This is a genomic window from Spirosoma panaciterrae DSM 21099, from assembly GCF_000374025.1.
Lineage (GTDB): Bacteria > Bacteroidota > Bacteroidia > Cytophagales > Spirosomataceae > Spirosoma > Spirosoma panaciterrae.
On the sequence record NZ_KB893178.1, the window covers coordinates 1 to 115,343 of the forward strand.

The 115,343-nt window shown below is 48.5% G+C and carries 94 protein-coding genes and 1 tRNA gene (1 of these 95 running past the window's edge); 30 read left to right on the top strand and 65 right to left on the bottom strand.

What is annotated here, in order from left to right; genetic code table 11:
* Together B153_RS0109415 and B153_RS0109420 are read right to left on the bottom strand one after the other, a co-directional pair.
* Positions 1–222: transposase (locus B153_RS0109415; RefSeq protein WP_020596449.1), on the bottom strand; the 222-nt coding region annotated here is incomplete at its 3' end.
* Positions 223–270: 48 nt separating this feature from the next.
* Positions 271–1,047: a hypothetical protein gene (locus tag B153_RS0109420; RefSeq protein WP_020596450.1), complete on the bottom strand. Its 777-nt coding sequence runs from the start codon at positions 1,045–1,047 to the stop codon at positions 271–273.
* A gap of 119 nt (positions 1,048–1,166) precedes the next feature.
* On the opposite strand from B153_RS0109420, the gene B153_RS0109425 reads away from it, so the two are divergent.
* Positions 1,167–1,625: an anthrone oxygenase family protein gene (locus tag B153_RS0109425; RefSeq protein ID WP_020596451.1), complete on the top strand. Its 459-nt coding sequence runs from the start codon at positions 1,167–1,169 to the stop codon at positions 1,623–1,625.
* A gap of 134 nt (positions 1,626–1,759) precedes the next feature.
* Here the strand turns inward: B153_RS0109425 and B153_RS0109430 are convergent, their stop codons facing one another.
* A complete protein-coding gene (locus B153_RS0109430; protein WP_020596452.1) occupies positions 1,760–2,518 on the bottom strand; it encodes a metallophosphoesterase family protein in 759 nt (252 codons plus the stop codon).
* A gap of 436 nt (positions 2,519–2,954) precedes the next feature.
* Entirely contained in the window at positions 2,955–3,338 is a 384-nt protein-coding gene (locus B153_RS0109435; RefSeq protein WP_020596453.1) for a winged helix-turn-helix transcriptional regulator, read from the bottom strand.
* A 103-nt stretch (positions 3,339–3,441) separates the two neighbouring features.
* Between B153_RS0109435 and B153_RS0109440 the strand changes: the two genes are divergently transcribed.
* A complete protein-coding gene (locus B153_RS0109440) occupies positions 3,442–3,645 on the top strand; it encodes an SDR family NAD(P)-dependent oxidoreductase (protein ID WP_026262024.1) in 204 nt (67 codons plus the stop codon).
* A gap of 214 nt (positions 3,646–3,859) precedes the next feature.
* Positions 3,860–5,494, top strand: a complete 1,635-nt coding sequence (locus B153_RS0109445; protein WP_020596454.1) for a S41 family peptidase — start codon at positions 3,860–3,862, stop codon at positions 5,492–5,494.
* A gap of 176 nt (positions 5,495–5,670) precedes the next feature.
* Here B153_RS0109445 and B153_RS0109450 read toward each other — a convergent pair whose 3' ends face one another.
* From B153_RS0109450 to B153_RS0109460, 3 genes are all read right to left on the bottom strand, one after another.
* Positions 5,671–6,600: a hypothetical protein gene (locus B153_RS0109450; protein ID WP_020596455.1), complete on the bottom strand. Its 930-nt coding sequence runs from the start codon at positions 6,598–6,600 to the stop codon at positions 5,671–5,673.
* A gap of 107 nt (positions 6,601–6,707) precedes the next feature.
* Entirely contained in the window at positions 6,708–7,031 is a 324-nt protein-coding gene (locus tag B153_RS0109455; protein WP_020596456.1) for a nuclear transport factor 2 family protein, read from the bottom strand.
* A 61-nt stretch (positions 7,032–7,092) separates the two neighbouring features.
* Positions 7,093–7,881: an SDR family oxidoreductase gene (locus tag B153_RS0109460; protein ID WP_020596457.1), complete on the bottom strand. Its 789-nt coding sequence runs from the start codon at positions 7,879–7,881 to the stop codon at positions 7,093–7,095.
* Between the two features lie 128 nt (positions 7,882–8,009).
* On the opposite strand from B153_RS0109460, the gene B153_RS0109465 reads away from it, so the two are divergent.
* Positions 8,010–8,399, top strand: a complete 390-nt coding sequence (locus B153_RS0109465) for a winged helix-turn-helix transcriptional regulator (protein WP_026262025.1) — start codon at positions 8,010–8,012, stop codon at positions 8,397–8,399.
* Positions 8,400–8,461: 62 nt separating this feature from the next.
* Here the strand turns inward: B153_RS0109465 and B153_RS36575 are convergent, their stop codons facing one another.
* From B153_RS36575 to B153_RS0109615, 29 genes are all read right to left on the bottom strand, one after another.
* The gene (locus B153_RS36575; protein ID WP_020596459.1) at positions 8,462–8,872 is read right to left on the bottom strand and encodes an alpha/beta fold hydrolase; all 411 of its coding nucleotides are present in this window, start codon (positions 8,870–8,872) and stop codon (positions 8,462–8,464) included.
* A 76-nt stretch (positions 8,873–8,948) separates the two neighbouring features.
* Positions 8,949–9,533, bottom strand: a complete 585-nt coding sequence (locus tag B153_RS34925) for an alpha/beta fold hydrolase (protein WP_026262026.1) — start codon at positions 9,531–9,533, stop codon at positions 8,949–8,951.
* Positions 9,534–9,942: 409 nt separating this feature from the next.
* On the bottom strand, positions 9,943–11,121 hold the full coding sequence (locus tag B153_RS0109480; protein WP_020596460.1) for an acetyl-CoA C-acyltransferase: 1,179 nt from the start codon (positions 11,119–11,121) through the stop codon (positions 9,943–9,945).
* Between the two features lie 223 nt (positions 11,122–11,344).
* Positions 11,345–12,184: a CE1 family esterase gene (locus B153_RS0109485; RefSeq protein WP_245564858.1), complete on the bottom strand. Its 840-nt coding sequence runs from the start codon at positions 12,182–12,184 to the stop codon at positions 11,345–11,347.
* A 174-nt stretch (positions 12,185–12,358) separates the two neighbouring features.
* On the bottom strand, positions 12,359–12,913 hold the full coding sequence (locus tag B153_RS0109490; RefSeq protein WP_020596462.1) for an NADH-quinone oxidoreductase subunit J family protein: 555 nt from the start codon (positions 12,911–12,913) through the stop codon (positions 12,359–12,361).
* 97 nt (positions 12,914–13,010) lie between these two features.
* Positions 13,011–13,577 carry a NuoI/complex I 23 kDa subunit family protein gene (locus tag B153_RS0109495; RefSeq protein WP_020596463.1) on the bottom strand — a complete coding sequence of 189 codons (567 nt, stop codon included), beginning with the start codon at positions 13,575–13,577 and terminating at the stop codon, positions 13,011–13,013.
* A gap of 70 nt (positions 13,578–13,647) precedes the next feature.
* Positions 13,648–14,817, bottom strand: coding sequence for an NADH-quinone oxidoreductase subunit NuoH (gene nuoH, locus B153_RS0109500; RefSeq protein WP_020596464.1), 1,170 nt, complete (start codon positions 14,815–14,817; stop codon positions 13,648–13,650).
* Between the two features lie 79 nt (positions 14,818–14,896).
* Positions 14,897–15,988, bottom strand: a complete 1,092-nt coding sequence (locus B153_RS0109505) for an NADH-quinone oxidoreductase subunit G (protein ID WP_020596465.1) — start codon at positions 15,986–15,988, stop codon at positions 14,897–14,899.
* A gap of 42 nt (positions 15,989–16,030) precedes the next feature.
* Positions 16,031–17,554 carry a hypothetical protein gene (locus B153_RS0109510; RefSeq protein WP_020596466.1) on the bottom strand — a complete coding sequence of 508 codons (1,524 nt, stop codon included), beginning with the start codon at positions 17,552–17,554 and terminating at the stop codon, positions 16,031–16,033.
* Between the two features lie 24 nt (positions 17,555–17,578).
* Entirely contained in the window at positions 17,579–18,919 is a 1,341-nt protein-coding gene (gene nuoF, locus B153_RS0109515) for an NADH-quinone oxidoreductase subunit NuoF (protein ID WP_020596467.1), read from the bottom strand.
* Between the two features lie 7 nt (positions 18,920–18,926).
* The gene (gene nuoE / locus B153_RS0109520; RefSeq protein WP_020596468.1) at positions 18,927–19,430 is read right to left on the bottom strand and encodes an NADH-quinone oxidoreductase subunit NuoE; all 504 of its coding nucleotides are present in this window, start codon (positions 19,428–19,430) and stop codon (positions 18,927–18,929) included.
* A 4-nt stretch (positions 19,431–19,434) separates the two neighbouring features.
* On the bottom strand, positions 19,435–19,875 hold the full coding sequence (locus B153_RS0109525) for a DUF29 domain-containing protein (protein WP_020596469.1): 441 nt from the start codon (positions 19,873–19,875) through the stop codon (positions 19,435–19,437).
* A 19-nt stretch (positions 19,876–19,894) separates the two neighbouring features.
* Entirely contained in the window at positions 19,895–21,127 is a 1,233-nt protein-coding gene (nuoD, locus tag B153_RS0109530; protein WP_020596470.1) for an NADH dehydrogenase (quinone) subunit D, read from the bottom strand.
* An 81-nt stretch (positions 21,128–21,208) separates the two neighbouring features.
* A complete protein-coding gene (locus B153_RS0109535) occupies positions 21,209–21,709 on the bottom strand; it encodes an NADH-quinone oxidoreductase subunit C (RefSeq protein WP_020596471.1) in 501 nt (166 codons plus the stop codon).
* 90 nt (positions 21,710–21,799) lie between these two features.
* Positions 21,800–22,345 (bottom strand): NADH-quinone oxidoreductase subunit B, encoded by a 546-nt coding sequence (locus B153_RS0109540; RefSeq protein ID WP_020596472.1) that lies wholly within the window; start codon positions 22,343–22,345, stop codon positions 21,800–21,802.
* 81 nt (positions 22,346–22,426) lie between these two features.
* On the bottom strand, positions 22,427–22,798 hold the full coding sequence (locus tag B153_RS0109545; protein WP_026262027.1) for an NADH-quinone oxidoreductase subunit A: 372 nt from the start codon (positions 22,796–22,798) through the stop codon (positions 22,427–22,429).
* Positions 22,799–23,005: 207 nt separating this feature from the next.
* Positions 23,006–25,153, bottom strand: a complete 2,148-nt coding sequence (locus B153_RS0109550) for a T9SS type A sorting domain-containing protein (protein WP_020596474.1) — start codon at positions 25,151–25,153, stop codon at positions 23,006–23,008.
* A gap of 228 nt (positions 25,154–25,381) precedes the next feature.
* The gene (locus B153_RS0109555) at positions 25,382–28,357 is read right to left on the bottom strand and encodes a T9SS type A sorting domain-containing protein (protein ID WP_026262029.1); all 2,976 of its coding nucleotides are present in this window, start codon (positions 28,355–28,357) and stop codon (positions 25,382–25,384) included.
* Positions 28,358–28,408: 51 nt separating this feature from the next.
* Positions 28,409–29,416: a GTPase ObgE gene (obgE, locus tag B153_RS0109560; RefSeq protein ID WP_020596476.1), complete on the bottom strand. Its 1,008-nt coding sequence runs from the start codon at positions 29,414–29,416 to the stop codon at positions 28,409–28,411.
* Positions 29,417–29,424: 8 nt separating this feature from the next.
* On the bottom strand, positions 29,425–30,006 hold the full coding sequence (locus B153_RS0109565; RefSeq protein ID WP_020596477.1) for an adenylate kinase: 582 nt from the start codon (positions 30,004–30,006) through the stop codon (positions 29,425–29,427).
* Positions 30,007–30,176: 170 nt separating this feature from the next.
* Positions 30,177–31,955, bottom strand: a complete 1,779-nt coding sequence (locus B153_RS0109570; RefSeq protein WP_020596478.1) for a tetratricopeptide repeat protein — start codon at positions 31,953–31,955, stop codon at positions 30,177–30,179.
* Between the two features lie 86 nt (positions 31,956–32,041).
* Positions 32,042–32,971: a PstS family phosphate ABC transporter substrate-binding protein gene (locus B153_RS0109575; RefSeq protein ID WP_026262031.1), complete on the bottom strand. Its 930-nt coding sequence runs from the start codon at positions 32,969–32,971 to the stop codon at positions 32,042–32,044.
* Between the two features lie 220 nt (positions 32,972–33,191).
* Positions 33,192–34,016, bottom strand: a complete 825-nt coding sequence (locus B153_RS0109585; protein WP_020596480.1) for an energy transducer TonB — start codon at positions 34,014–34,016, stop codon at positions 33,192–33,194.
* Between the two features lie 4 nt (positions 34,017–34,020).
* The gene (locus tag B153_RS0109590; protein WP_020596481.1) at positions 34,021–34,557 is read right to left on the bottom strand and encodes an ExbD/TolR family protein; all 537 of its coding nucleotides are present in this window, start codon (positions 34,555–34,557) and stop codon (positions 34,021–34,023) included.
* Positions 34,558–34,612: 55 nt separating this feature from the next.
* Positions 34,613–35,242 carry an ExbD/TolR family protein gene (locus B153_RS0109595; RefSeq protein WP_026262033.1) on the bottom strand — a complete coding sequence of 210 codons (630 nt, stop codon included), beginning with the start codon at positions 35,240–35,242 and terminating at the stop codon, positions 34,613–34,615.
* 72 nt (positions 35,243–35,314) lie between these two features.
* The gene (locus B153_RS0109600; protein WP_020596483.1) at positions 35,315–36,151 is read right to left on the bottom strand and encodes a MotA/TolQ/ExbB proton channel family protein; all 837 of its coding nucleotides are present in this window, start codon (positions 36,149–36,151) and stop codon (positions 35,315–35,317) included.
* Positions 36,152–36,677: 526 nt separating this feature from the next.
* Positions 36,678–37,127: a hypothetical protein gene (locus B153_RS0109605; protein ID WP_020596484.1), complete on the bottom strand. Its 450-nt coding sequence runs from the start codon at positions 37,125–37,127 to the stop codon at positions 36,678–36,680.
* Positions 37,128–37,264: 137 nt separating this feature from the next.
* Positions 37,265–38,107, bottom strand: coding sequence for a DUF2306 domain-containing protein (locus B153_RS0109610; RefSeq protein WP_020596485.1), 843 nt, complete (start codon positions 38,105–38,107; stop codon positions 37,265–37,267).
* Between the two features lie 112 nt (positions 38,108–38,219).
* Positions 38,220–38,795 carry a Crp/Fnr family transcriptional regulator gene (locus B153_RS0109615; RefSeq protein WP_020596486.1) on the bottom strand — a complete coding sequence of 192 codons (576 nt, stop codon included), beginning with the start codon at positions 38,793–38,795 and terminating at the stop codon, positions 38,220–38,222.
* A gap of 482 nt (positions 38,796–39,277) precedes the next feature.
* Here B153_RS0109615 and B153_RS0109620 point away from each other — a divergent pair, with 482 nt between their 5' ends.
* Positions 39,278–40,468, top strand: a complete 1,191-nt coding sequence (locus tag B153_RS0109620) for a T9SS type A sorting domain-containing protein (protein ID WP_020596487.1) — start codon at positions 39,278–39,280, stop codon at positions 40,466–40,468.
* A 314-nt stretch (positions 40,469–40,782) separates the two neighbouring features.
* Here B153_RS0109620 and B153_RS0109625 read toward each other — a convergent pair.
* The 3 genes from B153_RS0109625 to B153_RS0109635 form a co-directional block, all read right to left on the bottom strand.
* Positions 40,783–40,856 (bottom strand) — tRNA-Pro (locus B153_RS0109625).
* A gap of 97 nt (positions 40,857–40,953) precedes the next feature.
* Positions 40,954–43,356, bottom strand: coding sequence for a M1 family metallopeptidase (locus B153_RS0109630; RefSeq protein ID WP_020596488.1), 2,403 nt, complete (start codon positions 43,354–43,356; stop codon positions 40,954–40,956).
* Between the two features lie 25 nt (positions 43,357–43,381).
* On the bottom strand, positions 43,382–45,772 hold the full coding sequence (locus B153_RS0109635; RefSeq protein ID WP_020596489.1) for a M1 family metallopeptidase: 2,391 nt from the start codon (positions 45,770–45,772) through the stop codon (positions 43,382–43,384).
* 220 nt (positions 45,773–45,992) lie between these two features.
* Between B153_RS0109635 and B153_RS0109640 the strand changes: the two genes are divergently transcribed.
* Both B153_RS0109640 and B153_RS0109645 read left to right on the top strand, forming a co-directional pair.
* Positions 45,993–47,402 (top strand): MBOAT family O-acyltransferase, encoded by a 1,410-nt coding sequence (locus B153_RS0109640; RefSeq protein WP_020596490.1) that lies wholly within the window; start codon positions 45,993–45,995, stop codon positions 47,400–47,402.
* Positions 47,402–48,274: a hypothetical protein gene (locus B153_RS0109645; protein ID WP_020596491.1), complete on the top strand. Its 873-nt coding sequence runs from the start codon at positions 47,402–47,404 to the stop codon at positions 48,272–48,274. The genes B153_RS0109640 and B153_RS0109645 overlap by 1 nt, the downstream gene beginning before the upstream one ends.
* A gap of 5 nt (positions 48,275–48,279) precedes the next feature.
* On the opposite strand, the gene B153_RS0109650 is transcribed toward B153_RS0109645, so the two are convergent.
* The 13 genes from B153_RS0109650 to pbpC all read right to left on the bottom strand — a co-directional run bounded on the left by B153_RS0109650 (position 48,280) and on the right by pbpC (position 64,523).
* Complete coding sequence (locus tag B153_RS0109650; protein WP_020596492.1) at positions 48,280–48,903, bottom strand: HupE/UreJ family protein; 624 nt, start codon at positions 48,901–48,903, stop codon at positions 48,280–48,282.
* A gap of 2 nt (positions 48,904–48,905) precedes the next feature.
* Entirely contained in the window at positions 48,906–49,418 is a 513-nt protein-coding gene (locus B153_RS0109655) for a gamma carbonic anhydrase family protein (protein ID WP_020596493.1), read from the bottom strand.
* A gap of 46 nt (positions 49,419–49,464) precedes the next feature.
* Positions 49,465–50,079, bottom strand: coding sequence for a 4'-phosphopantetheinyl transferase family protein (locus B153_RS0109660; RefSeq protein WP_020596494.1), 615 nt, complete (start codon positions 50,077–50,079; stop codon positions 49,465–49,467).
* Positions 50,076–50,333 (bottom strand): acyl carrier protein, encoded by a 258-nt coding sequence (locus B153_RS0109665; RefSeq protein ID WP_020596495.1) that lies wholly within the window; start codon positions 50,331–50,333, stop codon positions 50,076–50,078. The genes B153_RS0109660 and B153_RS0109665 overlap by 4 nt, the downstream gene beginning before the upstream one ends.
* Before the next feature lie 13 nt (positions 50,334–50,346).
* Positions 50,347–51,621, bottom strand: coding sequence for a beta-ketoacyl-[acyl-carrier-protein] synthase family protein (locus B153_RS0109670; protein WP_020596496.1), 1,275 nt, complete (start codon positions 51,619–51,621; stop codon positions 50,347–50,349).
* Positions 51,614–52,060, bottom strand: coding sequence for a 3-hydroxyacyl-ACP dehydratase FabZ family protein (locus tag B153_RS0109675; protein WP_020596497.1), 447 nt, complete (start codon positions 52,058–52,060; stop codon positions 51,614–51,616). Before B153_RS0109675 ends, B153_RS0109670 begins: the two co-directional genes overlap by 8 nt.
* 7 nt (positions 52,061–52,067) lie before the next feature.
* Positions 52,068–52,865 (bottom strand): SDR family oxidoreductase, encoded by a 798-nt coding sequence (locus B153_RS0109680; protein WP_020596498.1) that lies wholly within the window; start codon positions 52,863–52,865, stop codon positions 52,068–52,070.
* Positions 52,859–53,911, bottom strand: a complete 1,053-nt coding sequence (locus tag B153_RS0109685; RefSeq protein ID WP_020596499.1) for a type III polyketide synthase — start codon at positions 53,909–53,911, stop codon at positions 52,859–52,861. The genes B153_RS0109680 and B153_RS0109685 overlap by 7 nt, the downstream gene beginning before the upstream one ends.
* Positions 53,902–54,621 (bottom strand): methyltransferase, encoded by a 720-nt coding sequence (locus tag B153_RS0109690; protein WP_020596500.1) that lies wholly within the window; start codon positions 54,619–54,621, stop codon positions 53,902–53,904. Before B153_RS0109690 ends, B153_RS0109685 begins: the two co-directional genes overlap by 10 nt.
* Positions 54,612–55,757: an NAD(P)/FAD-dependent oxidoreductase gene (locus B153_RS0109695; protein ID WP_020596501.1), complete on the bottom strand. Its 1,146-nt coding sequence runs from the start codon at positions 55,755–55,757 to the stop codon at positions 54,612–54,614. The genes B153_RS0109690 and B153_RS0109695 overlap by 10 nt, the downstream gene beginning before the upstream one ends.
* A gap of 256 nt (positions 55,758–56,013) precedes the next feature.
* A complete protein-coding gene (locus B153_RS0109700; RefSeq protein WP_051097247.1) occupies positions 56,014–61,512 on the bottom strand; it encodes an alpha-2-macroglobulin family protein in 5,499 nt (1,832 codons plus the stop codon).
* Positions 61,513–61,605: 93 nt separating this feature from the next.
* Positions 61,606–62,043: a nuclear transport factor 2 family protein gene (locus B153_RS0109705; protein WP_020596503.1), complete on the bottom strand. Its 438-nt coding sequence runs from the start codon at positions 62,041–62,043 to the stop codon at positions 61,606–61,608.
* A 68-nt stretch (positions 62,044–62,111) separates the two neighbouring features.
* A complete protein-coding gene (pbpC, locus tag B153_RS0109710) occupies positions 62,112–64,523 on the bottom strand; it encodes a penicillin-binding protein 1C (RefSeq protein ID WP_020596504.1) in 2,412 nt (803 codons plus the stop codon).
* A gap of 115 nt (positions 64,524–64,638) precedes the next feature.
* Between pbpC and B153_RS0109715 the strand changes: the two genes are divergently transcribed.
* Entirely contained in the window at positions 64,639–66,033 is a 1,395-nt protein-coding gene (locus tag B153_RS0109715) for an MBL fold metallo-hydrolase RNA specificity domain-containing protein (protein ID WP_020596505.1), read from the top strand.
* A 70-nt stretch (positions 66,034–66,103) separates the two neighbouring features.
* Here B153_RS0109715 and B153_RS38525 read toward each other — a convergent pair whose 3' ends face one another.
* Complete coding sequence (locus tag B153_RS38525; protein ID WP_020596506.1) at positions 66,104–66,316, bottom strand: hypothetical protein; 213 nt, start codon at positions 66,314–66,316, stop codon at positions 66,104–66,106.
* A gap of 183 nt (positions 66,317–66,499) precedes the next feature.
* On the opposite strand from B153_RS38525, the gene B153_RS0109725 reads away from it, so the two are divergent.
* The 3 genes from B153_RS0109725 to B153_RS0109735 are packed head-to-tail and all read left to right on the top strand — an operon-like array spanning position 66,500 to position 70,143.
* Complete coding sequence (locus B153_RS0109725; protein ID WP_245564859.1) at positions 66,500–67,900, top strand: BatD family protein; 1,401 nt, start codon at positions 66,500–66,502, stop codon at positions 67,898–67,900.
* 42 nt (positions 67,901–67,942) lie between these two features.
* Positions 67,943–69,022, top strand: a complete 1,080-nt coding sequence (gene aroC / locus B153_RS0109730; protein WP_020596508.1) for a chorismate synthase — start codon at positions 67,943–67,945, stop codon at positions 69,020–69,022.
* A gap of 53 nt (positions 69,023–69,075) precedes the next feature.
* Positions 69,076–70,143 carry an FAD:protein FMN transferase gene (locus B153_RS0109735; protein ID WP_063672810.1) on the top strand — a complete coding sequence of 356 codons (1,068 nt, stop codon included), beginning with the start codon at positions 69,076–69,078 and terminating at the stop codon, positions 70,141–70,143.
* A gap of 4 nt (positions 70,144–70,147) precedes the next feature.
* Here the strand turns inward: B153_RS0109735 and B153_RS0109740 are convergent, their stop codons facing one another.
* Positions 70,148–71,515, bottom strand: coding sequence for a Gfo/Idh/MocA family protein (locus tag B153_RS0109740; RefSeq protein WP_020596510.1), 1,368 nt, complete (start codon positions 71,513–71,515; stop codon positions 70,148–70,150).
* A 212-nt stretch (positions 71,516–71,727) separates the two neighbouring features.
* Here B153_RS0109740 and B153_RS0109745 point away from each other — a divergent pair, with 212 nt between their 5' ends.
* Together B153_RS0109745 and B153_RS0109750 are read left to right on the top strand one after the other, a co-directional pair.
* Positions 71,728–74,745 carry a TonB-dependent receptor gene (locus B153_RS0109745; protein ID WP_020596511.1) on the top strand — a complete coding sequence of 1,006 codons (3,018 nt, stop codon included), beginning with the start codon at positions 71,728–71,730 and terminating at the stop codon, positions 74,743–74,745.
* A gap of 76 nt (positions 74,746–74,821) precedes the next feature.
* Complete coding sequence (locus B153_RS0109750; protein ID WP_020596512.1) at positions 74,822–76,291, top strand: APC family permease; 1,470 nt, start codon at positions 74,822–74,824, stop codon at positions 76,289–76,291.
* Positions 76,292–76,366: 75 nt separating this feature from the next.
* On the opposite strand, the gene B153_RS0109755 is transcribed toward B153_RS0109750, so the two are convergent.
* Complete coding sequence (locus B153_RS0109755) at positions 76,367–79,342, bottom strand: FAD-binding and (Fe-S)-binding domain-containing protein (RefSeq protein WP_020596513.1); 2,976 nt, start codon at positions 79,340–79,342, stop codon at positions 76,367–76,369.
* A 480-nt stretch (positions 79,343–79,822) separates the two neighbouring features.
* Here B153_RS0109755 and B153_RS0109760 point away from each other — a divergent pair, with 480 nt between their 5' ends.
* The 7 genes from B153_RS0109760 to B153_RS0109790 all read left to right on the top strand — a co-directional run bounded on the left by B153_RS0109760 (position 79,823) and on the right by B153_RS0109790 (position 96,046).
* Positions 79,823–82,957, top strand: coding sequence for a SusC/RagA family TonB-linked outer membrane protein (locus B153_RS0109760; protein WP_020596514.1), 3,135 nt, complete (start codon positions 79,823–79,825; stop codon positions 82,955–82,957).
* 91 nt (positions 82,958–83,048) lie between these two features.
* Positions 83,049–84,524 (top strand): RagB/SusD family nutrient uptake outer membrane protein, encoded by a 1,476-nt coding sequence (locus B153_RS0109765; RefSeq protein WP_020596515.1) that lies wholly within the window; start codon positions 83,049–83,051, stop codon positions 84,522–84,524.
* 225 nt (positions 84,525–84,749) lie between these two features.
* The gene (locus B153_RS0109770) at positions 84,750–88,184 is read left to right on the top strand and encodes a VCBS repeat-containing protein (RefSeq protein WP_020596516.1); all 3,435 of its coding nucleotides are present in this window, start codon (positions 84,750–84,752) and stop codon (positions 88,182–88,184) included.
* A 105-nt stretch (positions 88,185–88,289) separates the two neighbouring features.
* Positions 88,290–91,688 (top strand): VCBS repeat-containing protein, encoded by a 3,399-nt coding sequence (locus B153_RS0109775; RefSeq protein WP_020596517.1) that lies wholly within the window; start codon positions 88,290–88,292, stop codon positions 91,686–91,688.
* 102 nt (positions 91,689–91,790) lie between these two features.
* Positions 91,791–93,146, top strand: coding sequence for a vanadium-dependent haloperoxidase (locus B153_RS0109780; RefSeq protein WP_020596518.1), 1,356 nt, complete (start codon positions 91,791–91,793; stop codon positions 93,144–93,146).
* Between the two features lie 116 nt (positions 93,147–93,262).
* Positions 93,263–93,928: a hypothetical protein gene (locus B153_RS0109785; protein WP_157634622.1), complete on the top strand. Its 666-nt coding sequence runs from the start codon at positions 93,263–93,265 to the stop codon at positions 93,926–93,928.
* A 72-nt stretch (positions 93,929–94,000) separates the two neighbouring features.
* The gene (locus B153_RS0109790) at positions 94,001–96,046 is read left to right on the top strand and encodes a kojibiose hydrolase (protein ID WP_157634623.1); all 2,046 of its coding nucleotides are present in this window, start codon (positions 94,001–94,003) and stop codon (positions 96,044–96,046) included.
* A 66-nt stretch (positions 96,047–96,112) separates the two neighbouring features.
* Here B153_RS0109790 and B153_RS0109795 read toward each other — a convergent pair whose 3' ends face one another.
* The 3 genes from B153_RS0109795 to B153_RS0109805 all read right to left on the bottom strand — a co-directional run bounded on the left by B153_RS0109795 (position 96,113) and on the right by B153_RS0109805 (position 98,914).
* On the bottom strand, positions 96,113–96,790 hold the full coding sequence (locus B153_RS0109795; RefSeq protein WP_157634624.1) for a TetR/AcrR family transcriptional regulator: 678 nt from the start codon (positions 96,788–96,790) through the stop codon (positions 96,113–96,115).
* Positions 96,791–97,251: 461 nt separating this feature from the next.
* Entirely contained in the window at positions 97,252–97,599 is a 348-nt protein-coding gene (locus tag B153_RS0109800; RefSeq protein ID WP_020596522.1) for a DoxX family protein, read from the bottom strand.
* A 142-nt stretch (positions 97,600–97,741) separates the two neighbouring features.
* Positions 97,742–98,914, bottom strand: coding sequence for a glutathionylspermidine synthase family protein (locus B153_RS0109805; protein ID WP_020596523.1), 1,173 nt, complete (start codon positions 98,912–98,914; stop codon positions 97,742–97,744).
* A 129-nt stretch (positions 98,915–99,043) separates the two neighbouring features.
* On the opposite strand from B153_RS0109805, the gene B153_RS0109810 reads away from it, so the two are divergent.
* From B153_RS0109810 to B153_RS0109825, 4 genes are all read left to right on the top strand, one after another.
* On the top strand, positions 99,044–100,045 hold the full coding sequence (locus B153_RS0109810) for a nucleoside hydrolase (protein WP_026262036.1): 1,002 nt from the start codon (positions 99,044–99,046) through the stop codon (positions 100,043–100,045).
* Positions 100,046–100,121: 76 nt separating this feature from the next.
* The gene (locus B153_RS0109815) at positions 100,122–100,580 is read left to right on the top strand and encodes a regulatory protein RecX (RefSeq protein WP_020596525.1); all 459 of its coding nucleotides are present in this window, start codon (positions 100,122–100,124) and stop codon (positions 100,578–100,580) included.
* A gap of 59 nt (positions 100,581–100,639) precedes the next feature.
* Positions 100,640–101,695, top strand: a complete 1,056-nt coding sequence (locus B153_RS0109820) for a glycosyltransferase family 4 protein (protein ID WP_020596526.1) — start codon at positions 100,640–100,642, stop codon at positions 101,693–101,695.
* A gap of 135 nt (positions 101,696–101,830) precedes the next feature.
* The gene (locus B153_RS0109825) at positions 101,831–103,300 is read left to right on the top strand and encodes a M48 family metalloprotease (protein ID WP_020596527.1); all 1,470 of its coding nucleotides are present in this window, start codon (positions 101,831–101,833) and stop codon (positions 103,298–103,300) included.
* Positions 103,301–103,375: 75 nt separating this feature from the next.
* Here the strand turns inward: B153_RS0109825 and B153_RS0109830 are convergent, their stop codons facing one another.
* The 5 genes from B153_RS0109830 to B153_RS0109845 all read right to left on the bottom strand — a co-directional run bounded on the left by B153_RS0109830 (position 103,376) and on the right by B153_RS0109845 (position 106,299).
* Positions 103,376–104,425: a ribonucleotide-diphosphate reductase subunit beta gene (locus B153_RS0109830; protein ID WP_020596528.1), complete on the bottom strand. Its 1,050-nt coding sequence runs from the start codon at positions 104,423–104,425 to the stop codon at positions 103,376–103,378.
* A 237-nt stretch (positions 104,426–104,662) separates the two neighbouring features.
* Positions 104,663–105,436 (bottom strand): HNH endonuclease, encoded by a 774-nt coding sequence (locus B153_RS0109835; protein WP_026262037.1) that lies wholly within the window; start codon positions 105,434–105,436, stop codon positions 104,663–104,665.
* Entirely contained in the window at positions 105,342–105,626 is a 285-nt protein-coding gene (locus B153_RS38530) for a DNA glycosylase (protein WP_020596530.1), read from the bottom strand. Before B153_RS38530 ends, B153_RS0109835 begins: the two co-directional genes overlap by 95 nt.
* Before the next feature lie 60 nt (positions 105,627–105,686).
* On the bottom strand, positions 105,687–106,085 hold the full coding sequence (locus tag B153_RS0109840) for a type II toxin-antitoxin system VapC family toxin (protein WP_020596531.1): 399 nt from the start codon (positions 106,083–106,085) through the stop codon (positions 105,687–105,689).
* Between the two features lies 1 nt (position 106,086).
* On the bottom strand, positions 106,087–106,299 hold the full coding sequence (locus tag B153_RS0109845) for a hypothetical protein (RefSeq protein WP_020596532.1): 213 nt from the start codon (positions 106,297–106,299) through the stop codon (positions 106,087–106,089).
* Between the two features lie 125 nt (positions 106,300–106,424).
* On the opposite strand from B153_RS0109845, the gene uvrA reads away from it, so the two are divergent.
* From uvrA to B153_RS0109875, 6 genes are all read left to right on the top strand, one after another.
* Complete coding sequence (gene uvrA, locus B153_RS0109850; protein WP_020596533.1) at positions 106,425–109,304, top strand: excinuclease ABC subunit UvrA; 2,880 nt, start codon at positions 106,425–106,427, stop codon at positions 109,302–109,304.
* A 46-nt stretch (positions 109,305–109,350) separates the two neighbouring features.
* Complete coding sequence (locus B153_RS0109855) at positions 109,351–109,746, top strand: hypothetical protein (RefSeq protein ID WP_020596534.1); 396 nt, start codon at positions 109,351–109,353, stop codon at positions 109,744–109,746.
* Between the two features lie 28 nt (positions 109,747–109,774).
* Positions 109,775–110,419 carry a transposase gene (locus tag B153_RS0109860; protein WP_020596535.1) on the top strand — a complete coding sequence of 215 codons (645 nt, stop codon included), beginning with the start codon at positions 109,775–109,777 and terminating at the stop codon, positions 110,417–110,419.
* Positions 110,406–111,686, top strand: a complete 1,281-nt coding sequence (locus B153_RS0109865; protein WP_020596536.1) for a metal-dependent hydrolase family protein — start codon at positions 110,406–110,408, stop codon at positions 111,684–111,686. Before B153_RS0109860 ends, B153_RS0109865 begins: the two co-directional genes overlap by 14 nt.
* A gap of 238 nt (positions 111,687–111,924) precedes the next feature.
* Entirely contained in the window at positions 111,925–113,211 is a 1,287-nt protein-coding gene (locus B153_RS0109870) for a citrate synthase (protein WP_020596537.1), read from the top strand.
* 178 nt (positions 113,212–113,389) lie between these two features.
* On the top strand, positions 113,390–113,974 hold the full coding sequence (locus B153_RS0109875) for a hypothetical protein (protein WP_020596538.1): 585 nt from the start codon (positions 113,390–113,392) through the stop codon (positions 113,972–113,974).
* 49 nt (positions 113,975–114,023) lie between these two features.
* Here B153_RS0109875 and recA read toward each other — a convergent pair whose 3' ends face one another.
* Positions 114,024–115,118: a recombinase RecA gene (gene recA, locus B153_RS0109880; protein WP_026262039.1), complete on the bottom strand. Its 1,095-nt coding sequence runs from the start codon at positions 115,116–115,118 to the stop codon at positions 114,024–114,026.
* Positions 115,119–115,293: 175 nt separating this feature from the next.
* Positions 115,294–115,343, bottom strand: partial view of a hypothetical protein gene (locus B153_RS0109890; protein WP_020596541.1) — the 3' portion only. It continues 448 nt past the right edge of the window; the window shows 50 of its 498 coding nt (coding positions 449–498); the start codon falls outside the window, past its right edge; the stop codon is at positions 115,294–115,296.

Genomic DNA, 115,343 nt, shown 5'->3' on the forward strand with positions numbered 1-115,343 from the left:
TTCAAAGTAGTCGGCCTTTTTCCACTGGTCAAAATAATAGTATACGGCTTGCCAGTGCGGAAAGCTAGGCGGCAGGTTTCGCCATTGACAGCCGGTGCGTAACATCCAGAAGATGGCATCCATGACGGCACGTAATTGGTGTTTACGCTTGCGTTGAAGGTTAAAAAAAGGCGAAATTGCTGCCCACTGGTAGTCGGTCAGTGGTTGCCACTGCTTAGTCATTACTTTGTTTCTTGGTCGATACAAAGTTGACTCGACTACCAGTCCTTATCAATTCCCCAACAAGCTCTTACTTTCGCTCATGCTCGCCATCGAGGCCAGTTGAGGGATGCCTGGGGCTTGACGTAAATCCTTGATCAACTCATCCCGTACCATAAATAGCCGATTCCCTTCATCCTCCCGAAGCGGATAAACCAGTTTGGTCTCCCGCTGTAGCAGCTCACGTATGAACTGATAGACCAACTCCTGACCTTTTATAGTTACATAAAAAGCCAATAATGGGTCCGTCTCAGGGCGGGTCAGCAGATCACGGGCAATTTGTTGAACAGCGAATGATCCCATTTCTTCATACAGGTAAGACTGACGACCACCCAGCAGCGTCTGCACCAAAGGTTGCTCGACCTGCGGCCCCAGAAGTTGGCCCAGCAGCTCAGCGTTGATACCGACGATGATGGTGTGAATAGGCGTACCGGCGGGGAAAAAGAGGGCTAAATCCAGATCGCTCGAGCTTACCTGCACCGCTGGCAGCAGTCGACTTGCCAATAGGTGAGCAGGTTGAGCGGATAGAGGCACCAAATTGCGAAAACTAAACGTAATCATCGGCTGATTGCCTGCTTCAGGCTGACGTCGTAGCTCCACATCCCGGCTGAGCGTGTAGCGGTGTACCATCACAAACAGCAACGGACTCAGCGTGAATCGTCGGATGGTCCCCATCCCCAAAGCGGAAGGAAACGCCATCTCCATCGAGTCGGTGTTAGTAGCTTGTCCATCGCCTGATAGCACCTCAATCCGACCGACTGATCCCGAGGTATCAATCTTTAATTGCATTTGACTGATTACGACTATTTATTGGCTAAACGTAGGTATTTTCTCTAATGAATGAGCAAGACCTTTGTCAAATTGAGACGAAACAACTAATAAACTGCGGTTCTTAACCAATAATTGCCATGATCCTTAAGTGCGTTGAACTCCTCAATGTAGTCCTGTCGGCTTTAGTAGGCGGTATGTACTGGGGACCTTATCTGGCGCTGAGCCGCTCGTTAAACACCTTTGAGCCGGACGTGTTTCTGAGCATCGCCCACCGGCTCAACCAGAACATGGCAGGCCTGATGACTTACTTGACCCCGCTGGGTCTACTCTCTACCCTGCCCACCCTATACCTGTCGTTCGGTAGCCAGGTGCTTACTTTCTGGCTCACGCTAGCAGGTTTGGTCTGCTTCCTGACGGCGCTGCTGGTCACGGTACAAATTGAGGTACCTATCGTGAGGCAGATTGTCAGTTGGGCCCCGTCAGCTCTACCCACAAATTGGAAACATCTGCGCGACCGGTGGATGCGCTTTCACTGGATTCGAGTACTAGGGGGACTGGTTGGGTTAACCTGCTTGGCTGCCGGTGCCATTTTCTAGTCAACCAATCCCACATTTCCCCACTTCTGGTATGCTGCGGAGTAGTTGACAATTATTACCCCCCGACTATTGAGGCATTACAACAAGACTCTTTCGTCTCAGTTGGGAGGGTTTACCGAGATTAAGTTAAACCTTTATAACCGAGCGGCAATTGAAGGTGCCTCGCTGGATCTCTTTAACAGGAAATCAGCATAGAAATTTGGGATATCGCTTTGATAAATGGCCAAGGCAACGGCTTCGATAGGATAACTCACTTTGATGATTTCAGCCGAAATGGCGGCCCCAGTTAGGGTCAACAAGCAGTAACTCGCTTTCCGATCGGCTTCCTTACTGCGTCCCACCGAGCCGCAGTTAATGAGGAGCATACTGGACTTTTTGATGTAGGATACATGGGTATGGCCCATCAACAATACATCGACCTTGCGCCCAGCAAGCCTACTCAACAGATCGGCCTCCGGGTGGGATTCGTAAATATATTCATCGTTGCGATTTGGGCTGGCATGTACCAACAGCAGGCGATGAATACGCCCTTCTACTTGAAGGATTAATTCCAGTTGGTAGGGCAATTGAGACAGCCAACGCTTATTTTCAACCGTGATTGTCCTTTTCGAGTAAGTAATGGCTTGGATTCGATTCCTGGTTTCTGCCGCGTCGTGATGAGCTAACGGATAAATAGCCTGATCGAAGGCAATACGTTCGTCATGATTTCCCAGTAAGCAGGGGATACGGGTATTGCGAAAGAATTGGATAACCTCATTTGGCCAGGGTGCGAAATCAACCAGGTCACCCAGACAATAGATCTGCTCAATCTGCCGGGCCTCAATGTCCTTAATTACTTCTTGAAGGGCAGGCAGATTAGCGTGGATGTCGCTAATAATGGCGATTTGTACCATGTGTTCGAGGGCTAAAATGGATGCAGATAGGCAGAAAGCTCTGCCTATCTGCAATAATCCAGCAAAACTAGTTCCTACCAGCTAGTATAGGATGGCACAAATCAAGCCTACTATGGCGTACATCAACGTTGCTGCCTAGCATCGCCAGAATGGCCCGAATAATGTATACACAAATCTCTTTTCGTCTCGCTTGGGAGAGTATTTTGAGACTATAAACTTGGTGATCTATAATCAGGGGCAATCAGCCTGGCTTGTAGAGCAGTACACGCCCATTGACTTGTTGTTAATTGGCTGCCACCTTATCACCCCACCAACTTCAGCCCTAGTCAAGCCGGTAGCCCACATCGCCCACCAAAGGGACACATCCGTGCGACAGGCTGTATACCATGTTGATTTATGGAGCCAACCTAACAATTAGATGGGTTCATGGTAAGCTCTAGTCATGGCAAACTTCCCCTTTGAAAGTTGCTTTTACTTTTATCCGGTGATGTTGCCCCCAATCAGCCATGGCCCACAGGATAGGCCGCAAGCTCTGACCATAAGCGGTAAGCGCGTATTCCACCGTGACCGGTTTGGTTGGTTGCACCGTGCGACTAATTAAGCCGTTGATCTCCAGCTCTTGTAACTCCTTGGACAGCATTTTAGAGCCAATCCCGTTTACTTCCCGCATTAAGTCCATGAACCGTTTTTCGCCGAAGCTCAAGCACCCAATGATGGTGATTTTCCATTTGCCGCTTAAAATATCCATCGTATCATGGATGGCCTTGAGCTGGCTGGGACACTGCAGCGGCTTTTGATCAATAAATACTTTCTTGTTCATCCGTTTTGGCGCAACGTAGTTTCTCGAAGGAAACTACTTTCTAAAGGGAAACCCATATCCAGGGTAAAGTTCGTTCATCTAGCTTTGTCAAAAAAGAGAACTCATGAAAATAGATTTGACCAAGAAGGTGGCCATCGTTACCGGCAGCTCAAAGGGGATTGGCGCTGCCATAGCCGAGCAACTTGCCGCCTGTGGCGCGATTGTCATTGTTACCTTTCATTCGGCGCCAAGCGATGCAGAAGCCGTGGTTAATGCCATCCGGCAGACCGGCCATTGCCCTTCAGGCCGATATGGCCCGCCATTGTAAGACACAGCTACATGGACCTCTCTTGGTCTCAAGGGGAGCATTTTATGAGAACAAGTATCTCACAATAATAGGCTATCTCAAAGCTGAACAGCGCTCAAACAACTGCTATTGTGGGGACACCAAATATAATTCCATTTAACATACTTTAACCCCTCTTGCCTAGCGTTAACAAGTCACTGTTCATAAGTTTGAGCCCATAGACAAACCCCAGCCTATGCGGTATCTTCTCGCCCTGCTTCTCCTCTCATCAACCGCACTTTCTCAATCTGTAACGCAGACCCAGACCTTGGTGACCATCGGGAAAGTATGGGGATTTCTCAAATACTACCACCCTCAGCTAGCGACCGGAAAAGTCGATTGGGATGGCCAGCTCATTCAACTCATCGATGAATCCCCTGCCATACACTCTAAAGCTGACTTGTCCGCCCGAATCCTGAACTGGATTGACAAACTAGGCCCGGTCGAACCTTGTTCGCGCTGTTCACTGCCCGACTCCACTTGCTTTAGCCAAAACTTAGACTTAAGCTGGCTGGCCGATTCGGCCCTGTTTAGCCCAGCACTGCGCCAGCGACTAACCTTTATTGCCGCCAATCCAAACCAGCACCCCAATCACTATGTCCGCTGGGACCCCTTCCGCAACCGATTAGCCTTCTCTGAAGCGAAGTACGCCACCATGGCCTTGCCTAGCGTATCATACCGGTTGTTGGGGCTGTTTCGCTACTGGAACATCATTGAATATTTCCATCCCACCAAGTACGCCATGGCTCAACCCTGGCATCAGGTGTTGACCCAGTTTGTCCCCCGTTTCCAACAGGCTACCGATACACTAAGCTATCAACACGTCTTGCAACAGCTAATTAGCGCGATCCATGACGGCCATGCCGAGCTGGTCATCCCCCCAGCGTATCGGCTTCCCTGGACCAAACCCTTTCTGTTTCCTCCCTTTGATTACCGGCTGCTGAATGACTCGCTGCTGGTGACGGGCTATCTCAATGACTCGCTAAGCCGACTTGATGATATTCGCCGGGGGGACCGCCTGATCCGCATTGGGGATAGCTTAGTGACTGAACTCATCGATCAGCGAGCGCCGAATTATTCAGGCTCGAATCGGTCGGCGCTGATTCGGCAGATCTTGCCGGTTCTGCTCACTGGCTCACAGCCCGTAGTCCAGATTGATCTGATCCGTGATGGGCAGCGATTACGAAAAACGGTGCATCGCTACCGGTTCGAGCGGTTTGGCTACCGCCCCCCGTTGTCTGTCCATGCTAAAACTATCCCCTCGACCATTGGCTATATTGACTTAGGTACGCTCCAGGTGAGTGAGGTCAAGCAGGTCATGGAGCAATACCGAAATCGACAAGGGATCATTTTTGATGTGCGGTCCTATCCCAAAGGGACTTTTCAGCGAATTTGTGACTATCTAAATCCAGTACCCAAGGGGTTTGCACTATATACCAAACCCGATCTATCTTCTCCAGGACTGTTTAGGTGGAGCGAAGTACAATACGTTGGGCGGAACAACGCGGATTACTATCGGGGTAAAGTTGCCATTCTGTGTGACAGTCGTACACAAAGTGCAGCGGAATCGACGTGCATGGCTTTACGAACGGCTCCACAGGCCAAGATTATCGGTACTCAATCGGCGGGTGCTAACGGGGATGTGAGCCATGTGGTTTTCCCAGGTGGTTATCAAACCCGCTTTAGTGGCCGGGGTGTTTACACGCTGAATGGGCAGTTAATTCTGGGTCCCGGTGTCCCCATAGATATAGACGCAACCCCCAGTGCTGCTGACTATTTATTGGGCGCGGATCGAACCTTACAAGCGGCTATCGATTGGATCGGTCAGTAAGGGGTCCTTGTCAAGCCGGCCTTGATGCGGTTAGGGTTAGTTTCTAGGCAGCAATTTGTCATCTCTCAGCCTTCTCATACGGGAGGGTTTAATTGAGACTATACACCCTCAACTTGACGGCCCAGAACTAGGACCACTCGGATGCATACCCATCGCTAACCACCACGCATTGATCCTTAATTTGCGTAGAAAACCGAGAGCTGCTTCAATCGCTGGTTAACAAGCGCATTCTTCATAGGCTCGAACCTGGCCAGTTCGACTTGGTCTTTGGTGACGACCACATAAAAGGGCTGGTTTAACTGAGTTGTGAGGTGGTAGATCGTGGCCAGCTCCGCGATATCCTCCGACCAGGCCGCCATCGCATACAAAGAAGGGTAGGGGGTCTGGCTAAGCTTTCTATACACGGCCGGAGCCACGCTGATCGACAGCAGCTTGCCGCTCCGAAAGCGGGTCTTTTCCAGCAGTGAATCCAAATAGGTATCGTCGGGCACATTCATCTTGCGCCAGACACCTCTGGTGAAGCGTGTCGGTTTAACCACGGACTGTGCTTCGACAACATGCGGGGTGATGTTCAGCACAGCATCGACGATGTGCGTTGCCTCGTGCATGAGCACGTACAGGATGGCATCCAGATTGCCCCCTTCGACGCGTACGCTATACCTGACATTCCCTACCGGCTCGAAGCAGGTATTTTCTTTCCAGGTTGCCCATTCCGAGATCGTCTCATCCAGCAAGCCCGCCCGAAAGGTGATATTGAACATGTTAGGCCCGTTACCTGAGTCGAGTAACGAGGTTAAGGCCGTATTGGGCATATTGTCCATAAAGCTGATGCTTTGCAAATGCGCTGTCAATAGGCGCTGATGTAACGGCGGTAACCTTTCAAACGCATGCCGTACCTTTTCTTTTTGACCTGGTGTCAACACTCGATTGACAGGCTGCATGCCGGCATCGCGGAACATGCTGAATACACTCTCGGGTGCGATTTGAATGCGTTGATACAACTGCCTTGTATCAATGGAGTCCTGCTTCTGCGCCCATCCAGCCGATGAGAAAAATAGGATTAGCCAAACGGAAATGGATAAGGAAAATCGGCGGCTTACATTCATGTCGACTCGTTTAGGGTTGAGGGTTAATGAATTGCAGGAATAAACTCAGGAATACCCATAAACCTACATTCCTGAGTTTATTCCTACGAATCTAATGCGTTGGATGTTTAGCTAGTGAAGCGTAATGAGCTGATCAATGAATCGTCCAGCTCAAGGTGGTAGTGCATCACCGCCGGGCTTCCCGGAAATGTTCCAGTTACCTCCACGGTCAGTATGGCCGATGTACCCGTTTGCTGATAATCAATCGGTTTGGTCTGCATTTGATACACTTCAGCCGCCTGCTGTATCCATTGCCCGATTTCGGCTCTGCCCGAATAGGTATGTCCTTCATCGGAAACGGTGGCGCTGGCCGTAAAATAGTGCGTAAATGCCGTGCTGTCCTGTTGGTTTTGTGCCTGCACAAGCCCTTCGATAATGGCTGGTAGTTTCATCGTTGTGTTTTTTCGATCTGATTTACTGTGGTTGTTTCCATGAACGGGTCGTTAGTCATTTCTAAATCGTAGGAATTGTCCCTCCGTCAATGACATATTCTGTCCCTGTGAGGTAACTTGCTCTTGGCGAAACCAAAAAGCCGACCAATTCTGCAACTTCTTCGGGTTCTGCCGGTCTTCCGAATGGTATTCCACCCAAGGCATCCATAACACGTTGTTGCGCTTCTTTTACCGTACTATTCGCGTTTCTTGCCAGTTCGCCCAGCCAGGCTTCCGATGCTGTCGTATTGATCCAGCCTGGCGAAACAGTCAGCACCCGAACCCCCTTAGGGGCAACTTCATTGGATAAACTTTTACTGTAGTTTCTCAATCCTGCTTTTGCCGCTGCGTAAGGCAACGTTGAATCGTACAAAGGGAGCTTACCCTGTATGGAGGCTATGTGAATGATAACACCACTTTTTCGATCGACCATTTTTGGTAAAAACCCTCTGTCTAATCGAACAGGAGCAAGCAAATTAGCTTGTAGGGTTGATTCCCAATCTTCATCAGATAACACGTTAAAACCACCAGCGGGTGTTACTGAAGAACCAAGATTGTTCACGAGAATATCCAGTCTCCCATAGGTTGATAGCACCTCGCTTATCACCTTTTGTGCTCCTTCTGCCTTACTTAAATCGGAGGAAATGAAATGCAACTTGTCGTTTTCTTTTTCCGGCTTATTTCTGGCGGTAATGATCACGGTTGCTCCTGCTTTCAACAGGCGATCGGCGATTGCTTTGCCTGTACCTTTCGTGCCTCCCGTTACCAGCGCGATCTTACCAGCCAGTTCGTTTTCAAAATTAAAGTCCATACTGTAGCTCGTTTGTTTAGGACAAAATTCGGCAGTACGGTAGGGGCTCACAAGTAGGGACTTACGATTCAGATAGGGATAAATTTATCCCTATTGAAGCGGGCGATGCCTGTGATTATCTTTGCCGTATGTACGAACGAAAGACAATGCCTGAGCTAAACTGCGGGCTCGACCTGATCGGTGAGGTGCTATACGGGAAATGGAAGATACGCCTTATATGGTTTATCCACCAGGGGTTCCAGCGTCCCAGCGAGTTGCAACGGAAAATTCCGGGTGCTTCCCGCCGGGTACTAAATGTGCAGTTGAAGGAACTGGAAAATCACGAGTTGGTGGGTAAGGTTATTTATCCGGTACTTCCACCGAAAGTTGACTACTATCTTACCGACTTTGGCAAATCACTCATTCCCATTATTGGTGCGATTGGCCAGTGGGGTGACCAGCATGAGGAGCGGCTGCGGACGCTTATTGTAAAGAACATGCACTCTCCGCTAACCTCAGCACACGAAATGGCCGAATAATGAGGCCCCCTATGCATCTTGCTTCGTCTCATTTAGGAGCGTTTAGCGAGATAAGCAATAGCCTACTTTTTACCAGAAGTGCTTACGGTGTCTGACTTAGCTCCCAATAATTTCTCTCTCAGTAAGGCATGAAACTTTTGGGGTTCCTCAAAGCAGAGGTAATGAGCCGACTCTTCGAACCAAATCACTTCTTTCACTGGCGCTTGCAACGATGCGCCATAGTCGGCTATCACGATTGAAGGCAGGTGATTGTCATAACGACCTAAACAAAAATAAACCGGCACGTTGACTACGGGGATTTGGTGTTTCAAATCAATCGTGGGACAGATAGCATGATCCATCGGCGAATTTAAACGAGCGATCTTCTTAGTTTTTAGGTAATCAAATAAAGTATATTCCTTGGACCGCCACAGGATTCGATAAAATGTTCCGCCAAGGTCCTGGTGATAGTCACCCCCATATTTTTGCACCAAGTTTCGTTCCTATATGGTAGCTTCAAATCCCCTTTGTAGACTCCATGAACCGGTGGTCCGATTCGCTTTAAGGTGGTTAAAGCAGCGGTATCCCCTCGTTGTTGAGCCTGATTAAGGGTGAACTCATAGGATACCTGTTCGCTACGCGGGCCGTCGGTGATGGGGAAACCGCTACAAAGGCCGCGTAATCGGTAGGATACCTGTTAATGACGTGTAAGCCCAGAAAACCGCCCCATGAATGCCCCACCAGAAATAGTTTATCTTGCTTAAAGTGCTTCTTTAGCCAAGAAGTCAATTCATGAGTATCGCTGATAAATTGATCCAGTGTCATACTGGCTGGTGCTATACGCGAAGAATACGACTTTCCCGATCCCCGTTGATCCCAGTAGACGACTACAAACTGCTCTTCTAAGGCGGCACTATGATGCATATACAGGAGCATAGCTACGTTACCGGGTCCTCCATGCAACCACAACAAGATGGGCTTCGCTCGATCTACTCCCCGTATGGTGAGAAACTGTTTACTGCCATTAATTTTTAGTCGCCGGATTTCGGCAATGCTATTGGGTAGCTTTTTGCCATCGCTGGTTTTAAAGGATCGGGTAGTGCTACAAGCAGCACAGAGAATGATCAACAAAAAGTAAAAAGTTTTCCTCATCATAGCTGTAACCTGGTGAACTAGTAAAGCGAAGATGCGAAAAACAATACTTTGGTTGCGTACTAGTTGACTTAGTGAAAGACAAGCGTTCTAGCCTAAAGAACCACCTTTTGGTTAGGAAACATAGCACAAGTCGAGTCCATCTTACTAAACGCCCTATTAATAAGATGAGGACAGTTATAGTCTAGACAAATTCTTTTTTATGTAGTGAAGTCTCATAAAGCCATCTTGTGAATCAAACCGCATCGGCGGACCGTCCAAAATCTCACATTTTAGCTGAGTTTATGACCGAGCCGCCGTAGCGGACTGATTTTTCTTCCAGATGACGAATCTGCCGTTTTTTAGATTTGCCCAAAAGTAGGTTTATAAAACCTCCCGGAAATTTGGACTTTTCGGGAGGTAAAAACACGCGTTAATTTAGGCGTTCGAAGATACCAGCTACACCCTGGCCACCCCCTACGCAGGCAGACACCATCCCGTATTTCTGCTCACGACGACGCATTTCATTGAGCAGTTGTACCGATAGCCGGGCACCTGTTGAACCAAGAGCATGGCCGAGGGCAATGGCACCACCATTTGGATTGATTTTACTGCGGTCGAGGCCCAGTTCCTGAACCACAGCCAATGCCTGAGCCGCAAAAGCTTCATTCAGTTCGATCTGCTCAATATCGTCTTGTTTCAACCCCGCTTTTTTTAGGGCGATAGGAATCGCGGCTACCGGACCAATGCCCATAATTTTGGGTTCGACACCGGCTGTGGCATAGGATACCATTCGGGCAATCGGCTTCAGATTGAGCTCATTCACCAGTTTTTCCGACATGACGATAACGAAAGCGGCACCATCGGATGTTTGCGACGAGTTACCAGCTGTTACCGAGCCACCGGCGGCAAATACAGGTTTTAGTTTAGCCAATCCTTCGGCGCTGGTGTCTTTACGCGGACCTTCGTCCTGCGCAACGGTCCATTCACGGGTTTTCTTTTTCCCACTTTCAGCATCGAAGTAGGTTTCAGCAACGTTAATTGGAACAATTTCGTCGGCAAATTTCCCGTCTTTCTGGGCTGCCAGCGCTTTCATATGTGACTCAAGGGCAAATTCGTCCTGAGCATCACGGCTTATTTTAAACTGCTGGGCTACCTGTTCAGCCGTGAGGCCCATGCCGATGTAATAATCCGGATGCGCTTTGGCAATTTCATAGTTCAATGCTGTTTTCCAGCCCATCACAGGTACCAATGACATGGATTCGGTACCACCCGCAATGATACAGTCTGCAAGACCGGCATGGATTTTCGCTGAGGCAATTGCAATCGCTTCCAAACCTGATCCGCAATAACGATTTATGGTCATTCCAGGAACGCTCTGGGGCAGCGATAGTAAAGCAATATATCGGGCAATCTGCATTCCCTGTTCCGCTTCGGGAACAGCATTACCCACAATCAGATCTTCTACCCGAGCAGGGTCAAGATTGGGGACCTGGCTAATTAAATGCTTGATCACTTCAGCCGCCATATCGTCGGGGCGGGTAAAGCGGAGACCTCCGCGTGGGGCTTTACCGACAGCGGTACGGTACCCGGCTACAATGTATGCATCCATATTCGTTCTATTGATTACTGGCTTAGCAGAAACATCACTGTAATAACCAATTTTACGTTGTAATCATTACAGTGGCTGGTAAATTATTATGCAAGCATACTATTTTTCTGGCAAATTCCAAAAACAGTAGATCAGAGAAGCATGTAGATCGACCGCCAGGGGTTGATGGGCTAACCAAAGCAAATCTATGAGTAGGTAGAAAATTGGCACGGTTTATTGCCTATCAGGGGGTTATCTGCCGTTTGAAAAAGGCGAGGGCTTCCAGATACACATTGATGTCGTTGGGGTAATCGTGTTTACCGCCAATTACTTTTAACAAGGTCACTTCGGGCTTCCCCTTTGCTTTATAGGTGTATCGTTCAATCGTTTTGTGGTCGTTCGGGTCTGTGTCTGGCAGGAGTTCTTTTTTCGGTGAGCCCGTATAACCAGCCAGATCGGCCCAGTAGTGAAACGTCCGTTCGGTAGAGCGAACCAGCCCCAGACTTATGCCGCCTGTGATCACTTCACCCCCTTCATAAGGGTTCACCGTGTCGATAGTACCGTTGACGATCATGACAGGGATGGCCATCCGCTTCTCGGTGCAGTCGATATTGTTGGTATCGGGCAAGTTGGCGATCAAAGCCGTAATAGCTCGTAAACGTTCGGGCATAGTTAAGGCGAGTTTATAAGCCATGTGCCCGCCCCCCGACGTACCTACCGCAAAAACCTGTTTTGTATTGATCTGATAATTTTTATCGAAATACTGGATCATAGCTTCAAAAAAGGCATTTTCATTGATGTCTTCTTTATTGGCCAGCGTTTGAGCCGTTTTTCGGCACTCGTTCCAGTAGCGCTTATACCCATCGGGGTAAACGATCAATAAATTTTCAGCATCTTGCTGCTCTTCCAGTTTGACGGCTCCTTTTCGGTTTCCAAGACCATCACCACCCGAACCATGCAGGACAAAAATGAGCATAGCACCAGGTTTGGGAGCCTTTAAGAAATGGAAGGTTCGGTAATGCCCTTCGATCAATACTGAATCGGTCTGTACCTGTTTTTGAGCGAATGAAACCTGTATACTCATTATGAGTAAGAAAAATCCTATCCGTACCATGCCTTCTGTGTTTAGCCTATAAAGCAGCAACCCTACCGTTTCTTCTTATCGAACGATCTTGCATAAAAAAAGCCGCTCAAAAAGAGCGGCTAAAATCAGATCAATCAGGCAAATCGTATAAATCCTGCAGGGCCGCCTGGGCGGTCAGAAATGGCGGTCGCCCGCTTCGCGTTTGCCGAGCATCACAGCACCAACCATAGCTACCAGAAACAGGACAGAGGCTAGTTCGAAAGGTAGAATATAGTCGTTGTAGAGTAATCGTCCCAGATTTTCCACCAATCCTGTTTTAGAATCGAACGACATCTGGTTAACGGTTGGTATTTGTGCGCTCTTAGCCCGGAAAATAGTAATCAGCATAACCATCAGTAAACCACCAACGATCACCGAAGCCATTTTTGTCAGATTAGTTTTCGATTCTTCATCCTCTTTTCGAAGGTTCAGGAACATGATTGTAAACAGGAACAGGACCATGATAGCTCCTGCGTAAACAATGATGTTGACAGCCGCCAGGAACTGGGCGTTTAACAACACATAGTGGCCCGACAAACAGAAGAACGTAGCAATCAGCGCCAACACACTGTAGATTGGATTTCGGGCCGTTACAACGCCAATAGCGCAAAAAAGTGTAATGGCTGTTAAGGCCAGAAACAGGTAGCCGGTGGGCGTTAAGGTTTTAAAGAAGTCTAAAGTTTCAGTCATAGTTCTTAGGCAAGTAATGTCAAGTGTGGTCAAATGTTGTCAAGATTTGTCGACGTTTGACCACACTTGACTATTTCTGACTTAGTGCGATAGGTCACTACGTGGCTGCACGGGTCAAACTTGGCTCGGTTGGCGTAGCTTTTACTTCCGAATTGTTTACCCGAATGTAGCGATCATCCATTTTTTCAACCAGCCGATCTTTGCCGTAAATGACCTCATCACGCTCCTGGAAAACAGGTACCATACGGTCGTGACGGAGATAAACGGCTTGTTTGGGGCACGCTTCTTCGCATAAGCCGCAGAAGATGCAACGCAGCATATTTATTTCATAAACAGCAGCGTATTTTTCTTCACGGTAAAGGTTTTCTTCCCCTTTCTTACGTTCGGCAGCGACCATCGAGATGGCTTCGGCCGGACAGGCTACGGCGCAAAGGCCACAGGCTGTACACCGCTCACGGCCTTGTTCGTCGCGCTTCAGTACGTGATGGCCACGGTAGATAGGTCCCAGATAGCGTTTTACTTCTGGATACTGGATCGTGACCTTTTTGCGAAAAAAGTGGCGAAGCGTAATCGCCAATCCACCCACAACGGCAGGTAGATACATTTTCTCCGCCAGGGTCATCTCTTTATTACTGACCTGTTTAGAGCGATTTGTTAACTGCATGCTTTTCAGTTTTTCGGTTTTTAGTGTACAGTTGATTAAAGCAGCAAGCCGTACACGAAAACAGGTTAACTTAAACGGTTCCCTGTGCTATGGTTTCGCGCTTTGGTGCCCGACTGGTGGACGTGACTGCCAGCACAACCATGACAATGGCGATTAACCAGGTTGCGTACTTAAAATCGTATAGTAATCCTGCCCCGGTGATAACCACGTTGAGGATTGATAGTGGAATAAAGGTTTTCCAGCCTAGGTTCATCAACTGATCGTAGCGGAAACGGGGCAATGTCCACCGAACCCACATGAAAAAGAAAATGAAGAAGAAAATCTTGGCGAAGAAAACAACAAAACAAATAAGCGTTGCAATGTTATGGCCCGTTATAGCCCCCAGTGAATTTTCCAGGGCTTCATTGACCAGACTCATAAACGGATAATGGAAGCCGCCAAAGTAAAGCGCCGAGATAAATGCTGACGAGACAAACATGTTGATATACTCCGCAAACAGGTAGAACCCCAATTTCATGGAGCTATATTCGGTATGGTAACCACCTACAAGTTCAGTTTCGCACTCGGGCAAATCGAATGGGGTGCGGTTGCATTCAGCAAAAGCGCAGGTCAGGAAGATGACAAAACCGAGTGGCTGCGTAAAAATATTCCATTCGAAAAATGTAGCCTGTTCGTCGATGATGGCCCGAAGCGATAAGGAGCCTGTCATCATAAGAATAGTGATCAACGATAAGCCTAGCGCGATTTCGTAACTAATGTTCTGCGAAGCGGCCCGAATAGCACCCAGTAACGAAAACTTGTTGTTCGATGCCCAGCCACCGACCATAATGCCATACACGCCCAGCGATACTACCCCAAAAATGTACAGCACACCGATGTTGATTTCGATACCCTGAACGGGAACATCGTAATTGACCTTATCCCAGGCAAACCGAATGCTGTCGCTAAATGGAATGACAGCACTCGACATAAGCGCTGTCAGCATAGCCAGGCAGGGGCCCAGAATAAACAACCATTTACTAGCCTGCGAAGGAATAAAATCTTCTTTGAAGAACATTTTTCCTGCATCGGCGATGGGTTGCAACAGGCCCCATGGACCCGCACGGTTTGGACCTATACGATCTTGCAGGAAAGCGGCCACTTTCCGCTCGGCATAGGTAGAGTAGGTCGCAATGAGGAGCGTTATCCCAAAAATGACGAGAATAATCAGTCCTTTTACGGTTAATATGGTTAAGTCCATTTTTACTGGTTTCTGTTTTCGCTTCTATCGGTTGCTATTGGCTGTCGGCAACCGATAGAAGCGAATGAATTGATACTGATTAAGGTTCTGGTTCCAGAGCTGATGGGAGCACCTTCGCAAAGCGCTCTGGCGCCAGCTGTTGAATACCCAACTGTGAGGTGTCACGCTCGTCATCAATCGCTTTGTATTCGGCGGCAGCCAATCGCTGACCAAAGGATGGCTTGATTTCGTCGCGTCGGTACTTATTGGCTGAGATGACCGAGCTGCGCGAAATTTTCGTTGGCCCTTCAATGGTCCAGTCGCTGGTTTTCTTTTTGTCGAAGCGGCAGGTGTTGCAGATAAATTCCGTTACCTCATTCCACTCATTTTTCCGGGCCGTAACCCGAATCACGTCATCGCCCCGGTACCAGAGCGTTACTTTCCCTGAGCAGGTTGGACAGTCACGATGCGCATCGACGGGCTTGGTAAACCAAACCCGATTTTTGAACCGATACGTTTTATCGGTTAAGGCACCCACCGGGCAAACATCGATTACGTTTCCTGAGAAGTCGTTATCAATCGCTTTTTCGATGTAGGTACTGATTTCGGCAGCATCGCCCCGGCCCATAACTCCATGAACCCGCTTATTGGTAATTTGATCGGCCGTAAACACACAACGGTAGCAAAGAATGCAACGTGTCATGTGCAATTGGATGTAAGGACCAATATCGCGCTTTTCGAAAGTCCGCCGATCTTCTTCATACCGGGTCGTCTCGCGACCGTGATCGAAGGCGAAGTTTTGTAGATCGCACTCACCGGCCTGATCACACACAGGGCAATCGAGTGGGTGATTGAGCAACAAAAACTCAACAACACCTTTACGGGCTTCAACCACCTGTGGGCTGGTTTCGTTTTCAACGACCATGCCATCCTGCACGGTTGTCAGGCAGGAAGCAACTAATTTGGGCATGGGTCGGGGGTCTTTGGCCGACCCGGCTGCTACCCGAACCAGGCAAGCCCGGCATTTTCCACCACTTCCTTTTAGAGGCTGATAGTAGCACATAGCTGGGGGTGCTACCGCCGGGCCAATTTTACGGGCAGCCTGCAAGATAGTTGTGCCTGGCTCCACTTCGACCTCAATACCGTCTATTGTGACTTTCAGTAATTGCGGCTTTATTTCCTGTTCAGCCATAATCGTTCGCTAAGTTGACAAATTACCACATTTGATGCGGTATTAAATATGCTTAAAAATCTGGTAGCCACTTATTTCTTTCTGGAGCACATAATCTTTTGGATCAAATGTATACTCAAAAGCAAAATAATAAAGTGGTTGCTTTTTAGGCGCAATAATAAATTTAATAGAACCTTGTTTTACCAGATTTCCAAACTGGCTAAAATCGTGTTTTTTGCCAATATACAGAAACCGGATAATGTCGTCGGTATAGGCCAACTGATGCCGAAACAGCATTTGCTGAAGCAGCCAGCCCCGGTAATTATCACCCATGAGCGCTACAACATAATCCTGTTTGCCCAGTTGAGGCTCTACAAACGATTTTACGAGCGTCTCATCCCGATACTGCCGGGCATAATACCCATAATCCGTATTCAGATGATTGTCTAACTGTTGGCTGGCAAAGTAGAGCATGGTCATGCTTACCATTGCCGGAAACAGGTAGCGCCCTAAGCTGCCAGTTGGCATAAGCTGTATCTGATCACAAAAATACCAAAATATTATGAGTAAGCCTGTATACGCGAACTCATGATAATAGCCTACTGCGGCACCATGTTTGAACGCTGTGGCGGTAGCAAAGCCAAAAAAGAGCATAGCCGCCAGAGCAAGAAATTGCTGGCGACTATCCAGACTTGTAAACAGCCATTTTAAACTGATGAGCCATGCTACAGCAATCAATAAACTGGCGGCTGGAATTAGGTAGCGAAACGTGTATCCATAAAACCAGCCCGGTGAAAGCGGTAAAGTGACACTGATGAACAAGTTCTGAAAGAAAATGTCCATATGCCCTTCATCGCACAGCAACGTCAGGACCAGGAATAGCGCTGCCATGATTCCAATTGTACGAATCAGGATGAGCCATTGAGCCGTAATGAACAGAAATGCCAGAATTACAGCAATATGTATCATTCCGCTCTGCTTCACAAAAAAAGCAACAACGGCAATCAACGCAGCACTTATCCAATACCCATTCCAGATTGCTGGCTTTTTAAGTCCTTCCAACGCACAGTAAATCAGAGTTGTTGTGCAAAGGAAAAGTAAGCTGTCGACGCGGGAATTCGTTAAATGCCAATGTTGAAGAACACCAAAGACGAGGCAACAAAGGATTAGATTCTGTACTAGCCGGAGTTTCAACTGGCGCAGACCGGTTAGGAAAACCACCAGCATCGATACCATTACCAGGGCAAATGACACCATACGGCTCAGCAATTGGATACGAAACACCTGTGTGGGGTCCCAGCCAATGATCCGGTAAATAGTGCCAACGAGACGGTAATAGAGTGGTGCGTATTGCGTAACCCAGAAGGGCGGTACTTCCGGGTTATAATACAAGGGTCGGCCATCGGCCACTAACTGAATGCCGTAGGTTGTACTCCGCTCTGAACCCGAAATATCAGGCAGATAGCTTGTAGCAAATTTTACCTTCACGAAAAAAATAACAACCGTACAGGCCAGACAGAAAATCAGCGTAAGTAACCAGGTCTGGGCTTTCAGAAGGTTATATACGCTGACTAGAAAAAGCGGCATAATGACAGAGTAATGTGGATTGCACTAAATCAGAGCCATCTCCCCCCGATACACAGCACCTGGCTGAGTGGCTTCGGATGGGTGATCGATATGCCACTGAAATTCGTCCCGGAAATGGCGGATCGCACTGGCTACTGGCCAGGCAGCGGCATCTCCGAGCGGACAAATGGTATTTCCTTCAATTTTTTTAGCCACATCAACCAGCAGATCAATATCCTGCTGATGACCGTGACCGTATTCAATGCGATGCAATACTTTCTCCATCCAGCCGGTTCCTTCCCGACAGGGACTGCACTGACCACAGGACTCGTGATGGTAGAAACGAGAGAAATTCCACGTATTTCGGACAATACAGGCGGTTTCGTCGAACACAATAAAGCCTCCTGAACCAAGCATGGTGCCCGTAGCAAATCCTCCGTCCGATAGAGATTCGTAGGACATCAAGCGTTTCTCGCCGTTCGCTAGTGTTAAGGCCAGATTGGCTGGAAGAATGGGAACTGAAGAGCCTCCGGCAACCAGCGCTTTAAATTTATGGCCCGGTCGGATACCACCACACCATTCATCGGCAAAGATGAAATCTTCGACGGGTACGCCCAAGTCGATTTCATAAACCCCCGGTTTGTTAATATGACCCGATGCCGAAATCAACTTTGTACCCGTACTACGCCCAATCCCGATAGCCGCATACGCATCTCCACCATGGTTAACAATCCAGGAAGTTGTGGCAATGGATTCTACGTTATTCACAACGGTCGGGCACTGATAAAGGCCCTTTACAGCTGGAAATGGGGGTTTGTTACGCGGATTACCTCGTTTGCCTTCCAGCGATTCGAGCAAAGCCGTTTCTTCACCACAAATGTAGGCTCCACCACCGGGCTGAACGACCAACTCAAGATCGTAGCCACTCCCCAGAATATTTTTGCCCAGGAAACCTTCGGCTTTGGCTTCGGCAATGGCTTTTTCGAGAATGTGGATCACATACATCAATTCGCCCCGTACGTAGATAAACGACTTGTTGGCTCCCAAAGCATACGACGAAATAATCATTCCCTCAATCAATAAGTGAGGGATATTCTTCATCAGGTAGTGGTCCTTGAACGTACCCGGCTCCGATTCATCGGCATTGCAGACCAGATAGCGGGGAACGCCTTCGGGCTTAGCCAGAAAGCTCCATTTCATACCCATTGGGAAGCCTGCGCCACCACGGCCACGAACACCTGCTTTCTTTACCTCTTCTACAATGGCATCGGGTGTCATGGTTTTGAGGGCCTTTTCAACAGCCGTATACCCGCCCTGTTTCCGATAGACATCGAACGTCTCGATGCCAGGGACGTTAATATGCTCGGTTAATATTTTAGTTGCCATGAGTGGATTATTTCGACAGTTCGTCAATAATTTCGTCTACACGCTCGTTAGTCAGGTTCATGTAGTATTTTTCCCGAATCTGGAAAACGGGTCCCATACCACAAGCCGCCAAACACTCTACTTCTTTCAGCGTAAACCGCCCATCAACTGTGGTTTGCCCTGCATCAATGCCTAGCCGTGTTTTCAGATGGGCATACACCTCTTCTCCACCCATCAGGCAGCAAGGCCCTGTCCGGCAATATTCAATCACATGTTTACCGACAGGATTGAGGTGAAACATGGTATAGAACGTAGCTACTTCATACACTTCGATGGGTTGAATGTCGAGCATACGGGCTACATAATCCATGCCTTCCACGCTTGTCCAGCCTTCCTGCTCCTGTAGTAAGTGCAATAAAGGAAGTAAAGCGGATTTCTGTTTGCCTTCAGGATAACGGGCAATAATTTCCTTCGCCCGTTCCAACCGCTCGGGCGTAAATTGTATAGCAGAATGGTTTGTTTCTGTTGTCATTTATTTACAGCAGGTATTCATCCTCAAAGACTTCATCCCAGGTTAACTCAGCAGGCTCAAATTTGTCCTTTCGTGATAGGTTCATTTCAGCCTTAGCTCCTTCAATAGCGGCATTGATATTATGCTGCCAAACACTTTCAATGTACTGCTGATTGAGCGAAGGCATGTAGTCCTGCAACTCTCTAATCTCCAGTCGCGCATTGACGATGCTTCGAACCCAACTTGTGCTTCGTTTATCAGGTTGATACTTCCATTTAAGAATATGGACCATCAATCGGCGTAATTGGCTATTAAGTGCATGCCGTTCGGCCCTCCCCATAGCTTCGTATAATTCATTGAGACCTTCTTTAGCCTCTTCGTACTCATGCTCGTCGATCAGTTGGCGAATCAAGCCCACTGTATCGAGATGCGATGTGGTTACTAATTCCTCCCAATCGACTTTCATAACCAGTCGTATTTAAAAACTATGCGTCTAACTCACCGGCAATCACGTTCATGCTACTCATGATTACGATGGCATCGGAGAGGGTAAGCCCTTTACACATTTCCGGATAAGCCTGGTAATAAATGAAACAGGGCCGACGGAAGTGCAGACGATAGGGCGCACGACCGCCATCGCTGATCAGATAAAAGCCTAACTCACCGTTGCCCCCTTCTACTGCATGGTATACTTCACCGGCCGGAGCGTCGATCTCACCCATCACAATTTTGAAGTGATAGATCAGGGCTTCCATGTTCTTATAGACTTCCTGTTTGGGCGGCAGGTAGTACTGGGGAGCATCGGCATAATACGATCCTTCGGGCAGGTTGTTGATGGCCTGCTCAATAATTCGTAAGCTCTGCCACATTTCGGCATTCCGGACCATAAAGCGATCGTAGGTATCGCCACTTTGCCCGATGGGAATGTCGAATTCAAAATCTTCGTAGGAGGAGTAGGGGTTCATTACCCGTACATCGTAATCGACACCGGCAGCCCGCAGGTTAGGTCCCGTAAAGCCGTAACTTAACGCCCGTTCTGCTGAAATACCTCCTACACCAATCACCCGATCCATGAAAATCCGGTTGCGGTTGAATAGGTTTTCAAACTCCGTGAGAACCTTACGGAAGCGGGGAATCAGTTCTTTGATTTTACGAATGGCCGTAGGCGACAGATCGCGTTCCATACCGCCAATGCGACCCATGTTTGTCGTCAACCGCGCACCACAAACCTCTTCGTAAATTTCGTAGATATTCTCCCGTTCCTGGTAGATGTACAGGAAGCCCGTAAAAGCCCCTGTATCAACGCCCAGAATTCCGTTGCAGATGAGGTGGTCGGCCAGTCGCGCCAACTCCATCATAATGACCCGGATATATTGAGCCCGCTTAGGGATTTCAATGCCTAACAACTTCTCGACCGTCATGTGCCAACCCATGTTATTGATGGGAGACGAACAGTAGTTCATCCGGTCGGTAAGCGTTGTGATCTGATAAAAGGGCCGCCGTTCGGCAATTTTTTCGAACGCCCTGTGGATATAGCCGATGGTTTGCTCGCCCGATACAATTTTCTCTCCGTCCATCTGTAGAACGTTCTGGAAAATACCGTGCGTAGCGGGGTGCGTGGGACCGAGATTCAACGTCGTCAATTCATTGACATACTGAATCGGACCTTGTTCGGCAGGCAGGTTTTTATTGGCTATGTCGAGTTCTTCAGAAACCATATTTCAATGATTGAGTTGCTGAATGATTGACTTGTTGAGTGATTGAATAGCCTTTCATTCAACAAGTCAATCATTCAATCTTTATCGTCCAAACAATGCATCTATTTTATCGTGCCGGGTGCTGTCTTCGAGTGGGTACTCTTTTCGCATTGGGAAATAGTCCATCTCTTCCATGTTCAGTATCCGGCGTAAATCAGGATGACCGTCGAAAATGATACCGAACAGGTCAAACGTTTCCCGTTCCATCCAGTTCGCACTAGCAAAAAGGCCAGTCATCGTTGGAATATGTACATCGTCGGCAGTGAGGTATACCTTAATACGTAATCGGAAGTTATTGATCAGACTATGCATGTGATAGACGACGCAAAATTCCTTTCCGACTGAATCAGGATAATGAACAGCCGTTATATCGGTTAGAAACCCGAACTGGTAGGTGGAGTGCGACTTTAAAAAAGAAATGAGCGGAACAATCTGCTCACGGCTTGTCGAAAACGTCAGCAGATTATACGGGTCATCGAAGTCGGTAACGGCTTCGCCGAATTGGTTGATGATGGTCTGCGCAACTTCCTCGTTGGTCAGCATTGGCAAAAGTGAATGAGTGAAAGCAAATGAGTGAATAGGGGAGACGTTTTCTTAGAAGATAACCTGCTCATCTATTCACTCATCCTGTACTTATTGAATGCTATACGAATTCAGTAATTTCTGATATTCTTCGGTATTTCGTCGGCGGAGCGATTCGTTCTTAGCAAGCTCCTGAACCTGTAGTACACCTTCCAGAATTTGCTCGGGCCGGGGTGGACAGCCAGGTACATACACATCAACCGGGATAATACGGTCGATACCTTGCAGGACGCTATACGTATCAAAAATACCTCCGCTCGATGCACAGGCACCAATAGCGATAACCCAGCGGGGTTCGGCCATTTGCAGGTAAACCTGTTTAACAACGGGAGCCATCTTTTTGGCGATGGTGCCCGCTACCAGCAGCATATCCGCCTGGCGGGGCGAAAAGCTGGGCCGTTCGGCCCCAAAACGGCCTAAGTCGTAGTGGGAAGCCATGGTCGACATGAATTCAATACCACAGCAGGAAGTGGCAAATGGTAAGGGCCAAAGCGAATTTGCGCGGGCCAGACCTATGATTTTATCAAATGAAGTAGCTGAAAAACCTGGTCCATCATAACTTGCAGGGGCTTCAGCCAGCTTAATGTCAGTTGCCATGAAAAATACGGTTCTCCGTTGCGGTTGTAATTAGTTTCTAGAACAACAAATAAATATGCTCTAAGATTCATTTGTTAGGCCTTATTCCCACTTCAGAACCCCCTTGCGGATGATGTAGTAGAAACCAGCCAGGAGCAGCCCCATGAACAAGACCATCTCAATAAATCCGGCCATTCCTAAACCCTTGAAGTTTACAGCCCATGGATATAGAAAAATGACTTCTACATCGAACAGGACGAAGAGAATGGCAATCAGGAAATACTTGATGGAAATAGGGGTACGTGCATCGCCCTGAACAGGAATCCCGCACTCAAATGGATCGTCTTTCTTTTGACTGTGGCGTTTGGGACCGATAGCATGAGTAACGAGCATTGTCGTTACGATAAATCCCAGTGCTAAACCGAGTTGAATCAGCACCGGCAGATAATCGGCCGGAACATAGGTTGCATTCATAGACTTAGGTTGCGAAGATCGGGCAAAGGTAGCGATAAATCGAATTGACTCGCGTGAATCCGCTATCGTTGCTTTGGGCCAAATATACATCAAATATACGATACGCGATTGATCTAATCAATTACGGACCTGCCGGATCAATTGAGTAAAACCAAAAAAGCCTTTTCATCAAGAAAAGGCTTTTTTGGTTTTAGCTGCTAATTCGGGCTATCGGTTGATGATGACTCGTTTGGATAGGTCAAACCCATTCGAATGAACACGAATCAGATAAACCCCCTGCGCTAATCCTGACAGGTCTAGCACCTTCCGTTGGTCCAGTAAAGGTATCTGGCTGGAATATAGCTTCTGGCCAGTTAACGTAAACACGTCTATATCCGCATTTTTTAAATCTTCCAGAGTTTCAATGGCTACTGTTCCATCAACCGACGGATTGGGGTAGATGACCAAGCCACCGTTCGACCGATCAAAAGTGAACGGTTTGGGCGTACTGAACGTCGAATAACAGGTCAGACTATTGCCATTGGCCAGCGCAAACGTAGTTTTTGTCCGGGCCGAATAATTGGCTGATACAACTACTTTGATAACGGCATCATTTTTAGGAAGCACTTCCGTGTTGTTACGTCGCCAGTCGAACAAGTCAGGTTGCCCACCGGTAGGTGTAGGCAGTACTGCCTGTAAGCTGTAAGGGCCTACCTGCTCAATACTTGGTACGGGCACTTTAGGGCGAACGGTTAGATTGATACTCGCCGTTTGGCTGGATTTACAGCCGTATACGCTCTGTGCCTGTAAGGTGTAAGTTCCGGCTTTACTCAGTGTAATGGTTTTACCAGTAGATGTTGTGTTACTGAAACTCCATATGCCTGTACTGTTCGCATTCGTGTTGGCCACGAATACTGCCGATGAATCGGCACAAATTTGTTGCTGGCTATCGACCGCTTTACCAGGCTGACTAGCTAGAGAAATAGTTGGCGTAGAGGGCTGAAGTGGGCTCTGAACTTCAAGAATAGGCGATAGATAGGTGCGTCCACCACCATCTTTCAGGGTAGCCTGATAGGTGCCCGGCTGGCTAACGGTAATACTTTGGGTGGTTTGACCCGTATTCCAGCTATATGATTTGTACGCATTCGGTAATGTAAGCGTCAAAGCATTTCCCGAAGACCCGCAGGTAACATTAATCGCTGGCTGGAGTAGGGGAGGAAGGGGCAATGAACTGGCGAAAAAGGCGGTGTTCAAACTTTCATACCAGGCCTGGCCCAGATCAATCAAGCCTTTGTCGCCCGGATTATTTGTCGTACGATTCCCAAAGTGAACGTCGTCGAAGCGGGGAATTTGGATGTTATCCGTAAAAGGTCCGGCAAAAACGTTATTGGCATAGGTGTTAATCACATCGTTTTGGGCCTGAATAACATCCTGACTTACTGAATTATTACTATACGACGATCGGGCCAGCACCCAGGCCGGATAGTTCTGAATGTCGGCACGGGTTTTATTGACCAGATACTGCATAGATGTGGCATACTCTTTACGGGGAGTGTGCAGCGGGAAATTGTCGAATTCACCTTGCTGCCACAGTACCGCCCGCAGACCAAGTAGGGAGCTGTAATAGCGTAGGGATACCAACAGGTTGCCATAGGGCATACCTACTGGAAAATTCTCATCAGGGGTGCCGAGTGCAAATATCTGTTTGGTGATCTTGCCATCGGCACTTTCGGTCCAGTTTTGAATCGTTGTTGCCTCCCAGGCTGTATTGATAAATAGCACAGGTACATTATACTGCTTTACCAACAGATCGCCCAAGTAGCCCCAGCACCAGGCACTCTGACCACGAGGGCCGATAATTGCCGTTGCCGTTAATTGCTGGAAGGCAGGAGCAGGGGGATCTGCCAATGAATTCTTCGCAATGTTGTCATAAGCCAGACAGTTGACCCGGTCATCGCTGGCGGCTGTTGCCCCATAATTTAACCCAGCTCTTGTGATGAACCCTTGCGCGTTGGATTGTCCCGTTATGATAAATACTTCGCCAACCCCTACTTTCCGAACTACATCGCTGCCTATCACATTGCCACCCGCAAAGGCCTGAACCTCCAGACGATACCAACCACCTTTTGCTTTTAGAGAGCCCTGAAAAATACCACCCTGTGGATTCTTTTGTATCGTTATCCAGTTGGTGCCTAAGCCTTGTCCGGTTACTTCTTCCTGAACGCGGGCCTGCACACTATCAACGGGCTGATAAATACTTCCTGAAAGGTAAAACGTACAGGTATTGTCATTCGCACGCTGAAAAATAGCTCGGGTAACTGGGTAAGTAATTTTAATGACCGAATTGGTACTTTGAGCAGATACCCAAGTACTCATCCAGGTTAGGCAACACACTAAAACATGTACAAATAAATAACGATTCCTCATTTTGGCTTTCAATAACTTGTAAACTGTTACTGTACAAAAAATTCAGTAACAAAAATATATGCAAAAATCAGACCGCTCTTGACGCCGGTTTTTAATGTACCGGATCAGCGCGATTTCCCAATAAAATGCAAAATTAAGGTTAGCAACTATGATTAAACGGTTAAAACCAAATTAATATTACAATCCAAGGATTATTCGCTTCGAAACATCGAAACCAGGTGATTGAACGCGGAGAATGTAAGACCCCGAAGGCATAGCTGTCAAGGTAAGTTGTTTGCGGTCATCGAAAGCCGGTACAGTTGTCTTTAATACCACTTGCCCAGTTAGAGTATAGATGGTAAGCGTGGCATTTGTTAGGTTCTCTTTTGTTTCGATCGTTAAAATTTTGTCAGGATTTGGGTTGGGGTATATACTTAACCCTTTATCATTTGGGTCGATCGTAAAGGTCAGGGGAGCCGATGGTTGAGAAAAGCAGGTTAGTGTTCCTGAATAAACAATCGACGAGCGGGCGGTGTAAGCTCCCGATTCACTTGCTTTTATAATCGATGTCTGAACGGCCAGCGAATCATTGTTACGACGCCAGCGAAAGACAGTACCATTGGTTGAACTGATGGCCTGTAAGGTATATGTACCAACTACGTTGATTGTCGGGGCTGGTGGAATCGGTCTTAATTCAACCTTTGTTGAACCAGCCTGAGCGGATATACACCCATTCACATCCCGCACTTTAGCCGAATAGGTCCCTTCTGTGGTTCGAGTAATACTTTGTGTCGAATCGCCTGTACTCCAGAATACAGTGTATTGCCCATCTACTCGTAAGGTAACCTTATCTCCCTCGCATATGGTCGCAGATGGATTGGCTACGATCGTGGGCGTAGCGGGTAGCGGGTTTACTTTTACTGGAATAACCGAAGAGTACGGAGACAGGCAGTTGTTGTCGTCCCGAGCCTGAACGGCGTAATTTCCTGACGTAGTTACGACAATCGATTTATCGGTTTGACCACTCGACCAGACGACCCCTACAGCACTGGTTGCGTTTAGTGTGACTCGATTCCCTTCACAAAAAGTGGTTATACCCGCAGCCGATACAGTCGGCGTTTGTGGCAGCGGATTTACTTTAATAATTACTTCGTCAGACTGCTCGGAGGTACAGCCAAATTCGTTGCGGGTGCGAACCGCAAAATTTCCTGACTGGTTTAGCGTAATACTCTGCGTGGTCTGACCGCTGGTCCATTGGTAAGCTACGTTCTGCGGTGCTGTTAGGGTGACATTCCGGTCAGCGCAGAAAATAGTAGGGCCATTTGCGGCAATAACGGGTTTCGCCGGAACGGGATTGGCCGTTACAACAATCGTATTTGATTGGGCTGATGTACAGCCATTTTGATCGGTAACCGTCAGGAAATAAGAACCGGATTTACCGATAGTAGCTACTTTATTATTTTGGCCATCACTCCAGTTATACTGCACATTATCACTACTGGCTCGTAAGGCTGTATTATCGCCCTGGCAGAAGGTGGTCGGCTTATCGTTGGTAATGGTTGGGGTGGCGGGTAATGGATTGACGGTTACGTTAAGGGTATTTGAATTGAAATCGCATCCACTTATATCGCGATAGCGTACAAAATAGATGCCTGCTGTGGTCGTTGAAAAGCCCCGGGATGTGCTTACGGTTGTATTGTTTTGTTGGTTGATCCAGGTAACATTATCATAATTGCTTGTGAGGGAAAGACTGCTGCCTATACAAACTGAAGGCGGCCGATTGCCAACAACCGAAGCAACAGGCGCATCCGAAACTCTGATTTGGCCGGTAAAGAAGGTATTACCTTTCGCATCTTTGACTTTGGCCCGGTAGGTTCCACCGCCTTTTGTGATGGAACTCCCTGATTCGCCCGATTCCCATTGAATGGTTGGGTAGTTTCCGGCGACAGTCAATTTCAGGTTATTGTTACCAGCACACTCAACGTTAACCGTCGGCGCTAAAGCAGGGCTTATAGGCGTTGCTGTCTGAAAAAAAGCATCGGTTAAACTACCATTCCAGGCGCCGGCCACTTCAACAAGGCCGTCGTAATCGAAGTGAACGCCATCAGGATCATTCAAGGGTGGACGGGTACGCGGTACCTGAATACCATCGGTATTGGGCCCAGCATACACATTTGACACGGTGCTGATGACCTGGTTCTGACCTGCAATGATTTGTTGATCGGTACCACCTATAAAATCGCCGTAGCTAGCTCTGGCAACCATCCAGGGTACATTCTGACCATAATCCTGACGAGCCTGATTGATGACAAACTGTAAATCGTTGGCGTAAGAAGCAGTGCTGGTATTGATCAGGTTATCGGCTTCTCCCTGATGCCACAGTACAGCGCGTACGCCGAGCATATTCGCATAGTACTGAAGAGCCAGCTTTAAATTGATATAAGGTTGACGTGGGCTGTAAGGGGCTCCACTATATACACTATAAGCGACTCCACCTTCGGGGGCACTTTCCCGCCAGTTCCGAACGGCTGTACCCGTAAACGCGCCGTTGAAGAACATAACAGGTACATTGAGTCGTTTTACCAATAAATCGCCTAATAAGCCCCAGCACCAGCTTCCTATCCCTCGTGGAGCAATCGAAAATCCATTCGTGTTGTCCAACATAGAGAATACGGGCGTCGGTGGGTCATTGGGAAAGCCATCGCCAGGATATTGATAATTTACGCAGTTTACCCGGTCGTTTTGTGGGTTTGGTGCGCTTTGATGCACCCCTTGCGCGTTGGATTGCCCGGCAACAACAAATACTTCGCCAATACCGACTCGTTCGATGGTGGTTACATTGCCAACTTGCTGGTCATTGTTCATCCCACGAACTTCAAGATTATACCATCCGCCCTTCCCTTTCAAATCGCCCGAAAATACACCACCCGTAGGGGTATTCTGTATCGTTGCCCAATCGGTCGACGTGCCCTGACCGTCGCGGGCCTGTATGCGAGCTTCTATACGTGTGACGGTAGCGGTATAGTATCCGTTGATTCGAAACGTTGCTTCGTTTGACTGATTACGTTGAAAAACAGCCCGACTCACGGGGAAAGATACCTGAATCTGTGCTGTTGCCAGAAAAGAAAAGAGTATACAGAGTGTTGTACCGATCGTCCTGAAGAAATGGTTCATAATCATTGAAAATACGGCCAGTCAAAGCGTATGCACCGACTTGTACCCGTTCTACGTGTTTGGGTCAACAGCCGTCAGATTTTGCCAGATAATATCTTTTAACTCGTCAAGCCCACGTTGGCTTACTGATGAAATAAATGCGACGGGTACTTTCTTAGGTAAATACTCCTTTAGCCCCGCTAACGTGTCAGCATCGACTAAATCAATTTTAGTAATGGCTAGCAGACGTGTTTTATCCATCAATTCTGGATTGAATTCACGCAATTCGTGTAGCAGTGTATTATACTCTTTCCTGATATCGTCGGAGGTAGCCGGGATAAGAAACAGTAATACCGAGTTCCGCTCAATATGGCGTAAGAATCGTAAGCCAAGACCTTTACCTTGAGACGCTCCTTCAATGATGCCCGGAATATCGGCCATAACAAATGACTTGAAGTCTCGATAGGCTACGACCCCCAGATTAGGGACCAGGGTTGTAAAGGGGTAGTCAGCTATTTCGGGGCGGGCCGCTGACAGTACGGACAATAATGTTGATTTTCCGGCATTTGGAAAGCCAACCAGCCCAACATCGGCAAGTAGTTTAAGCTCCAGAATGACCCACTCCTCCAGGCCTGGTTCACCTGGTTGAGCATAGTAGGGGGCCTGTTGCGTCGATGTTTTGTAATGATCATTTCCCAAACCGCCACGGCCACCCGGGAAAAGGATGATTTCCTGTGCATCTTCAGTGATTTCGGCCAGTTGTTCACCTGAGTCAGGATTTCGGGCAATAGTGCCGAGTGGGACTTCCAGGATAACATCTTCGCCCTGGGCTCCGCTTCGTCGGCCACCTTCACCAGCTACTCCATTGCCCGCTTTAACGTGCTTTCGGTATTTCAGGTGCAATAAAGTCCAGAGTTGAGCATTTCCACGTAAAATAATATGCCCCCCTCTGCCGCCATCACCACCGTCAGGCCCACCTTTTGGGGTATGTTTTTCCCGGCGGAAATGGACTGATCCAGCCCCGCCCGCTCCTGACCGACAATTTATTTTAACGTAATCAATAAAGTTTGACGAAGCCATACATCTTTCTACCGCACTACCGACTCTTCAATTTTTTGGCAGATAGTCTGGAAGATATCTTCAATACTACCAATGCCGTCGATGGCAACGTATTTTTCCTGTTGATTATAGTAATCAGCTACGGGAGCTGTTTTATCATTATATTCCTGAACGCGCCGACGAATCAATTCTTCATTCTGATCGTCGGGCCTGCCCGAAGTTTGTCCACGGAGCAATAGCCGCCGAGTCAACTCTTCACTGTCGACAACCAGAGCTACCATCACCGTTATTCGGGTCTGATGTTGCTCAAGCAGTTGGTCAAGGGCAACAGCCTGATTAACAGTACGTGGAAATCCATCGAAAATAAACCCAGGTGCCAATTGATTTTCCTGTAATTTATTTTCAATCATGCCAATGACGACTTCATCGGGAACCAATAAGCCGTTGTCCATTAATTGTTTGGCTCGTAGGCCAAGTTCGGTACCCGCAGCAATCTGCGATCGTAGCAAATCGCCTGTCGACAAGTGAACCAGATTGTATTTTTGAATTAACTTCTCACTTTGGGTACCTTTCCCGGCTCCCGGCGGGCCAAACAGTACAAGATTAAGCATACGGGTTCTTAAAGGGTGTCGTTTTTAGACAAAAAAATTGCGCCCGCAAAGTTACAACAGCCCCGGAAAAATAATAGCGATATTCCTTGATAGTCACGCTTTTCTACTATCAAAATAAAAAAGCGCAGGTTTCAAACCTACGCTTTTTCAATTTATTGCCTTTAATCCGCTTATTTACCGGCTACTTTCTTTTTCACAGGAGCCGCCTTAGGAGCGGGTTTTGCTGGTGTTGCGGGCGCTGCTGCTGGCTTCGGCTCTTCCAGTGCTTTTTTCACACTTTCGTCGTTCGGGTCAAGCTCCAGCACTTTATTAAAATATTCCTTTGCTTTCTGATCATCCTTTTTCAACAAGCTAAAACCAGCCAGTGACTTATACGAAGTGATCAGATACCGCTTATAATCGGTTTTATCAGTTGCATCAGGATTCGTTGCCTGCTCAATGAATTTCTCATAAAGCGGAGTAGCTAATTCAGCGCCTTTTAGTTTATCATTTGCATAGGCGTAGTAGTTCGCGCCGGCACGATAGTAGTAAGCTAATGGATATTTTTTGCTATCAGCTTCAATCTTTTGTGCCATAATCGAGAAGGCTGAGTCAGCTTTCAGGTAATACATTTGTTTTACCTGACGAATCTGGGAAGTATCCATAGGAGCAGCGGTGCTATCACGACCTACCCGAGGAGCATACTGATAGCTAGCCAAACCTAACCACAGGTAATCGTTGTTTTGTGGCTTTTTATCCGTCTGGATCGTTTTGGTATAGTAGGCAGCTGCTTTGTCATATTTCTTGTTATCGTAATATGTCTTTGCAATTTCACGATACAAGTTTTCTGTCGTATCCATTGGGGCAGCTTTCTCCAGGTTTACAATCGCCAGCGAATCGCCTTCGGGGGTTTTCGTTTGGTTATAAGCGCGACCCAGGAATTTGTAATCATCTGCCATCACTTTTTGTGGGGCAGCATTGATGAAACGATTCAGGGATTCGATAGCTTCCTGGTTTTTGCCCAGTGCCGTATACGCCCAACCGTACATACGATCAATGATTGGGTTGTTGATTTTGCCCTTCAATTGATCGAGGTAAGCAATGGCTCCCTGGTAATCTTCGGCCAGGAATTTGTACCGGGCAATATCCAGCAACTGTTCGGGATCAGTAGTACCGCTTTTCTGAACATATAATTCGTAGTTCTGAGCAGCACTCTTATACGCCCGTGAATTCGCCAGAGCATCTGCATAAGCCAGATACGTTGGTGCAAATTCTGGATCGTTCTGGATCGCCAGTTTAAAATATTCCTGCGCTTTGGTATAGTTTTTACCACGCAGGTATAACCGACCAATTTTGTAGTTTGCCTCAGCCAGATTTGGCGTAATGGTCATTGCGTTTTCATACTTCGTAATGGCATTACCACCGTCGTTTTTCAGGAAATACGCATCGCCAAGGAGCATTTCAATCTCCGAGTTCTCATTTTTCTTATCCTTTTCGTCAGCAATCGTTAGTAAACGAATGGCTTCAGCAGGATTGTTCTTCTTGGGATCTTCATACAGCGTGTACATTTCGCCACTACGAATCAGTACATTCTGGTCTTTGCTTTTTGTAGCTGCAACAGCATTATCGATCAATGTTTTAGCAGCCGGACCATCGCCTTTTGCCAGTGCTACACCAGCCAGCCCCACATTGTTCAACTGATTTTTGGCATCAGCGGCAGCGCCTTTTTCAAAAGCAGCCTTCGCTTTGTCGGGTTGCCCGCTTCTCAGATAATAGTAGCCAAGGTAAAACTGATTTTCAGCGTTTGGCGAACTGCTGGCCAATTGAGTTAGCGTTTGCTCGGCTTTTGTATATCGATCAGCCTCTATGTCTTTCAACGCTGATTGGAGATCCTGCGCCACTAAAGGAGTCGTTACGGTAGCCCCAACGAACAGGATGGTCAATAGCGACTGCTTTCGGTTGTTCATCATGGATTTCAAATTGGAAATGAAAAAGGTTTGCGCTTATAAAACAAATAGCAAAACTAAAAAATTGCGGTTAAACCAAAAAAACTAAATCACTTTGTTAAGTTAATGATTCGATCGTATGGCATTTTAGGCCAAAGCCCCAATTTACGAATGATCAGTGATCCTGCATCCCGAGTAATGTAATTTATTAGCCCACCACCCAGGCCAGGATGCGTTTCCCGACTTAAGATATAGACAGGACGCCGTAGTGGGTAGCGTTGCATGCCTAAATCTTCCTGAAATGGTTGAAAATAATCATCCCGTTTGGTTGGGTTAGCTTTAGACGAAACCCCCATCACCCGTAAATCACGAGCTAATTCAAGAGAAAGTGGTTCATCGCTATCACTAATCCAATTCACACCGATAAATCCTAAAGCCGATGGGTTTTTGCGAACGAAATCAATCACCTCACGATTGGAATGCGTAGTGAAAATTCGTAGGTTCTTAACCTCTTTGACATTAAAAGTGTTTAATACAAACTCCAAATTGCTGGAATTATTGTTGTCAAAGACCAAGGTTATAGGAGCCGACTGATTTCCGTCCTTCAATTGAGACCATTGTTTGATTTGTCCGTTGAAAACGCCCTGTAATTCACGCATAGTAATAAGGCTGTCTGTATTGGCCTTATTAATAATCAGCGCTACGCCATCGGTGGCAATCTTTTCGTTTGCTCCTTTTATTTTTCGCTGCTTCAAGACTGCCTGCTCATTTGGTTTTAAAAGACGTGTGGCAAAAACCAGCCGGGCACTGTCTTTAAGCATCATATTGATGGCTTCCTGTTCAGGCTTGTACACTACCTTAAAATGAGCGTCAGGATAAATTCCTGAATAGGCCGAAGTCAACTGCATAACCAATGGTTGAAAGGACTCATCAGCCGCAATTACAATATCTCCACGCGATGGATTGTCTAACTGTTGATTATCACTACATCCCATCAGGCTCAGTAAAAGCCCGGCAAGTACCCAGAATCGATTAGTCATTTTCTTGAAAACGTTGGTAGGCGCGATAACCCCGGAAGGCTCCATAAATAATGAGTAAAGCCCCCATACTATACCGAAGGAATCCTGGTTCAGGTAACATGCCAAAAGACTGAGAGGAGGCTATCAGTGCGATGCCTCCTCCCAAATATGCCAGCGAAGCCAGCGCTGCTATGTACAGCGTCAACTGGGCTGCACCTCTATGTTGTCTACGCATACAGAATTACTCCAGCGTGAAGTTGATCGGCAGGTTGTATTTTACCCGCACCGGACGACCCGACTGTTTACCAGGACGCCACTTTGGCATACTTTTTACTACACGCTGAGCCTCTTCGTCCGTACCAAATCCAAGTCCTTTCAGAACCTGTACGTCCTGGATACTACCGTCTGTGTTAACGACGAAGCTAACGAACACCCGACCTGAAATGTTGGCACGCTGTGCCGCAGCAGGGTATCGGAGGGTTTTACCCAGATACTGGCCCAGGGCAGCCATACCGCCCGGAAACTCGGGCTGCTGTTCTACCACCGTGAAGATTTCCTCTTCTTTCGGGGCGGCTTCTACAGCAACCTCTACTTTGGTTGGAGCCGCTGTAGCTTCAGGCGCTGCAATTACCTCTTCGGCATTGGGGTCACCTTCCTGCGTTTTTTCAGCAGCTACAGCTTCCTTCAGCTCTTCAACGGCTGGTGGAGGAGTTTCCTCAGGAACTTCTTCATCCGGCTTTACTTCCGGCGGAAGGAACTTCACCGTATTCACCTTCGGTAGTTCAACCGGTGGTGGCGGTGGTGGTGGTGGCTCATTGGGGTCAATTGGTGGCGGTGGGAGCTTCATAAGGTCCACCTCAACCATTGCTTCTTCCTTTTTCTCCGGAGTCAGGGCACTGATAATCGTTGGAGAAAGTACACCCAGCGTAAACAGAACACCACCAATAATGAGGGCGCGGGTTACGGTTTTAGGGTACGTTTTCCGAAGATCATAAGCACCATATGCTTTGTTCCGGTGGGCAAACACGATATCATCGAGCGTTGCCTTTTGGTCTACCTCTGCCATGGTGTTATGCGTCTATTTTTGCCTTTTCCTTGAGGAGTTTTTTCTCGTCAGGAGTTAACTGATCCACAAGTGCATAGCGTTTAGTTTTAGTAATGGCCATTTCGTCCAGTACATCAACCATATTCTTGTAGGTCGACTCTTTGGTTGGCTTTACTACCACAACAAACTTATCGGCTGGAACTTTGCGGGCATTTTCCTGAACTGCCTGCCGAAATTCGTAACCGTACCCAACGGTCTTCACTTCTGGGTCTTCATTAGCGGCTTTACCAAAAATGTAATACGCTTTATTGTCTTTGCCCAGGAAGATCGTCATAACGTTGGAGGCCTTAATAGGCTCCGTTTCTTCTGTTTTTGTTTTATCTGGCACGTTGAGCGTCATCGAAGATGGTTTGCTCAGGGTGGTGGCCAAAATGAAGAAGGTAATGAGCAGGAAGCCCAGGTCAACCATCGGGGTCATATCCACCCGGGTTGACGCTTTCTTGGAGCGTACCTTACCACCATCATGTTTACCACCACCACCGCCAGTGTTAATTTCTGCCATGTTTTCTTAACAGATTCGCGTGATGAAAAATCAATTCGGTTGCAATCACTGCACGTTAGTCATCCGCTTTCCAACCTGCCGGTGGCGCTTCCGTACCGGTGATCAGGTTGAATTTGTTGATGTTTTGTGCTTGCAGCGTAGCTAACACGTTCTTGAATTCGGGGAACTTGGCAAGGTTGTCGCCTTTCAACGCAATTCGGAGATCGTTATTAGCCTTACGGGCATTAAATACCCAGTCTTTCAGTTCGTTCGTAGCACCAGCTCCTGTCGAATCGGTAGGAATACCAGGCTGTTTGATTTTTCCCTGCTGCTCGTGCGACAGGTTAAGGAACTGTTTTAACTGGGCGATTGGCATACCGAAGTTCGACATGAGGGCGAACTCTTTCTGCTCTTTGGGCGAAAAGGTAATGCCTTTGGCCTGGGCAATGTTATCCAGCATAGCCAATCGGTGCTGCTGGTTATCAATACCAAAGTAGACTTTACCATCTCTGCCAAGACCAATGGTCATAATGTCCTTATCAGGGACTTTAATGCCAGAGATAGACGATGGCGTTTCGATTGCTGCGGCATCCTGCGCCCGGAATTGGGCCGTCAGAATAAAGAACGTCAACAACAGGAACGCCACGTCGCACATCGCGGTCATATCTACCGTCGAACTGGCACGTTTAATTTTTACTGCTGGCATGAGTTGTTCTGTTTCGGCCTGCCTGATCAAACCAGACAGGTTGGTTAATTACATCAACTGCACTGATACGGCCTAGTAGTGAGCCGCAAAGTTTTGCTGGATGCTCAGACCGATTTCGTCGATGTTGTAGGTCAACACGTCGATGCGGCTCGTGAAGTAGCTATACATGATCGTAGCAATAGCAGCCGTACCGATACCCAGAGCCGTGTTTACCAGAGCTTCAGAAATACCCGTTGAAAGAGCAGCCGTGTCAGGTTGGCCCGTTGCACCCATGGCAGCGAAGGCCCGAATCATACCAAGTACCGTTCCAAGCAGGGCGATCAGCGTCGAAACCGAAGCCAGGGTAGCAATGATGGTCAGGTTTTTTTCCAGCATTGGCAGCTCCAGCGTGGTAGCTTCTTCCACTTCTTTCTGCAGGGCAACTAACTTTTGCTCTTTGTTCAATTCGGTATCAGTCGATAATTGCTGATATTTCAGCAGAGCCGTTTTCACAACATTACCGATAGAACCTTTCTGACGATCGCACTCCTGGATGGCTGCAGCTACTTCATTGCGGTCGAGCTGGCCTTTGATTTTCCGAACGAAATCATCAATCGAACCCGAACCGTTCGCACGACCAATCGTGAAGAAGCGCTCAATCGAGAACACCAATACGGTCAGGAAACAGGTGAACAGAATAGGTACGATAAATCCTCCCTTATACACGGTACCGAAGTAGTCGCCAGGAAGAGGTTCTTTGGTATTGTCGCCTTCCTGAAAGTGGCTGCCATCACCGAAGACGAACATATACGTCAGGATACCGATGATCAGCAGAACCGGAAGGACGAACGCGGGGTTCAGACCGCCCGATGACTTCTTTTTTGGGGCTGGTGCTTTAGCGGGTGCTGGAGAGGGAGTTTGTGTTTTCATTTGAACTGGACTGTAGGGTTAAAATTTAAAAGTTGGTTTACCCGGTAAAAAAAGTGAAAAATTTAGACTCTTTCGGTTTGATCCACTAAAAATTTAGCAGAAATACCGTCGAACCTCCACAAAAATAGGTGATTTCTGTTAAAAACCACACAAGGCTTTCGGGCAATTGTTTCACTTTTATTGTAATCCACCAATAAATACTTGGATATATTTGACTTGATGTCCCTGTCTGTCAGGGATTAATACAGCGGATAAATCCTGGATGCGAGTTAATGTATCTGAAACCCTCTCTTTATGAGCCCTAACTAAGGCGGATCGTGGATTATAAAAAAATTGTTAAACTTATCCATATTGCCTGAAAATCTACATCTGACTCTTTTTAAGGGATAGATGCATTGACAGGAATTATTCCATAAAGTGGACTAAATTTTTTTTTAAAGTTATAGAAATCGAACCTGAATGGCTATCGGCCAATGCCCCGACTGGCGGCAGTAGACGTATAGCTACTCGCATAAAAAGAGCTTTCCTAAGGTACGAGGTAAACAATACTGGAAGCACCAACTGTTTTGGCTAACTTCTTAACGACCCCATCCATATTCAGGAAACCACCTTTCTCTACACCACCAGTGGCCCCTTTATATAACAAAGGCGTATTGCGGTACTGGTAGCCAAGAATTTCGGCATTTCCCTGGCCGTTGAAAACAGCTTTGTTGCCTTCTACCCGGACAAAAATCCGTATGGAGATCTCACTACCCATGTTTTTGTATTCGGTCATGGCGAAGCCTTTGTTTTTATCTAACTGCTCGATAAAAAAACCGGCTGACTCAAGGCGAAAAGCAATCATATCCACCAGCGCTGAATCAGACAAGGTGCTTGTGATTTCAATGCGATTGGCCCCTTTGGGGATATCGACTTTTTGGGAATAAGCACGGCTGGCTAAAAGGAAAAAGATAAAGGTGTAGAGGTAACGTTTCATGACCAACTGGATTTCTGGCAAATATAACTTTCAGGTGCGCTATCGTTGGCTCTGAATAGCTGAGTCTGTATATTTTTAATCTGTTAAAATGGCTTTCTGCCGATTAAAAGCAAAGAGTATGGCAGAACGCATGGCTACTAGTCTGCGAGTCGGGGGAGCCACATACCCATTGTTGCCCCTACTATACCAAGGGCAAGTAGGACTGTCACCAAAATAATCAGGGTAAAAACGAAGAGACTTAAAGACACATTTTGTTTTTGCCGGGCATAAAAATAGAGTTCCAAAAGAAGGAGTGAAACAGGTATGGCATAAGTAAACAGGGCAAGGCTCGTCAGGAAAGGGCCGGTAAACGTTTTGGGGTTAAAACCGGCAGGGCCTCCATTGATCAGCAGCCAGAACATCAGCTCTACTCTGAAAAACCATACACCATTGGTCACCATATACAAGCGTAAAGACCAAACCTTGTGTTTATTAAATTGACGGGCTTTGGCATACCGAAAAGACATCAGGGCGAAGATTATGCAATAAACAGCCTGAATGCTGATGCAAATGTGTTGGAATGTATCACCTACTGCGCCACGAGTCCAGACCATAATTAATCCAGCTGTACTGACAACAATAGCCGTGACGATGTAAAGCCTACCCAGCCAGCGATGAAATCGAGGTGCGTACTGGCGCACGAATGGAATGAATTGTAAAGGTCCGCCAATGACCAGAATGGCAGCTAGTAACACGTGTATGCCCACCACCAGATTCCCCTGCCAGTCGCCAATCACATAGCCATGTGGCAGTACGTTGTTCCATCGGTCAAAATCTCCTGTTAGTGTGGCCTTGCCGTAAAAAAACAGGATGTAGCTACCAAAGAGCCATAGCCCGATTGTGGTTATCCCAAACCAGATCGTAGAAGCTAGGGTGAGGAGTTTTGTTGTGTAGTGGACTCTTGTTTTACCAGATACACGGAGCGTTGTATTGGGCGTCATACTGGAGAGGATGCTAAGGTTTAAGGTAAACTTAAGTAGCGTTCCTCCGGGCGTGATTAGACAAATGTCCAATACGGATAGGCGGTTATATTTCGGTTTGAGTGTAAAGGCCCTATTGGCTCCTTAACCTGCTCAAATGTCGTTGTGTGATGCCTAGATAGGAAGCAATATAACGCAGGGGTACATGCTGAACAAGGGTGGGTTTTTGCCGCAGAAATTTCGTATAGCGCTCTTCGGCTGTCAGGTGGGCTAGGTCGTAAAGCCGCCTTTTTTCTTCTTCCAGGTGTCTCTGTAGTATCTGAATTGTGTAATCTTTTTGAGTCTGGCTATATTCGGCTCGTATCGATACCTCATCTCTATTAATTCTAAGAAGCTCACAATCTGTTATACAGTGTAGACTTTCGTTGGAAACCGTACGATTCATGAAATGGGAATACGACGTAAAAAAACGTGGCCCTTCGTTTAGATCTGTTGTTATTTCGATACCGTCTTTGTCGAGGTGGAAGTTCCTCATATAACCCGACACGATAAAATTATGATAGTGAGGTATTTGTCCCGCTGGCTCAATGATCGTGTCTTTGGGGACGAAAATGGGTTTAAAGGATTCACGAATAGATGCTTTGTCTGTCTCGGGCAATACGATGATCTGCTCGATATAATTAAAAAGGCCTGTATAGTAATGTTCCATACGAAGCTGTTTGTAGAGTTCTTGCCTTAACTTTTACTACGACTCACTATCGGAGAATGCCGTGATTTTATGGGTACTATAACTACTTTATCAGTAGAGATTGACCCATCGCCGAATTACCCACGGATTCGGCCCAGACAGACATACCTCCAGTCATGTTTTTGACATTGGTAAAGCTACTCAAAAACATCAAAAGGGTAAGATTCAAGGGTGTTTCATTGTGTTAAAGCCAATTGTTGGTAGGTTCAGAAGTTATAACCGACTATAACTTTTCATTATCAAACTAATCTAATCAAGGGGCTCCTGCCGATGTTTAAGGGCTTTTCAGTAAACTCTTCACGGCTAGCTTTACTTGTTAACGAATACAGATTACTTTTAAGGTCCCTATGTAATCGATTTGCTTCATAAGTCAAGCAATTGTCTAACTTAATATACAATTGCTGCCGATTTGCAATTGCATTTAACTTAAATCACCGAATGTTATGGCCAAAGCTATTGGAATCACAGCATTCATAATAAGCTTAATCGTTTCTCATATAGCCTGGACCCAGAATTCGGTTAATCGTACAGGACAATTAATTTCAGGTGGACGAACACGTACTTTTTCCTATCATTTGCCAACGAATCAGCCTGAAGAAGGCTTACCTCTTCTTATTGGCTACCATGGCAATTACGCAGTGGGATCAGGGGCTTCATTTCAAATGTATTCAGGTCTGGATGCCGTTGCAGATAGCCAAAACTTCATTGCTGTCTATCCAGACGCAGTTATAATAGACCAAGTAGCTCATTTTAATTATTACGCTGATGATGTTCCTGGTTTCGGATCACCAGATGACCTGGATGGGCCTAATCCAGTTGCTCCTGATGCCCCAGATGATATACTATTTACCGCTGATTTAATCGACTATTTTATAAAGACATACCATATAAATCATAATCGAGTATATGCAACTGGCCACTCAAGTGGTGGTGTTATGTGCTACTACGCTAGTGTAGCCCTAGCTCATAAAATTGCAGCTTTTGTTCCGGTTGCATCCGGTTTATGGGGAAATAAAAAGTACTTAAATGACTATTTTACGGGTAGCAAGTATATCAAGACGCCTATTCTACATGTTCATAGCGCTGGGGATTTAGCTGCTCCATTACCCATTCCATCTTATCCAAAGCCGGCGACCGACGTTTGGCCTTTGTCAACATTTGGGAGGCTAAATGGTAACAGCACAGGTACTTACACCACTACTGTCCTTAGTGAGTTTGTGGATTCTTTAACCTTTTGCGGTACGGGAAAAAAAGTTATTTTACTTGTAACTAAAGATGCTACTCATGCCTGGAGTTCTCAATTCAACACAGCGCAGGTCTTGTGGGATTTCGTAAAAAATTTTCAGTTGAACTCAACTGTTGAAAACCCTCCTAAAGGATTGAATCAGATGGTTATTGCTCCTAACCCTACAAAAGGAGTAACTCAGATCCACTTCAAATTGGCTAAACAGGAAGAAGCAACTTTATCCGTAAGTAGCCTGTCAGGGATTCAAATATACCAGCAACGCGTGATCGGTACGGGAGAAGATCAAATAGAAAGCATTGACTTTAGTAAAGTTGCCATAGGCTCATACTTTGTTAAGCTACAAAATGCACAAGGGGTTCAAGTCGGGAAGGTTTTATATGAAGACTAAATAAAACTATAGTATGCTAAAATCACCAGTCTGGACTCTCTCTAGCATACCGGGCGATAATATCCTTCTGGTTATTTCCGGCAATGGGTTTTCCACCTACTACCAACCTGAATAGTCTTTCAACCTCTTTGGGATAGAGATGCGCTTTTATTGGGCTAAATCAATTTTGAGATAATGATGAGGGTAGCTTGTGAGTAAAACAAGGGGTAAGAACTAAATCTATTTTTGCGATAAGCAGATAATTGTTATATCAAACGTTGTACCTAGAAATAAAAAAGCCACTCACAATATTTGTAAGTGGCTTTGTTTCAACGTCGGGAAGGCGGGATTCGAACCCACGACCTCTTGCACCCCATGCAAGCACGCTACCGGACTGCGCTACATCCCGATTGGAGCGCAAAAATAGTGAATTGAGTTGGATGAACAAGGAGGTACAGGAGATTTTTATATTTTCTATACTTCTTTGTTCATCCAACTCGATTTATTTAGTTCCTGCCAGTGCCTTGTCGGGCTGGGGGCGGAGTGGTCTGCTTCTGTTGTTGCATAGGGTTAGGGCCCTGTGGACCAAAGCCGCGTTGCTTGAACAACTGAAAACGCGTGGGCTGCGATACCCTTGGGAACGAGTTGTTCTCAGTGTCAATATCCGCAATTTCCTGGAATGGATCGAGTGTCCATTGCTTCACCTTTTTATTGGTCGCAATGACTTTTTTGACCGACACATCGTTAAAACGCCAGATTTCGGCCGGGAATCGGGCTACTGAATCGGTGCCATCCTCAAACTCCATCCGAATGATAACGGGCATTGGCAAACCACCTTTGTTCTTCAGCGATAAGGTATAGTAGTTTGTACCCGCGCTTTTTTCGAGTGTAGCCCGTTCCGATTCACTAAGCGTAGCCAGGTAATCCTGATACTTCTTCTTGTCGTTTTCCGTTACGGCATACGGATCGTAGCTATTGTAAAAATCTTTCATCGTCGAATCCTTCGCCACCACGGTTTCAGCTTTCGTAGCGGCATCCCGCTGTTTGCTGATGGTGCCCGCCCGACGCATGGCCTCTTCTTTAGCGGCTGCTTTGGTCGCTACCGGATCGCCCGAATCAACCTGAAACCAATCGACTTCAACCAGGTCCTGGTCAACGGGTTCAACGCCATAGAACCAGCCTTTCCAGAACCAGTCCAGATCGACGCCCGACGCATCTTCCAGCGTCCGGAAAAAGTCGGCAGGCTCGGGTGTTTTGAACGCCCAACGACGTGCGTACTCTTTGAAGGCGTAGTCGAACAGTTCGCGGCCCATCACTGTTTCGCGCAGGATGTTGAGGGCGGTGGCAGGTTTGGCATACGCATTGGGTCCCAGGCTGATTACGTTATCCGACGAGGTCATGATGGGCGACAGTACCGACTTATCTGATTTCATATAATCGGTAATATATTGCGGCTCACCCCGACGGCTTGGGAAATCATAATCCCATTCTTTTTCAGCCAGATACTGGCAGAAGGTGTTTAAGCCTTCGTCCATCCAAGTCCACTGCCGTTCGTCGGAGTTGACGATCATTGGAAAGAAATTGTGCCCCACTTCATGGATAATTACCCCGATCATGCCCGCTTTGGTTTGTGCCGAGTAAGTACCATCGGGTTCGGGACGGCCGCCATTGAACGAAATCATTGGGTACTCCATACCGCCACCGGCTGTAGCATGACACGAGATAGCTACCGGATACGGATATTTGATGGTTCGGTTACCATATGATTTGAGGGTGTGCTCAACAACTCGGGTTGAATACTGGCCCCAGAGCGGATTGCCCTCTTTCGAGTAAAATGACATACTCCAGATTTTGTGACCGTCGCCATAAACATCCGTTTGCATGGCATCCCAGATAAATTTACGACTGCTGGCAAAGGCAAAGTCACGCACATTCTGCGCGGCAAACACCCAGGTCTTTTTCGCTTTTGTATCGCCCGGCTTGGCTTTTTCAGCCGCTTCGGCTTCGGCCTGGGTTACGATAACAACTGGTGTTTTTGACGTGGCCGCCTGCGCCAGGCGTTTTTGCTGGGTTGCACTCAGGACCTGCTTGTAGTTCTGGCACTCCCCCGTAGCCCCAATCACATGGTCGCTGGGAGCGGTGATGGCTACCTTATAGTTTCCAAAGATGAGTGTAAACTCGCCCTGACCCAGAAACTGCTTGTTTTGCCAACCCGTCACATCGCTGTAGGAGCAAAGGCGGGGGAACCAGTGGGCGATGAAATAGTTATAGTTGCCATCTTTCGGAAAAAACTCCATGCCGCTCCGACCGTAATATTCGGTAACGAAGTAGTTCCAGTCGACGTTGAACGAATAGGTGCCTCCGGGTTTCAGAGCCGTAGGCAGATCGATCCGCATCATCGTTTGGTTGATGGTGTATTTCAGATTAGTACCTGTCTTCGCATCTTTAACCGCCGTGATTTTATAGCCGTACTTGTCGCTAGCCTGCTGCTGACTGCGCTCACGAACCGAAGTAAGGTTCTGCAACTGGGTAAAACTCATACCACTTTCGCTGACGCCACCTGTACGGGTTATGCTGCCCGTTGATCCTTTGGCAAATAAGTTTTGATCGAGTTGCAACCAGATGAAAGGTAGTTCGTCGGTCGAATTGTTGTGATAAGTAACCGTTTCTGAACCAATAATTTTCTGGTTAGCATCGTCAAGTTCGACCTTGATGTCGTAATCGGCGCGGTTCTGAAAATAGTCCTTGCCGGGGGCACCTGCGGCCGTACGGAACGTGTTGGGCGTAGGCAACATGGGCCCAAGTTGCTCAAAACGATTGTTGGCGTTTTGTGTTGATGGAGCCGGAGCCTGGGCAAACAGTGTGGCCGACCAAAGGGTGAACCCGACTGCTACCATTACTTTTTTCATAGGATGCTTAGGTTAATAGAGATGATTAATTTCGGCCACTGCCTTGCCGGGCAGGAGATGACTGACGCTGTTGTTGCATTGGATTCTGTCCGGCGGCTGCTCCTGGCCCTTGCCGTTGCTTGAAGAGCTGGAAGCGGGTGGGCCGGGCTACCCGGGGGAATGAATTGTCTTCTGTGTTAATATCCGCAATTTCGTAGAATGGATCGAGTGTCCATTGCTTTACCTTTTTACTGGTCGCAATGACTTTTTTGACCGACACATCGTTGAAGCGCCAGATTTCGGCTGGAAAGCGAGCTACCGAATCGGTGCCGTCTTCAAACTCCATTCGTACAATCACGGGCATCGGTAGCCCTCCTTTGTTCTGTAGCGACAGGGTGTAGAAGTTTGTACCTGCTTCGGCCAATAAACGTTCTTCGGCCGTCAGCGTAGCCAGATAGTCCTGGTACTTTTTCCGGTCCTGATCGGTTACAGCGTAGGGGTCGTATCGGTTGTAGAAGTCACGCATGGTGCTGTCCTGTGATACAACTGTCTGGTCTTTGCTGAGTGCGTCCCGTTGTTTGCTGATCGTATTGAGTTTGCGCTGGGCTTCCTTGCGCGCTTCGGTTTTAGAAATTTCCGGATTTTGAGAGTCGGCCTGGAACCAGTCGACTTTTACTAACGATTGATCGACTGGTTGTACTCCATAGAACCAGCCTTTCCAGAACCAGTCCAGATCAACGCCCGATGCATCTTCCAGCGTCCGGAAAAAGTCGGCCGGTTCAGGGCTTTTGAACGCCCAACGACGTGCGTACTCCTTGAAGGCGTAATCGAACAGTTCACGACCCATTACCGTTTCACGCAGGATATTCAGACCCGTAGCGGGCTTCGTATAGGCATTTGGCCCGAACGTATTCCGGGAAATGTTGTCCGAGCTACTCATAATGGGCACCTGCTGGGTCGAATCGAGCTGCATGTAGGGTACAATGTACTGTGGATCAATGCCATGCGCCGGGAAGTTGGCGTCCCATTCGAGGCAGGCCAGCCCTTCCAGAAAGCTGTTCAATCCTTCGTCCATCCACGACCATTGCCGTTCGTCGGAGTTCACGATCATCGGGAAAAAGTTATGGCCTACTTCGTGAATAACCACCGAGATCAGGAAGTTTTTGGTGCCTTCCGAATACGTACCATCCTCGAGCGGCCGGGCTCCGTTGAAGCTAATCATCGGATATTCCATACCGCCAACCGGACCGTGAACCGAGTACGCTACCGGATACGGATAGGCAATTGTCCGGCTCGAATACGAACGCAACGTATGAGCCACAAGCCGGGTCGAATACTGTCCCCAGAGCGGGTTAGCTTCTTTCGGATAAAGCGACATGGCCCACACCCGTTTGCCTTCTACGTTGGGTTGCAAAGCGTCCCAGATGAACTTGCGGCTGCTGGCAAACGAAAAGTCACGCACATTATCGGCTTTGTAAATCCAGGTTTTATTACCCGTTGGTTTGCCTTTTTCAGCAGCCTGAGCTTCGGCCTGCGTAACAATGAGTACCGGGTTCTCTCCTGGTTTATCGCCTTTGCCCTTGGCTTCGTTCCAGCGCTTTTGCTGCGTAGCGGTCAATACCTGCGTCGGATTCTGGAGTTCGCCGGTAGCGCCAACAATATGGTCGTTTGGTACGGTCAGGGCCACTTTATAATTGCCGAAGATCAGCGTGAATTCCCCTGTTCCCAGAAACTGCTTGTTCTGCCAGCCAGTTACGTCGCTGTAGGCGCAAAGGCGAGGGAACCACTGAGCAATTTCGTAAATGTAGTTGCCATCGGCTGGGAAAAACTCATAGCCCGAACGGGCACCGACAGCCTTGACGTCCACAATTTTAAAATTCCAGTCGATGGAAAAGCTTACCGATTTGCCGGGAGCAACCGGCTGGGACAGGTCAATCCGCATCATCGTCTGGTTGATGGTATACCGAAGCGGTTTGCCTGCCGCATCACGCACCGAGGTGATCTTATGGCCGTAGTCTTTCGTAGCTAAATCGCCCCCCTGGTTAAGCTGCTGGAACGACATACCCCGGTCCGAATTAATGCTGTTTGTCCGCGAGGAATTGCCAATGGCGTCGGGCCGAAACAGGTTCTGATCGAGCTGTAGCCACAGGTAGGGCAGAACATCGCTCGAATTGTTGTGGTAAGTAATGGTTTCGGAGCCGGTTATCTTCTGAGCAGCGTCGTCAAGGGTCGCTTTGATGTCGTAATCAGCGCGGTTCTGGAAATAGTCTTTTCCAGGAGCACCAGAGGCTGTGCGAAATGTATTTGGAGTGGGCAGTAATGGGCCGAGTTGCTCAAAGCGGTTGTTAGCATGCTGGGTGCTTGGGGCCGTCGGTTGGGCCCAGGCAAATCCGGCCGAAATCGCTAAAGCCGAAATCAGCAAAATTATCTTTTGCATCCGTTTATTTTTAGTTGTTGATAGCAGTGGTAAAATTAAGAAAAAACTAACACTTGGCTATCAAGGAGCCAATGTAGCACAGGAACTTCTCCTATTTTAATGGCAGTTGAGAGGCATAAAACATCGTATTAATACTTAGCAAGATTCGTCAAAGGGTTGTTTCTTAACCTTGATATATGTTAAATTGCAGGTAACCTCTTTGACTGTACCTGCTTAAAAGATGCTTTTTACCAGCTTTGATTTTTTTGTTCTGGTAGTTATCACCTTTGTTCTCTATTATTTACCGCTACTGAATCGGTGGCAGGTACTGATTCTTATACTGGCCAGTTTGGTATTTTATTCGGTCAATCAGGCGAATCTACTCTGGCTGCTGCTGCTTTCGGTAAGTATCAACATCGTATCGAGCTATTGCGTCATATATGGACGGGCTGATTTACGCCGATTTCATGCCATTTGGGGTGTAGTAGCCAACCTGAGTATTCTCTGCTTTTTCAAATACGGACCATTACTAAGTCGCACGTTTTTACCTGCCGATACATCATTGGCTCAAACGCTGGTAGCCTTACCATTACCCGTAGGTATTTCGTTTTTTACCTTTCAGGGTATAAGCCTCGTAGTTGATACGTACCGATACCGGGATGTACCTACGTTTCGGTCATTGATTGTTCGGAATTGGGTAAAGCATGCACAAAACGTCTTTTTTTTCAAGGCGTTTTTTCCTCAGCTTGTTTCCGGGCCGATTGTAAAGGCACACTTTTTTCTTCCTCAAATCAGCCGTAAATATCTTTCCGACATTAAATGGGATGCGTGCTTTCGAGCCTTGGTTGTCGGATACTTTTTAAAAACGGTAGTTGCCGATAACCTGAAAGATTATACCGCCCTCATCGTCTATCCGTATTTCGAGGGCTATTCATCGCTCACACTGGTTGGCTTACTCTTCGGATATTCAATGCAAATCTTTGCTGATTTTGCTGGTTATTCACTGATTGCCATTGGGCTGGCCGGATTGTTTGGGTATGATTTCCCAATCAACTTCAATTTCCCTTATATAGCCACTTCGTTTTCCGACTTTTGGCGACGCTGGCACATTTCCCTGTCGAGTTTTCTGCGTGAATATCTGTATATACCCTTAGGGGGAAATCGGCATGGGGCTTTTCGAACCTATCTGAATCTGATGCTGACCATGGTATTGGGCGGACTTTGGCATGGGGCGGCCTGGAGTTATGCGGTCTGGGGATTTGCACATGGGCTGGCGCTGGCAGTTGAGCGGTTTGTTGATCATCGATTGGCCTCCAGGCCGGGATCTATGGCACAGATCGGTCGTGGAATAGTGGTATTTGGCTATGTGACCCTATTGTGGCTACTCTTTAAACTGCCAGATTTTAACCACGTAATCGCTTATTGCCAGGCACTGGTGAATAATGTTCACAAGCCCCACGATATGCGGGCGTTGAGTTTGATCGCTCTGTATTCTCTGCCCGTCATTGTATACCATATGCATTATGTGTTGCGGGAGCAAGCGGCTCTCTATAGGCCTGTTGCCTGGGAGTTCGTGGGGTATGGGCTTATGCTTTTCCTGGTGATTACGAATGCGGGGTCGGAAGGTGTGTTTATTTATTTTCAATTCTAATGGTTCGGAAGGCCGTTCTCACAACATTACTTCTTCTACTGCTTTACAGTCTGTTTATTTATGCCTTTCAGGGACAGATCCATCGCACGGGCCTGACCGTCCAGCAGAATAATATCGTCAAGGCCGAGGAGTTCCTTTACGAAAATGGCCAGAAGGCCGATACCATTGTGGTGGGGTCGTCGATGAGTAACCGACTGCTGTTCGATAGTCTGCCCGGTCATTACTACAATCTGGCGCTTGAAGGGCTGTCGTCGGCCGATGGCCTTGGCCTGATCGTTCGGGCAAAGCATCGGCCACGATTGGTCCTGATTGAAACCAATAGTATGGACCGTTTGCCCGATACGGCTTTTTCGGAGGCTTTAACCAAACCTGCCCTGAGTGTTATTCGGAAATACATGCCGCTGACCCGGTTGAAGTATCAGCCGGTAGGGGTTGTAAAAGCGTTGATTCGTGACTGGAGTGCTGAAAAGCGATCGACGGTCGAAACAGAAACAATCGATACCTCATTCGTATCCAAATTGATCCAGGCCCGGCTGATTGACATGAACCGGATTCCGCCGGAGAACGAAATGCAGGCGAAGATCGATGTGTCGGCTGCCTATATCAAAAGCTTGCAGGCGTCTGGAACACAGGTGATTTTCTTCGAAATGCCGACCGATCCAAGAGTGCGGAATACCATTCTGTCGGGACGGGTTCGGAAACTGGTAGGATCAACGTTTCCGGAGTCTGCATACCCGTATGTCCAGTTCCCGGCTGATTTTTACCAAACAACCGATGGGGTTCACCTACCTTGGAGCGAATGTGCCCGGTACACGCGATACTTGTATACGCAGTTGAGCCAATCGTCGGTTCGGTTGACAGAAGTTCGCTAACAGGTTTATTTCCCCTGCATAAACTCATGCAGATACTCGTTGTTGATGATGAGTGACAGGGCCATACCGGCCACTATACCCGACACAATGAGCACCCACCGCAATCGACGGCTTTTGACAATGTCGAGCAGGAAGTACGCTACCGCCAGTACAAGACTGACGATAACCAGTTGCCCAAGTTCAAGGCCGATATTGAAGGCCAGCAAGGGTTGGACGATGTTGGCCTCCCGACCCAGTAAGCTGCGTAAGTAGTTGGAAAAGCCCATTCCATGAATGAGTCCGAAGGATAAGGCCAGTACGTAACGCCCAATCTGACCGGACGATTGACTAATGACCGGACCGCGCGGCTTGGATTCCCGAAAGAAGAAATTCGTAATGGCGGTGATCAGAATGGTAATCGGGATCAGCAATTCAATCAGCTCAGTTTTGTACTTAATGAGCTGTAGGGTAGCCAGAGCGAGCGTAATAGAGTGACCAATGGTAAAAGCCGTAACCAGGATCAGCACCTGGCGCCACTGCTGAATCGTATAAACGGCACACAGGGCAATAACGAAAAGAATGTGGTCGTACCCACTTGGGTCGGTAATGTGATCGAATCCTAGGCGGAGGTAGATCAGAAAGTCTTCCATAACTACTCGTTAAACCATTGGGCGTACATGACGTAATTGTTGGCTGTCCGCTTGAAAATTTCGGCTTGCTCGGGCGAAACGGCTTTCAGAAAACGAGCCGGATTGCCTGCATAAATCGAGCCGGGCGGGATGATTGTATTTTGCGTAACGATAGCACCTGCCGCCACAATACTGCCCTCACCAACAACTGCACCGTCCATTACAATAGCGCCCATACCGATCAATACGTTATCTTCCAGCGTACAGCCGTGTACAATGGCATTATGGGCAATGGATACATAATTGCCAATCGTCGTTTTGAAACGTTGGTAGGTACAATGGATAACAGCCCCATCCTGAATATTGGTCCGGTCGCCAATCGTAATTGAATTGACATCGCCCCGCACTACCGCGTTGAACCAGACCGTACAGTCGCGACCCATAACCACCTCGCCCACGATGGTCGCATTGTCGGCAAACCAGCAGTTTTCGCCAAACTGGGGCGTATTTCCCCGAACAGATTTAATCAGTGCCATATCGCAAAGATAATGGCTATCAGTTTTGTTCGACGAATGCGATCATTTATACCGCATTAGCAGGCCAGTCAATGACAAAAGCCCCATAGTAGCCATGATGGCTCAGGCTAACCGGAATAACCGTTGGCTGGCCTGATGGTTGGGCAATGATCAATTCAGGAACGCCATCGTCCTGTTGGCTTAGGTAAATAGTGGCGTTGGGAGTGGATAATTTTCTGGAACAATACTGAAGTAGCTTTTGCCGGACCTGAGCCGATTGATACGAATGGTCTGTGCATTCGAGCGGGATAATGTGCTGGTAAAAATTAGAAGGATTGGCTACGGCAAAAGCGAAACTCGTTATATAGTTTGAAGTGAGTAGGGTTTTTGTCTGGTAAGTAATTCCATAAAAAACGCTGCCTGTGGCTTCGGTTTCGGTTATAGATGTCAGTTGACAGCTAATTTTCTGGGGAGCGAAACAGCGTAGTCTGGTTTGACGGAAAGTAGCTTTGTAGGCACTTTCTTTCATGCTCCAGAGCATCCAGACTATCTGTTCGGGATTAGTTGCCGTATCGATAAGGTGTTGCTCCTGGAGGGTAAAAATCTTTTGTATATAGCCTTTCCGCTGCCAGTTGCTTTCTGTTCGGGCGCGGGTTAGATCGACAATATCGTTGCCAATCATTTGGCTTCCAGTTTCTGCCTGATAATGTCAATGGCCGAGCCAACCGTCAGCATTCGCTCCATCGACTCATTATCGATCTCAATATCATAGGCTTCTTCCACATCCAGCGCAATATCGACCAGATTGGCTGAGTTGATTTTCAGGTCTTTAATAAAATCGGTGTCTTCAGTCAGGTTCTGAAAAGCCTGTTCATCCTGAACGTAGGGCTTGACGATTGTCTTGAGGGTTGTAATGAGTTCGTCTTTGGTTTCCATAACAATCTGCGTTCTATCCGTGATTGAATTTTTTTAAAATGACACAGGCATTCACATCGCCAAAGCCAAAGTTAGCTTTTGCAATTACCTGAATGTCCTTGTGAATGGCCTGCTTCAGTATTTTGTCTGAACTGATGAGCGACGTAATTTCAGGATGAGGGTTTTCGGTGTTAATGGACGGGTAAATAAATCCATGATTTAGCTCTAACACCGCTGCTACGCACTCCACACTACCAGCTGCACTCAGGCAATGCCCCACCATCGATTTCAGCGAGTTGATATATGGAAAATCATCTCCCCTTCGGCCCAGCGCGTCGCACCAGGCGCTTACTTCGGCAGGGTCTTTACTCGTTGCCGTTAAATGCCCGTCGATGACATCAACCGCTGAGGGGAGAATCTGAGCCTGTTCCAGCGCCATCTGAATACAGCGACTTACAGCAACTGGATTCGGAGCCGTCATGGTTCCTCCTCCCCGCTGACCACCCGAATTGACATGGCCGCCCAGCACCTCGGCGTAAATGGTTGCGTTTCGGGCCAGTGCGCTTTCCAATGATTCAAGTACCAGAGCCCCTGCTCCGCTGGCCGGAACAAACCCACTGGCGGTGGCACTCATCGGGCGCGACCCCTGTTCGGGGGTTTGATTAAATTGATAAGGGAGTACACGCATGGCATCGAATCCTCCCCAGATGTAAGGTCCGTGGTCGTTACAACTCCCCGCCAGCATCCGTTTCGCCTGACCCGACGCAATACGGTCGTAGGCCATCATGAGTGCTTCGGTACCCGTGGCACAGGCCGAGGAGTTGGCACTGATCTGATTGCCGCAGCCCAGCATTCCAGCCAGGTACGCACTGACGCCACTGGTCATGGTTTGCACAACGGCTGTGCTACCCAGTCGCCTGACCTGTCCCTGATCGACTTTGTAAATGGCCTCCCGAATCTTATCGATCCCTAGAATACCCGTACCAAACACGATTCCGCTTTCCCAGTCGGGTTCGGCGCCTGCCACCGGAAGGCCAGCGTTCTGCCAGGCTTCCATACCCGCAATAACCCCGTAAATAATGCCGCTGCTGTTGAGCTGGTGGAGTTGTAACTCGCTAAAATATTGATGCTTGTGTGCTTCGGTGATCGGTGGAATGCCCCCGATCTGACAGGAGAATTTCAGATCGGCTAATTCCTGATGAAACGCAATACCGCTTCGCCCTGCCCGTATAGCTTCCAGAAATTCGGGAACGCCAACCCCATTGGGAGCCACAACGCCCAAACCAGTAATAACGACTCGGTTACGCATGATTTTTTGATTTCATCATTCCGGCAATAGTGCCCCGACAAACCAGTTCGCCGTTGCTGTTCAGCATTTCGACCTTACACTTTAACTTATGAAAGCGGAAATAGTCTTTTGTGGATCGAACAAGAACGGTTTCGCTTGGGAAAACAGGTCGGAAAAAATCGACTTGTGTGGAGGTAAGAGCTATTTCCAGGTCGTTGTCCAGTGCATCGGTCGCTAAAAAGATGCCCAGACAAACAACACCGATCTGCGCCATCACTTCGGTCAGAATGACTCCCGGCGTTACGGGCCTATTGGCAAAATGACCCTTGTAAAACGCTGAATCTTCAGGAAAGGTGTAGCTGCCTTCCACTCCGTTTTCATCAACGGCATGCAGTTTGTCAACAAACAGAAACGGTTTGCTGTAGGGTAATCGGGCGATGATTTGATCGAACTGCTGCAAGGGCTAGTTATTGAAGGTGTTCGCCACCCGTCACTGGAACGACGGTTCCATTGATCCAGGCGGCTTCATCTTTACACAATAGATACGCAACATTGGCGATGTCGGTTGCCTGGGTCGTCCGCGCAAACGGATTTCGCTGCTGGCTATGAGCAAGTAAGGCGTCGGAGCCGGGAATCATACGCAGAGAAGCCGTATCCGTAACACCTGCCAGGATGCAATTGGACCGAATACCTTTGGGGGCTAGTTCCAGCGCAATGCTCCGGGAAATGGCTTCCAGCGCGGCTTTGGCAGCCGAAACAGCCGCATAATTTTTCCAGGCTCTGCTGCTGCCTTCGCTCGTAAAACTAATCACACGGGCATCAGATGCAAACAAATTGGCTGATAGCAGTGCTTTTGTCCAATCATACAGGCTTATGGCCATCGCGTCAATCGTCAACTGAAAATCGTCATGCTGCAATACCGGCTGATGTTCGGCTACCATCGGCTTTAGATTGCCTTTGGCAAGACTATGGATCAAAGTGCGTACGGTGCCCCGATCACCCAATAGCTCTTTTAAGTCGGCCATAACAAAACTGCGTTTTTCGGCATTCGTTGCATCCAGATTGTAGTGTTTGACTAGAACACTACTGGTCTGCATTTGAGTGAACTCGGCTTCAACGGCGGGCTGATCGGCTTTCCGGGTACGATGTACGATGCAGAGGTTCATGCCGTGCTGCGCCAGTTTGTGCGCCGTAGCCAGCCCCAGTCCTGAACTGCCACCCAGCACAACGGCCCAATAGTTCAGCCCAGCAAATTCCTTTACCATTGCAGTAGAACCCGTTGCGCTGAAAAACCCGGACCAAAACTGAGCATCAATCCATACGAATCTTTTTCGGGCTGGCGTTCCATAAATCGCTCCAGCACGTAAAGTACAGTGGCGCTCGACATGTTGCCGTACAGGCGCAGGACTTCTCGGGTATCATCAATATTCTTGCCCAATTTCCCAAAAAGCTCCTGTACAACTTCCACAATTTTGCGGCCTCCCGGATGAAAAATCAGGTGCGAGATTTGTTCGATAGCCAGTTTGTTTTTTTCTAGAAATGGGAAAATAATATCTGAAAAGTGGGCCGCAATGGTTTCAGTAACCGACTTGTCGAGAACCATTTGTAGGCCTGTATTGGTCAGATCGAATCCCATCAGGTGAGTCGCGTCGTAGAAATGGTACATTTCCTCCGCCAGAATTTCAGGACCTGAGTCGTTGTCGTTGGCCGAAAGGAGCACACAAGCCGCACCATCGCCAAAAATAGCCGCACTAACGATGTTGGCCATCGAATAATCGTCCAGTTGGAAGGTGGCTGTTGGTGATTCAACGGCCAGTAAGGCCGCCCGCTTTCCTGGATTGGCTTTCAGAAAATTCTTCGCATAGATAATCCCCGAAATACCAGCCACACAGCCCATTTCGGTGACGGGGAGCCGCACAATATCCTGCCGCATCTGCATACTGTTGATCAGGTAGGCATCGAGCGAAGGAATCATAATCCCTGTGCAGCTTACCGTGATCAGAAAGTCGATGTCGGTAATGGCCCAATCGGTTTTGGCTAATGCACTGGTGAGGGCAGTTTCGGCCAGTTTGATGGATTCGCGGGCGTAGAGGGCATTTTTTTCTTCAAAAGAGGTTTTGGTAAATACCTCCGTAGGCCCCATAATGGAATACCGTCGGTCGACAGCCGCGTTTTCAAAGATCTTTTTGACTTTCCGCTGAAACCGCGTATCCTGACCTTCCAGCCACTGATTCAGAAAGGGTAAAATATCGGAGGTATCCCGCCAATTGGCGGGTAAGGCTTTCGCTACTGACGTAATTTTTACTGACATAGGTTTTTAATAATCCATTGATAGCGGAAAGCCCATTTCCAGCGAATACGGTAATTAGCTAGCTGGAGTTGCCGGGAATATCGTTCTAACTCACTTTTTTTGAAACCTCGCAAAATGGAAATGAGTCCATCTTCTCTTGATAGATCGTTGAGCTGGAAAACGAAGCAAATCAGTTGGAACAGTCGATAGGCCAGCGCACTCCGGTGCAGATCATTAATAACGACGCCTAACCGGGCTTTGTTTGCCAATAAGGCCATTAATGAGAGAATATCGGTATCCGAAAAATGATGTAACGTCAGGGTACATACGGCAATGTCGTACTGGAGCGAGGCAAAGCTCGCATCGAACACATTCTGAACGGAATACGAAATGGTCGGATAGTTTCTAGAGCAGAGCTGCGCGTGGGCAATGGTGTCGGGATTGGCGTCGATGCCTAGTATCTTGACGGGCAAGGTTTTGTGTCTGGCGAAGTCGGCAATGGCGCGGCACATATCCCCGTTTCCACAGCCAATATCAATGATGGTTATTGGTGTATTTGGGGTAGTGTTTTCAAGCAGGACCTGTAGGCCATCAAGGGTGATTTTATTGCCACCTAGCCACCGATTAATGGTCGCAATTTTATCCAGTGCGTCACGTAAATCAGCGCCAGCCAGCTCGAAATCGTCCAGTGCTTCTTCCTGAGTTGTACGGTGCGAGGTATCTAAGGGCATTGTTCAATAGCCAATGGCTTCCCATGGGTTTGTTTAATAATCAAAGGTAAAAGACCAGGCGTCAGTTGCAGACTTTTTAGCATAACCGACGTAGCCAGTGGATGTTGCAAAACGGATTGGAGAAGCCGTCCGGCAGTTAGTCGTTTCGTAAACTCGCTGCGCCAGGCAAGTGTGTAGCTTTTCTCCAGAGCCGCTCTGTCGTTTAGTCGTCCGTTGAAATAGGCAATAAGCCGCTCCGATACCAGTTTTGCACTATGAATAGCCATTGCCATGCCGTTGCCGCATAAGGGGTGAATCAGCCCGGCCGTATCGCCACACATGAGTATATGGCTATCAACGGGTTGCTTGGGGGCGAATGAAATCTGGCTGATTACTAATGGCTTTTCAAATACTAGCTCAGCGTTTGAAAAGAAATGGGCCAGGTGCGGATTTTGGGAAAGAACCTGCTGTTGGAAGGCATCGATGTTTTTGTAGGTTTTAAAGCTGTCGTAGGTAGCCAGATAGCAAGCGTTGACCAGACCATTTTCGACCTGACACAGGCCACAATACCCGCCATGAAAGTTATGCAACGATACCAGTCCGGCTGGGAATTCGGCTTTGTAGTGGGCTTTCACCCCCAGCCAGGGCGATTCTGTTCGGATAAAGGGTCGATCCAACTGTTTATCCAGCAAAGATCGTTTACCATAAGCACCCAGTGTAATGGTTGAGTGATAGGTTTTACCGGAGGCTGTTTCGATGGTAAATGCATTAGCAGTTTCTTCGAAAAAAACACGCTTTACCTCATCCTGAATAATCGTTACCCCAGCCTTGATGGCCGTTTGCGCCAGATGATTATCCAGCGTATATCGGCTTACAGCAAATCCTCCCAGCGGTAAATCACTTTCAATGGTATCACCCGACGCAGTACTGAGCGAAAAATGTTGGATTCGGGCCGGATTTAATCCATCGACCGAAACGCCCAATTGCCGAAGATAGGGTAGCACTTCGTTGGAGATGTACTCCCCACAGACCTTATGATGTGGATACGCCTGTTTCTCAAATAAGGTCACTCGCAGATTATGCCGGGCAAGATGAATTCCGGCTGTCAATCCGGCCAGACCACCACCAATAATCACTATGTCGGCATCGGGTAGCATGGATTGCGGTGGTTAGTTGGGTAATTCGTTAACTAGTGGTTGACGATAGATGTTTGGTAGGTTTTTACCTCTGCTCGGGCTGAGGGTGAGGTCTTGTTTTTTGTCATGCTGAGGAACGAAGCATCTTCGGTAATTAAAATACTGGCGAAGATGCTTCGTTCCTCAGCATGACAAACATCTCAAAAGATTAGGCAGCTTCTAAGAGAACATAGCCATCCTCTACAAAAACCGATCTTTCAAAGTTGAGATAAATAAATCATTTAACAGTCAGCGTTCCCGCGCCGTTATAGCTTCGGTATTCGCTGTTGTACATGGCGTCGGCCGAAACGGGACCGACGACGAAACGACCTTTCGATACGGCACGGGCGAGGTAATAGAACGTTTGCTCAGTACCTGTGGCCGAGGTGTAGAAATTGATACGGTCGTCGCGAAGGTCGAAATAGTCGGGAACGGAAGGCTTCTGAATCCAGTCCATGTCGCGGGGTTCGGTTAAGCGTGGATTTTCGACTTCCAGACCGGCCGGTAGTAAATCAGTGACCACCACGTTATCGACTGATAAGCCGTTGGTGCTGGTAAGCGTGATTTTGATGACGACCAGATCATTCTGCCGGATTTCGCCCATAGGCTGTCCATCGCGGCTGAGGTATTCCCGTCGAACGCGTAAGCCATTGTCCTCTTCCGGGATTTTTCCACTGGAGGGGATGCCTTCGCTCTGAGCAAAGTAATACACATTGCCCGATCCACTGGCGTTGATTTGTAAGGGCGCGGTAGTGGGTACACGTTTGAGGTTCAGCAGTGCGTCGTTCATCGTTCCCAGCGGTTTGCCAGCGGCCGTTACTGTCGCCGTAGCGGTACTATTGGCGGTTTGGCGAGCCAGTTTGCCGAGCGACAAAAAGGCAAAAGCAGCTTCCTGCGTGTTCAGATAGGACGTTTGCTTTATCGCGCCTGCCAGTTGCCGGGCCAGGATCGGAATCTGTAGGTTGTCCCGGTCGGTTTCAACCAGTGCGTCCAGCGTCAGGGCCAGGTTTCGGATCGGGGAGGCATAGCTATCGCCCGTTTGGCGGCCTATGGTATTGTCCGTGAAGCGTTTGGGCAATAGCGCCGAAAAACTACGGGTGTCTCCAACAAGGAAGAAGGTTGAAGCCAGCAGATAGCGGCTATCGGTCGTCAGTAAGCCTGCGTTCTGTTTGTAATAGTTCATGGCCGACCGATTCGGTTTGCCCGCTACGGCTAACGAATAGAGCGCATAAATGCTGGTTCGGCTGGCTACTTTACGGGTTGTTCGCCCGCCCGATTCATCGTACACAACGACATCTTCAGTAGCAGGGGCGTTGGTCAAGGTGGTCAGGTAATCCATCGCTGAACTTAGCACCGATGACCGAACTTCGTAACCCGCTTCTTGGGCTTCGGCCAGAAAATGAACGGCAAAAGCAGAAGCCCAGCTATCGACGGTTGTGCGGCCCTGCAATGAAGGCATTCCAGGCCACATCGTAAACCCTCCTCCAGGCACCTGCTGACTCTCAACTTTCTGAATTGCCTGCCGAACATTATTGGCCGGATTCAGATCGCTCTCACCTGCTCGCACGAAATACACGTTTGCCGAAAGCTGTTTGGCGAGGTCGGCGAAGTACAGTTGCGGAAAGGCTTTCGAAATGGTCTGTTCGATGCAGCCATGCGGGTACCCTAGCAAATATGACAACTCCCGTCCATACTGCGCCACTGGCGACCGGCTCAGCGTAACACTCGCTTTGGCCGTACCGGGCAGGAAATTACTGGCTAATTGTAACGACTGCGACTTGCCACCAGCTACTGCGCCCGAGAGTGTGGTTTTCTGCAAGGAGGCCGCTGGCCGAACGGTGATGTCGGTTTTTTCGGTAAAGGTTTCGCCCAGGCCGTTGGCCGTAATCGTAATACTGCCCGTACCGATGACCTGTTTGGCCGAAATTCGGAAAGTAGTACGCCCTTCCCGTCCGGCTGGGATCGTTACTTTCTGCGTACTGATGCTGTCGGCCGTTAGGGGGCCAGTTAGGCTTAGCCGGGCTGTAAGGGTGGCAGGCTTATGGGTCGTATTGCTGAGGTTAACGGGCAGTTCGAGGTTGTCGCCGGGCGTCAGGAAGCGGGGAACACCCGTACTAATCACAATTGGGTCGGCCACTTTCATGTTGGTATTGGCCGAACCGAATGCGTTGTCTTTGTAGGCAACGGCCATAACCCGCAGATCGCCCGAAAACTGCGGGATATCGATCGAGAACTCCGCTTCGCCATCGAAACCCGTTTCCAGAATGCCACTCCACAACGCTACCAGCCGAACCCGGCCATTACTCAATGGATTCACCCGTTTTTCCAGATCATACCCATCACCCCCAACGCTGGATGAGGATTTTAGCGAAAGCTCTGGGTATAATAACGCATATAAATCGTGGCTACTGACTTCCAGGGCGCGTTTCTGGTAGAAAAACCCGTGTGGATCGGGTGTTTTGAAATTCTTTAGTTGCAGAATGCCTTCATCCACAACAGCAACGGTTATCTGAGCATTTCGAGCGGTTTTAATCTTTATGGTTTGCTTCGTTTTTGAACGCGACTGTGTAGCTGCCGTAATCGTAACGGGAAGTTGGGTATCCTTATCCTGGACCGTTACCGGGGCAAAGCCGTGAGCAACCGTCAGCGGCAGGTTTGTATTATCTATACCCCGAATCAGCGTGGCCGTTATATACACATTGGGCAAATGCTGGCTGCCTACCGAAAAACTCCATTCTGCCGACTTGTTGGTTGTTGTGAGCCATTGCTGCTCCAGCACGTTGTTTCGTTCAACGGTTACCAGAAGTTTGCCATCGAACGGTGCTTTGAAAATGACTTTTGCTTTGTCGCCGGTTTGGTAGGTAGGTTTGTCGAGCGTCATGAGCACCTGTCCTTCCTGACTGACTTCAAACGACGAGGCCGATGTGCTGCCGTAGCCATAGGCATAAAACCCTGTTGCCGCATAATTGGCCCCACCGGGCCGACGTACCCGGATTTCGTACTCGCCCGAAACGGTTGGTACATACCGGAAACCCGCTTTGCCGCCTTTGAACAGAAGCGTGTTGGTATAGACTGACTTCTCTCGCCGTTTGGTGTTGTATTTAATTTGGGCCTGATCGCCCTCGCCTTCTTTTTCAATCACCGTCTGGTAGTCGTAGCGAACTACTTCCACGTTGGCGGATGCCGACGGTCGTAAACTGCCTGCCGGGTCAAGCGCGACGAGTTCAGCCGCTACGGGCGAGTTAGTAGCCACGTAGGTATCGGGTAATCGAACCCCATAAAACGTATCCTGCGTCAGAACATCCAGTCGGCGGAGCCGATTCACAGGTCGCCCGTTCTCGTCAAAAACGGTTATGAACAATTTAGCTTCGAGTAGGCCAATATCCTGGTAAGCCGCCGAAATGGGAAATTTCTCGGTTGCCTGTCCATTGGCATTGGTGCGTCCCTGACGAAGTTCTTTCGGAAACGGATCGGCTTTGCCAGTGCCGTTGGCTCCAGCCGGTTTTTCACCCGATGGAATACTGAAGTCGTAATCGCCATACCCTTTAGGCGCAAAGGCTTTGCGTTTGAGTTGTAATTCCATTTCATACGCCCGGTCGGAAGCAGGTGGGCCGAACAGGTTCATAGCTGTTGCCGAAAGCGTAATCGTTTGCCCCGATTTGTAGCTGGTTTTGTCGGTCAGTACATCCACCTTGATCCGGTCAGGAATAAACTCTTCCACACTCACCGGCTGCGAGGTAAGCAACACATTGTTGGCGTTGAGCACTTCGATGGTATACGTGCCTGTCACAGCGGCCGGATTAAGCGGCACGTCTGTCGTGACAGCTCCCTGGGCATTCGTGGTTTTGCGGAACGCGCTCATTTCGCGACCGTTGGGAGCCAATACCCGAATCAAAACAGGAATTTCGCCCACACTCTGCCAGGTCTGCGACCGGATAACGGTGTTGAAATGAATCGTTTCGCCGGGTCGGTAAATATCACGGTCGCCATATACGAACGCATCGAAACCCGATTCGTTGTCATATTTCCCTTCGACTTCAAAACGTGAGGTTTCAACTTCGGTATCGGGTAAAAACAGGAAGTTAAAGTCGTCGTCCGTTCGGGCCGTGATGAGCGCAATTTTAAAACCCGGTGCTTTTTCGGTGATCTTATCGAATTTGACAAAGCCGCTACCATCAGTTTTTAGGGTATAAACTGACTGGTTGTTGCTGCTCACCAGCGTGACCTCAACGCCCTGAATCGGTTCGGCTGTACGGATGGAATTGGCCCAGATCAGAATCTCGTTTTTAGTTTGATGGGCCACCAGGCCAATATCGGAAACAGAAACCAACTGGCTGGCCTGTAAGTACGCTTCGTCTTTTGAATTGACCGATACCAGATACACGCCCCGGAACGAATTGTTCTGTAGGGGTAGAGACAGATTTAAGGCCGAAACACCCCGGACTTTTGGTAGATCGGTGGTTTCGACGGTTTTGTTGATGAGCACATCGCTTAAGTCGCCCTGTTCGTCGTCGCTATAGTTGAAGGCGCCCGATGGCCCCCATTCGCCGTTGGGTTTCTCCTTGTACTCTTCGTAGCGGTTGTTTCGGAAATAACTTAGCAGGTTATTTTCGTAGACTTTTGAAATCTTGACCTGTACTTTCGGTACGTTCACGATGTTCAAGCCCACGTTCCGCGCTCCTTTCGATGACAGATACAGTGCTTTTTTATTGGCAAACTGAATGCTGGCGGGCATTTTCCCGAAGAACAAATCTTTCGTAACAGGTTCAGCCAACTTAGTACCCAGAACCCCCCGAATCTGGTCGGTGAGCGTGAGCACGTAGGTATCGGTTTCGTTGAAATCGCCCCGGATGATGAATCCATTCTCGGTCAGTTCGGCGGTAGTTTCCACCTGCGGCTGAATCGTATAGTACTGGCTCAGATTACCTGGTTGGAGTTCCTGCGTGGTAATGATCCGCACCACGCCCCGGCTATTCTCAAAGCTGGTCTGAACATCGGCCACATCAACTTTGAAACGCGAGGGTATGTTAGTGATTTCTTCAATCGGTTCCTTACTCACATAAGCCGTATTGGGGACCTTCAGGCCCTTGTCGATTTTGATCGTCAGGGGTTGCTCATTTTTCTCGGCGGGCGCATTGGTAAGGTTTAGGGCAACCGAGTTTTGGCCTTCGCCGGGTGTCGCCTGTAGGGTAAGGGGTTTATCCTCGGCTGTGGCTGATACTTTGCTCGTGACTTCGGCTGATGAAACGGGGTAGTTGAAATTTAGCCGGGTTTTGGCAAGCGGTTGCCCCGTTTCGCGCGATTTGGTCCACCAGTTTTCCACATTGGTCAGTTGTAGATAAGGCGTATGGAAATCAATGTCTTCGCCCGATACCTTCAGGTCTTTTGCGTCAGAACGCTTGAGCAGATCGTCAGTTAGTTCGGCCCGGTAGTCGGTGGCGGGATCGAAGGCGACGGCTGGCGAAAAAACGAGTTCATTAGGGGCTACCCACTTGAATTTTCCCCGAACGGCCGGAATGAACCGAACGTATTGGGTCGAATCCCACTCATCAAACTGACTGGTTGGACCAACGTTTTTATTGAAAGTAAACGTCAGGTTCTGCGTCTGTTGAATTTCATCGTCGAAGTTGCGGCCAACAACACTTACTTCGTTGAACGACAGCCGGGAACATTGAAAAAGAAACAGCGATAAACCGATAGCAACAAGTAGCGGACGGAGAAAGAGTCGAATGGTCATGAGGCTAGGAATGAATGGCCGAATATAGACGAAAAAACCCACTCGGAAATTGCGGAGTGGGTTGATTTTCAGCCGACGAATTAGTGAGCGGTATCAGCGGGTCGGGGTAAACTGAATGTGGGATATTTTCCAGCCGCTGCCCTGTTTTACGCACATCACAGAAAAGATCACGGTCGCATCGAAGCCATTTCCCTGAACAGCCCCTTTGGTTTTCCAGCTTCCGGTAACCACAGCCGCATCGTTGTTGTACTGGCGCGTTGCGGCATTCGAAACGGCGCCCGTTTCGACAACCACATAGCCACCCCCCACGGCCTGTATTAGCTGACTGCCATCCACGCTGCTGCCATCGAATGAGATCAGCACGCAATCATTGGTGAGCAATTTCCCAAGTGTATTGCCATCTTCATCGAGCATAGCTTTGAAAAAAGCAGTACTAGCCGTAGCTGGGTCCTGCGTAGGATCAGTAGTCTGTTGGGCAAAGGAAGTTGTGAACAGGCAGAAACTGGCGAATACGGTAAGGATAAATTTCATAGGTCAACGAGTTTGATATAAGGGTTGGAGATTAGTTGCCAGGTTATAAAAGCAAGTGACCTGAATGACTACTCATTTTTTATGAGTACACGGATATCACTGCTTCGGCCTTTGTCATCAGCACAGGAAATTTTTAGGGTTCCGGGTTGGGGCTTGAAAAAGATAGCTTCGGTTGGTTTGGCCCGGCGATACAGCTTATCGTTCAAATACCAGAAAACCGTTTGTACGTCATTGGCAGCCTGACAGCTTAATTCCATTTCAGCAGGTTGCTTAGGATTGATAAAATATTCGCTGCCCGGATTCAGGCTGGTAATTTGTGGAGCAGTCTGGTCTGTGTTGCCAAATACGCGTTCGCAGGCAGGGTTATGCGGAGGAGCCATTTCGAACGGAATATGACGGCTTTGGTAGAAGGCTACGACCTCCGGCGTCAGATTCGGGTAGGATTTCCGAACAAAACCAGAGTCGGGCAGGCAGTGCGCACAGTAAGCGATTGTACCCGCAGCGTTCGTAAAAACAGCTTTCCGATGCTGGCAACGTCGATACCGCGAAACGCCCATAATGCAGTAGTCGGTTACGGGGTTCTGACAAAACTCGCCTGGAACATTGCCCGTTTCGGGGCAGATGAGCCGCGTCGATAAGCGGGTTTGTCCTTTAGGGGCCTGAAACCAGCCCGTTGGGGAGTTATAGTCCAGTACGTTAAAAAGCTGAAATAATAAAGGGGTTGCCGTATTAGCCCCGCTCAGTTCGGCCACGCCCACGCCCGAAAAGTTACCCACCCATACGCCAATCGTATACCGTTGATTATACCCAATGCTCCAGGCATCGCGTCGGCCATATGATGTTCCCGTTTTCCAGGCAATGCGGGGTAAGTGATAACTATTGTCGAAATTATTGGGCAAGTCGGGGCGGGTAATCTGCGTGAGCGTATGCGTGACGAGGTAGGTGGCTTCGGGCGAAAGAAGGTTTACCTCACCCCCAGCCCCTCTCCTGATTTTAGGAGAGGGGGGAGAGGGATCGCATACTTTCCTCCCCTCTCCTAAAATCAGGAGAGGGGTTGGGGGTGAGGTAAACCGCAGCGGCTCCCATTTTCCACCATTGGCCAGGCCGGTATACAGCCGGGTCATTTCTTCCAGCGTAACCCCACAGCCACCCAGAATCATGGAAAGCCCCAGTTCATTTTTCTGCTTTTTGATGGCCGAGAAACCGGCTTTCTGGAGTGTGGATACAAGGGCTGGTGTGCCCATTTCTTTCAGAAGTGCCACCGCCGGAATATTCAGTGAGTTGGCCAGGGCAAATTCGGCCGTGACGGGGCCGTTGAATCGACGGTCGAAGTTGTCGGGTTGATAACCACCGAAGTTGGTAGGGACGTCGGCCAGTTTGCTCTTGGGTGTAATGATGCCTTCGTCGAACGCCAATCCATATAGCAACGGTTTCAACGCACTTCCCGGCGACCGTACAGCCCGTACACCATCAACCTGCCCACCATCGAAGGTATTTGAAAAATCGGCTGATCCCACATAGGCGACCACCTCTCGGGTGTGGTTATCCACAACCAGTACTGCCGAATTGTGTATATTATAGCTTCGAATGCGGTTGGCATACTGCCGCACTATTCGCTCAACCGTTGTTTGGGCCGTTGGGTTAAGGGTTGACCGGATAATGGGCGTATTCGGATTTTCGATTCGAAGCCGTCGCGAGAGATGCGGAGCCTGCTGGGGTGCATCATGACGATAAACCTGCAAGGGTTCGCTCTGGGCATCCCGGATAGTCGATTCGTCGAAAAGGCCAGCGTTTCGGAAGCGGGTGAGCCACCGATCCCGCTCCTGCCTGACGAGCGCATTGCGAACGCCCAGACGAAGGCTGGATGGTCGATTTGGAATGATGGTTAAGGTGGTAATTTCGGCCAGACTTAGCAGAGCGGGCGGTTTGCCGAAATAAAGCAGGGATGCCGATTTTAAGCCTTCGATGTTGCTGCCGTAAGGAATCAGGTTCAGATAGAGCTGGAGAATCTCATCTTTTGAGTAATGCAGTTCCAGTTGCAGTGCCCGGAATAGCTCCAGCAACTTGGCTCCATAGGTTCGCTGGCGGGGTTCGAGTAACCGGACGGTTTGCATCGTAATGGTCGATGCGCCTGAGGTTCGTCGGCCCGTCAGGATATTATTGACCGTAGCCCGAATGAGGGCAACGGGATTGAATCCTGGATGGTATCGAAAATATTTATCTTCTTTGAACAGAATGGCTTCGCGCAGGGTGGGGGTAATTTCATTCAGTTCGGCATACAGACGCCACTTATCGTCGCGGCTCAGAAAAGCGTGTAAAATAGTGCCGTCACGGGCCTTAACGAGGGTTGAGTAGGGGACCGTAGATTGGATTGGAAATAAAAAATCAAGGGCAAAAAAAATCAATAGCCCCGCCAGAGCGGTTTTAGTCCAACGCGATTGCCAGAGTCGCTGTGCTATGATTTTACCTTTTTGAGCCACTGTTATGACAAGTCCCTGAAACTCTCTGTTTATTTGTACGTCTTACCGTTCAAGTTTTCAGTCTATAGTTTTCGTTTACAGTTGGCGGAAAACTACACAAAAATTCACCTAAATCATGACCATTCAATTTTTCGGTGCGGCCCGTACCGTAACCGGCAGTAAACACTTACTCACTACCGCCAGTGGCAAACAGATTTTGCTCGATTGCGGCCTATTTCAGGGAATCAATACCGACGAACTGAACCAGGAATTTGGCTTTGATCCGAAGCTGGTCGATTATATGGTGCTGTCTCACGCCCATATTGATCATACCGGCCTGATTCCCCGGTTGGTACGTCAGGGATTCAGTGGACCAATCTACACCACATCCTCGACCATAGACCTCTGCAAGATTATGCTGATGGATAGCGCCCGGATTCAGGTGCGTGATCTGGAGCGGGTAAATGAACGACGGAAACGGCGTGGAGATCCCGAACTGGAAGCACTCTATGACGAAGACGATGTGCAGCAGGCTCTTGAATTGATGAAAGCTGTACACTACAATAGCCCATTCGTGATTTGTGATGAAGTTACGGGCCTGCTAACCGATGCCGGGCACTTGCTGGGAAGTGCGTCGGTCAGTTTGACGATCACCGAGAAGGGTACTGAAAAACACCTGTTTTTTAGTGGCGATATTGGCCGACCCGATGATAAGATCCTGCGATCACCTCAGCCTTTTCCACAGGCCGACTACATCATTTGTGAATCGACCTATGGCGACCGATTGCATGAAGCAGAACCGGATATGAAAGCGCATTTGCTGGCCATTGTTCAGCAAACGTGTGTGCAGAACCGGGGCAAGCTCATCATTCCGGCCTTTGCCGTCGACCGTACGCAGGAGTTGATTTACGCGCTCGACCAGCTTGCCAGTGAGGGCCGCCTGCCGAAACTGCCCGTTTACATCGACAGCCCGATGGCCGTGCAGGCTACCCGGGTCATGCAGGATCATGAAGAAGATTTCAACCCCGAAATTCTGGCCTATATCAAAAAGGATGGCGATGCATTCGACTTCCCGAATCTGCACTACATCACCGATGTCATGGATTCGAAAGCGATCAACGACAGCAAAGAGCCCTGTATCATTATTTCGCCATCGGGTATGGCCGAAGCCGGTCGTATCAAGCACCACATCAAGAACAACATTACCAAACCCAATACGACCATTTTGCTGGTGGGATATGCTTCACCTACCAGTTTGGGGGGCGCACTAAAACGGGGCGATAAAGAGGTGACTATTTTTGGTGAGCGCTATCCGGTTATAGCGAGGGTAGCCATAATGGATTCATTTTCAGCCCATGGGGATTATAAAGAGATGCTCCAGTTTTTAAGCTGTCAGGACCCGGCCAAAGTTAAAACCGTATTTTTGGTTCATGGTGAATATGATAAGCAGATCGTCTGGAAGGACCATTTGCAGGAGGCAGGTTTCAACCATATTGAGATCCCGGAGATGAAGCAGAAAGTGGTTTTGTAAGCGATAGGCCCCAACAAAAACTCCCCCGATGGTTAAGGTCGGGGGAGTTTTTGTTGGGATGCTGCTGTCGTCAGGTAAATCGGACGCGTGCTGCCCGCGCAAAACAACGATTTAAGACCGCTCGATACACTTTGCCGAATTGAACATAACACCAGCGTCTGAGTTGCTTGACTTCCTTTGGAATAAGCAATTTTATGGCTTTGGCCAATTCTTTTTCAAAGAGAGATTTATCAAAACTCACCTTCTGAAGGATGGTTTTGATATATTCGAGCATAGAGAGCATAGGGTATCAGTTTTTTGGTTAGGAAGCTTGTCGAATATAAGAACGAAATAGGCCATTGGGTTCGTTCTTATTCTCGTAACGGCTTTCCGTGAAAATTGTTGCTTCAAAATAACGATGTTACTTGCAATATTCCGTATTTTTTTTGTATTATTTTTTCTTAACATACTGACCGTTTATGGCCAAGTGCCTGATAATGTTGCTTCTGTTGAATTAAGTGCGTCTACTTTTCCTATCGAACGGCCTTTCACCATTTCGGTTGTCATTTCCAACAGCGAAAATCGGGTAACGATCCCATTTCCCGACATTCCGGGATTTGTTAAAACGGGGATTACCACCAGTATGTCGCCTAGTGAAGTTAACGGAAAAACAATTACAAATCAAATCATTACGCAAACGTATCAGGCGCTGGCGCCTGGTCGGTTCCGGGTGCCTCCGTTTAGTTTGGAGATAAATGGAGAAACAATTCATTCGGCTGGTGCAGTTTTAGTCGTACAACCGTCGGCAAAATCATCCGCTCCGCTCAATACCAGTCTGGCCACGGTCAATACAACGTCTAGTGACGCTGCTTTTCTGGATATACGGACCTCCAGAGCCAGCGTCTATACGGGCGAAGGACTGGCACTGACCTTATCGTTTTTTGTGGCAGACAACTATCCGTATGTGCTCGATTTCAAGGGACTCGATAAACAGGTACAGGCTATCTCAAAAAAAATTCGTCCCGCCAACTCATGGGAAGAAAGCCAGCCCATTACCGAGTTAAAACCCGTGCCGGTACTAATCAAAGGAAAGAAATATAGGGAGATACAACTCTTTCAATCCATTTTTTTTCCCTTGTCCAATCAGTCGGTGCAGATACCGTCGGTTGCGGTTCAATTGACGCGGACACGGCCTGTTATAGGCCCGCCTTCGGCGCAGGTTGAGCGGGTTCTATTTGCCAGTAAACCATTGACTATTAAAGTTAAGGCATTGCCGAACCATCCATTACGCGGCCGGGTGTCGGTGGGGTCGTTCCGATTGGAAGAGGAACTGGAGCGGCAGGGTATTCGCACCGGACAGAGTGTTCGGTATGTGTTTACAATTACCGGAGAAGGCAATATCGCTACGATTCCGGCTCCTGCGCTTGTGAGTGAAAACAATGAATTAGACATATTTCCACCCGAAGAAAAACATGCCATCAGCCATTTTGGTAATCAGATAACGGGCCGTAAAACGTTCTCTTATTTTATCGTTCCTCGTCAAAATGGACAGGTTTCGTTGGCAAATCACTTTCAATGGATTTATTTCGACCCGAAAACCGCCCGTTACGACACCCTTCGTCCGAAAGTACGACTACAGGTGGGCAGCAAAAATACCCAGGATGGGAGCCAACCCGTAATCCTGTCAGATGCTGCAAGCGTTAGTAGTGAGACGGCTCAGGTGGCCTCAACGGATCGCTCATTTTATGCGGGTATTACGGCTATGGATAGCACACGCCAACCCATCCGCATTTCGGTATTGATTCGGGCAATAGCCAATGTCCTGATTGTTATTATGTTAGTAGGAATGGTTTTCGTCTTTTTTAAAAAACAGCATACAGGCCGGTAGCCGCAAAGAACGCTCTGGTTCAGTATCGATTACCCAACACGCATGAGCAGCACATACGGAAGCTTATTTCGAATTTCTACATTTGGTGAATCACACGGGCCGGGCATTGGGGTTGTGATTGATGGTTGCCCAGCCGGTTTACCCTTCGATACAGAGTTTATTCAGCATGAACTGGATCGACGCAAACCTGGTCAGTCCCGCATTACCACACAACGGCGCGAAGCCGATGAGTTTGAGGTGTTGTCGGGCGTTTTTGAGGGAAAAACCCAGGGAACTCCCCTGGCTTTGCTCATTCGCAACACCGATCAGCGTAGTAAAGACTATGGGCACATTGCCGAGCAGTTCCGGCCCTCTCATGCCGATTATACGTATCAGACCAAATATGGCTCCCGCGATTATCGGGGGGGCGGGCGTTCGTCGGCTCGTGAGACAGCCGCCCGGGTAGCGGCTGGTGCCGTTGCGAAACTGCTATTGGCACAGCAGGGTGTTCAGATAAAGGCCTATGTGTCGCAGGTCGGTAAGTTAAAACTTCAGAAATCCTATCAGGAGCTAGATCTGGACCTTGCGGAAGACAATGCGGTTCGTTGCCCTGATCCGGAAACGGCCGAGCAAATGTTTCAGTACATTGACGAAACCCGTAAACGGGGCGACTCGATTGGCGGTATCGTTGATTGTGTCGTGATGGGGGTTCCGGCTGGCTGGGGCGAACCTGTTTTCGATAAACTTCATGCTGAACTGGGGAAAGCCATGCTCAGCATCAATGCCGTAAAAGGCTTTGAATACGGCAGTGGCTTTGCTGGTGCTGAACGGTATGGCTCCGAACACAACGACGAATTTTACATGGATGCCAATGGAAACGTTCGTACCCGAACCAACCATTCGGGTGGTATTCAGGGAGGCATCAGCAACGGGGAGGATATTTATTTCCGGACGGCGTTCAAGCCCGTGGCAACGATTATGCAGGATCAGGATAGCGTTGATGTCCACGGACAGCCGGTGACCGTTTCGGGTAAAGGCCGCCATGACCCCTGCGTAGTACCCCGCGCTGTTCCGATTGTTGAGGCCATGGCCGCGCTGGTGCTGGTAGATATGTTCCTGCGCAACAAGGCTTCGCAGGTCTAGAGTATCGGCCCAGGTTGTACCTGATTTTCAATTTGTTATTGATGATTTTTTCAATGCATACGTTACTTGCCGCCTACCAGTTTTCAGGCCGTTTGTGGATTCACAAACGGCTTTTTTACGGCTTAATCTGTATAGGAGCATTATTGGCGAATAGAGTATCGGCGCAAACTCGTTTCAGCTTTCATCGGGGGCTGATGGGTACACAGTTCAATCTTATTTTTTACGCCCCCGACAGTATTACTGCTCAACAGGTCAACGCTGCCGTTTCGGCACGAATGGACACGCTGAATCAAATCATGAGCGATTACCTCGATGGCTCCGAAATAAACCGATTATCGGCTACGGCTGGCTCGGGAAGGTGGGTGCCTGTATCGGCCGACCTGTTTCTGGTGTTACAAAAAGCCCAAACCATAGCCCGATTGTCGAACGGACGATTTGACCCAACCATTGGGCCGCTATCACTGCTCTGGCGGAGAGCTGTTCGGCGGAAGGAATTTCCAACGGCCAGAGAGCGCCGTCGGGCCAGACGTGCCGTCGGGTATCGATTGATGGAGTTAGATAGTGTCAGTCGTTCGGTTTGGTTACGAAAGTCCGGTATGCGACTGGACGTTGGTGGGATAGGGCAGGGGTTCGCGGTGGATGAAGCCTTAAAAACTGTACATAATCTGGGTATTCGGGTGGTTTTGATCGACATTGGTGGCGATATTCTGGTGGGTGAAGCGCCCCCCCAATCGGCCGGGTGGCGAGTAGAAATTGGTTCCGGGAAGGCCAATGATCGGGATACCACAACCATAGTACTCCATAACGCAGCGATCACGACATCGGGCGATACGTACCGATTTTTAGAGCACAACGGTCGGCGGTATTCACACATTATGGACCCCAGGTCGGGTCTTGGCTTACGGCATTTTGTCCGGGCAACGGTACTGGCTCCTACTGGTTATCAGGCCGATGCACTTACCAAGGTGTTTAGTGTAGCGGGCTTACGGAAGTCTGAGAACTTATTAAAACGCTTTCCCGGTATAGACTTGCTGATGGTAGAGCATAAAAACGGCCGACTGCGCTTGTGGCAATCGGCCGGGTTCCAGCAACGGGAGATTTCCAGGTTAAGAAAACGCTAGCAAACTATACGGCAATGGTTTTGCCGGGTACGGCAATCTGGTAATAGCCATCCTTATCGGGCAGGCTCTTGGGCATAGCATCCCAGGCCAGCGTCGTCGGGAACAGATCGATCTGTGAGTTCAGTGCTTCCTCCCATTTCACGGTTTTGCCTGAGTACGACGCCATACGACCCATAATGGCGGTCATCGTACTTTTTGCACCATGTTCCGCATCGGCAAATTTATATTGTCCTTTAGCAATGGCGTCGAAAAGCTCGTCGTGCTCGATCTGGTACGGGCTGATGTCCGTTTTGGCTGTGTAGGTATAGATCGGCTGACCATTGTAGCCGACTAAGCTACTGGTCTTCTTTTCCATACCCTCAATCTTTCCTTTTGTGCCCAGAAACAGTTCATCGACCCGGCTGTAAGTGCCTTCATAATGGCGGCACTGGCTGTTGATGGTGCTGCCGTCGGCATAGGTAAAATCGATGATGTGGTGGTCAAAAATCTCACCGTCATCTTTCCCATTTCGTACCTGGCGGCCACCCGTACCCTGGCAGGAAACCGGATAGCCTTTTTTCACCCAGTTGGCTACGTCGATGTTGTGAATGTGCTGCTCGTTGATGTGATCGCCACAGAGCCAGTTGAAGTAATACCAGTTGCGCATCTGGTAGTCCATTTCGCTCTGATTTGGTTTGCGGGGTTTGTGCCATACACCTCCACTTACCCAATACACCTGCCCGCCGATAATATCGCCAATGGCTCCATCATGAATACGCTTGATCATTTCGCGGTAGCTAGGCTGGTAATGGCGCTGTAGGCCCACCACAACATTCAGTTTTTTCTTTTTCGCTTCTTCGGCGGCTGCCAGTACCCGACGAACACCCGGCGCATCGGTAGCTACGGGTTTCTCCATGAAGATCTGCTTGCTTTGCCGAACGGCCTCTTCGAAATGGCTAGGCCGGAAACCCGGTGGGGTTGCCAGAATAACCACATCAGCCAACGCCATAGCCTGTTTGTAAGCATCGAAACCCACAAACTTATGGTCTTCGGGTACATTGAGTTTGGGCGACCCGTCGGGCGATTTTATATTTTTGGCTGTCAGGAAATTGCTGATGTTCTGATATGACTCGTCCAGACGATCGCGGAATGCATCGGCCATGGCCACGATCTGCACATTTTGTTTCGTGCTCAGTGCCTGCTGGGCTGCCCCGGTGCCGCGTCCACCGCATCCGATAAGCGCTACTTTGATGGTGTCGTTGACAGAGAAGTGATACCCCGGATGTCCACTTGCTTTTGCCGTGAACGGAAGGCTACCCAGAATAGCTCCTCCTGTAAGCAGACCCGAAGCTTTTAAAAACTCCCGGCGGTCCTGATTGGATTCATTTGCCATATGTACAGAAAATTCGGTTGAAAAAGTCGCGATAGAAAAAAGGCAGCTTCGATAAAGATTTACTATCAGGAAGATAAAATAGATAGCTATAGTGGGCACATAGTGAAAATTATTTATCAATTTCCAGAAAAATTTGTACTAAAAGCAGACTTATCGCTTAGTTTAGCGTCAAAGGATAAAAGGTTAATTTCACCCCCTTTATTTGTACACTTATGAGAAGAATACGTACTTATTCGGTTCTTTTTTCGGGTCTGTTCAGCCTATTGAGTTTTACGGCGCTGGCTCAGACACGGATTTCCGGAAAAGTGACCGATGAAGCCCAGAAGGGCGCCCTAGCGGGTATTAGCATTGCTGTAAAAGGAAAAGTAATCGGGACGATTACTGACCAGAACGGCATTTTTTCACTCACAACAAACACACCAACGCCTTTTGTCATCGCCGTGACGGGAGTTGGGTTCCAAACACAGGAATTTACCATTAATGGAGATCGAACAGATCTGAATGTACAGCTAAAAGAGCAGGTAATGCTTGGGCAGGAAGTGGTTGTATCGGCTTCCCGGGTCGAAGAAAGTGTATTGAAATCGCCGGTATCGGTTGAACGATTAGACATCCGAACTTTCCAATCTACGCCCAGTGCCACGTTTTATGATGCCTTGCAGAATATCAAAGGTGTCGATATGAGTACGCAGAGCCTAACATTTAAATCGGTAAACGTGCGTGGATTTGGGTCGAACGGGAACACGCGGGTCGTGCAACTCCTTGACGGAATGGACAACCAGGCGCCGGGCCTTAACTTTTCGGTAGGTAACATTGCTGGGGTTTCTGAACTGGATCTGGAAAGTGTTGAATTGTTGCCCGGTGCGGCTTCGGCGTTGTATGGTCCTAATGCCATCAATGGGTTGTTGCTGATGACGTCGAAAAGTCCGTTTCAGTATCAGGGATTGAGTGCCTATGTAAAAGGGGGCGTGATGAATGCCAGCAATCGCTCCACGGCTACAACGCCTTTCTATGATGCGGCTTTCCGCTATGCCAAAGCGTTCAACAACAAATTTGCCTTTAAAGTAGGACTGTCCTATCTGGCGGCAAAAGACTGGCAGGCAACGGATTACCGGGATCAGAGTTATTCGAACGGCTATACGCTCGACAACGGCACCCGTGCCAATAACCCCGGTTACGACGGCGTAAACATTTACGGGGATGCCAGCGCCAATATGTACTCTAGCCTGTTTGGTAATGGGCAGCCCGGAACAGGAGCCAATGGGACATCGCAGGTACTGGGCTTAATTGCAACGACACAGCTTGCTCAGGCAGGAAACAGAACCCTACCCCAGCTAACCGGGCTCACTCCCCAGCAGATTTTTAATATCCTGATCCCCAATTTGAATATCTCGCGGACTGGTTATCTGGAAAGCGATCTGGTTAAGTACGATGCTACAAACCTGAAACTAAACGGGGCATTGCATTATCGGCTGAATGATAATGTAGAGGCTATTTTCCAGGCCAACTGGGGTACGGGAACCACGGTATATACCGGAGCCGATCGGTATTATATCAAAGGGTTCAAACTGGGGCAATATAAACTTGAACTGCGCGGCTCAAACTTCTTCGTGCGGGCCTATACGACTCAGGAGCGCTCGGGCGATGCCTATGCCACTTCAATATTAGGCCAGGGTATCAACGAAGCCTGGAGTGGTAGTGCATCGACCTGGTTTCCCACATTCTTCGGTGCGTATGCCCAGAATGCACTGCTTGGCTATGCCGGTGCTTATTTAACGGCCTTGGGCTCTGGTCAGACACAGTCGGCGGCATTAGCGGCTGCTCAGGCCTATGCCACTAGTCAGCAGGGAACCCTGTTAACCAATTCAAGAGATGCGGCTGATAAAGGTCGGCTGGTGCCTGGGTCGACTGGTTTTCAGCAGGCAATGGATGCGGTGGCCGCTAAGCCGATTCCGGGCGATGCCACCGGGGTAGGAGCCCGGTTCCTGGATAAAACGAACCTGTATCATGCCGAATTTATGTACAATTTCAGCAAGGCAATCGATCCAAAACTTGTCGAGCTGATTGTAGGGGCCAACTTCCGTCGGTATGCACTGAACTCCGAAGGTACGCTGTTTGCCCGCGATGAAAACGGCAAAGAGTATAACATCGACGAATACGGGGCTTATGCACAGGCATCGAAAACCATTGCCGATGTGTTGAAACTAACAGGGTCGTTGCGGTACGATAAAAACCAGAACTTTAAAGCGCAGGTAAGCCCACGTCTGTCGGCGGTATTAACGGTAAGCAAGGTGCATAATTTCCGGGCATCGTTCCAGCGGGGCTTCCGCATTCCAACCACACAGGATCAGTACATCGACCTGAATACGCCGAGTGCCCGGCTGATTGGTGGTTTGCCGCTTTTCAAACAGCGCTATAACTTTAGCGGCAGCCCGGTTTATACGCTTCAGTCGGTTCAGGCGTTTGGGGCTGCCTTACAGCAAGGCGGAGCGTCTGCATTGCCACAGGCGCTTGGTCTGCTAAAAACGGCCACCGATCCGGGGTATGATCCAGAGCGGGTTGAGACATACGAAGTGGGCTACAAAGGGCTGATCGGCAATAAGCTTTTCATCGATGCCTATTACTATTACAACCGTTTCCTGAACTTCCTGGGAAATCAGATCGTAGTGCAGGGTAAGTCGCCTGTTACGCTGACCGATCCGGTTTCTACGCTGCAACTGGTCAGCAGTTCGACCCGTAATGTGTATACCTATCCAGTCAATTCGGCCACAACGGTGAAAAATGCAGGTTGGGCCATAGGTGTTGATTACTTATTACCAGGTAATTACATGATTGGTGGAAACGTTTCGTCAAATTATCTGGTCGATAAAGACCAGATTCCGACGGGGTTTGTAACCCAATTCAATACGCCTAAATACCGCTACAACCTCTCCTTCGGTAATCGGAATCTGGCGGGTACGGGTATCGGGTTCAACGTAGTTTTCCGGGCTCAGGAGTCGTTTCTTTGGGAGTCGAGCTTTGCCAATACAGAAGCTACGGGTCGTCAGCAAACGATCATCCCGGCTTACAGCACACTCGATGCACAGATCAGCAAGAAAATTCCCAGTATCAAGTCGCTCCTGAAAGTAGGCGGTACCAACCTGACGGGTAAGCTCTATACCCAATCCTGGGGTAACCCCAGTGTCGGTTCGATGTACTACATCAGCCTTACGTTCGATCAGTTGATGAACTAAGAAACGGACCAGCTTGTCTTGTAAAGCCCTGCGCTCATCGTAAAGAGTGCAGGGCTTTTGTTGTTAGGCCAGACAAATGCTGGTTGGCGAACTTTTAGCTCATTTCCTGCCTTTCTGGAACAGCACCTCATCCCATCTTAACTTAATCTGGCTGCCCACTACACGATTGAGCAACGATACATCTACTCCGCATACATCTGATTCAGCCCCAACGGCCTTGCCGCGTCGCCTGACGTTGTTACAAGGTACGGCATTGAACATGATTGACATGGTCGGTATTGGGCCCTTTGTCGTGCTCCCGCTGATCATAAAAACGATGGGGGGCGGTCAGTTTCTTTGGGCCTGGGTACTGGGGGCAGTGGTATCGTTGATTGATGCTTTCGTCTGGAGCGAACTGGGGGCTGCCTTTCCGCAAGCAGGAGGAAGTTACAACTTTCTGAAAATTTCGTACGGCGAACAGCGCTGGGGGAAACTGCTTTCCTTTCTCTACGTCTGGCAGACGCTGATTCAGGCGCCATTGGTGGTGGCTTCGGGCGCCATTGGTTTTGCCCAGTATATGTCGTATCTGATGCCGCTGGAAGTTTGGCAGCAAAAGGCCGTTTCGGGGGTCGTAGTCCTGGTTATTATTGCACTCTTATACCGGAAGATCGATTCGATCGGTAAAATCGGCCTGGTGATGTGGGGCGCTGTTCTACTCACGCTGGGCGCTATTATCATCGGTGGGTTGAGTAATATTCGAATTCCGCTAACCGATACGTTGCAGGCCATGCGTTCGGGAAGCAGTGGTTTGCTGGCGGCTGGATTAGGCCATGCGTCGGTGAAGACCATTTATTGCTATCTGGGCTATTACAACGTGTGCCATCTGGGCAGCGAGATCAAGCACCCTACTCGCAATATTCCAGCCAGTATGTTTATCTCAATTGTCGGTATTGCTGTGCTGTATCTGCTGATGAACATCAGTGTGGTGAGCGTAGTGCCCTGGCAAACAGCCCAGGAAAGTAGCTTCATTGTCAGCACGTTTATTGAAACACTGTATGGTAGTCGGGCTGCTCAGTTGGCAACGGTATTAGTACTGATGGTTGCTTTCTCGTCGTTGTTTGCTGTCTTGCTTGGTTATTCGCGGGTGCCTTATGCGGCCGCGGCCGATGGACAGTTTTTTCGGATTTTTGCCAAGCTCCATCCAACCCGCCAATTCCCGTATGTTTCGCTGCTGTTTCTGGGAGGGTTAGGTTTTCTGTTTAGTCTGTTGTTTCGGCTGGGTGACGTAATCACGGCCATTCTGGCTATGCGAATTGTGATCCAGTTTGTAGGTCAGGCCATTGGGCTGATTCTGTTGCATCGTCGTCGGAAACCGGAGTTCTTTCCATTCCGAATGCCTCTCTATCCATTGCCCGTATTGCTGGCGATAGCTGTCTGGTTGTTTATTTTCTTCTCAACCGGACTGACATTTATGCTTTCTGGCCTTACGGTTATTGGGCTGGGTATTGTGGCGTTTCTGATAACGGCAGGTGTCAGAAAGCAATGGCCATTTGAGAAGCTTAGCTAGTATAATGTAACCGCAAAGACGCGAAGTCATAAAGAATGTGATACTTCTTTGCGACTTCGCGTCTTTGCGGTGTATTTAATTTTGCCGCAAGGCTTCCAGTAAGATTTCAGCCGGATGTTTGGCTTTACGAGACGTACCATCTTTAATCTGATGGCGGCATGACGTTCCTGGCGCGGCTATGATAACCTCCTCTGGTTGTTGACGGACGGTTGGGAACAGAACCAACTCGCCTACTTTCATCGATACATCATAGTGTTCAGCTTCATAGCCAAACGAGCCCGCCATACCGCAGCAACCCGACGGAATCAACTGAACCGAATAGTTTTTGGGTAAGGACAGCGCCTTTTTTCCCGGAACCAACGACGAAACCGCTTTTTGCTGGCAATGACCATGTAGTTTAATCACGCGGGTTTCGTCGGTAAACTGATCGGCCCGAATGCGTCCGGCATCGATTTCACGGGCCATAAATTCTTCAAAGGTCAGGGTATTCGCGGCTAGTTTTTTGGCGTCTTCTACCAGCGATTCGTCAACCAGTTCGGGGTATTCGTCGCGGAAGGTCAAAATGGCCGACGGCTCCAGACCAACCAGCGGGGTTTCGGCCGTAACGACATCTTTCAATAGCCGAACGTTCTTCTCTGCCAGCGTTTTAGCGTATTTCAGCATGCCTTTCGACAGGGCAGCCCGGCCACTTTCGCCATGCTCAGGAATAATGACCTGATAGCCCAAACGCTCGAACAACTGAACCGCCTTTTGTCCAACTTCAACGTCGTTGAAATTGGTAAACTCATCACAAAAAAGAAGAAGTGAGGAGGGCTGGCGCAAGCTATTCTCACTCTTCACTCCTTGCTCCCCGCTCCGTTTAGAAAACCATTTTTTTACCGTTGTATTGGCCATTAGCGGCATGGTACGTTCGGGGTGAAAGCCGACCATGCGGTTGGCAAGACGACGAAGCGAAGGTGTGCCCAATACCCCATTCCAGGCCCAGGGCACGAGGGACGCGATGCCCGACAGTTTGGCGAAATTGGCAATCAGCCACGAACGGACGGGAACACCATTGGTATCGTAATAATGCTGCAAAAACTCGGCTTTGAGTTTGGCAACGTCTACGTTCGACGGGCACTCGTTTTTACAGCCTTTACAGGAAAGGCAGAGATCGTAAACGTCCTTGATTTCTTTATGATCGAACCGATTTTCCTTCGTCGAGTGCGTTAGCATTTCACGCAGGATGTTGGCCCGCGCCCGCGTCGTATCTTTTTCGTTGCGGGTAGCCATATAGCTCGGACACATGGTACCGCCCGATGCCTGTGTTTTTCGACAATCGCCCGAACCGTTGCATTGCTCGGCATGCTGTAGGACCGTCTGGTCCTTATACCGGAAATACGTTTGGAACGTAGGCGTTTGCTGACCCGCTTCGTACCGAAGAAAGGTGTCCATCGGGGGCGTTTCAACAATTTTGCCGGGGTTGAAAATGCCCTCCGGGTCCCAGGTATGCTTAAGCTGGCGCATCAGCTCATAGTTGTGCGCCCCCACCATTTGCGGGATAAACTCCCCCCGAAGCCGTCCGTCGCCATGCTCGCCCGACAAAGACCCATCATATTTTTTAACCAGTGCGGCAATGGCTTCGGCAATCTGTCGATATTGGCGATGGCCTTCGGCTGTTTTCAGATTGATGATTGGCCGCAGATGCAACTCGCCCGAACCCGCATGCGCATAGTATACCGAGTGCATATTATGCTGGTGCATGATTTCGTTGAAGTCGCGAATATAATCGGGCAGGTCGTGTACGTCGACAGCCGTATCTTCGATTACGGCTACCGCTTTTTCATCGCCGGGAAGGTTGCCCAACAGACCAAGTCCCGCTTTACGTAACGCCCAGATTTTCTTGGTATCCTCGCCAAACAGCAGCGGATAATGGTAGCCCATCTCTGCTTCCTGCATTTCCGCAATCATGGCTGTGGCTACTTCTTCGACCTCCGCCCGCGTGTTGCGCGACAAATCGACCACCAGAATAATCGGGAAATGATCGGTGGGGGTTTTCTGAACAAAAAAGCTGTTTTTCCGCTGTTCGGGATTGGTATCTGCCCGTTCCAGAATAATATCATCGATCAGTTCAACAGCGTAGGGCTTGTACTTCAGCGCAATCAGTGTTGCCCGCAGCGACTCATCGATAGAATGACAGTGGACACATACAAGACCACTTTCTTTCGGAGGCAATGGGACAATATTGAGCTTGATTTCGGTCAGGAAGCAGAGTGTGCCTTCGGAACCGGCAATGAACTTGGCCAGATTAAACGGCTCTCCACCCTCGGTAAATGGCTCCATATCCAGCAGGGTGTCCAGAGCATAGCCTGTATTCCGCCGTTCGATGGTTTTTTTAGGGAAATTTCGCCGGATTTCTTCCTGATTTTCAGGGTTTGATAAGATCGTGTTCGTTTTGAGCAGAATTTTATCAAGGAGCGTTGCCGAACCGTTTTTACGACTCGCTTCGCTGACCTGTTTGGTTAGCTCCCATCCGCTGACAGGGCCAAACTCAACCTCAGAGCCATCGGCCAATAATGCCTTTACAGCCAATGTATGCTCACGAGTGGCCCGATAAACAACGGAGTTGGAGCCGCAGGAATTATTGCCGACCATCCCACCGATCATAGCCCGGTTGGCCGTTGAGGTTTCAGGGCCGAAATAAAGCCCATAAGGTTTTAAAAACAGATTCAACTCGTCTCTCACCACGCCCGGCTGCACCCGCACCCAACGCTCCTCTGGATTGATCTCCAGGATTTTAGTGAAATGTTTGGATACATCAACGATAATCCCATTACCGACTACCTGACCTGCCAATGATGTACCTGCCGTGCGGGGAATCAGCGGAGTTTTGTTCTGCCGGGCATACGCAATAAGTGTTTTTAAGTCCTCAATGGTTTTAGGGACAGCTACGGCTGTAGGCATCTCCCGATAGGCCGAAGCGTCGGTAGCATACAAGGTTCTATGCGTAAAGTCATCGAAAAGATCGCCCGTTAGCTGGCTGGCTAGATTTTTGAGAGGTTCAGCACTCATAAACGCGTAAAAACTACTTAGAGGAATCTGGCACTAAAAAACTTAGGCAAAATTAACGGTAAATAATGCATAATCGGGCCATCGCTTTTAAAAATTATCGGCCCGGTATTTGCCGGAAAAAGTAAACTTTAACTTCGAATAATCATTTGCTAACCTGCTGATTTATAGGTGTTAACTTTCACATAACAGACCTGATTGTACAGGGAAAATATAACATGTATTCCTGCGTTTAAGAAATTTTATGATACAATATTGACGGCAATCTCCTAAATTTTAACCTACTACAATTTGTATTTTATGCTTAACCTTATGTAATTCGCCAAATGGTTCAGGTTTAATTCTAAAAATTCCTGCCAGGTTTCTAAATTTTGCAGAATTAGTGTATTTTTCTTGTAAAAATGTTACCTTAAGCTGTATGACATTAATAGAATTTTAACTAAACCAAATAAATTACCTATCTCTAAATTTTACTGTAAACCTATGATGGACAAATCCTACAAAATTAACCGCTTCGGTGAGTACGTAGGTCAGGTTGGAAAATCCCAACCCCAGTTAGTCAGACAAAAGAGCCTGCTTGGGTTTTTGTCGGCGCTGGTAATGCTGCTGCTGTTAGGGAACTCAGCAGCCTGGGCGCAAGGGCGCACCGTAACGGGAAAAGTTACAGATCCTGCAGGCAGTGGTTTGCCTGGAGTAAGTGTGCAAATTAAAGGCACACAACGGGGTACGAATACGGACGCTGATGGGAAGTATTCGCTGGCGAACGTACCCGACAATGCTACGCTCGTAATGAGCTTTATTGGCTATACCAGCCAGGAAGTGGTTGTTGGTGCCCGCTCGACGGTTGACGTTAAACTGTCGGACGACACAAAAGCACTGGAAGAAGTGGTGGTAGTTGGTTATGGTACCTCTAAACGGAAAGATTTGACGGGTTCTGTGGTTCAGGTAACCTCGAAAGACTTCAACGCTGGGGTTAACCCAAACCCGCTGCAGGCTATTCAGGGTAAAGTAGCGGGTCTGGTTATTACCGCTCCATCGGGTGACCCAAACCAGCAGCCAACCGTTCGTCTACGTGGTTATACCTCATTGGCTGGTGGCTCTGACCCACTATACGTAGTGGATGGTATGATTGGGGTGCCCATCAACACGATTTCGCCTTCCGATATCGAGTCGATGGATGTGTTGAAAGATGCCTCGGCATCCGCTATTTATGGTTCACGGGCGGCCAACGGCGTTATCCTGATTACCACCAAACGGGGTAAGTCGGGTAAAACAACGGTAGCGTTCAATAACTATGTAGGCGTATCAACCATTTCCAGACGGTATGAGATGCTGGACGCTCAGGGCTATCGTGATGCCGTTACCCAAATCAAAGGGGCTGCATCATTAAATGATAAGCAGCGTTTCCCAGATGGCAACTACAATACGGATTGGCAGAAAGAAGTTACCCAGAATGGAGTCGTCAATAACCACGATATTTCTATTGCGGGTGGTTCGCCAACGTTCAGCTACCGGGGGTCGGTCAACTATATCAACCAGAACGGTATTGTCAAAAATACGGGCCTGGATCGCGTAACGGGTCGTGTTAACCTGGATCAGAAGGCGTTCGATAACCGTCTGAATGTTCAGTATAACCTGTCATACTCCGAAACGAATAAAAAATATGACAGTGGTATCATCGGTCGGGCCGTTACCTTCCTTCCAACCTTGCCTGTCCGTAATGCGGATGGATCGTACTATGAAGTGGGGGGTAGCTTTGACCTTTTCAACCCGGTTGCCATGCTGGACAACGTAATCAACAACGGTGTACAGCGGTACTTACAGGGTGGAATGAGCCTCCGCTACGAAGTGTTGGACGGACTGACATTGGGCGTTAGTGGGCAGTTGCAGCGGGACAATACCGTCAATAACTACTACACCAACCCTGCTATCAAAGCCTATGCGGCTAACAACGGACGGGCTAGCCGGTCGTTCTCAGAATCGAACACGAAACTGCTGGAATTGACCGCTAACTACACCAAAGGGTTCGGTGCTCAGAATAGTAATTACACTCTGTTGGCTGGTTATTCATACCAGAATTTTGATAACGATGGTTTTACGGCAGCCAACTCGGGTTTCGTTACCCCTGATATTAACTTCAGTAACTTAGGCTTAGGCTCAGGTACGCTGGTTAACCCCGGTAATAACTATGCTACCTCATACCGCAACAATTCGAAGTTGATTTCCTTCTTCGGACGAGCTACGCTGAATCTGAACGACAAGTACAACGTAACGGCTACAATACGTCGGGATGGTAGCTCGAAGTTCGGAGCCAACAACAAATGGGGCGTGTTCCCGTCGGTAGGTGCAGGTTGGACCATTACCAACGAATCGTTCTTCCCAAAGAGCAATACACTGAACTTCCTGAAACTGCGTGCCGGTTGGGGACAAACGGGTAACTCAGAAGGTATTGCCGCCTATAACTCGATTCAGTTGTATGGTCAGAAAGGAACGTATTACGATGGTACACTGGGCGATTTTCTGCCAGGCTATGGTATCACTCAGAATGCTAACCCAAACCTGAAATGGGAAGTACTCACAACCTCAAACGTGGCTCTGGACTTTCAGTTGCTGGGCGGTCGTTTCTCCGGTACTTTGGAGTATTACAACAAGTTGACTAAAGACATGCTGTATCCGTACTCGGTACCTGCCGATGGGATCACGTATTTCACCAATTATATTCTGGCCAACGTAGGTTCGATGCGAAACAGCGGATTTGAACTGTCGTTTGGTGGCGATGTAATTCAGAAAGGTAATTTCTCCTGGAATGCACGGGCTGTAGCGGCTTATAACAAAAACACCATTGTATCGCTGTCAAATGATCAGTTTAGCAATGGACAAGTTCGCTTCAACGCGTTCAACGGCCGGGGTCTGTCGGACGTGTTCGCTTCGTACCTGTGGCCAGGTCAGCCACTGGGCGAATTCAACAACGTACCGACCTTCACGGGGAGCTATTCAAGTGACGGTCAGCCGCTGCTGAAAGCAGGTTCAGGCGATACCCCGGTAACAGACGTATCGAAGGCTGATGCAGCTGCGGCTATTGCTGCTGGTAATCCCTTGAAACAGGGTAATCCACAGCCATTCCTGAATGCGTCGTTTATCAACACATTCCGCTACAAAGGATTCGACGTGTATTTCCAGTTGCGCGGAACGTTTGGTAATACTATCCTGAATGCCATCCGGTCGAACCTGTTGATTCCAGGTTCTATTCTGGAAACGAATATGGCGAAAGGCGTAACGGACTATCCTAAGAACTACGGCGTAAACGTACTGTCGACCAACTGGCTGGAAAGCGGCTCATTTGTCCGGTTCGACAACTGGCAGATTGGCTACAATATTCCGCTGCCAGCCAGCAAGTACATCAGCAACGCCCGTGTATATCTTGGTGGTAATAACCTGTTTATCATTACTAAATACAAAGGCATCGATCCTGAGCTTCAGGTAAAGGCTGATTTACAGACAAATAATGGTGTGATTCAGCAGGCACCTAACTCCGTTGGTATGGATGGTGGCGGGTATGGTAATACGGTGTACCCGAAAACCCGTACGTTCCAATTGGGTCTTAATCTGACCTTCTAAGTTTTGTTTGGTTAAGTCTGTTTTAGTTGCTAAGTCATTGGTGTTGCAAGAAATACCTGATGGGGCAACTGGCTAATTATAAAAACCTTATATGAAACAAATAAATATAAAATTGCTTCTGGGCTGCTCGGCGCTGATGCTGGCAGGCCAAGCCTGTACTGATCTGACCGAAACAACCTATGACGTCATTCCGACCAGTGGAAGCTTCGGTAGCACTGCCGCTCAGCAGGCAGCGTTGATCGGGCCGCTCTACAATGGCTTGGGCGACTATTATGGGAATATGTCGAACCTGAATACGACTACCGATGAGCAGATTGTGCCGACTCGGGGTGGTGACTGGAAAGACGGTGACAACTGGAAACGGTTGTATCAGCACACCTGGGACCCCGTTACGGATAACGGTCAGTTCAACGGCCCCTGGTCATGGTGCTACAATAACATTACGGCCATCAACCAGCAGTTAGGGACGATTACGGACGCTAATACAAAGGCTGAGCTACGAGCATTGCGGGCGTTCTTCCACTATCAAGCAATGGATCTGTTTGGTAATGTCATTATTTCGGATGCCGTAAGTGCTGCGACGCCGAAGCAAAGCAGCCGAGCCGACGTTTTCGCTTTTGTTGAGAAAGAACTGCTGGCGGTGTATCCTACCCTTAGTGATGTGTCAGGTGGGGCCTACTATGGTCGCATGAACAAATGGGTGGCCGATATGATTCTGGCTAAGCTGTATCTGAACGCGCAGGTGTATACAGGCACGGCTCGCTGGGCAGATGCCATCACTCGTTGCGATAATATCATCAAGTCGGGTAAATTCCAGATCGCGGGTGATTACTTTAGCAACTTCGTTACCCAAAACCAAGGTTCGAAGGAAATCATTCTCGCAACACCCTTCGACAAGTCGAAGCGGGGTGGTATGAACGTGCAAATGAAGACACTTCATTACCTGAACCAGTTGACCTATAACTTGGGAACGGCTCCCTGGAATGGTTGGGCAACGGTAACGGAGTTTTATAATTCATTTGATGATAAAGACGTTCGGAAAAAGCAGTGGATCGTTGGGCAACAGTATGATGCCAGTGGTAAAGCCCTGAATGACGACGCACTGCCGATGGTGTTCCGTCCAGAAGTTGAATCATTTACTTTTGATGCGGGGGCTTTTGGCCGGTTGGCAGGTGCTCGTAGCCAGAAATACCAGATTCAGGCAAATAACACCTACACCGACCAGGATAACGACTTTGTTATCTACCGTCTGGCTGACGTTTATATGATGCGCGGTGAAGCGAAATTCCGCTTAGGTCAAACAGCCGACGCCCTTGCGGATTTCAACGTGGTTCGCGCACGGGCTGGTATGCCTAATTATACGACATTGACTCTTGATGAAATTCTGGCTGAGCGCGGCCGTGAGTTAGCTTGGGAGCAGCACCGTCGTCAGGACCTGATTCGTTTCGGTCAGTATACGAAAGCATGGCGCTTTAAGCCCGCTTCGCAGGACTTCCGTCAACTGTTCCCGATTCCGAAAGATCAGTTGTCGCTGAACCCGAACCTGAAGCAAAACCCAGGGTATTAATCACTAGTACACCTAAAATGAAAAAGCAAGCTTCCGGGCTTGCTTTTTCATTTTAGGAACTGATTAAAAGCCTTTTAATTGAACGTTTATGCCTAATCTACCCATAGAATTCGTTACATTTGCAGTCCATTTTTAGAGAAGGTTTACCGTTGCTCATACTTCTTCTTTTTGGTAAAAATACGTTCTTTAAATTCCGTGCTTGTGCTAAGTCGCATTAGTCTTTTCATGCTGATTACGGGCCTGTTTATCAGTTGCCGTTCAGATCAACAAACACCTTCAGATCCGCTCTTTCAAAAGTTGACTGCCGACCAGACGCAGGTCAACTTTGCCAATACGGTTACGGACGACAAGGATTTTAATATTTTCAATTATCGCAATTTCTATAATGGAGGTGGAGTGGCCATTGGCGATATTAATAACGATGGGTTTTCGGACGTGTTCCTGATTGCGAACATGGGCGATAACAAACTGTATCTTAACAAAGGCAACAAGGGATCAGGAGGAATTCAGTTTGAGGATGTGACCGCCAAAGCGGGTGTAGCGGGCAAACGTGCCTGGAGTACAGGGGCCACCTTCGCCGATGTCAATGGAGATGGTCGCCTGGATCTGTACGTATGCAACGCTGGTATCCGCGATGGAGATGATCGGGCCAACGAACTTTTTATCAACAACGGCAACGATGCCAATGGCGTCCCTACGTTTACAGAGCAAGCCGTTCAGTATGGATTAGCCGACAAAGGATTCTCTACACACGCGGCTTTTTTCGACTACGATCGTGATGGCGACCTGGATATGTACCTGCTCAACAACAGCTTTATGCCCGTAGGGAAGCTGGCCTATGCCAACCTGCGGGCGCAGCGCGATTCGCTAGGGGGGCATAAGTTGTTTAGAAACATGATGGTGGAGCAGGGTGCAAAGGGTATTGGGCCTGGGGCAGAAGGTAAGCAAACCGCCCAACGCCCAACGCCCAATGCCCCGCACTTTATCGATGTTTCCGAAAAGGCGGGTATTTATGGAAGCCTGATCGGCTTTGGCCTGGGAATTACCATTGGCGATGTCAATGACGATAACTGGCTCGATATTTATATATCCAATGACTTCTACGAACGTGATTACCTCTACATCAACAACCACGACGGTACTTTTCGGGAGTCGATCAAAGAAACGATGCCCCATACGAGCCTGTCCTCCATGGGGGCCGACATCGCTGATGTAAATAACGATGGCAAGCTGGATATTTTCATTACAGATATGTTGCCCGGTAATGATCGTCGGCTGAAGAAAACATCCACGTTCGAGGGGCATGATCTGGAACAGATAAAAGTTGGCCGTGATTTCCACTATCAGTTCATGCAAAACATGCTGCATCTGAACCAGGGCAACCAACCTGCCAACAACGGTTTGCCTACGTTCAGCGAAGTGGCCCGGTTTGCGGGGGTACATGCCACCGACTGGAGCTGGGGCGCTCTGATTTTCGACATGGACAACGATGGGCTGAAAGATGTATTTGTTGCGAATGGCATTGCCAAGGATGTAACCGATCAGGATTTCGTCAACTTCCTGGCCGATCGCGAGAATATGGCCCAGATAGCCCGGCAACGCGCTTTCAATTTCAAAGACTTTCTGGATAAAGCCCCCTCGGAAGCGGTTCCAAACTATGCTTTCCATAATGATGGTAATCTGCATTTCACCAACAAAGCATTCGACTGGGGGTTGTCGGAGCCTGACTTTTCGAATGGAGCTGCCTATGGCGACCTGGATAACGATGGTGATCTGGATCTGATTGTCAATAATGTGAATGCGCCCGTCGCGATCTATCAAAATAAGTCCGTTGAAAAATATAAGACCAATTACCTGAAAGTAAAGCTGGAGGGCGATGGGCTTAATCGGAACGCTATTGGAGCGCGGGTGTATGTATATCAGGGGGGGCAGGAGCAACTGTTGCAGCAGATGCCTAACCGGGGCTTTGAGTCATCGGTCGATCTGACTATGGTATTTGGATTAGGCAATAAAACGGCGGTCGATTCTATAAAAGTGATTTGGCCAGACGATCGCATGCAGGTTGTTCGCCAGCTTAAGACCAATCAACTGGTTACCCTTCGTCAGTGGGAAGCCAATCTGACCTGGAAGCCCTCAGTAATTACACCAAACCCCATTTTTCGGGATAACACGGCAGCATCAGGACTTAATTTCGTGCATACCGAAAGCAATTTTGTCGATTACAACCGCGATGCGCTCTTAAAGCAGCAACAATCTACTCAGGGACCAGCTTTGGCTACCGGCGATGTCAATGGCGATGGGTTAGATGATGTGTTTCTGGGCGGTGCCAGCGGTCATGCCGCACAACTTTTTCTACAGCAGCCCACTGGCAAGTTCATCAATAAAACCCCGGCTGTGATGCGTCAGGATACAACCTATGAAGCTGTAGACGCTGTTTTCTTTGATGCCGATGGGGATAAGGATTTGGATTTATATGTGGTATCGGGCAGTAATGAATTTGAGAGTGAATCCGAAGAACTGCTGGATCGGCTGTATCTGAATGATGGAAAAGGTGGGTTTACCCGTTCCGAAACAGGCTTACCCAGTTTGAAAGCCAGTGGCTCCTGCGTGGCAGCCGCCGATTTTGACCGGGACGGCGACATAGACTTATTTGTTGGGAGCCGGCTGATTCCGGGTCAATATGGCCGCAACCCTGCCAGCTACCTACTCACAAACGATGGAACCGGAAATTTCAAAAACTACACAAAACGGTTTTTGCCCGATGCCGAGCAGTTGGGTATGGTAACCTCTGCTACCTGGGCCGACCTGAATGGCGATCAATACCCCGAACTGATCGTTGTGGGAGATTGGGAACCCATTCGCGTCTTTGAAAACAATCGGGGGAAACTCGCTCAGAACCAGGAAATGGTAATCAGGAATGAGCAGGGGGAACCGATCAAAACGAACGGATGGTGGAACTGTGTGACCGCTGCTGATGCCGATGGAGACGGTGACCTGGACCTGGTTGTGGGCAACTTAGGGATGAACTCACGCATCAAAGCCACCCAAACGTCTCCGGCCGAAATTTACGTTGGCGATTTCGATCATAACGGAACTCTTGAGCAAATCATTAACTGCGCCGACGAAACGGGCGAATTATACCCGATGGTACTCAAAGGTGATTTGCAGAAAGAAATGCCTACCATCAAGAAAAAATTCGTGAAGTTTGGCGACTATGCAGGCAAAAAAATAAACGAGATTCTGGATGAGGACCAGTTAAAGCAGGCACTGGTTAAGCAGGCATTCACCGCTCAGTCGATGCTGCTGCTCAACGATGGAAAAGGTAAACTTACAGCGCAGGTCTTACCGAACGAAGCGCAGTTTTCGCCAATATGTGGCGTGGTTTTCTCCGATTATGACCATGATGGACGTGTCGACCTGTTGCTGACCGGCAATTTCCTGGATGTTCTTCCTGAAATTGGCCGCTATGATGCCAATTTTGGGGTCGTACTGCGCAACAAAGGAAAAGCGGCAAACGGAACAATCAGCTACGAATTTATAAACCCAGCCGTATCGGGCTTTTTTGTGCGCGGGCAGGTTCGTCATATGGCACGACTGGCACAAGGGCAACTCATCCTGGCCAAGAATAACGACCGGGTACAGGTATTTTTGTTAAAGTAATGAGGAGCGAGGAATGAGGAGTGAGAAGGCTGGCGCAATTTCTCCTTTTCTTGCGTCAGCCTTCTCACTCCTTATTCCTCACTCCTCGCTCCTCACTCCTATGATATGAAACGAATTGTTTTATTCCTGACTGCTGGCTCACTCATGCTGGCAGGCTGTAATGCGTTTAAATCAGAAAAGAAGTTATTTCAATCCCTCGACTCTACGCAAACGGGCGTTGGCTTCGTCAATCACCTCGTTCCGAACGAGAAACTGAATGTCCTGGATTATCTGTATTTCTACAATGGTGGAGGGGTATCGGCAGGTGACATAAACAACGATGGGCTCACGGACTTATACTTCGTCTCTAACCAGGGTAAGAATAAGTTGTACCTGAATAAGGGTAATTTAAAATTCGAGGATATTACCGAAAAAGCGGGTGTAGAAGGCTTTTCGGACTGGCAGACTGGCTCGACAATGGCCGATGTGAACGGCGACGGATTTCTGGATATTTACGTTTGCGCTGTCGGTAATTTCCGTGGGTTAGAAGGGGCCAATGAACTGTACATCAACAACGGTGATGGCACGTTTACGGAGAAGGCAGCCGATTATGGGCTTGATTTTACTGGTTTTTCGACTCAGGCAGCCTTTTTCGACTACGATCACGATGGTGATCTGGACTGCTATCTGCTCAATCATGCGGTGCATACCTCCCGAAGTTATGACCGCGTGTCGGCGCGTAATCTCCGTCATAACGAGTCGGGCGACTATCTGTACCGAAATATGAGCGTAGAGCAAGGCGCAAAGGACCTGGGGTCTGGAGCGACGGGTAAGCCAACCTCCAAGGCCCAACGCTTTGTCAACGTCAGCGAGCAGGCAGGAATTTATGGTGCAGCAATGGGCTATGGATTAGGTATTTCGGTGGCCGATGTCAATAACGATGGATGGGAGGACCTGTATGTATCCAACGATTTCCACGAAGACGATTATTACTACATCAACAATCAGAACGGCACGTTTACCGAAAGTGTAAAAAAGTCGTTTCAGCACGTCAGCCGATTTTCGATGGGGAATGATATTGGTGATGTCAATAATGATGGTTTTGCCGATGTGGTGACACTCGACATGTATCCCGAAGATGAAACCGTAGAGAAGTCGTCTTTAGGCGAAGACCCAATTGATATTTACCTCTATAAGCTGGCCTACGGCTACATGAACCAATACAGTCGAAACTGTCTGCAATTCAACCTGTCGGGCAAAAAGTTTATGGAAGTAGGCGCTATGGCTGGTGTAGCCGCTACCGACTGGAGTTGGTCTCCTCTGTTGGCCGATTACGATAACGATGGCATCAAAGACCTGTTTATCAGCAATGGTATTGTGCATCGACCCAATAACCTTGATTACGTAAAATTTGCCGCCGACGATTCACTGCGGTATGCCATGGAAACCTCGCGTTCGCTGGACGAACGGGCCATTAAGCTGATGCCGGAGGGTAAAGTGCATAATTACCTCTACCGTGGAACGTCGTCGCTGCGGTTCGATGATAAATCGAAAGACTGGGGATTCGAAACGCCAACCTATTCGAATGGAGCCGCCTATGCCGATCTGGACAACGATGGTGACCTGGACCTGATTACCAATAACATCGACGATCCGGCAGGCATTTACCGCAATGATGCCAACTCGATCTTTCCCGATAATAAGCACCTGACGATTAAGCTAAAGGGGAATTCGCCCAATACATTCGGGGTTGGTGGCAAGGTAATTCTGAAATATGGCGGCCGATCGCACGGGGATACAATTCAGATGCAGCAACTGATGCCAACGCGTGGCTTCGAATCGTCTGTAGCACCTGAGCTGCTTTTTGGCGTAGGTCATCGGGAGGTAGTCGACTCGTTGATTGTGATCTGGCCAAACCAGCAGATGGAAGTACGAACGAACGTAAAAACGAATCAGACGCTGACCCTCAACCAGTCGGATGCACGGCTCGACGGCACTCGGTATCGGTATACAATGCCAGCTATACAACCCCTCTTTGCCGATGTAACCATGGCCGACAGCATTCCCTATCGGCATAATGAAAACAAGGAGTATTTCGATTACGTCCGGGAGCCACTGATTCCGTTTCAAGTATCGACTGAAGGGCCTCATCTGGCGGTTGGCGATGTCAATGGCGATGGTCTGGACGACATCTATGCCGGAGGGGCTAAATGGCAGTCGGGAAGCTTATTGATTCAGCAGGCTAATGGCCGATTTGCTCCAATGGCACAGCCTGATTTTGTCAAAGACTCAACCTACGAGGATGTGGACGCAGCTTTCTTTGATGTCGATGGCGATAAAGATCTGGACCTCTATGTCGTGTCGGGCGGCAATGAGTTTTACGACAAAATGCCGGAGCAGTTCGACCGCCTGTATCTGAATGATGGCCAGGGCCACTTCAGCCGATCGGTCAATGCCTTGCCACCTATGTATGATAATAAGAGCTGCGTTCGGCCCTACGATATCGACAAGGATGGCGATCTGGATCTGTTTGTTGGCGGGCGAGTGGTAGGCTTCGGGTATGGCAAATTGCCAAACTCCTACCTGCTCCTAAACGACGGTAAAGGCCACTTTACCGATCAGACCGACAAGCTGTCGAATGGGCTCCGTAAGGCGGGGATGGTAACCGATGCTGTATGGGCCGATTACGATGGCGATAAGGATGCTGATCTGATACTGGCTGGCGACTGGATGCCTGTCCGCATTTTTGCCAATACCAACGGCAAGTTTGATGAAGTCAAATCCATTATGGCTGACGAAACACCGTTAAATGGTTTCTACCAGCGTATTGTGGCGGCAGATTTCGATAAAGATGGCGATATCGACCTCATGGCGGGCAACCTGGGCACGAATACGAAATTCCGCAAAACCCCCGACTCCCAATTGCGTATGTGGGTAAAAGATGTGGATAACAACCAGACTACCGAGCAGATCATTGCCTACAACCGGGGTAACGAATGGTATCCCCTGGCGTTTAAGGACGAGTTGGGTAAGCAGATGCCCAGCATCATTAACAAACGCTTTACCGACTATGTATCTTTTGCCGGAAAGCCGCTGAATGAAGTGATTAAAGACAATGAGTTGAAGGGAGCCGATGAGTTTACGGTCAATCAGTTCGCTTCAATTTATCTGGAGAATCAGGGAGGTCGATTCGTGGTCCATGAACTGCCGATGATGGCGCAGGTATCGAAGCTGTTTGCTTTTCAAATAATTGATTTTGATCAGGATGGTGATCTGGACGTGTTGGGTGGAGGCAACTTCTACGGCGTCAGCACGTACCAGGGGCGTTACGACGCCAGCTATGGACTTGTGTTGCGAAATGATGGCAAAGGCAATTTTACGGCCCTATCGCCCGTTGATAGCGGTTTTCTGCTGAATGGGGAGATTCGCGATATTCGTTCGATCCGAACCCCGCAGGGATCGCTCATTGCCGTTGCCCGGAATGGTAACGGAATCCAGCTTTTCAAATCGCTGTTGGTAAAATGAGATGCATCAGGTATTGTATTTTACCGCTTGTTTTCTGTTAATTTTGTAGATAAGCCTTTGCTGGAAATCTCGATTTTGCTTTTTTAACTTGTTATTTATCCTATGAAATTTTTGCTGAACGTTAGCTGTCTACTGGTGTGTTTGCTGGGCGGATTGGCTGGTTGTCAGAAAGCTGCTTCGCCAGCCGAATACAATGCTAAAGCGTCGAATGTGGCGTATTACAATTCGGCCTTGAACAAACTGACCGAAGTAGTCATTCATGATATTTTTTCGCCCCCGGTAGCCAGCCGAATTTATTCGTATGCCAACCTGGCGGGCTATGAAGCCCTGGTTCCGTTCGATCCGCACTACGAATCGCTGGGTGGGCAGCTAAAACGATTTCAGTCTCCGCCCAAGCCAGAAGCCGGTAAAGAATATTGCTTCCCACTGGCTAGTACACGCGCTTTTCTGACCGTAGCGAGAGCGTTGACGTTTTCGGTGGATTTTTATGACAAATTTGAAAAGGACTTTTACGAGCAGTACAAAAAAGATGGTGTGCCGGATGAAGTCTATGATCGGTCGATGGCATATGGTGAGGCTGTAGCCAAGCATGTGCTGGATTATGCGGCTAAAGATAGCTACAAGCAAACGCGGGGCTTCAAACATACCGTAACCAACGAAGAAGGGAGCTGGGTACCAACCCCGCCCGCTTACATGGATGCAGCCGAGCCTCAATGGAACAAACTCCGCTGCTGGGCCATGGACACCTGTAGCCAGTTTATGCCTCCACGTCCGTTTCCCTATAACTTAACGAAAGGAAGCCCCTACGAAAAAGAGCTTGATGAGGTCTACCAGACCGGCAAAAACCTGGACAAAGAGAAGCAGGATATAGCTTACTTCTGGGACGATAATGCCTTTGTTATGAACGTAGCGGGCCATGTGATGTTTGCCAGTAAAAAAATGACACCGGGCGGTCACTGGCTGGCCATTGCCCAGACAGTGGCAAAGCAAAAAAAGCTGAACATGATGCAAACGGTTGAAGCGTATACACTGACGTCTTTTGCCGTAAGCGACGGTTTCATTTCGTGCTGGGATGAAAAATACCGCAGTAAAACCGTTCGGCCCGAAACGGTTATCAATAAATACATTGATCCTAAATGGACGCCTTTTCTGCAAACTCCTCCATTTCCTGAATATCCGAGTGGGCATAGCGTTATTTCGACGGCAGCCGCTACGGTTCTGACCAGCCTGATGGGCGATCATATTGCGTTTACCGACTCAACGGAGTATCAATATGGGCATGGCGTTCGGTCGTTTACCTCGATCCGGCAGGCAGCCGACGAAGCATCCATCAGTCGTATGTATGGGGGAATCCACTACCGTTCGGCCCTGGTAAATGGACAGACGGAAGGTGAAAGCGTAGGAAAGTGGGTTATCGAAAAAATTCATACCCGTAAGTCGGCTGTAGCCAGCCGATAACGATTAGATAGCCGCTAATGGTTAAAAGTCTGTTAAAAAATCCCCGCTTTTCAGAAGCGGGGATTTTTTTTGGAAATTGGCGGCATGTAACCGTATATCTAATCTTTTCGATTCACATGCTACGAGTTTTACTACTTACTGTTACCGCCTGGTATGTGGGGGGAAAGGCATTGGCGCAAACCGCAAATGCTGACACGACCCGAAAACAACCTACGCCCCTACAGACCTATCATTCACTGAGTCGGTCGTCGGAAGATTCGACCCGATCAATTTTCAATTTTAAAGCGGCCCCGATCTATGTCCGTACCACTCCTTTTTCAATTTACACCGGAGCCGGTAGTCCGCGCGACCGAATTGCGCAAAATATCGAAATCGGGAAGTCGTTCAATGTGATCGATCTGGGTATTTCCTTCGGAAGAAACTCGCTTCGTCCCGATACGACTTTGTTTCTGGAGGGCCGCGTTACGATGGATGTAGCGAACTATGGCATTTTTGCCAACGAAATGACCATAGGGGCAGGCCGGGTTTTCGATAAGCAAGGAAGCCTGATGCTGGAATTGACGTATAGTATCATTGCCCAGGTGGCCCCCAAACTAGGGATTGGACTTACAACCGGGTATTATGACTTCAGTAGTGAGCAGACCGATAGTTCGAAAACATTCTATGGCATCTATCTCCGATTCGGCTTGTTGCGTACCGACTCAGGGGGATTGCTGGGTGGTATTATGCGGGGGCGGAGTCGTCCGGTACGGGTAGGACGTCCACACAGACATGGCCGATAAAAATTGGTGAAGGCTTATTTTAGCTTTGTAAATAGTATTATTTTTAGTCCTTATTTCACCTATGATAGACTTATGACGAAAAAACAAGTACTGCTTAGCTTTTGGCTGGCATCAGGGGGCTTATTGCCTATAGCCAGCGCACAATCCGATAATGCCGCCTGGCAACTTGTTGGCCAAAACATCAACCCCGCCAATTATTACGGAATAACGGTAGGTAATGGTATGATTGGCTTAGTGTCTTCGCCCGAGCCAATGAAAGTCAAGGATGTGGTGCTCAACGGAGCCTTCGATACATATGGACGCGGGCGCGTGTCAAACATTCTGAAAGTATTCAACTTCGCCAACATGAACCTGGATGTTGACGGGCAGCGCCTTACGCCCAAAGAGATTGCCAACTATCGGCAAACGCTCGATATGCAGAAAGCGGCTTTGACCACGACGTTCGATTATAAAGATAAAGTCAGCGTCCGGCAAACCATGATGGCCTTGCGGCACCTGCCTTTTTCGGAATTGACAATGATTGAGATAACCGCAAAAAAGGATTGTGAGATTATCCCGATGAGCGTAATCGAAACCCCCGAAAACCTGAAAGAAGTTAAAAATTTCTATTCGGAAATTGATCGGTCGCACGTTACAATCCGCCTACTAACCTCCGTGGCCAAAAGCCCGACGGGGCGGCATACCGTAGCGGCTTCTACCAGTTTCATCTTTGAAGAACCTCATGGACAGGAACCTGACGTAATTCATGAAGACTGGGATTATAACATGCATCTGGCCAAATTCAAGAAACGACTCAAAGCAGGCGAAACCTATAAATTCAGTGTAGTGGGCTCGGTGTCCTCAACGGCCCATACCGCCGACCCGCACAACGAAGCCGAACGATTGACCCTTTTTGCCGCCCTCGAACGCACCGAGCGGCTGCTAATGCGCCATAATGCCGAATGGGTAAAGCTATGGCAAAGTGACATCGTTATTGAGGGCGATCCAGATGCGCAGCGGGCCGTTCGGTCGGCATTGTATCATTTGTATTCGTTTGTTCGTGAGGGAACCGGGTATAGTCTGTCGCCAATGGGCCTTTCCGGGCTAGGGTACAATGGGCACGTTTTCTGGGATACCGAACTCTGGATGTACCCCGCTATACTGGCCTTAAAACCCGAAATTGCCCGGTCAATCCTGGAATACCGATTCGAGCGGATACCCATGGCCAAACAGAACGCATTCAGCCATGGCTATGCCGGGGTCATGTTTCCGTGGGAATCGGATGCGGATGGGCAGGAAGCAACCCCCGTCTGGGCATTAACCGGGCCTTTTCAGCATCATATTACGGGCTGTGTCGGTTGGGCCTTCTGGAAATACTATCAGGTTACGAAAGATAAGGAGTGGCTTCGAACGCGCGGCTACCCCATGCTCAAAGAAGTAGCCGATTTCTGGGCGAGTCGGGTAGAGCGGGAAGGTCCGGGAAAGTACCACATCAATAATGTGATCGGCGCCAACGAATGGCAGGAAAATATCGACGATAATGCCTTTACCAATGGGATGGCCCGCACCTCGCTACAGTTTGCGATGCAGGCGGCACAAGACCTGGGTATAACGCCTAACCCCGACTGGAAGCAGGTAGCCGACAATATTCCTATCTTGAAATTTCCGGATGGCACCACGAAGGAAAATCGGACCTACGACGGGGTCATGATCAAACAGGCCGACGTGAATTTGCTGGCCTATCCACTTACGATCATAAAAGACGAATCGGCTATTCGAAAAGATTTGTCGTATTACGAACCTCGGTATTCACCTGAAGGACCGGCTATGGGTTGGTCAGTTCTGTCGACTTTGTATGCCCGTTTGGGCGAACCGGACAAAGCATACGACTGGTTTGTGAAAAGTTATAAACCCAACGAAGTGCCCCCCTTTGGTGTCTTGTCGGAAACGGCCGGCGGAACGAACCCCTATTTTGCAACTGGAGCGGGCGGGATGTTGCAGGCAGTACTCAACGGCTTTGGGGGGCTGGATATAACCGATGCCGGAATTGTACAACTCAAAACAAAACTTCCAAAAAAATGGAAGTCGTTGATTATTAGAGGGGTGGGGCCGCAAATGAAAACGGTTCAGGTCAACTAATGGAAAAGCAGAAGCCGTTTATAGTTGGATGTAATCGGTTAGATCCAGCTATAAACGGCATTGCTTTTACCACTGTGCCATGGGCAAGTGGGACGATTGGAGTTCGAGTTGAACATCTTTTGAACCGATTGCCATTTTATTTAGAGCGATGTAGATGGTTTTAACCGCATTTTCGATACGCTGCCATCCTTCTTCGCTCCGTAAATCGATACTAATCATGGTATGATCATTCTGTGCCATAATGGTCAGATAGTTCATTGCACCAAGAATAACAGCCGAAACCGCCTGGGTGTCTGCACCTTTTACAAAGGAGAGCTGACTGACCAGTCGGGTCATTTCTTCGTCTTGCGCCCGTGTCGTTGTCGAGGCAATTGAGTCGTTCTCAATCACGCTGGCTTTCAGAATTTCACGAGCAGCTTTGAAAGTACGAAAATAACGGTAGGTTTGAATTACTTGACGATACCAGATACGAGCCACGTCTGATTCATGCAATGGACGGATTTGGTCAAGTACGGCTGGTGTGAAGACCGGAAACAGTTTTCCCATCTTTACATAATACTCAAGAAGGCCTTCCATACCCCCAAAATACCGGTAAATTAATACCTTACTGACGTTTGCTTTCTCGGCTACCCGGTTGACGCCAACGCCTTCTAAACCGTACTCCGCGATAACATCCTCTAACGCTTCAACAATGCGCTGGGTTGTTTTGGCGCGGTTCCGTCTAATCTTTTCATCTTTCTCCATAGTATCAGTATTCATCTGTAATTCACATACATGTCACCCCCTTTGACTAAAATCAACTGCGAAAGTCACTTTAGTAAACTAATATCTGTCGATTAATTAGTAAAATATTCAATCTTGCAGGCCAAAATGGTAAACTAATAAGGATTAAAGCCCATATTTATTTAATAATCGTGCTCAAATCCCTGGAGAAATGGAGCTAATTATTTAGGATTTTTCCTTTCAGGCATCGTCCTTGTTTTCCTTTTTCTGCTCCATGTAATTTGCTCATTATTGTAGGATGTTTTCTTACTAGAAAATTCCTTCAAAAGGAAGTCATTTTCAAATATAACTAATTATTGATTAGTAAATTGTATTATATAGTAACAAATTAGAACAAAATGGGTATAAGGTCGAATGTTGGGTAAATTTGCTCACTATATAAGTTTGCGTCAAGTTAAAATCCTTTAAATGTACTTATCGCATCAGGTATATTGGTATGCCCACCAAATCAATACGCCCTGCAAAGGGAGTCGCAACCAGCGCAGCCAGGCTGGAAATTTGTTGAACTTAGCCGATGTAACCATATATACATTAGCAGGAAAAATAGCGATCAGTAGGAAAATTAGCCCCCATGCCGATAGAGATTGCGTAAGTGGAAAGAGCAAGCCCAGCCCCAAAGCAATCTCGGCAATGCCACTCAAGGTGACCATAAACCGATGAGCTGGTATATATGGAGGCATAATGGCCATATAGGTTCTGGGATTCAGAAAATGGTTGAACCCTGCCACTATATACAGAAAGGACTGAGCAAAAAGAATAATAGAATCCATCCGTTTTTGGGCAGGCCAGGCACCTCTGGCACAACTTAGGTCACCAGAGGTGCCCTGTACCTACGTCCAGGCGATGAATTTGGATTGAAAGCTTGCTGTTAATTGATTGTACGGTCTCAAGAAGTAATTTAGTGGATGTAGGCTAAGGAATCATATGTCCTACAAAACCCGCCGTATTGTCAAGAATCAAGCCACCACGCCGGAATCCAAGGCCACAGCCCTCGCCCGCATAAAAGACCCCAGCCTGATAGGTATGACCTGCCGTATCCTGCGGGAAAGCCACATACTCCTGATAAATTTTTCCATAATCGCCGTATTCGCCCTCTGTGGCCAGGCGTTCCGTTCCATTCGCGTTCAGGATTCGTGTATTGGCCCCTTCCCGTCCAAACACGACCTTCTCAACACAGGCTTTGCCGGATAATGGTTTCGTGTCGGTTTCGAGCAGCAACGGATGATTGGGATAAAGCTCCCAGAGGATCTTCAGCATGTATTTCGACTGAAAGAGTAGAGTATAAGCAGGATTCAGCACAACGGCCAGTCGGTTCCGAACAATCTCGGTTAGTAGAGTTACCAACTCAGGCTCATCTTCGGCTATGGCTTCCCAAGGCACCAGCTTGAACCAGAAATCTAATTTTTCGAATTGGCCATTTTTGGGGTTTTGCCAGAAAATGCCTTCCTCGGCTGAGAACTCTACATTGTCGACAAAATCGAATTCGATCTCAAAACCAGCTTCCCGGGCGGCTTCACCAATCAGAGCCACATTGGTATCATCTTCAGGATAGCCGCGCATCGCCGACAGAAGCAGCGTAGGTTGCAGATCAGGATTGACGGCCAGAATTTCCTCAAACTGACTGGTTAAGGTTTCAAATACGGCGTTGAACTGCTGACTTTCGTCCAGATCATTGGCTTTCAGGTGCGCATACTGCACAACAGCCGTTTCGGGTAGGCATGTCGCTGTATCGGCGTTGAATTCGATTAGTTTGATAGGATGACCGTCGATACCCCCGGCCAGATCGAAGCGGCCATAAAGATGAATGTTACGGTCATCATCCCAGGAAAGTTTGATGAGTTCGACCAGATTGGCCGGAATCCCCACTTCGGCAAAACGATTTTCGTCGATGATATGCTGGCCAGCCGCTACAAACATCTCAAATAGTTCATTGGCCGCGTCGTAGTACGCATCGGCTTCGGCAGGCTGTACCTGCACTACTTCGTTGGTCAAATACGGTAATGTATCCTGGCCGAGCATCCAGTTCCAGCCAAGGTTTCGGAGTTGGGCAATGGGAGAAACAGCAAGTGAGCGTAGCGAAATCATCAGTTTCCGGTTTAGAAAATATAATAGCCTCTAGTCGTACAGTTTTTGCCAAAACAAGCCGTAATTCGTTTACGGTTTATAGCATACCGTAAACCGACCCTGATACCGCTGTAAATGTCGTTTATTCCTATGACCCGAATCTCTTTATTTTTAGCCAGCGTGCTGTTGGTCCTGATAATCGGCCCTGTTGCCGGACAGTCGGCCAGAAAGCAGCCACCTGTTTCGGTTATTTTCGATACAGATATGGGCCCCGATTACGACGATGTCGGAGCCATAACGTTGCTTCACGCTTTTGCCGATGCCGGAGAGGCTACTGTACTGGCTACCATTGCCTCGACAAACTACCCGAAAGTAACGCAGGTGTTAAGTGTACTGAATACGTATTTCAACCGTCCGAACATCCCGATTGGGGTACCCAGGGGGGAGGCCGTAAGTGATAAGGATACCCAGCACTGGTCCGATACGATTGTGGCCCGGTATCCACATAAGATCAAGACCAATGCGGAATTACCCGACGCGGTTGCCCTTTATCGACAGATTCTTTCCAAACAGCCCGACCACAGTGTTACGGTAATCACGGTAGGTTTTCTAACTAATCTGGCCAATCTGTTGGCTAGTAAACCCGATCAGTATTCGAAATTGTCGGGTCGGGAATTGGCCATGCAGAAAATCAAAAAAGTGGTGAGTATGGCTGGTAAGTTTCCCAAAGGCCGGGAGTACAATGTACATCGGGATACGCCCGCGTCGAAAATCTTTTTTGCCAATTGGCCAACACCTGTGTTGATGAGCGGGTTCGAGATTGGTCAAAAGATACACTCGGGTCTGCCTCTCGTGCAAAACAGTGCCATTCAGCATAGTCCGGTAAAGGATGTATTTCGAATTTCGTTGCCGAAAGCAGAAGAAGATAAGAATGGACGCATGAGCTGGGATCAGACTGCCGTTTTGGTGGGCGTAAAGGGCTATGCACCCTATTATACCATCGAAACCGGACGATTGACCATGAACGACGATGGCTCCAACGGATGGGACAGGGCTGGCAAAGGCCATGCGTATTTAGTCGAAAAAATGCCGGTAGCCGAGGTTGAAGCCTTGATCAATTCGTTGATGCAGCACCAACCGAAAAAACGGTAAGTGAAATGGGGTCGAGCCACCAGAGCAAACCCGAAAAGAATAAACCAGCGGGTTTGCTCCCGCGTTACCTAAGCCTATGACAGATCTGTTAAAAGATGCCCTTCAGAAAGCGGCCATGTTTTGTGCCTATCAGGAGCGTACCCAGCAGGAAGTTCGCGATCGGCTGAAAGACTGGGGCATTCTGGGCGACGATGCCGAAGAGGTGATTGCTGAACTGATTCAACAGAATTACCTGAACGAAGAACGGTTTGCGAAGGCATTTGCGGGCGGGAAGTTTCGGGTAAAAGGCTGGGGCCGACGTAAAATCAGGCAGCATTTACAACAACGGGGTATTTCAGGCTACAACCTCGATCAGGCCATGAACGAGATTGCGCCCGACGATTATCAGGACACACTTAAAGAATTGCTGGACAAGAAACGGCAGAGCCTGCGTGACGAAAATCCTCTGGTTATCAAGCAGAAACTTGTTCGATTTGCCCTGAGCAAAGGGTATGAATCCGACCTGGTTTTTGCCCTGTTAGGCCGCGAAGATTAACGGTTCGTTGAGCGGTTTCCAGAAAGAGCCTAATTTTACGGCTCAATTAGCCCCTGCTTATGCCCCGTTTGTTTCTCGAAACCGATCAAATGTCTAACCTGAATAGTGGTTTGGGGCAACTTTGCCTGCATTTAGGCCGTGAGTTGGTGCGACAAAAACCAGCTGACTGGGAGATAACATTTCTGGTGTCGAAAGAGCAGGTAGGTATTTTTGGGCCTTCGGTAAACTACAGGGTGGCCTCGACCTGGAAGCGCGTCTGGCGAAACTGGAATTTTGATGTATGGCACTGCCCCCATCAGGGATCGCGATTTTATCCGCAACGACGGGCTCGCTTTATTTATACCGTACTTGACCTGAACTATCTGTCTCTGGCTCAATATTCGGCCGACCGAAAGGCACGAAAGAAAAAGCAATACCAAGCCCGCATCGATCAGGCTACGGTAATCACAACCATTTCGGAGTACGTAGCGCAGGATGTGCGGAGTAAATTGGTTGTGCCAGCAGCTACACCTATACAGACGATCTACTGTGGGGTAGATATACCGGCCAGCGTCACTAAAACAACACCTGAAACAAAACCTGATGGACCGTTTCTGTTCTTCATCGGTATGTTACAGGCCTACAAGAATGTGCATACTATGCTTCCCCTGTTGGTCGCTAATCCAGATCATTGGCTGGTACTGGCTGGTCCCGACAAACCCGAATATAGTCAGCAGATATGGGAACAGGCCCGTCAGTTGGGCGTAGCGGATCGGCTCCTTATGCCCGGCCCGGTGGACGAGTCGACCAAATGGTGGTATTATGCCAACTGCGAGGCTTTTTTGTTCCCGTCGTTGATGGAAGGATTTGGTATCCCGGTCATTGAAGCCATGTCCTTCGGTAAGCCTGTATTTAGCTCAGCATTGACCAGTCTACCCGAAGTGGGTGGCGACGAAGCGTTTTATTTTCCAGCCTTCGATGCCGACACCGTTGTTAACACCTTTCAAAAAGGAATGGAAGCCTACCGACTTGATCACGCCAAGACCGAGCGATTACGGCGCCAAAGCCAGAAGTTTACATGGGAAGCCGCAGCGGCTGAATACTGGCAACTATATCAGCAACTACTTCGAGCCTAGCTATCGGTGCAGCGGGGCCATCCTCTTGGTGGACATTAAAAAGGCATTAAACAAAATAGGTGTTCATAGTAGTTTATACTTAGGAAGTAAGCGCCAGATAATACTGGTGCAGAACTCACCTTCACATTCCTAACAATGAACACGTCCACGTTTTATCACCGATCCATTCTGTTTGTTACGCTGATCATTGCGTCAGCCTGTGCGCGCAACCCCGTTACAGGAAAGCGGGAGATAAGTTTGATGTCTACTGAGCAGGAAATCGCACTAGGAAAAGAATCGCATCCGTCAGTAGTAGCCACTATGGGGCTGTATGAAAACAAAAATTTGCAGGCGTTTATGAACGAGAAAGGTAAGGCGATGGCAAAAGTTTCGCACCGGCCTGATCTGCCTTATCAGTTTTATATTGTCGATTCGCCGGTTGTTAATGCGTTTGCTGTACCGGGAGGCTACGTCTATTTTACCCGTGGTATTCTGGCTCATTTTAATAATGAAGCGGAGTTTGCGGGTGTCCTTGGCCATGAAATTGGGCATATAACTGCCCGCCACGCTGCCCGTTCGCAGAAGAGTCAGTTGCTAAGCACGATTGCACTGATTGGCGGAGCCATATTAGCTCCTCAGGTTGTTGGCCAGAACATCGAAGCGCTACAACAGGGAATTGGGCTTTTGTCGCTCAAATACAGCCGCGACCACGAATCGGAGTCTGATAAGCTGGGTGTTGAATATTCGAGTAAGATTGGCTACGATGCGCATCAGATGGCTAATTTCTTCGGTACGCTTAAGCGCATTTCTGATAATGCAGGACAGGCCATTCCCCAATTTATGTCGACCCACCCCGACCCCGGTAATCGCTATAATCGCGTGCATGAACTGACGAAGGAGTATCAGGCTCAACACCCCGCATCGTATCAGGTAGATCGGGATCAATACCTTCGCCTGATTGATGGTATTACGTACGGTGAAGATCCTAAACAGGGTTTTGTGGAAAACAATACGTTTTATCATCCAGAACTGAGATTCCAGTTTCCGGTGCCAAACGGTTGGCAGTCGCAGAATTCACCAACTCAGTTTCAGATGGCGGCTAAAGACGGTAAATCAGCCATGATCTTGATGCTGGCGAAAGGCAACTCATTGGATGAAGCCGCCCAGAATCTGGTAAAAGAACTAAGCCTGAATGTTCTGGAGAATAAAAAAATGACCATAAACGGCAACCCGGCTTATGTCCTTGTTTCGCGTCAGCAGCAACAACAGCAGCAAGGGCAACAGCAGGACCCACGAACTGCCCTTCAGATCGGAACCTGGCTGATTCAGTATAACAATGCCATTTATGCTCTACATGGCCTTGCTGCAGCGGCCGATTTTACAAACGCATTTGGTACATTTCAGCAGGTAGCCGGAAATTTCCGTTCCCTGACAGACTCTGATAAAATCAACCGTAAACCGGAACGGGTTTTTGTTCGTGCTGCTCCCCGCGACGGTTCCTTTCGCGATGTGATGACGGCTTTAGGTATGCCTGCCAAACGAATCGAAGAATTGGGAGTACTGAATAGTATGAAAGCCGATGATCGAGTAACGCGAGGCACGTCGCTTAAAATTATCGGTCAGTAAAGCACAAAAAATAGTCTGGCAGAGGTAGTACTACCCCTGCCAGACTATTTTTTGAAACGAAAGACGTATAAACGGCTAGAAATCAGCGTCGAACGTAATACCCTTAGGTTCTTCTACTACAACCACAGGGGTTGGGTTCTCAGCATCCTGCGGATTTTGAGAAGCCGCTTTGGCCGACCGAAATTTCGCCATCACTTCACCACGCTGGTATTCACCTACACGTTTCTCGAAGAAATTGGTTTTCCCCTGTAGCGAAATCATATCCATGAAATCGAAGGGGTTGGCCACATTGTACAGCTTCCGTAAGCCGAGCGTAACCAGCAGGTGGTCGGCTACAAAGGCAATGTACTGCTTCATCAGATCGGCGTTCATCCCGATCAGCGACACGGGTAAAGCATCGGCTACAAACTCCTGCTCAATCTCGACGGCATTACGGATAATGTCGTACACCTGCGATTCAGGCATTTTGTGCACGATATGATCGGTATAAAGCATACAGGCAAAATCGCGGTGCAGCCCTTCGTCGCGCGAGATCAGTTCGTTCGAGAACGTTAGGCCCGGCATCAGCCCGCGTTTTTTGAGCCAGTAAATCGAGCAGAACGAACCGGAGAAGAAAATCCCCTCAACAGCCGCAAATGCAATCAGACGTTCGGCAAATGAGCCATTTTCGATCCAGCGTAATGCCCATTCCGCTTTTTTCTGTACGCAGGGGATGGTATCGATGGCATTCAGCAGCCGGTCTTTTTCGGCAGCGTCTTTGATGTACGTATCGATCAGCAGCGAGTAGGTTTCGGAATGGATGTTCTCCATCATCACCTGAAAGCCGTAGAAGCACTTGGCCTCGGCGTATTGTACTTCCGACAGAAAGTTTACGGCCAGGTTTTCATTGACGATCCCATCCGATGCCGCAAAGAAGGCCAGTACGTGTGAAATGAAATGCCGTTCGTTGTCGTTCAGGCTGTTCCAGTCCTTCATATCCTGACCAAGGTCGATTTCTTCGGCTGTCCAGAACGACGCTTCGTGGGTTTTATAGAACTCCCAAATGTCCCAGTGTTTAATGGGGAATAGTACAAAGCGGCCTTTGTCTTCTTCTAAAATTGGTTCAATTGCATCGGTCTGTGCCATGATAACGGATGTGCGGTTTTATGCATAAAGCCCGGGCTGGATAGGCCCTTCTGAAGTAAGTGGGCTTTGCGACTATAGACGTGTTAATTTCGGGTTAACAAAGTTAAAGAATCTGCCCGCTTCTACAAGAAGGCCCTTGTCAGTACCCGGCATCAGACAAATGACAAGCTATTGTAAATGTAAGATAGTCAGAGGTTTATTGATTGTGAAACTTTGGAAGTTCTTGGAATAGTGCTGTCAATGTTCAAACCGCTCCAATCTGTACTCCAAAAACTCTTTCCTAGGCTGATACGTCCTCGGTACGCGAATGAGCTTATGTTGGAAATCACCAAAAAAACGTTGAAAAAACTCTTTGTTGGTTTCGGCTTTAAGCCGCTTCGAGATGAGCAGTTTATAATCCGTGTCAATGCAAATTAATCCCTTCTCGTAGGCTCGATCGTATAGATTTGACAAGCAAACGCCATTTTCGGGATTTAATCGATTGTGTTCATCTTCGGCCCAGGGCTTAATGTGCCCTGCCACCAATAAATCGGGCAGGTCGATGCCTGAAATAGCGCAACGACTTTCATACGTTTTCAGAATCATCTGCCGGAACACACTCTGGTTGACGCGAGTTTTCACCAAACGCTCTTTTACTTCACCTTTCAGATTTTTCAAGTCGAACACAATCTCTGGGTGGATTTCATCAATCGTTTTGTGCTGATACTCGGCTAGAATCCGTTCACTTTCAAAAACTAGTTCTTCCTGATTGTTGATAAACTCATCCCAAATGGGTTTTACCTGATCGTAACCCCCACTCATACCTTTCACACCTCGTTGTTGATGGTAAGGGTCAACGCTGGCGAAATTGGTCAAACGCATAGCAACGGAATCGGGTGTTCGACGGCCTAAAATAGTAGACAGTGTTTTTACCGCTTCATTGCCTTTGTGCATTTTTCCAAACGGTAATTTCAGATAGAGGTTGAAAGCCAAAATCAGTTCTTCGCGAGTCCAGATAGGAGAAGTTGCCATGTACGAAAATAACAGTTTTGTATTTGGGCAGTACTATATCGGGCTTACCGGGCAGGTTTTTATCGTGTAGCCGATATCGGAAACCGTGGGCGTGAAGAAATTTACGGACGATTAGTTCTGGTTTCGTGTCTTTGCTTCGCACGCGGCTCATGTTGTAGCTGCGTTGAGCGGGTGTATGTACGTCGGCCATGTGGGGTGTTGAGTGTTTTGGTTATAACAACTAAACACTATATCTGTCTGGTAGAGTTGGCTACCAAATTATATCAATAACGTCCCGATAGCGGCTGAATTTCTCATCAGCAGAGATAATGGACATCTGCTCGGCCAGTGCCGTAGCCAGAATCAATCTATCAAAAGGATCGCGGTGGTCGTCAAAAAAGGGAATTCGCCGATAGGCAGCAATGTGAGAAAGTGATACAGACACTAAATCGAATCCGTCAGCTTCTGCCTTATCAATGAGTTCTTCCGTTAGAACAGGAAACGTTGGTAGGCGATTAACTGTCTGTTTGATCGTGATTTCCATAAAACTTAGGCAACTTACAAACACATCATTAGTCGGATCTTCAATTAATTTCCGGATGTGGTTGGGTAGTTGTGCATCGTTTAGCTGAAACCAGATAAAAATCTGCGTATCGAGTAATAATTTCATTTTACATATAATCGCTCAGATCATCAAGGGGCTCGTTGAAATTAGCTGGAATTGAGCCGCGCCCTGCCAGCGAACCTGCTTTTCGAGGTTTTTTCTTCGCTTCGGGCTCCTCCTCTAAAAACGTCACGATTACTTTCATGCGTTTTTGTATGGAAGGAACCTCATCCAGAATAATCTGACCATGATCGTAAGTGCCCTGAATAGCCGTCAGCATAGCTAAATTGTTTTAGGTAAAGATAACGAATTGCTGGTTCGATTGTAGAGACGAAAAGGGTTGCGTTCCCGGAAACTACCCCCGCCTGTTTTACGTTGTTCTTTAGAATAAGCCTTTCCCAACTAGTGACGGAAGAAAAAGCAACGGAGCTACGGCCCGGACTTAACGATATTGACCTGACGGGTTACGATCAAATAGAGGTCCTTGGTGCCCGCGAACACAACCTGAAAAATATTGACGTTACGATTCCCCGCAATAAATTGGTGGTCGTGACGGGTATCAGCGGAAGCGGCAAATCGTCGCTGGCCTTCGATACCATTTATGCCGAAGGCCAACGGCGGTACATGGAGAGCTTCTCGGCCTATGCCCGCTCGTTCATTGGCGATATGGAGCGCCCGGATGTGGACAAGATCAACGGTCTGAGTCCGGTGATTTCCATCGAGCAGAAAACGACCTCCAAAAACCCCCGCTCCACAGTCGGTACAACCACGGAGATTTACGACTTTCTACGTCTGCTTTACGCCCGTGCCGGAGAAGCATTCTCGTATGTAACGGGTCGTAAAATGGAACGGCAGTCGCAGGACCAGATCATCGATACCATTCTGGATCAATATGCCGGACAGAAACTAACTCTGCTGTCGCCCATCATTAAAGGGCGTAAGGGACATTACCGGGAGCTGTTTGTACAGATTGCTAAAACCGGCTACACCAAAGTGCGGGTCGATGGGGTTGTACAGGATATTGCGCCGAAGATGCAACTGGACCGCTACAAAATTCACGACATCGAAATCGTGATTGATCGGCTGGTGCCTAAAGCAGAAGATCGGTATCGACTGAGCCAGTCGGTACAAACGGCTTTGCGGCAGGGAAAAGGGGCCATGCAGATGCTGGATGGAAACGGAACCCTGGTCTACTTCTCGCAGAACCTGATGGACCCCGAATCGGGCATCAGCTACGACGAACCCTCGCCCAATACCTTTTCGTTCAACTCGCCCTATGGGGCCTGTCCGGTTTGTAATGGGCTGGGCGTGATTGAAGAGATTACCGAAGAGTCGGTTATTCCAGATAAGTCGCTCAGTATCAGCCGAGGGGCTATTGCGCCATTGGGCGAATATCGCGAATTGTGGATCTTCAAGGAAATCGAAGCAATTCTGAAAAAGTACAAGCTCAACCTGACATCTCCGGTCAATAAATTTCCAGACGATCTGCTTCATGCGCTCCTGTATGGAACGGAAGATGAAGCGACGGTTCCCTCCAAAAAATACCCTGGCGAGGATTACTACAGCTTTAAGTTCGAAGGAATTGTCAATTTTCTAAAACGTCAGCAGGAAAACAGCACCGATAAAATTCAGGAATGGCTGAAGGACTTCATGGTTGTCAAAACCTGTCCTGAGTGTCAGGGTGCCCGGTTGAAAAAAGAATCTCTGTACTTTAAGATCGACCAGAAAAACATTTCCGAACTGGCCCGTATGGACATTTCGGAACTGACAGCCTGGTTCGATGGCGTCGAAAGTCGAATGACCGACCGCCAGAACGTCATTGCCAAAGAGATTCTGAAAGAAATCCGCAAACGCATCGGCTTCCTGCTCGACATTGGTCTGGATTACCTCACGCTCGACCGTCCGCTACGCACCCTTTCGGGGGGCGAAGCGCAGCGAATTCGGCTGGCAACCCAGATTGGTACTCAATTGGTTGGGGTACTGTACATTATGGACGAGCCAAGTATTGGCCTCCATCAGCGCGATAATGTCAAACTGATCGACTCGCTCAAAAACCTGCGTGATCTGGGCAATACGGTGCTGGTGGTTGAACACGACAAAGACATGATGCTCGAATCCGACTTTATTCTCGACATTGGGCCGGGAGCAGGTCGTCATGGCGGGCAGGTGGTGGGCATCGGAACCCCCGAAGAGTTTCTGAAAAACGGCAGTACTACCGCCGAGTATTTGAGCGGTCGGCGAAACATCGATGTACCGGCCGAGCGACGTAAGGGAAACGGTAAGTTTTTGATTATCAAAGAGGCTACGGGGCATAATCTGAAGAAAGTAACGCTGAAGCTCCCCCTGGGCAAAATGGTAACCATCACGGGCGTATCGGGTAGTGGCAAATCGTCGTTGATTCACGAGACTTTGTTTCCGGTATTGAACCGCCATTTTTATAAGTCGAAGCGGGAGCCGTTGCCGTTCAAATCAGTCGATGGACTGGAGCATCTGGATAAGGTAATTGAAGTCGATCAGTCACCAATTGGCCGGACACCCCGCTCCAATCCGGCTACCTATACGGGTATGTTCTCCGAGATTCGGACGCTGTTTGCCGAACTGCCCGAAGCCAAAATTCGGGGCTACAAGCCCGGTCGATTCTCGTTCAATGTAAAAGGTGGGCGTTGCGAAGACTGCGAAGGCGCGGGGATGAAGAAAATCGAAATGGAGTTTCTGCCCGATGTTCACGTGGTTTGTGAAACCTGCAAAGGCAAACGCTTTAACCGCGAAACGCTGGAGGTCCGCTTCAAAGGCAAATCCATTGCCGATGTACTGGATATGACCGTTGAGCAGGCACTGGATTTTTTTGCCAGCCAACCGAAAATTCTGCGTAAAGTGCAGACCCTGAATGATGTTGGGCTAGGCTATATTACGCTAGGGCAGCACGCTACCACCCTTTCGGGGGGCGAAGCCCAACGGGTAAAGCTGGCCGAAGAACTTTCGAAAAAGGATACGGGCAAAACACTCTACATCCTCGACGAACCGACTACAGGACTACATTTCCAGGACATCGCCCATCTGCTCGATGTATTGAATAAACTGGCCGATAAGGGCAATACGGTTCTGATCATCGAGCACAATCTGGACGTTATTAAAGTTTCGGATCATCTGATCGACCTCGGACCAGAAGGGGGTAACAAAGGAGGTAACATTATTGCCGAAGGGCCACCCGAAAAAGTGGCCGAGGTAAAAGGAAGCTATACCGGCAAGTTTTTGAAACTGGAATTGGAAGCAAGTAAGACGTAAAAGTCCCTATTTTCGTTGCGTTAAAAACAACCTGCGAAAAAGCTTTATGCGTTACCCATTCTTTTATGTTTTGCTTCTGGTACTGGTCGTTCTGGATGGCTGGCTACTGGCGCACCCCAATCTGATTGGTCAGGCTGGGGTGTTCTTTTTTGATTACACGGCCATTGAAACCTTTCCGAAGGCCCTGGGTACGGTAGCCCTTGTAGCTGGCATATCTATTCTGATTACCTGGTTTGTAGGGCGCCTGAGTCAGCCAGTAGCTATCGGGATAATGGTTATGCTCCTCGCTGGATCGGCTTATTATCTGTTCCAGAGTTTTACCCAGTACAATACAGGCATTTATAAGTTAACAGGAGCTGGTTTTCGGGCAGGGGCTATACTTCTGCCGGGTCTGGTCGTACTGATTTTTGGTGAAGGCTTGCTGCGCCGATTAAGGGAATAACGTAAAGGCTTACGGCTTCAGATACACGATGCATACGGATTTCTACTGGTACAAAGGTTTACCGCATTTGCAACCGCTTGGGGGTACATTCTTTGTTACCACGCGGCTTCAGGGGTCGCTGGCGCAAACTGAAAAAGAACGCCTGGCCAATACGTATGCAGCCAAAAAACAACAGATTCTTATCCGACCGGGCCATAGTCGGGACGAGTTGGATCGGCTGGAAAGAATGTATTTTGGCGAGTACGATCAGTTGATGGATCGGGCCGATTATGGACCCCGATGGCTGGAAACGGATTCTATTGCCCAACTTGTCGCTCAGAGCTTACACTATTGGGATGATAAAGCCTATAATCTGATTGCCTATACATTGATGCCCAATCATATTCATGTTGCGTTTTCGTTCTTCGATCCTGAATCGGGCAGGCCAGCAATACCCTTGGTGAAAATCCTGCAAAGTATTAAAAGCTTCTCGGCACGGCAGTGTAATCAGTTGCTGGAAAGACAGGGACAATTCTGGGATGATAAAAATTATGACCGACTGGTACGCGACCGCGACGAACTGTATCGCATTGTTCAGTATATTTTGCAGAATCCGGTAAAAGCTGGCTTTTGCCAACGCTGGCAGGACTGGAAATGGACGTACGTAAAACCTGAATACAATGACTTTAGATAACGTCTGGCCAAAAAGCTGGCTTGGCCTTTGGATCATCTTATTCCTGTTGCCTGGAACAAGCCGTAGCCTGGCCCAGACATACCTGCTAAAGCCCGATCGGATATTTGACGGCGAAACGACTCACGAAGGCTGGGCTGTACGCGTAAAAGGAGATAAGATAGAGGCTGTTGGCGCGATTGCATCGATATCTACAGAAGGCGCCGAAGTCGTTGATTTGAAAGGGACCACCCTGCTGCCGGGTCTGATAGAAGGGCATTCACACTTATTTCTGCATCCGTACAACGAAACGCCCTGGGACGATCAGGTGCTGAAAGAAGCCCGCTCGCTGCGAACGGCCCGCGCTACAGTTCATGCTCAGAAAACGCTGCTGGCAGGCTTTACAACCGTTCGGGATCTGGGTACCGAAGGCGCTGAATATGACGATGTAGGTCTGAAACAGGCTATTAATCAGGGGATTATTCCAGGGCCTCGAATGGTTATTGTGACGCGGGCCCTCATTGCAACAGGGAGTTATGCACCTAAGGGATTTAGCCCCGACATAGATGTGCCACAGGGAGCCGAAGAAGCCGACGGGCACGATGCCCTGATCAAAGCCGTTCGACGACAGATTGGGAAGGGAGCGGATGCCATCAAAATTTATGCCGATTATCGCTGGGGATTGATGGCCGAAGCCCGTCCGACCTTTACCATTGAAGAAATTAAACTGATGGTAGATGTAGCAAAAAGCAGTGGCCGGGCAGTGGTAGCGCACGCCAGTACGGCCGAAGGCATGCGTCGGGCCATTTTGGGTGGTTGCGAAACGATCGAACATGGGGATGCAGGTACGCCAGAGGTATTTACGCTGATGAAACAGCATGGCACAGCCTTATGTCCGACACTGGCGGCTGGCGATGCCATTAGTCAGTATCGCGGCTGGAAAAAAGGCCAGGAGCCTGAACCGGAGCGACTTAAGCAGAAGCGTATAACCTTCAAACAGGCAATGGACGCTGGCGTAACAATGGCTGCCGGGGGCGATGTGGGGGTTTTTAGTCACGGCGATAATGCCCGAGAACTGGATTTGATGGTCGATTATGGCATGAAACCACTCGATGTATTACGATCGGCCACTTCGATCAACGCTGATGTTTTTCACCTGGCCGACCGGGGGCGCCTGCGAACAGGCTTACTGGCCGATCTGGTGGCGGTAGAGGGCGATCCCACAAAAACGATTACTGATTTACACCGAGTTCGAGTCGTGATGAAGGGTGGAATTTTTTACAAACGATGAGCAGGGAACGTACGGTTAATTTTCGGGGTTACCATTTAATATAAATGTAATCTGGGTTTTTTACGACAATTTCATTCGTCGTTTTAATTTTTCGGCTAATTTCGCCCGTCGTGTACCCGCCCGGCTATTTTTACTACGAGGTTCCTGACGGGCAAACACGTTTATAAACGGCTACTTGAGCCAGATACTCAACAAACCGCATTGTAGTACCTCTGATTAACTCTACCCCTGAATTTGTATGGCAAATACCGCTGAATTAACAGTCGATGGTAAGTCCTATTCATTCCCAACTCTGGAGGGAACCGAACATGAAAAAGCCTTTGACATCTCAAATCTCCGTGATCAGACCGGCTACGTAACATTAGACCGGGGTTATAAAAATACCGGTGCCACCAAAAGCGCTATTACGTTTCTGGATGGTGAGCAGGGTATTTTACAATATCGTGGGTATGCCATCGAAGACTTAGCGGCCAAAGCGTCGTTTCTGGAAGTAGCTTACCTGCTTATTTACGGCGAATTGCCAACGAAAGACCAGTATGCCCAGTTCGAAAATTCCATTCGTCGGCATACGCTGGTTAATGAAGACATGCGGAAAATTTTTGATGGTTTTCCCGTAAAAGCTCACCCGATGGGCGTTTTGGCATCGCTGGTGAGTGCCATGAGTGCATTTTATTCTGACCTCGAAGGATCGTCGGGCGAAGACAAAACGGACCTGCACATTATCCGGTTACTGGCCAAATTGCCAACGATCGCAACCTGGTCGTACAAGCGTTCGCAGGGGCATCCGATAAATTACCCCAAAAACAGCCTCGACTACATTCCGAACTTCCTGAACATGATGTTCTCGTTGCCGGTTGAGGATTATAAAATTGATCCGGTCGTGGTTGAAGCCCTAAACGTGTTGCTGATCCTTCACGCCGATCACGAGCAGAACTGTTCAACTTCGACCGTTCGGCTGGTAGGTTCGTCACAGGCAAATATCTATTCGTCTATTTCGGCGGGTATCAGTGCCCTGTGGGGGCCTCTGCACGGTGGTGCCAACCAGGAAGTGATCGAGATGCTCGAAAATATCAAAGCCGATGGTGGCGATGTGGCTAAGTATGTCGATATGGCGAAAAACGCTAAAACAACGGGTTTCCGCCTGTTTGGTTTTGGACACCGGGTTTATAAAAACTTCGACCCGCGTGCTAAAATTATCAAAAAAGCGGCCGATGACGTTCTGACAAAGCTGGGTATTAATGACCCCGTACTGGAAATTGCCAAAGGATTGGAAGAAGCGGCTTTACACGACGAATATTTTGTATCGCGTAAGCTATATCCAAACGTTGACTTCTATTCAGGGATTATTTACCGGGCTCTGGGTATTCCGACCAACATGTTTACGGTAATGTTTGCCATAGGTCGTTTACCTGGCTGGATTGCTCAGTGGAAAGAAATGCGTGAGCAAAAAGAGCCTATCGGTCGGCCCCGGCAAATTTATACTGGCCCTACGTTGCGCGAGTTTGTTTCGCTGGAAAATCGTTAAGTATCATTCGGTTAAATATACTTCGAAAGCTACCACAAAATGGTAGCTTTTTTTGCATACACACTACGTTGAATTTGCAAATTGTAATATACAATATACTAAAAAAAGTATATCAAATGGCTCGCTTTTTGATCAGAAATCAATGACGATGGATAATAGGCTATTGTGAACGAGTCCAATGTGTATTGCACCAAAATTTATTTTTTTCTTAGCGTTAGCCCTGGTGTTACTGGGTTGTCATGCGGTACTAACCTCTGTACCAATCCCCGACACGTATTCGACCTACTACTGGGGAACTGTTACAGGCACCCGCCAAGGCGATGAATTAAGAAATGCCCGGATTTCAGCCGCATCCAGAGTGCCCTGCACAGCCTATGCGTTCGACGTTACGGTAACAGAATTTGATGATGATGGCGAAAAACTAGCAACCTTAACGTTGTTTAATATCCCGAAAAAGGCCGGTTCGCTGACTAAATTCAAAGTAGACTATCGTACGCTCTACTGTGGGTCCGATAGTATTGGTTGTACCTATACGACCTTGAGCAATAAAATGCCCTGGGGTACATACAAGCCCGTAATCGGTTCTGATACACAGTTGAGCATTCAGTCTTTCGATGAGGTATCCGGAGAAATTAAAGGCACCTTTAGCGTAAGAATGATACCCGATCAGATTTACGATGCCACGGCTCCCAGCCTGCTCTTATTCAAGAATGTAAAGTTTCTGACGAAGCTTAAGTACAGCAACGGAACCTATAAGAAATAAAAAAGGGCAGGATATACACCCGGCCCTTTTTACTGGTTCATTAAACAAATTAATCATCGAGCAGACCTTCGTCATCGGCGTCGGTGCCTTCCAGGACAGGATCAAGCAAAGCATTTTCATCTTCAGCGATTTTGGCCCGGATTTTGCCCTCCAGCTCTGCCATCAATTCAGGATTGTCGAGCAGTAATTCTTTTACGGCATCACGACCTTGTGCCAGCCGGTTGGTTCCGTAGGAGAACCAGGAACCGGATTTCTTAACGATCTCCATCTCAACGGCCAGGTCGAGCACTTCGCCCACTTTCGAAATACCCTGTCCATACATAATGTCGAACTCAACAACTTTGAACGGAGCCGCCAGTTTATTCTTGACTACCTTTACTTTAGTACGGTTCCCTACTACATTGTCGGCGCCCTCTTTGATCTGGCCAATCCGACGAATATCCAAGCGAACCGACGAGTAGAATTTCAGCGCATTACCACCCGTGGTTGTTTCGGGGTTACCGAACATCACGCCGATTTTCTCACGCAACTGGTTGATAAAGATACAGCAGCAGCCCGTTTTGTTGATAGTACCTGTAAGTTTCCGCAAGGCCTGCGACATCAGACGGGCCTGAAGGCCCATTTTACTTTCGCCCATTTCGCCTTCAATTTCGGCTTTAGGAACCAGCGCGGCAACGGAGTCAATAACGCAGATGTCAATGGCTCCAGAGCTAATCAGGTGTTCGGCAATTTCGAGTGCCTGCTCGCCATTGTCGGGCTGTGAGATAAGCAGATTTTTGGTATCAATGCCCAGCTTTTCCGCATAAACCCGGTCGAAGGCGTGTTCGGCATCAATAAAGGCGGCAAGACCCCCCGTTTTTTGGGCTTCTGCAATGCAGTGCATCGTCAGAGTGGTTTTACCCGACGATTCAGGTCCATAAATTTCAACGATACGGCCGCGCGGCATACCCCCGATACCGAGCGCCAGATCCAGGCCCAAAGACCCGGTCGAGATAACTGGAACATCCACAACTTTGCTCTCGCTCAGGCGCATTACCGTACCTTTTCCGAAAGCTTTGTCCAGTTTTTCAATAGTGGTTTGAAGGGCTTTTAGTTTACTGTCATTAGCAGATGCTGTGGCTTGCGCCATGTCTGATTTTGCCATGTTAAGCTGGTTGTTTAAACAGATAAAATTACCCAAAAATGGCCGGATTACCAAACGGTTTCTGAAAATAGTTGGGGCTTTTTATCCAGGGTTTTTCAAGGGAATAGTAAGTGTGTAAAAACCAGCTAATGATAACATAATGAATCAATTAGCTGGTTTTTACGTCAGGTATTTATTAACGTATGGAATCGGATGCGGCAGGCGTCTGAGTGGTAGCGGGCTGTT

Excerpts from the sequence above, each read along its gene's own strand:
- B153_RS0109440 (WP_026262024.1), top strand. The coding sequence starts at position 3,442 with ATGAAAATAGATTTGACCAAGAAGGTGGCCATCGTTACCGGCAGCTCA.
- nuoE (WP_020596468.1), bottom strand. The coding sequence starts at position 19,430 with ATGACAACAGAAACAAACCATTCTGCTATACAATTTACGCCCGAGCGG.
- B153_RS0109685 (WP_020596499.1), bottom strand. The coding sequence starts at position 53,911 with ATGTCAGTAAAAATTACGTCAGTAGCGAAAGCCTTACCCGCCAATTGG.
- nuoD (WP_020596470.1), bottom strand. The coding sequence starts at position 21,127 with ATGGTTTCTGAAGAACTCGACATAGCCAATAAAAACCTGCCTGCCGAA.
- B153_RS0109545 (WP_026262027.1), bottom strand. The coding sequence starts at position 22,798 with ATGAATGCAACCTATGTTCCGGCCGATTATCTGCCGGTGCTGATTCAA.
- B153_RS38530 (WP_020596530.1), bottom strand. The coding sequence starts at position 105,626 with ATGGCCGACGTACATACACCCGCTCAACGCAGCTACAACATGAGCCGC.
- B153_RS0109550 (WP_020596474.1), bottom strand. The coding sequence starts at position 25,153 with ATGAGTACTTGGGTATCTGCTCAAAGTACCAATTCGGTCATTAAAATT.
- B153_RS0109430 (WP_020596452.1), bottom strand. The coding sequence starts at position 2,518 with ATGGTACAAATCGCCATTATTAGCGACATCCACGCTAATCTGCCTGCC.
- B153_RS0109650 (WP_020596492.1), bottom strand. The coding sequence starts at position 48,903 with ATGGAAGACTTTCTGATCTACCTCCGCCTAGGATTCGATCACATTACC.
- B153_RS0109510 (WP_020596466.1), bottom strand. The coding sequence starts at position 17,554 with ATGCCGCTTTTTCTAGTCAGCGTATATAACCTTCTGAAAGCCCAGACC.
- B153_RS0109760 (WP_020596514.1), top strand. The coding sequence starts at position 79,823 with ATGATGGACAAATCCTACAAAATTAACCGCTTCGGTGAGTACGTAGGT.
- B153_RS0109585 (WP_020596480.1), bottom strand. The coding sequence starts at position 34,016 with ATGGCAGAGGTAGACCAAAAGGCAACGCTCGATGATATCGTGTTTGCC.
- B153_RS0109605 (WP_020596484.1), bottom strand. The coding sequence starts at position 37,127 with ATGAAACGTTACCTCTACACCTTTATCTTTTTCCTTTTAGCCAGCCGT.
- B153_RS0109770 (WP_020596516.1), top strand. The coding sequence starts at position 84,750 with ATGCTGATTACGGGCCTGTTTATCAGTTGCCGTTCAGATCAACAAACA.
- B153_RS0109570 (WP_020596478.1), bottom strand. The coding sequence starts at position 31,955 with ATGATGAACAACCGAAAGCAGTCGCTATTGACCATCCTGTTCGTTGGG.
- B153_RS0109825 (WP_020596527.1), top strand. The coding sequence starts at position 101,831 with ATGAACACGTCCACGTTTTATCACCGATCCATTCTGTTTGTTACGCTG.
- B153_RS0109745 (WP_020596511.1), top strand. The coding sequence starts at position 71,728 with ATGAGAAGAATACGTACTTATTCGGTTCTTTTTTCGGGTCTGTTCAGC.
- B153_RS0109815 (WP_020596525.1), top strand. The coding sequence starts at position 100,122 with ATGACAGATCTGTTAAAAGATGCCCTTCAGAAAGCGGCCATGTTTTGT.
- B153_RS0109640 (WP_020596490.1), top strand. The coding sequence starts at position 45,993 with ATGCTTTTTACCAGCTTTGATTTTTTTGTTCTGGTAGTTATCACCTTT.
- B153_RS0109450 (WP_020596455.1), bottom strand. The coding sequence starts at position 6,600 with ATGAATGTAAGCCGCCGATTTTCCTTATCCATTTCCGTTTGGCTAATC.
- B153_RS0109715 (WP_020596505.1), top strand. The coding sequence starts at position 64,639 with ATGACCATTCAATTTTTCGGTGCGGCCCGTACCGTAACCGGCAGTAAA.
- B153_RS0109690 (WP_020596500.1), bottom strand. The coding sequence starts at position 54,621 with ATGCCCTTAGATACCTCGCACCGTACAACTCAGGAAGAAGCACTGGAC.
- B153_RS0109840 (WP_020596531.1), bottom strand. The coding sequence starts at position 106,085 with ATGAAATTATTACTCGATACGCAGATTTTTATCTGGTTTCAGCTAAAC.
- B153_RS0109875 (WP_020596538.1), top strand. The coding sequence starts at position 113,390 with ATGTGTATTGCACCAAAATTTATTTTTTTCTTAGCGTTAGCCCTGGTG.
- B153_RS0109665 (WP_020596495.1), bottom strand. The coding sequence starts at position 50,333 with ATGGAAACCAAAGACGAACTCATTACAACCCTCAAGACAATCGTCAAG.
- B153_RS0109645 (WP_020596491.1), top strand. The coding sequence starts at position 47,402 with ATGGTTCGGAAGGCCGTTCTCACAACATTACTTCTTCTACTGCTTTAC.
- recA (WP_026262039.1), bottom strand. The coding sequence starts at position 115,118 with ATGGCAAAATCAGACATGGCGCAAGCCACAGCATCTGCTAATGACAGT.
- B153_RS0109670 (WP_020596496.1), bottom strand. The coding sequence starts at position 51,621 with ATGCGTAACCGAGTCGTTATTACTGGTTTGGGCGTTGTGGCTCCCAAT.
- B153_RS0109425 (WP_020596451.1), top strand. The coding sequence starts at position 1,167 with ATGATCCTTAAGTGCGTTGAACTCCTCAATGTAGTCCTGTCGGCTTTA.
- B153_RS0109765 (WP_020596515.1), top strand. The coding sequence starts at position 83,049 with ATGAAACAAATAAATATAAAATTGCTTCTGGGCTGCTCGGCGCTGATG.
- B153_RS34925 (WP_026262026.1), bottom strand. The coding sequence starts at position 9,533 with ATGATGAGGAAAACTTTTTACTTTTTGTTGATCATTCTCTGTGCTGCT.
- obgE (WP_020596476.1), bottom strand. The coding sequence starts at position 29,416 with ATGGCTTCGTCAAACTTTATTGATTACGTTAAAATAAATTGTCGGTCA.
- B153_RS0109870 (WP_020596537.1), top strand. The coding sequence starts at position 111,925 with ATGGCAAATACCGCTGAATTAACAGTCGATGGTAAGTCCTATTCATTC.
- B153_RS0109505 (WP_020596465.1), bottom strand. The coding sequence starts at position 15,988 with ATGGCTGAACAGGAAATAAAGCCGCAATTACTGAAAGTCACAATAGAC.
- B153_RS0109610 (WP_020596485.1), bottom strand. The coding sequence starts at position 38,107 with ATGACGCCCAATACAACGCTCCGTGTATCTGGTAAAACAAGAGTCCAC.
- B153_RS0109740 (WP_020596510.1), bottom strand. The coding sequence starts at position 71,515 with ATGGCAAATGAATCCAATCAGGACCGCCGGGAGTTTTTAAAAGCTTCG.
- B153_RS0109630 (WP_020596488.1), bottom strand. The coding sequence starts at position 43,356 with ATGAAAAAAGTAATGGTAGCAGTCGGGTTCACCCTTTGGTCGGCCACA.
- B153_RS0109660 (WP_020596494.1), bottom strand. The coding sequence starts at position 50,079 with ATGATTGGCAACGATATTGTCGATCTAACCCGCGCCCGAACAGAAAGC.
- B153_RS0109555 (WP_026262029.1), bottom strand. The coding sequence starts at position 28,357 with ATGAACCATTTCTTCAGGACGATCGGTACAACACTCTGTATACTCTTT.
- B153_RS0109805 (WP_020596523.1), bottom strand. The coding sequence starts at position 98,914 with ATGATTTCGCTACGCTCACTTGCTGTTTCTCCCATTGCCCAACTCCGA.
- B153_RS0109795 (WP_157634624.1), bottom strand. The coding sequence starts at position 96,790 with ATGGAGAAAGATGAAAAGATTAGACGGAACCGCGCCAAAACAACCCAG.
- B153_RS0109775 (WP_020596517.1), top strand. The coding sequence starts at position 88,290 with ATGAAACGAATTGTTTTATTCCTGACTGCTGGCTCACTCATGCTGGCA.
- B153_RS0109480 (WP_020596460.1), bottom strand. The coding sequence starts at position 11,121 with ATGGATGCATACATTGTAGCCGGGTACCGTACCGCTGTCGGTAAAGCC.
- B153_RS0109735 (WP_063672810.1), top strand. The coding sequence starts at position 69,076 with ATGCATACGTTACTTGCCGCCTACCAGTTTTCAGGCCGTTTGTGGATT.
- B153_RS0109420 (WP_020596450.1), bottom strand. The coding sequence starts at position 1,047 with ATGCAATTAAAGATTGATACCTCGGGATCAGTCGGTCGGATTGAGGTG.
- B153_RS0109565 (WP_020596477.1), bottom strand. The coding sequence starts at position 30,006 with ATGCTTAATCTTGTACTGTTTGGCCCGCCGGGAGCCGGGAAAGGTACC.
- B153_RS0109485 (WP_245564858.1), bottom strand. The coding sequence starts at position 12,184 with ATGAGTATACAGGTTTCATTCGCTCAAAAACAGGTACAGACCGATTCA.
- B153_RS0109600 (WP_020596483.1), bottom strand. The coding sequence starts at position 36,151 with ATGAAAACACAAACTCCCTCTCCAGCACCCGCTAAAGCACCAGCCCCA.
- B153_RS0109800 (WP_020596522.1), bottom strand. The coding sequence starts at position 97,599 with ATGGATTCTATTATTCTTTTTGCTCAGTCCTTTCTGTATATAGTGGCA.
- nuoF (WP_020596467.1), bottom strand. The coding sequence starts at position 18,919 with ATGGCAACTAAAATATTAACCGAGCATATTAACGTCCCTGGCATCGAG.
- B153_RS0109540 (WP_020596472.1), bottom strand. The coding sequence starts at position 22,345 with ATGGCAACTGACATTAAGCTGGCTGAAGCCCCTGCAAGTTATGATGGA.
- B153_RS0109785 (WP_157634622.1), top strand. The coding sequence starts at position 93,263 with ATGCTACGAGTTTTACTACTTACTGTTACCGCCTGGTATGTGGGGGGA.
- B153_RS0109855 (WP_020596534.1), top strand. The coding sequence starts at position 109,351 with ATGCGTTACCCATTCTTTTATGTTTTGCTTCTGGTACTGGTCGTTCTG.
- nuoH (WP_020596464.1), bottom strand. The coding sequence starts at position 14,817 with ATGGACTTAACCATATTAACCGTAAAAGGACTGATTATTCTCGTCATT.
- B153_RS0109655 (WP_020596493.1), bottom strand. The coding sequence starts at position 49,418 with ATGGCACTGATTAAATCTGTTCGGGGAAATACGCCCCAGTTTGGCGAA.
- B153_RS0109845 (WP_020596532.1), bottom strand. The coding sequence starts at position 106,299 with ATGCTGACGGCTATTCAGGGCACTTACGATCATGGTCAGATTATTCTG.
- B153_RS0109455 (WP_020596456.1), bottom strand. The coding sequence starts at position 7,031 with ATGAAACTACCAGCCATTATCGAAGGGCTTGTGCAGGCACAAAACCAA.
- B153_RS0109495 (WP_020596463.1), bottom strand. The coding sequence starts at position 13,577 with ATGCAGTTAACAAATCGCTCTAAACAGGTCAGTAATAAAGAGATGACC.
- B153_RS0109695 (WP_020596501.1), bottom strand. The coding sequence starts at position 55,757 with ATGCTACCCGATGCCGACATAGTGATTATTGGTGGTGGTCTGGCCGGA.
- B153_RS0109445 (WP_020596454.1), top strand. The coding sequence starts at position 3,860 with ATGCGGTATCTTCTCGCCCTGCTTCTCCTCTCATCAACCGCACTTTCT.
- B153_RS0109830 (WP_020596528.1), bottom strand. The coding sequence starts at position 104,425 with ATGGCACAGACCGATGCAATTGAACCAATTTTAGAAGAAGACAAAGGC.
- B153_RS0109575 (WP_026262031.1), bottom strand. The coding sequence starts at position 32,971 with ATGACTAATCGATTCTGGGTACTTGCCGGGCTTTTACTGAGCCTGATG.
- B153_RS38525 (WP_020596506.1), bottom strand. The coding sequence starts at position 66,316 with ATGCTCTCTATGCTCGAATATATCAAAACCATCCTTCAGAAGGTGAGT.
- B153_RS0109635 (WP_020596489.1), bottom strand. The coding sequence starts at position 45,772 with ATGCAAAAGATAATTTTGCTGATTTCGGCTTTAGCGATTTCGGCCGGA.
- B153_RS0109755 (WP_020596513.1), bottom strand. The coding sequence starts at position 79,342 with ATGAGTGCTGAACCTCTCAAAAATCTAGCCAGCCAGCTAACGGGCGAT.
- B153_RS0109810 (WP_026262036.1), top strand. The coding sequence starts at position 99,044 with ATGACCCGAATCTCTTTATTTTTAGCCAGCGTGCTGTTGGTCCTGATA.
- B153_RS0109780 (WP_020596518.1), top strand. The coding sequence starts at position 91,791 with ATGAAATTTTTGCTGAACGTTAGCTGTCTACTGGTGTGTTTGCTGGGC.
- B153_RS0109490 (WP_020596462.1), bottom strand. The coding sequence starts at position 12,913 with ATGACTGAAACTTTAGACTTCTTTAAAACCTTAACGCCCACCGGCTAC.
- B153_RS0109790 (WP_157634623.1), top strand. The coding sequence starts at position 94,001 with ATGACGAAAAAACAAGTACTGCTTAGCTTTTGGCTGGCATCAGGGGGC.
- B153_RS0109595 (WP_026262033.1), bottom strand. The coding sequence starts at position 35,242 with ATGCCAGCAGTAAAAATTAAACGTGCCAGTTCGACGGTAGATATGACC.
- B153_RS0109465 (WP_026262025.1), top strand. The coding sequence starts at position 8,010 with ATGTACGAACGAAAGACAATGCCTGAGCTAAACTGCGGGCTCGACCTG.
- B153_RS0109865 (WP_020596536.1), top strand. The coding sequence starts at position 110,406 with ATGACTTTAGATAACGTCTGGCCAAAAAGCTGGCTTGGCCTTTGGATC.
- B153_RS0109620 (WP_020596487.1), top strand. The coding sequence starts at position 39,278 with ATGGCCAAAGCTATTGGAATCACAGCATTCATAATAAGCTTAATCGTT.
- B153_RS0109680 (WP_020596498.1), bottom strand. The coding sequence starts at position 52,865 with ATGGTAAAGGAATTTGCTGGGCTGAACTATTGGGCCGTTGTGCTGGGT.
- B153_RS0109700 (WP_051097247.1), bottom strand. The coding sequence starts at position 61,512 with ATGACCATTCGACTCTTTCTCCGTCCGCTACTTGTTGCTATCGGTTTA.
- B153_RS0109860 (WP_020596535.1), top strand. The coding sequence starts at position 109,775 with ATGCATACGGATTTCTACTGGTACAAAGGTTTACCGCATTTGCAACCG.
- B153_RS0109460 (WP_020596457.1), bottom strand. The coding sequence starts at position 7,881 with ATGGACTTTAATTTTGAAAACGAACTGGCTGGTAAGATCGCGCTGGTA.
- B153_RS0109435 (WP_020596453.1), bottom strand. The coding sequence starts at position 3,338 with ATGAACAAGAAAGTATTTATTGATCAAAAGCCGCTGCAGTGTCCCAGC.
- aroC (WP_020596508.1), top strand. The coding sequence starts at position 67,943 with ATGAGCAGCACATACGGAAGCTTATTTCGAATTTCTACATTTGGTGAA.
- B153_RS0109750 (WP_020596512.1), top strand. The coding sequence starts at position 74,822 with ATGCTGGTTGGCGAACTTTTAGCTCATTTCCTGCCTTTCTGGAACAGC.
- B153_RS0109535 (WP_020596471.1), bottom strand. The coding sequence starts at position 21,709 with ATGCTGACCAACGAGGAAGTTGCGCAGACCATCATCAACCAATTCGGC.
- B153_RS0109705 (WP_020596503.1), bottom strand. The coding sequence starts at position 62,043 with ATGAAATTTATCCTTACCGTATTCGCCAGTTTCTGCCTGTTCACAACT.
- B153_RS0109615 (WP_020596486.1), bottom strand. The coding sequence starts at position 38,795 with ATGGAACATTACTATACAGGCCTTTTTAATTATATCGAGCAGATCATC.
- B153_RS0109835 (WP_026262037.1), bottom strand. The coding sequence starts at position 105,436 with ATGGCAACTTCTCCTATCTGGACTCGCGAAGAACTGATTTTGGCTTTC.
- B153_RS0109525 (WP_020596469.1), bottom strand. The coding sequence starts at position 19,875 with ATGAAAGTCGATTGGGAGGAATTAGTAACCACATCGCATCTCGATACA.
- B153_RS0109590 (WP_020596481.1), bottom strand. The coding sequence starts at position 34,557 with ATGGCAGAAATTAACACTGGCGGTGGTGGTGGTAAACATGATGGTGGT.
- B153_RS0109820 (WP_020596526.1), top strand. The coding sequence starts at position 100,640 with ATGCCCCGTTTGTTTCTCGAAACCGATCAAATGTCTAACCTGAATAGT.